Source organism: Teichococcus globiformis (assembly GCF_042646265.1).
In the GTDB taxonomy this organism is placed as follows: domain Bacteria; phylum Pseudomonadota; class Alphaproteobacteria; order Acetobacterales; family Acetobacteraceae; genus Pseudoroseomonas; species Pseudoroseomonas globiformis.
In genome coordinates, this window is sequence record NZ_JBHRTN010000018.1 from 454,612 (window position 1) to 567,151 (window position 112,540).

Annotated in this window: 100 protein-coding genes, 1 tRNA gene, 1 pseudogene and 1 riboswitch; of the genes and pseudogenes, 45 read left to right on the forward strand and 57 right to left on the reverse strand. The window is 68.4% G+C overall.

Annotation, left to right across the window (positions count from 1 at the left end; all coding sequences use genetic code 11):
- The first annotated feature begins 21 nt into the window (after positions 1-21).
- The 13 genes from rfaD (at position 22) to ACFOD4_RS16465 (ending at position 12,244) form a co-directional block, all read left to right on the forward strand.
- Positions 22-1,014, forward strand: coding sequence for an ADP-glyceromanno-heptose 6-epimerase (gene rfaD, locus ACFOD4_RS16405; RefSeq protein ID WP_379598117.1), 993 nt, complete (start codon positions 22-24; stop codon positions 1,012-1,014).
- A complete protein-coding gene (lgt, locus tag ACFOD4_RS16410; protein WP_379598119.1) occupies positions 1,014-1,823 on the forward strand; it encodes a prolipoprotein diacylglyceryl transferase in 810 nt (269 codons plus the stop codon). Before rfaD ends, lgt begins: the two co-directional genes overlap by 1 nt.
- Positions 1,820-2,836, forward strand: a complete 1,017-nt coding sequence (locus ACFOD4_RS16415) for a class I SAM-dependent methyltransferase (RefSeq protein WP_379598121.1) — start codon at positions 1,820-1,822, stop codon at positions 2,834-2,836. Before lgt ends, ACFOD4_RS16415 begins: the two co-directional genes overlap by 4 nt.
- The gene (gene pgeF / locus ACFOD4_RS16420) at positions 2,833-3,603 is read left to right on the forward strand and encodes a peptidoglycan editing factor PgeF (protein WP_379598123.1); all 771 of its coding nucleotides are present in this window, start codon (positions 2,833-2,835) and stop codon (positions 3,601-3,603) included. Before ACFOD4_RS16415 ends, pgeF begins: the two co-directional genes overlap by 4 nt.
- Positions 3,604-3,673: 70 nt before the next feature.
- Positions 3,674-4,651 carry a hypothetical protein gene (locus ACFOD4_RS16425; protein ID WP_379598125.1) on the forward strand — a complete coding sequence of 326 codons (978 nt, stop codon included), beginning with the start codon at positions 3,674-3,676 and terminating at the stop codon, positions 4,649-4,651.
- A gap of 252 nt (positions 4,652-4,903) precedes the next feature.
- Positions 4,904-5,836, forward strand: coding sequence for a ribose-phosphate pyrophosphokinase (locus tag ACFOD4_RS16430; RefSeq protein ID WP_379598127.1), 933 nt, complete (start codon positions 4,904-4,906; stop codon positions 5,834-5,836).
- Positions 5,837-5,979: 143 nt separating this feature from the next.
- Complete coding sequence (locus ACFOD4_RS16435) at positions 5,980-6,600, forward strand: glutathione S-transferase family protein (RefSeq protein WP_379598129.1); 621 nt, start codon at positions 5,980-5,982, stop codon at positions 6,598-6,600.
- Positions 6,600-7,169, forward strand: a complete 570-nt coding sequence (locus tag ACFOD4_RS16440; RefSeq protein ID WP_379598131.1) for a histidine phosphatase family protein — start codon at positions 6,600-6,602, stop codon at positions 7,167-7,169. Before ACFOD4_RS16435 ends, ACFOD4_RS16440 begins: the two co-directional genes overlap by 1 nt.
- A gap of 272 nt (positions 7,170-7,441) precedes the next feature.
- Complete coding sequence (locus ACFOD4_RS16445; protein WP_379598133.1) at positions 7,442-8,086, forward strand: 50S ribosomal protein L25/general stress protein Ctc; 645 nt, start codon at positions 7,442-7,444, stop codon at positions 8,084-8,086.
- A 15-nt stretch (positions 8,087-8,101) separates the two neighbouring features.
- Positions 8,102-8,674, forward strand: coding sequence for an aminoacyl-tRNA hydrolase (pth, locus tag ACFOD4_RS16450; protein ID WP_379598135.1), 573 nt, complete (start codon positions 8,102-8,104; stop codon positions 8,672-8,674).
- Positions 8,675-8,677: 3 nt separating this feature from the next.
- Entirely contained in the window at positions 8,678-9,094 is a 417-nt protein-coding gene (locus ACFOD4_RS16455) for a hypothetical protein (RefSeq protein ID WP_379598137.1), read from the forward strand.
- Between the two features lie 66 nt (positions 9,095-9,160).
- Complete coding sequence (gene ychF, locus ACFOD4_RS16460) at positions 9,161-10,255, forward strand: redox-regulated ATPase YchF (RefSeq protein WP_379598139.1); 1,095 nt, start codon at positions 9,161-9,163, stop codon at positions 10,253-10,255.
- A gap of 159 nt (positions 10,256-10,414) precedes the next feature.
- Positions 10,415-12,244 (forward strand): ATP-binding protein, encoded by a 1,830-nt coding sequence (locus tag ACFOD4_RS16465; RefSeq protein ID WP_379598141.1) that lies wholly within the window; start codon positions 10,415-10,417, stop codon positions 12,242-12,244.
- A gap of 19 nt (positions 12,245-12,263) precedes the next feature.
- On the opposite strand, the gene ACFOD4_RS16470 is transcribed toward ACFOD4_RS16465, so the two are convergent.
- Positions 12,264-12,458: a DUF4169 family protein gene (locus ACFOD4_RS16470; protein ID WP_379598142.1), complete on the reverse strand. Its 195-nt coding sequence runs from the start codon at positions 12,456-12,458 to the stop codon at positions 12,264-12,266.
- 71 nt (positions 12,459-12,529) lie between these two features.
- On the opposite strand from ACFOD4_RS16470, the gene ACFOD4_RS16475 reads away from it, so the two are divergent.
- Both ACFOD4_RS16475 and ACFOD4_RS16480 read left to right on the forward strand, forming a co-directional pair.
- A complete protein-coding gene (locus ACFOD4_RS16475; RefSeq protein WP_379598144.1) occupies positions 12,530-13,195 on the forward strand; it encodes a dienelactone hydrolase family protein in 666 nt (221 codons plus the stop codon).
- The gene (locus ACFOD4_RS16480) at positions 13,192-13,353 is read left to right on the forward strand and encodes a hypothetical protein (protein WP_379598146.1); all 162 of its coding nucleotides are present in this window, start codon (positions 13,192-13,194) and stop codon (positions 13,351-13,353) included. The genes ACFOD4_RS16475 and ACFOD4_RS16480 overlap by 4 nt, the downstream gene beginning before the upstream one ends.
- 5 nt (positions 13,354-13,358) lie before the next feature.
- Here the strand turns inward: ACFOD4_RS16480 and ACFOD4_RS16485 are convergent, their stop codons facing one another.
- On the reverse strand, positions 13,359-14,579 hold the full coding sequence (locus ACFOD4_RS16485; RefSeq protein WP_379598148.1) for an MFS transporter: 1,221 nt from the start codon (positions 14,577-14,579) through the stop codon (positions 13,359-13,361).
- Between the two features lie 161 nt (positions 14,580-14,740).
- On the opposite strand from ACFOD4_RS16485, the gene ACFOD4_RS16490 reads away from it, so the two are divergent.
- On the forward strand, positions 14,741-15,532 hold the full coding sequence (locus ACFOD4_RS16490; protein WP_379598150.1) for a 2OG-Fe dioxygenase family protein: 792 nt from the start codon (positions 14,741-14,743) through the stop codon (positions 15,530-15,532).
- Between the two features lie 9 nt (positions 15,533-15,541).
- Here ACFOD4_RS16490 and ACFOD4_RS16495 read toward each other — a convergent pair whose 3' ends face one another.
- The 4 genes from ACFOD4_RS16495 to hrpB form a co-directional block, all read right to left on the reverse strand.
- Entirely contained in the window at positions 15,542-16,345 is an 804-nt protein-coding gene (locus tag ACFOD4_RS16495) for an ABC transporter ATP-binding protein (RefSeq protein WP_379598152.1), read from the reverse strand.
- The gene (locus ACFOD4_RS16500; RefSeq protein WP_379598153.1) at positions 16,342-17,403 is read right to left on the reverse strand and encodes a FecCD family ABC transporter permease; all 1,062 of its coding nucleotides are present in this window, start codon (positions 17,401-17,403) and stop codon (positions 16,342-16,344) included. Before ACFOD4_RS16500 ends, ACFOD4_RS16495 begins: the two co-directional genes overlap by 4 nt.
- Before the next feature lie 217 nt (positions 17,404-17,620).
- Positions 17,621-18,709 carry a S1C family serine protease gene (locus ACFOD4_RS16505; protein WP_379598155.1) on the reverse strand — a complete coding sequence of 363 codons (1,089 nt, stop codon included), beginning with the start codon at positions 18,707-18,709 and terminating at the stop codon, positions 17,621-17,623.
- A gap of 103 nt (positions 18,710-18,812) precedes the next feature.
- Positions 18,813-21,251, reverse strand: a complete 2,439-nt coding sequence (gene hrpB / locus ACFOD4_RS16510; RefSeq protein ID WP_379598156.1) for an ATP-dependent helicase HrpB — start codon at positions 21,249-21,251, stop codon at positions 18,813-18,815.
- A gap of 2 nt (positions 21,252-21,253) precedes the next feature.
- Between hrpB and ACFOD4_RS16515 the strand changes: the two genes are divergently transcribed.
- A complete protein-coding gene (locus tag ACFOD4_RS16515; protein WP_379598158.1) occupies positions 21,254-23,473 on the forward strand; it encodes a protein-disulfide reductase DsbD family protein in 2,220 nt (739 codons plus the stop codon).
- A gap of 239 nt (positions 23,474-23,712) precedes the next feature.
- On the opposite strand, the gene ACFOD4_RS16520 is transcribed toward ACFOD4_RS16515, so the two are convergent.
- On the reverse strand, positions 23,713-24,921 hold the full coding sequence (locus tag ACFOD4_RS16520) for an OmpA family protein (protein WP_379598160.1): 1,209 nt from the start codon (positions 24,919-24,921) through the stop codon (positions 23,713-23,715).
- Positions 24,922-25,143: 222 nt separating this feature from the next.
- Positions 25,144-25,218 (reverse strand) — tRNA-Gly (locus ACFOD4_RS16525).
- 79 nt (positions 25,219-25,297) lie between these two features.
- A riboswitch (SAM riboswitch) is annotated at positions 25,298-25,376 on the forward strand.
- A gap of 58 nt (positions 25,377-25,434) precedes the next feature.
- Between ACFOD4_RS16525 and metZ the strand changes: the two are divergent.
- Together metZ and ACFOD4_RS16535 are read left to right on the forward strand one after the other, a co-directional pair.
- Positions 25,435-26,625: pseudogene (gene metZ, locus ACFOD4_RS16530) on the forward strand (O-succinylhomoserine sulfhydrylase); the annotation flags it as partial.
- A 215-nt stretch (positions 26,626-26,840) separates the two neighbouring features.
- Positions 26,841-27,590 carry a sulfite exporter TauE/SafE family protein gene (locus ACFOD4_RS16535; protein WP_379598161.1) on the forward strand — a complete coding sequence of 250 codons (750 nt, stop codon included), beginning with the start codon at positions 26,841-26,843 and terminating at the stop codon, positions 27,588-27,590.
- Between the two features lie 16 nt (positions 27,591-27,606).
- Here the strand turns inward: ACFOD4_RS16535 and ACFOD4_RS16540 are convergent, their stop codons facing one another.
- The 8 genes from ACFOD4_RS16540 to ACFOD4_RS16575 form a co-directional block, all read right to left on the reverse strand.
- Positions 27,607-27,915 (reverse strand): YciI family protein, encoded by a 309-nt coding sequence (locus ACFOD4_RS16540; RefSeq protein ID WP_379598163.1) that lies wholly within the window; start codon positions 27,913-27,915, stop codon positions 27,607-27,609.
- Between the two features lie 106 nt (positions 27,916-28,021).
- Positions 28,022-29,566, reverse strand: coding sequence for an acetolactate synthase large subunit (locus ACFOD4_RS16545; protein WP_379598165.1), 1,545 nt, complete (start codon positions 29,564-29,566; stop codon positions 28,022-28,024).
- 185 nt (positions 29,567-29,751) lie between these two features.
- Positions 29,752-30,771 (reverse strand): cysteine synthase A, encoded by a 1,020-nt coding sequence (locus ACFOD4_RS16550; RefSeq protein WP_379598167.1) that lies wholly within the window; start codon positions 30,769-30,771, stop codon positions 29,752-29,754.
- Positions 30,771-31,406: a peroxiredoxin gene (locus tag ACFOD4_RS16555; protein ID WP_379598169.1), complete on the reverse strand. Its 636-nt coding sequence runs from the start codon at positions 31,404-31,406 to the stop codon at positions 30,771-30,773. Before ACFOD4_RS16555 ends, ACFOD4_RS16550 begins: the two co-directional genes overlap by 1 nt.
- A gap of 124 nt (positions 31,407-31,530) precedes the next feature.
- A complete protein-coding gene (locus tag ACFOD4_RS16560; protein WP_379598171.1) occupies positions 31,531-31,836 on the reverse strand; it encodes a hypothetical protein in 306 nt (101 codons plus the stop codon).
- Positions 31,837-31,989: 153 nt separating this feature from the next.
- Positions 31,990-32,667, reverse strand: coding sequence for an SCO family protein (locus ACFOD4_RS16565; RefSeq protein WP_379598172.1), 678 nt, complete (start codon positions 32,665-32,667; stop codon positions 31,990-31,992).
- Positions 32,668-32,726: 59 nt separating this feature from the next.
- Positions 32,727-33,755 (reverse strand): ribonucleotide-diphosphate reductase subunit beta, encoded by a 1,029-nt coding sequence (locus ACFOD4_RS16570; protein ID WP_379598173.1) that lies wholly within the window; start codon positions 33,753-33,755, stop codon positions 32,727-32,729.
- 401 nt (positions 33,756-34,156) lie between these two features.
- On the reverse strand, positions 34,157-34,666 hold the full coding sequence (locus ACFOD4_RS16575; protein WP_379598175.1) for a MarR family winged helix-turn-helix transcriptional regulator: 510 nt from the start codon (positions 34,664-34,666) through the stop codon (positions 34,157-34,159).
- 130 nt (positions 34,667-34,796) lie between these two features.
- Here ACFOD4_RS16575 and ACFOD4_RS16580 point away from each other — a divergent pair, with 130 nt between their 5' ends.
- Positions 34,797-35,222, forward strand: coding sequence for an organic hydroperoxide resistance protein (locus tag ACFOD4_RS16580; protein WP_379598176.1), 426 nt, complete (start codon positions 34,797-34,799; stop codon positions 35,220-35,222).
- A 95-nt stretch (positions 35,223-35,317) separates the two neighbouring features.
- On the opposite strand, the gene ACFOD4_RS16585 is transcribed toward ACFOD4_RS16580, so the two are convergent.
- The gene (locus ACFOD4_RS16585; RefSeq protein ID WP_379598178.1) at positions 35,318-36,658 is read right to left on the reverse strand and encodes an LLM class flavin-dependent oxidoreductase; all 1,341 of its coding nucleotides are present in this window, start codon (positions 36,656-36,658) and stop codon (positions 35,318-35,320) included.
- Positions 36,659-36,882: 224 nt separating this feature from the next.
- Entirely contained in the window at positions 36,883-38,775 is a 1,893-nt protein-coding gene (locus ACFOD4_RS16590; RefSeq protein WP_379598180.1) for a ribonucleoside-diphosphate reductase subunit alpha, read from the reverse strand.
- Positions 38,776-39,079: 304 nt separating this feature from the next.
- Here ACFOD4_RS16590 and ACFOD4_RS16595 point away from each other — a divergent pair, with 304 nt between their 5' ends.
- The 3 genes from ACFOD4_RS16595 to ACFOD4_RS16605 all read left to right on the forward strand — a co-directional run bounded on the left by ACFOD4_RS16595 (position 39,080) and on the right by ACFOD4_RS16605 (position 42,064).
- Complete coding sequence (locus ACFOD4_RS16595; protein ID WP_379598182.1) at positions 39,080-39,781, forward strand: lytic transglycosylase domain-containing protein; 702 nt, start codon at positions 39,080-39,082, stop codon at positions 39,779-39,781.
- Between the two features lie 384 nt (positions 39,782-40,165).
- Positions 40,166-40,933, forward strand: coding sequence for a response regulator transcription factor (locus ACFOD4_RS16600; RefSeq protein ID WP_379598184.1), 768 nt, complete (start codon positions 40,166-40,168; stop codon positions 40,931-40,933).
- 234 nt (positions 40,934-41,167) lie between these two features.
- Positions 41,168-42,064 (forward strand): response regulator transcription factor, encoded by an 897-nt coding sequence (locus ACFOD4_RS16605; protein ID WP_379598186.1) that lies wholly within the window; start codon positions 41,168-41,170, stop codon positions 42,062-42,064.
- An 86-nt stretch (positions 42,065-42,150) separates the two neighbouring features.
- On the opposite strand, the gene ACFOD4_RS16610 is transcribed toward ACFOD4_RS16605, so the two are convergent.
- The 8 genes from ACFOD4_RS16610 to ACFOD4_RS16645 all read right to left on the reverse strand — a co-directional run bounded on the left by ACFOD4_RS16610 (position 42,151) and on the right by ACFOD4_RS16645 (position 52,259).
- Complete coding sequence (locus ACFOD4_RS16610) at positions 42,151-43,509, reverse strand: HlyD family type I secretion periplasmic adaptor subunit (protein WP_379598188.1); 1,359 nt, start codon at positions 43,507-43,509, stop codon at positions 42,151-42,153.
- Between the two features lie 142 nt (positions 43,510-43,651).
- Positions 43,652-45,553 carry a type I secretion system permease/ATPase gene (locus tag ACFOD4_RS16615; RefSeq protein ID WP_379598190.1) on the reverse strand — a complete coding sequence of 634 codons (1,902 nt, stop codon included), beginning with the start codon at positions 45,551-45,553 and terminating at the stop codon, positions 43,652-43,654.
- Positions 45,554-45,559: 6 nt separating this feature from the next.
- Positions 45,560-47,299, reverse strand: coding sequence for a calcium-binding protein (locus tag ACFOD4_RS16620; protein ID WP_379598192.1), 1,740 nt, complete (start codon positions 47,297-47,299; stop codon positions 45,560-45,562).
- Positions 47,300-47,537: 238 nt separating this feature from the next.
- The gene (locus tag ACFOD4_RS16625) at positions 47,538-47,834 is read right to left on the reverse strand and encodes a hypothetical protein (protein WP_379598193.1); all 297 of its coding nucleotides are present in this window, start codon (positions 47,832-47,834) and stop codon (positions 47,538-47,540) included.
- A 147-nt stretch (positions 47,835-47,981) separates the two neighbouring features.
- Positions 47,982-48,629: a hypothetical protein gene (locus tag ACFOD4_RS16630; RefSeq protein WP_379598195.1), complete on the reverse strand. Its 648-nt coding sequence runs from the start codon at positions 48,627-48,629 to the stop codon at positions 47,982-47,984.
- A 241-nt stretch (positions 48,630-48,870) separates the two neighbouring features.
- Positions 48,871-49,353 carry a hypothetical protein gene (locus tag ACFOD4_RS16635; RefSeq protein WP_379598197.1) on the reverse strand — a complete coding sequence of 161 codons (483 nt, stop codon included), beginning with the start codon at positions 49,351-49,353 and terminating at the stop codon, positions 48,871-48,873.
- A gap of 151 nt (positions 49,354-49,504) precedes the next feature.
- On the reverse strand, positions 49,505-50,995 hold the full coding sequence (locus tag ACFOD4_RS16640) for a calcium-binding protein (protein ID WP_379598199.1): 1,491 nt from the start codon (positions 50,993-50,995) through the stop codon (positions 49,505-49,507).
- Positions 50,996-51,131: 136 nt separating this feature from the next.
- Entirely contained in the window at positions 51,132-52,259 is a 1,128-nt protein-coding gene (locus tag ACFOD4_RS16645; RefSeq protein WP_379598201.1) for a LacI family DNA-binding transcriptional regulator, read from the reverse strand.
- A gap of 117 nt (positions 52,260-52,376) precedes the next feature.
- Here ACFOD4_RS16645 and ACFOD4_RS16650 point away from each other — a divergent pair, with 117 nt between their 5' ends.
- From ACFOD4_RS16650 to ACFOD4_RS16670, 5 genes are read left to right on the forward strand one after another with little or no spacing between them, the layout of a single operon-like run.
- On the forward strand, positions 52,377-53,666 hold the full coding sequence (locus tag ACFOD4_RS16650; protein ID WP_379598202.1) for a 3-isopropylmalate dehydratase large subunit: 1,290 nt from the start codon (positions 52,377-52,379) through the stop codon (positions 53,664-53,666).
- The gene (locus tag ACFOD4_RS16655) at positions 53,663-54,154 is read left to right on the forward strand and encodes a 3-isopropylmalate dehydratase small subunit (protein ID WP_379598203.1); all 492 of its coding nucleotides are present in this window, start codon (positions 53,663-53,665) and stop codon (positions 54,152-54,154) included. The genes ACFOD4_RS16650 and ACFOD4_RS16655 overlap by 4 nt, the downstream gene beginning before the upstream one ends.
- 28 nt (positions 54,155-54,182) lie before the next feature.
- Positions 54,183-55,073: an isocitrate lyase/PEP mutase family protein gene (locus ACFOD4_RS16660; protein WP_379598205.1), complete on the forward strand. Its 891-nt coding sequence runs from the start codon at positions 54,183-54,185 to the stop codon at positions 55,071-55,073.
- A gap of 8 nt (positions 55,074-55,081) precedes the next feature.
- Entirely contained in the window at positions 55,082-56,218 is a 1,137-nt protein-coding gene (locus ACFOD4_RS16665; protein WP_379598207.1) for an iron-containing alcohol dehydrogenase, read from the forward strand.
- A 28-nt stretch (positions 56,219-56,246) separates the two neighbouring features.
- A complete protein-coding gene (locus ACFOD4_RS16670; RefSeq protein WP_379598209.1) occupies positions 56,247-57,257 on the forward strand; it encodes a Bug family tripartite tricarboxylate transporter substrate binding protein in 1,011 nt (336 codons plus the stop codon).
- A gap of 23 nt (positions 57,258-57,280) precedes the next feature.
- On the opposite strand, the gene ACFOD4_RS16675 is transcribed toward ACFOD4_RS16670, so the two are convergent.
- The 11 genes from ACFOD4_RS16675 to ACFOD4_RS16725 all read right to left on the reverse strand — a co-directional run bounded on the left by ACFOD4_RS16675 (position 57,281) and on the right by ACFOD4_RS16725 (position 73,803).
- Positions 57,281-58,027, reverse strand: coding sequence for a Crp/Fnr family transcriptional regulator (locus ACFOD4_RS16675; RefSeq protein ID WP_379598211.1), 747 nt, complete (start codon positions 58,025-58,027; stop codon positions 57,281-57,283).
- 60 nt (positions 58,028-58,087) lie between these two features.
- Entirely contained in the window at positions 58,088-59,494 is a 1,407-nt protein-coding gene (locus ACFOD4_RS16680; protein WP_379598213.1) for an NAD(P)(+) transhydrogenase (Re/Si-specific) subunit beta, read from the reverse strand.
- A gap of 4 nt (positions 59,495-59,498) precedes the next feature.
- Positions 59,499-59,903, reverse strand: coding sequence for an NAD(P) transhydrogenase subunit alpha (locus ACFOD4_RS16685; protein WP_379598215.1), 405 nt, complete (start codon positions 59,901-59,903; stop codon positions 59,499-59,501).
- Positions 59,904-59,916: 13 nt separating this feature from the next.
- Positions 59,917-61,083, reverse strand: a complete 1,167-nt coding sequence (locus ACFOD4_RS16690; RefSeq protein WP_379598217.1) for a Re/Si-specific NAD(P)(+) transhydrogenase subunit alpha — start codon at positions 61,081-61,083, stop codon at positions 59,917-59,919.
- Between the two features lie 83 nt (positions 61,084-61,166).
- On the reverse strand, positions 61,167-61,670 hold the full coding sequence (gene bcsD, locus ACFOD4_RS16695; RefSeq protein WP_379598219.1) for a cellulose biosynthesis protein BcsD: 504 nt from the start codon (positions 61,668-61,670) through the stop codon (positions 61,167-61,169).
- A gap of 28 nt (positions 61,671-61,698) precedes the next feature.
- On the reverse strand, positions 61,699-65,526 hold the full coding sequence (locus ACFOD4_RS16700; RefSeq protein ID WP_379598221.1) for a cellulose synthase subunit BcsC-related outer membrane protein: 3,828 nt from the start codon (positions 65,524-65,526) through the stop codon (positions 61,699-61,701).
- Positions 65,523-70,058 (reverse strand): UDP-forming cellulose synthase catalytic subunit, encoded by a 4,536-nt coding sequence (bcsA, locus tag ACFOD4_RS16705; protein WP_379598223.1) that lies wholly within the window; start codon positions 70,056-70,058, stop codon positions 65,523-65,525. Before bcsA ends, ACFOD4_RS16700 begins: the two co-directional genes overlap by 4 nt.
- Positions 70,059-70,066: 8 nt before the next feature.
- A complete protein-coding gene (bcsQ, locus tag ACFOD4_RS16710; protein ID WP_379598225.1) occupies positions 70,067-70,942 on the reverse strand; it encodes a cellulose biosynthesis protein BcsQ in 876 nt (291 codons plus the stop codon).
- 12 nt (positions 70,943-70,954) lie between these two features.
- Positions 70,955-71,317: a hypothetical protein gene (locus ACFOD4_RS16715; RefSeq protein WP_379598227.1), complete on the reverse strand. Its 363-nt coding sequence runs from the start codon at positions 71,315-71,317 to the stop codon at positions 70,955-70,957.
- 594 nt (positions 71,318-71,911) lie between these two features.
- Complete coding sequence (locus ACFOD4_RS16720) at positions 71,912-72,958, reverse strand: glycosyl hydrolase family 8 (protein ID WP_379598229.1); 1,047 nt, start codon at positions 72,956-72,958, stop codon at positions 71,912-71,914.
- An 80-nt stretch (positions 72,959-73,038) separates the two neighbouring features.
- Positions 73,039-73,803, reverse strand: a complete 765-nt coding sequence (locus ACFOD4_RS16725) for an alpha/beta fold hydrolase (RefSeq protein WP_379598231.1) — start codon at positions 73,801-73,803, stop codon at positions 73,039-73,041.
- A gap of 108 nt (positions 73,804-73,911) precedes the next feature.
- On the opposite strand from ACFOD4_RS16725, the gene ACFOD4_RS16730 reads away from it, so the two are divergent.
- The 4 genes from ACFOD4_RS16730 (at position 73,912) to ACFOD4_RS16745 (ending at position 79,434) form a co-directional block, all read left to right on the forward strand.
- Entirely contained in the window at positions 73,912-75,699 is a 1,788-nt protein-coding gene (locus ACFOD4_RS16730) for a DEAD/DEAH box helicase (protein WP_379598233.1), read from the forward strand.
- 143 nt (positions 75,700-75,842) lie between these two features.
- Complete coding sequence (locus ACFOD4_RS16735) at positions 75,843-77,033, forward strand: acyl-CoA dehydrogenase (RefSeq protein WP_379598235.1); 1,191 nt, start codon at positions 75,843-75,845, stop codon at positions 77,031-77,033.
- A gap of 87 nt (positions 77,034-77,120) precedes the next feature.
- Positions 77,121-78,362: a class I SAM-dependent RNA methyltransferase gene (locus ACFOD4_RS16740; RefSeq protein WP_379598237.1), complete on the forward strand. Its 1,242-nt coding sequence runs from the start codon at positions 77,121-77,123 to the stop codon at positions 78,360-78,362.
- Positions 78,363-78,447: 85 nt separating this feature from the next.
- A complete protein-coding gene (locus tag ACFOD4_RS16745; RefSeq protein WP_379598239.1) occupies positions 78,448-79,434 on the forward strand; it encodes an MBL fold metallo-hydrolase in 987 nt (328 codons plus the stop codon).
- A gap of 69 nt (positions 79,435-79,503) precedes the next feature.
- Here ACFOD4_RS16745 and ACFOD4_RS16750 read toward each other — a convergent pair whose 3' ends face one another.
- The 8 genes from ACFOD4_RS16750 to ACFOD4_RS16785 all read right to left on the reverse strand — a co-directional run bounded on the left by ACFOD4_RS16750 (position 79,504) and on the right by ACFOD4_RS16785 (position 86,079).
- Positions 79,504-79,872, reverse strand: a complete 369-nt coding sequence (locus ACFOD4_RS16750) for a HesB/IscA family protein (protein WP_379598241.1) — start codon at positions 79,870-79,872, stop codon at positions 79,504-79,506.
- Positions 79,873-79,896: 24 nt separating this feature from the next.
- Positions 79,897-80,238 carry an SUF system Fe-S cluster assembly protein gene (locus tag ACFOD4_RS16755; protein WP_379598885.1) on the reverse strand — a complete coding sequence of 114 codons (342 nt, stop codon included), beginning with the start codon at positions 80,236-80,238 and terminating at the stop codon, positions 79,897-79,899.
- A gap of 34 nt (positions 80,239-80,272) precedes the next feature.
- The gene (gene sufU / locus ACFOD4_RS16760) at positions 80,273-80,740 is read right to left on the reverse strand and encodes a Fe-S cluster assembly sulfur transfer protein SufU (protein WP_379598243.1); all 468 of its coding nucleotides are present in this window, start codon (positions 80,738-80,740) and stop codon (positions 80,273-80,275) included.
- Positions 80,740-81,978, reverse strand: coding sequence for an aminotransferase class V-fold PLP-dependent enzyme (locus ACFOD4_RS16765; protein ID WP_379598245.1), 1,239 nt, complete (start codon positions 81,976-81,978; stop codon positions 80,740-80,742). Before ACFOD4_RS16765 ends, sufU begins: the two co-directional genes overlap by 1 nt.
- On the reverse strand, positions 81,978-83,276 hold the full coding sequence (gene sufD / locus ACFOD4_RS16770) for a Fe-S cluster assembly protein SufD (RefSeq protein ID WP_379598247.1): 1,299 nt from the start codon (positions 83,274-83,276) through the stop codon (positions 81,978-81,980). Before sufD ends, ACFOD4_RS16765 begins: the two co-directional genes overlap by 1 nt.
- Positions 83,273-84,016, reverse strand: coding sequence for a Fe-S cluster assembly ATPase SufC (sufC, locus tag ACFOD4_RS16775; RefSeq protein ID WP_379598249.1), 744 nt, complete (start codon positions 84,014-84,016; stop codon positions 83,273-83,275). The genes sufD and sufC overlap by 4 nt, the downstream gene beginning before the upstream one ends.
- A 94-nt stretch (positions 84,017-84,110) precedes the next feature.
- On the reverse strand, positions 84,111-85,607 hold the full coding sequence (gene sufB / locus ACFOD4_RS16780; protein ID WP_379598251.1) for a Fe-S cluster assembly protein SufB: 1,497 nt from the start codon (positions 85,605-85,607) through the stop codon (positions 84,111-84,113).
- Positions 85,608-85,617: 10 nt separating this feature from the next.
- Positions 85,618-86,079, reverse strand: a complete 462-nt coding sequence (locus ACFOD4_RS16785; protein ID WP_379598253.1) for an SUF system Fe-S cluster assembly regulator — start codon at positions 86,077-86,079, stop codon at positions 85,618-85,620.
- 149 nt (positions 86,080-86,228) lie between these two features.
- Between ACFOD4_RS16785 and ACFOD4_RS16790 the strand changes: the two genes are divergently transcribed.
- Positions 86,229-86,888, forward strand: coding sequence for an NUDIX domain-containing protein (locus ACFOD4_RS16790; RefSeq protein ID WP_379598255.1), 660 nt, complete (start codon positions 86,229-86,231; stop codon positions 86,886-86,888).
- Between the two features lie 81 nt (positions 86,889-86,969).
- On the opposite strand, the gene ACFOD4_RS16795 is transcribed toward ACFOD4_RS16790, so the two are convergent.
- On the reverse strand, positions 86,970-87,452 hold the full coding sequence (locus ACFOD4_RS16795; RefSeq protein ID WP_379598257.1) for a peroxiredoxin: 483 nt from the start codon (positions 87,450-87,452) through the stop codon (positions 86,970-86,972).
- Positions 87,453-87,557: 105 nt separating this feature from the next.
- Between ACFOD4_RS16795 and ACFOD4_RS16800 the strand changes: the two genes are divergently transcribed.
- The 4 genes from ACFOD4_RS16800 (at position 87,558) to ACFOD4_RS16815 (ending at position 91,822) form a co-directional block, all read left to right on the forward strand.
- Positions 87,558-88,199 (forward strand): YqgE/AlgH family protein, encoded by a 642-nt coding sequence (locus ACFOD4_RS16800; RefSeq protein ID WP_379598259.1) that lies wholly within the window; start codon positions 87,558-87,560, stop codon positions 88,197-88,199.
- 131 nt (positions 88,200-88,330) lie between these two features.
- Positions 88,331-89,863 carry a UxaA family hydrolase gene (locus tag ACFOD4_RS16805; RefSeq protein ID WP_379598261.1) on the forward strand — a complete coding sequence of 511 codons (1,533 nt, stop codon included), beginning with the start codon at positions 88,331-88,333 and terminating at the stop codon, positions 89,861-89,863.
- Positions 89,864-89,925: 62 nt separating this feature from the next.
- Positions 89,926-90,933: an aldo/keto reductase gene (locus ACFOD4_RS16810; protein WP_379598263.1), complete on the forward strand. Its 1,008-nt coding sequence runs from the start codon at positions 89,926-89,928 to the stop codon at positions 90,931-90,933.
- Positions 90,934-91,021: 88 nt separating this feature from the next.
- The gene (locus ACFOD4_RS16815) at positions 91,022-91,822 is read left to right on the forward strand and encodes an OBAP family protein (RefSeq protein ID WP_379598265.1); all 801 of its coding nucleotides are present in this window, start codon (positions 91,022-91,024) and stop codon (positions 91,820-91,822) included.
- A gap of 69 nt (positions 91,823-91,891) precedes the next feature.
- Here the strand turns inward: ACFOD4_RS16815 and ACFOD4_RS16820 are convergent, their stop codons facing one another.
- The 5 genes from ACFOD4_RS16820 to ACFOD4_RS16840 form a co-directional block, all read right to left on the reverse strand.
- Positions 91,892-92,737, reverse strand: a complete 846-nt coding sequence (locus tag ACFOD4_RS16820; RefSeq protein ID WP_379598267.1) for a fumarylacetoacetate hydrolase family protein — start codon at positions 92,735-92,737, stop codon at positions 91,892-91,894.
- A 79-nt stretch (positions 92,738-92,816) separates the two neighbouring features.
- Positions 92,817-93,566 (reverse strand): SDR family oxidoreductase, encoded by a 750-nt coding sequence (locus ACFOD4_RS16825; RefSeq protein WP_379598269.1) that lies wholly within the window; start codon positions 93,564-93,566, stop codon positions 92,817-92,819.
- A 10-nt stretch (positions 93,567-93,576) separates the two neighbouring features.
- A complete protein-coding gene (locus tag ACFOD4_RS16830; RefSeq protein ID WP_379598271.1) occupies positions 93,577-95,358 on the reverse strand; it encodes an IlvD/Edd family dehydratase in 1,782 nt (593 codons plus the stop codon).
- A gap of 116 nt (positions 95,359-95,474) precedes the next feature.
- The gene (locus ACFOD4_RS16835) at positions 95,475-95,681 is read right to left on the reverse strand and encodes a cold-shock protein (protein WP_379598272.1); all 207 of its coding nucleotides are present in this window, start codon (positions 95,679-95,681) and stop codon (positions 95,475-95,477) included.
- Positions 95,682-95,878: 197 nt separating this feature from the next.
- Complete coding sequence (locus ACFOD4_RS16840) at positions 95,879-97,117, reverse strand: MFS transporter (RefSeq protein ID WP_379598274.1); 1,239 nt, start codon at positions 97,115-97,117, stop codon at positions 95,879-95,881.
- A 211-nt stretch (positions 97,118-97,328) separates the two neighbouring features.
- Between ACFOD4_RS16840 and ACFOD4_RS16845 the strand changes: the two genes are divergently transcribed.
- From ACFOD4_RS16845 to ACFOD4_RS16865, 5 genes are all read left to right on the forward strand, one after another.
- The gene (locus ACFOD4_RS16845) at positions 97,329-98,759 is read left to right on the forward strand and encodes an MATE family efflux transporter (protein ID WP_379598276.1); all 1,431 of its coding nucleotides are present in this window, start codon (positions 97,329-97,331) and stop codon (positions 98,757-98,759) included.
- Between the two features lie 78 nt (positions 98,760-98,837).
- Complete coding sequence (locus ACFOD4_RS16850; protein WP_379598278.1) at positions 98,838-99,851, forward strand: asparaginase; 1,014 nt, start codon at positions 98,838-98,840, stop codon at positions 99,849-99,851.
- 83 nt (positions 99,852-99,934) lie between these two features.
- Positions 99,935-102,037, forward strand: coding sequence for a YjbH domain-containing protein (locus tag ACFOD4_RS16855; protein ID WP_379598280.1), 2,103 nt, complete (start codon positions 99,935-99,937; stop codon positions 102,035-102,037).
- 90 nt (positions 102,038-102,127) lie between these two features.
- Positions 102,128-102,460 carry a thioredoxin TrxA gene (gene trxA / locus ACFOD4_RS16860; RefSeq protein ID WP_379598282.1) on the forward strand — a complete coding sequence of 111 codons (333 nt, stop codon included), beginning with the start codon at positions 102,128-102,130 and terminating at the stop codon, positions 102,458-102,460.
- Positions 102,461-102,465: 5 nt separating this feature from the next.
- Positions 102,466-103,650 (forward strand): PQQ-dependent sugar dehydrogenase, encoded by a 1,185-nt coding sequence (locus tag ACFOD4_RS16865; RefSeq protein ID WP_379598284.1) that lies wholly within the window; start codon positions 102,466-102,468, stop codon positions 103,648-103,650.
- Between the two features lie 18 nt (positions 103,651-103,668).
- Here the strand turns inward: ACFOD4_RS16865 and ACFOD4_RS16870 are convergent, their stop codons facing one another.
- From ACFOD4_RS16870 to ACFOD4_RS16890, 5 genes are read right to left on the reverse strand one after another with little or no spacing between them, the layout of a single operon-like run.
- The gene (locus tag ACFOD4_RS16870) at positions 103,669-104,004 is read right to left on the reverse strand and encodes a hypothetical protein (protein WP_379598286.1); all 336 of its coding nucleotides are present in this window, start codon (positions 104,002-104,004) and stop codon (positions 103,669-103,671) included.
- Positions 104,005-104,014: 10 nt separating this feature from the next.
- On the reverse strand, positions 104,015-105,061 hold the full coding sequence (locus ACFOD4_RS16875; protein ID WP_379598287.1) for an SPL family radical SAM protein: 1,047 nt from the start codon (positions 105,059-105,061) through the stop codon (positions 104,015-104,017).
- A gap of 43 nt (positions 105,062-105,104) precedes the next feature.
- Complete coding sequence (locus ACFOD4_RS16880; RefSeq protein ID WP_379598289.1) at positions 105,105-106,619, reverse strand: tripartite tricarboxylate transporter permease; 1,515 nt, start codon at positions 106,617-106,619, stop codon at positions 105,105-105,107.
- Positions 106,620-106,621: 2 nt separating this feature from the next.
- Complete coding sequence (locus ACFOD4_RS16885; protein ID WP_379598290.1) at positions 106,622-107,110, reverse strand: tripartite tricarboxylate transporter TctB family protein; 489 nt, start codon at positions 107,108-107,110, stop codon at positions 106,622-106,624.
- A 30-nt stretch (positions 107,111-107,140) separates the two neighbouring features.
- Complete coding sequence (locus ACFOD4_RS16890; RefSeq protein ID WP_379598292.1) at positions 107,141-108,112, reverse strand: Bug family tripartite tricarboxylate transporter substrate binding protein; 972 nt, start codon at positions 108,110-108,112, stop codon at positions 107,141-107,143.
- A gap of 153 nt (positions 108,113-108,265) precedes the next feature.
- On the opposite strand from ACFOD4_RS16890, the gene ACFOD4_RS16895 reads away from it, so the two are divergent.
- Together ACFOD4_RS16895 and ACFOD4_RS16900 are read left to right on the forward strand one after the other, a co-directional pair.
- On the forward strand, positions 108,266-109,774 hold the full coding sequence (locus tag ACFOD4_RS16895) for a hypothetical protein (RefSeq protein WP_379598294.1): 1,509 nt from the start codon (positions 108,266-108,268) through the stop codon (positions 109,772-109,774).
- Positions 109,771-110,640, forward strand: coding sequence for a hypothetical protein (locus tag ACFOD4_RS16900; RefSeq protein WP_379598296.1), 870 nt, complete (start codon positions 109,771-109,773; stop codon positions 110,638-110,640). Before ACFOD4_RS16895 ends, ACFOD4_RS16900 begins: the two co-directional genes overlap by 4 nt.
- 11 nt (positions 110,641-110,651) lie before the next feature.
- Here ACFOD4_RS16900 and ACFOD4_RS16905 read toward each other — a convergent pair whose 3' ends face one another.
- Positions 110,652-111,938: a UbiH/UbiF/VisC/COQ6 family ubiquinone biosynthesis hydroxylase gene (locus ACFOD4_RS16905; protein ID WP_379598886.1), complete on the reverse strand. Its 1,287-nt coding sequence runs from the start codon at positions 111,936-111,938 to the stop codon at positions 110,652-110,654.
- A 225-nt stretch (positions 111,939-112,163) separates the two neighbouring features.
- On the opposite strand from ACFOD4_RS16905, the gene ACFOD4_RS16910 reads away from it, so the two are divergent.
- Positions 112,164-112,502 (forward strand): P-II family nitrogen regulator, encoded by a 339-nt coding sequence (locus ACFOD4_RS16910; protein WP_379598298.1) that lies wholly within the window; start codon positions 112,164-112,166, stop codon positions 112,500-112,502.
- Positions 112,503-112,540 lie beyond the last annotated feature (38 nt).

Sequence of the window (112,540 nt, forward strand, 5' to 3'; positions counted from 1 at the left end):
AGATGAGGAGGTTCCACACCCATGTATCTGGTCACGGGGGGCGCGGGTTTCATCGGCTCCAATCTTGTCGCGGCACTGTGCGAGCGCGGCGCCGAGGTGCTGGTCTGCGACCGGTTGCGCGCCGGCGACCCGGGGCGGGAGAAGTGGCGCAACATCGCCCACCACAACATCGCCGGCATTCTGCCGCCCGACCAGCTCTGGGACTGGCTGGCGGAACAGCCGAAGCCCGAGGCGATCTTCCACCTCGGCGCCGTCAGCGACACCACCGTGCGTGACGGGGATGCGGTGGCGGAAAACAACCTGTCCCTGACCCTCCAGCTCTGGTCCTGGTGCGCGCGCAACGGGGTGCGGCTGATCTACGCCTCTTCCGCGGCAACCTACGGCGATGGCGGCCACGGCTTCGAGGACGATGCCTCACCGCAATTCCTGTCCCGTTTGCGGCCTCTCAACCTTTATGGCTGGTCGAAGCATGCCACCGACCGGCGTGTGGCCGACCTGCTGGCCCGCGGCAGCGCCGCCCCGCCGCAATGGGCAGGGCTGAAGTTCTTCAACGTCTATGGCCCGAACGAGCACCACAAGGGCCGCATGGCCAGCGTGGTGCTGCACAAGTTCCGCCAGATCATGACCGGCGCGCCGGCCACTCTGTTCCGCTCCGATCGCGAGGGCATCGCCGATGGCGAGCAACTGCGCGACTTCATCCACGTGGATGACTGCGTCGGCATCATGCTGTGGCTGCTGGACAACCCACAGATTTCCGGCCTGTTCAACGCCGGCACCGGCACCGCCCGGTCCTTTCTGGACCTGACCAACGCCATCTACACGGCGCTGGGCAAGTCGCCGGACATCGCCTTCATGGAAATGCCGGCCGACCTGCAGGGCAAGTACCAATATTTCACGCAGGCCCGCATGGACCGGCTGCGGGAGGCCGGGTTTGCCGCAAACCCGACCCCGCTGGAGGACGGCGTGCGGCGCTATGTGCAGGATTTCCTGATGGCCGAGGACCCGTATCGCTGATGCTCCTCGCTATCCCGTTTCCCGCCATCGACCCGGTGCTGGTGCAGATCGGCCCCTTCGCCATCCGATGGTATGCCCTGGCCTACATCGCCGGCATTGTTGTTGGCTGGCGGCTGATGCGGCGGCTGGTTGTGCTCGGCCCCGTTGCCGCCACGCGCGAGCAGGTGGATGACTTTGTCACCTGGGCCGTGCTGGGCGTCATCCTGGGCGGGCGGCTCGGCTATGTGCTGTTCTACCAGACCGACCATTATCTCTCGGCCCCCTGGGAGGCGCTGTATCTCTGGCGCGGCGGCATGTCCTTCCATGGCGGCGCGGCGGGGGTGATCCTCGCCATCATCCTGTTCTGCCGCCGGCAGGGACTGTCCATCCTGCGCTTCGGCGACCGGCTGACGGCGGTGGTGCCGATCGGGCTGTTCTTCGGCCGGGTCGCCAACTTCATCAATGGCGAGCTGTGGGGTCGCGTCACGGACGTGCCCTGGGCCATGGTGTTCCCCCATGCAGGCCCCGAGCCGCGCCACCCGAGCCAGCTCTACCAGGCGACGATGGAGGGGCTGATCCTGTTCGTGCTGCTGCAGTTCATTGTTCGCATCCCGCCGCTGCGCGCCCGTGAAGGCTTCACCGCCGGCGCCTTTCTGGCAGGCTATGGCGTGGCTCGGCTGGTGGGCGAAATGTTCCGCCAGCCGGATGCGCAGCTCGGCTTCCTGTGGGGCGGCGCGACCATGGGGCAGCTTCTGTCGGTTCCCATGGTGCTGGTGGGCGTCGCGCTCATGGTGCGGGCCAGGCCGGCGCCGCAGCGGGCTGCCGCATGACGGAGGGCGCGGAGGGGCCGGAACGCCTCGACCGCTTCATGGCCCGCGCCGCGGCGGCCTATTACGCCGGGCGCGACCCCTTCGGCGCGGCCGGCGACTTCACCACCTCGCCCGAGATCAGCCAGGCCTTCGGCGAATGCCTCGGCCTCTGGACGGCGGTGGTGTGGCAGGCGATGGGCCGGCCCGACCCTGTGCTGCTGGTGGAACTGGGGCCGGGGCGCGGCACGCTGATGGCCGATGCGCTGCGCGCCATTGGCGGCGTGATGCCGGCTTTCCGCGCCGCGCTCCGGCTGCATCTGGTGGAGCAGAGCCCGGCGCTGCGGGAGGCTCAGGCGTCGCGGCTCGCGGAGGCAACACCGCAATGGCATGACGATCTTGCCGCCCTGCCCCCGGGCCCGGCGCTGATCCTGGGCAATGAAATTCTCGACGCACTTCCGATCCGGCAGTTTGTCCGCCGCGGTCACCGCTGGACCGAGCGCTTTGTCCAGAATGGCGCCTTCGCGGAGTTCGAGGCCGGGCCGGCGCCATCCCTGCCGCCGGAAGCCCCGGAGGGCGCGGTGCAGGAAATCTCGGAGCCCGCCCGCGCCATGGCTGCGGCGCTCGGGGCGCGGCTGGCGGCCCAGGGCGGCGCGGCGCTGTTCCTGGATTATGGCCCGGCCCGCAGCGGACTGGGCGACAGCCTGCAGGCATTGCGTCAGCACCGGCGCGCCGATCCCCTGGAGCCGCCCGGCAGCGCGGACATCACCGCGCATGTGGATTTCCAGGCAGTGGCCGAGGCAGCGCGTGCCGCCGGCGCCGCCACGCACGGTCCGGTGCCCCAAGGCCTGTTTCTGCAATCCCTGGGCCTGGTGACCCGCGCTGCCATGCTGGCCCGCGCCCATCCCGCCTCCGCGGGGCACCAGCTTTCGGCCGCGCAGCGCCTGATCGCGCCCGAAGGGATGGGACGTCTGTTCAAGGCGCTGGCGCTTTGCCACCCTGCCCTGACCTCACTGCCTGGTTTCGAGACGCCATGACCGCCGAATTCCTGACCGCCGATCCGCTTTCCGGGCTGCCGCACGGCTTCTTCACCCGGCGTGGCGGCGTGTCCATGGGCGGCTTCGCCTCCCTGAACTGCTCGCTGTCGGGGCAGGACGATCCCGGACGGGTCGTGATCAACCGAAGCCGCGCCATGGAGGCGATCGGGCTTTCCGCCGCAGCCTTGTCCAGCGCCTACCAGGTCCATGGAATCGAGGTGGCGGAGGTGACGGCGCCCATTCCCAACGATGCCCGGCCAAAGGCCGACGCGCTGGTGACCAGGGTGCCGGGGCTGGCGCTGGGCATTGTCACCGCCGATTGTGGCCCGGTGCTGTTCGCCGACCGGAAGGCAGGCGTTGTGGCGGGCGCCCATGCCGGCTGGCGCGGCGCCGTGGCCGGCGTGCTGGAGGCGGTGCTGGAGGCGATGGAGAAGCTGGGAGCGCAGCGCGCGGACATCACGGCCGTGGTCGGCCCCTGCATCCGGCAGAACAGCTACGAGGTCGGCGCCGACCTGCGCGACGCGGTGCTGGAGGGCAATGAAGCCGCCAACCGCTTCTTCATGAGTGGCCGTCGGCCCGGCCACTGGCAGTTCGATCTTCCGGGCTATTGCGCCGCGCGGCTGGTGGCGGCGGGGGCGGGCCTGGTGGGCGTGATCGCCGCCGACACCTTCGCGGAGCCGGACCGGTTCTTCAGCCACCGCCGCCGCACGCTGAACGGCGAGGGACCGATCGGTCACCAGCTCTCGGCCATCGCGCTGCCCGGCTGAGGACGGCGCGTCATGCCCTACATGATCATGTTCTTTGTTCTGATGTTTCTCACCCTGCTGGTGTCCTGCTTTGCCCTGGTCTGACCTCGCCCGCCGCCTGTTGCTGCCCGTTCTCCTGCTGCTTGCCACGGGCTGCGTCGATCTGCGCCCCTATGCCGGCCAGCCAGGGGGCGCCGCGCCGCAGCTCGCCCTGCCGCCCGCCTACCGCATCGCCGTACCGGTGCCCGACGGCGCGGGACTCGGCCCGCAGGAGGCAGCGGGCTATGCTGCGCTCATGGCGGAAGCACTGGTGGCGACGGAAATCCCCGCCTCCGCCATCGAGGGCAATCCGCTGGACTGGAAGCTCGCCCTGGCGGCCGAGCCGCGCGGCGCGCAGGTGGTGCCGCTGTACACGCTGCGCGACGCGGATGGCGCCTCGCTGGGCCAGGCGGAGGGCCAGCCCGTGCCCGCCCGCGCCTGGGCAGCCGCCGACCTGACGCTGCTGAAGACCGTGGCCCGGCGCGACGCGCCGCAGGTTGCGAAGCTGCTCGGTCAGGTGGAGGCGAGCCGCAAGGCCAGCGATCCCGCCGCTCTGGCCGGTCAGGGCCCGATCAAGGTTCGGCTCGCCGGGGTGCGAGGCGCGCCCGGTGACGGCAACACCAGCCTCAATACGCGGCTGGGCGATTTCCTGACCCGGCTCGGCTACTTGCCACAGAACACGGCCGAAGGCGCGACCTATGCAGTGCAGGGCGTGGTCGAGGCCGTGAACGTGCCGGACAACAAGCAGCGGATCGAGTTGCAATGGATCGTTTCGCGCCGCGACGGCTATGAGCTGGGACGGGTGGTGCAGCTGAACGAGGTGCCGCGCGGCACGTTGAACGGCTTGTGGGGCGATGTGGCCTATGTGGCTGCCGAGCAAGCGGCGTCGGGCGTCAAGCAGGTGCTGGACAACGCCATCAACGCGCCTCCCGAGCAACCTGCCGCCGCTGCGCGGAGCGAGGGCGATCCCCCGCCGCCACCGCCTGCGCCCCCTGCAGCCACCCAGCCCTCGCGGCGCGCGGCACGCTGAGCCTGCTAGGGGACCTCCCACCCCCTGGAGGTCCGCTCCGGCGAAAATGGCCACCAAACTTCGCGCCACGGGGGAGAGCCGGGCAACCAGCCGGGTGCCAACCCCGCCCTTGGGCATTGCCGCACCGCGCAGCGTTCATGACGCGGCGTGGGAGGGCGATAGACATGGCACCGTCACGTTGGTAACACGCGCCGAATTCCTCTGCCGGGCCCGCATCCCCCACGGTCCCGCCGCCCGGAGACGCCGCGCCCCATGAAGATCGTCGCCTGCAACAGCAACCGCCCGCTCGCCGAGGCGGTTGCCGCCGCGCTGAACCTGCCGCTCACCCAGGCTTCCATCCGCCGCTTCGCGGATATGGAAGTGTTCGTGGAGATCCACGAGAATATCCGTGGCGAGGATGTGTTCGTTGTTCAGAGCACCTCCTATCCGGCGAACGACAACCTGATGGAGTTGCTGATCACGCTGGACGCGCTGAAGCGCTCCTCGGCGCGGCGCATCACGGCGGTGCTGCCCTATTTCGGCTATGCGCGGCAGGACCGGAAGTCCGGCCCCCGCACCCCGATCTCTGCCAAGCTGGTGGCCAACCTGATCACCGAGGCCGGCGCCGACCGCGTGCTGACGCTCGACCTGCATGCCGGGCAGATCCAGGGTTTCTTTGATATTCCGGTCGATAACCTTTTTGCCGCGCCGCTGTTCTCCCGCGACATCCTGGAACACTACAAGGGCCGCGACCTGATGGTGGTCTCCCCCGATGTTGGCGGCGTGGTGCGCGCCCGTGCGATTGCCGCACGGCTGCACACCGACCTGGCCATCATCGACAAGCGCCGCCCCCGTGCCGGCGTGTCCGAGGTGATGAACGTGATCGGCGACGTGGAAGGCCGGGACTGCATCCTGGTTGATGACATCGTCGATTCCGGCGGCACGCTGTGCAACGCCGCCGAAGCCCTGCTGAAGAACGGAGCCCGCTCCGCCAGCGTTTATGTCACCCACGGCGTGTTCTCCGGCGGTGCCGTGGCACGCATCGGCGCCGCGCCGATCGAGCGCATGGTGGTGACGGACAGCATCCAGGCCACGGAAGCGGTGCGGGTGTCCTCCAATATCCGCCAGCTGACCATCGCCCCTCTGCTGGCCGAGGCGGTGCGCCGCATCTCCGAGGAAAGCTCGGTTTCCACGCTGTTCAACTGAGATGACCCAGGCCGTTGGGCGGGCTGCCTGGCCTGCGGCCAGCACCCGCCCTGCAGCAGTCTCCCGAAGGCCCCTTGCGCCGGACAGGGGCGGCGCCGATGCTCCGCGTCCAGGCCGTGACCGGCCCTGACTGGAGAGAAGCCATGAAGCTGTACTATGCCCCCGGCACCTGCTCCCTCGGCATCCACGTGATCCTGGAGGAGGTGGGCTCGCCCTTCGAACTGGCCCGCTTGTCGCTCCAGTCCGGCGACCACAAGAAGCCCGACTTCACCGCGGTGAATCCGAAATCCAAGGTGCCGACCCTGCAGCGGGACGATGGCTCCGTGCTGACCGAATGGCCCGCCATCGCTTACTGGCTGGCGGCGACCAACCCGGGCGCCGGGCTGTGGCCGGGCGATCCTGCCGAGCAGACCCGTGCGCTGGAAGCCATGGATTTCATTGTTGGCACGCTGCACGGTCACGCCTTTTCGCGCCTGTTCAACCAGGGCAAATACGCGCCCAGCGAGGCCGACCACCCCAAGGTGATCGAGCAGGGGCGCGCCATGGTTGCCGCTGCCTACGCCGAGATCGAGCGCAAATGGGAGGGCGATCCCTGGCTGCTGGCCTCGGGCTACTCGGTGGCCGACGCGGCGCTGTTCTACGTCACGCTCTGGGCGAGGAAGTTCGGCGTGGACCTGCCGCCAAAGGTCGCGAAGCATTGGGAGGCCATGCTGGCCCGCCCCGCGGTGCAGCGCGCCATGAAGACCGAGGGACTTGCTGCCTGATGCCGCTGACCGAGACGCCCTTCTGGTATCTGCGCCATGGCGAAACAGACTGGAACGCCCGCGGACTGTCCCAGGGCAATGTGGACATCCCGCTGAACCCCGTAGGCGTGGCCCAGGCCGAGCGGGCGGCTCGCGCTTTGGCGGGAAAGCAGATCGCCACCATCGTTTCCTCCCCCCTGTCCCGCGCCCGCGACACGGCAGAGGCGGCGGCGGCCGTGCTGGGGCAGCCGGTCCAGATCCACGAGGATCTGCGTGAAGTGTCCTTCGGTGTGCAGGAAGGCCAGGAAATGTCCGGCTGGTTCGACGACTGGGTGGAAGGGCGCTTTACTCCCGAAGGCGGCGAAAGCTTCGCTGCCCTTCGGGAGCGCACCGTGCGCGCGATCAATGAATGCCTGGCACAGCCCGGGCCGGTGCTGATCGTGGCGCATGGCGCGGTTTGGCGTGCCTTTCGCGCCGAAGCGGGGCTGCCGGCCAATGTGCGCACCCCCAATGCCTTGCCCATGTGGGTCACGCCACCGGCTCCCGGCGAGCAGGCCTGGCGTTTCGACGCGCTGGCGCTTCCGGACTGACCCGGCGGCGCCCCGCCTGCCCGACGAGGCCCTCGCGGAAGGATGCTGGGGTTGGCCAAGCCGGTGGGAACGGCGCCTCGCGGCATCGCCACCCTGCGTGCCGGCTGTCACAAGGCTCGTGGCTGTTGCCTTGGTCCCGCGGATGCCGTATTGCCCGCCGCTGCGCTGGCACCCCTGGAGGCCGGCGCAACTGTTTTCGGGCAGCCGCCCGAGAACAGGTTTCTCGGAATTGGCGCCCGGAAGGGCGCCCCTAACTCAGTTGGAGCCAAGCAATGGTCCAGACCATTCGGATCGAGGGCGAGGCGCGCGAGTTGGCCGGTAAGGGGGCGGCGCGCGCGACTCGGAGGACGGGGCGTGTCCCCGCGGTCATCTACGGCGCGAAGCAGGAGGCGACGATGCTGTCGCTCGACCCGCGCGACGTGATGAAGGAGCTGCACAAGGGCGGCTGGCAGTCCCACCTCTATGAGGTGGCCGTGGCTGGTGGCAAGACCGAGCGCTGCCTGATGCGCGACGTCCAGTTCCATCCCGTTAAGGACACCCCGCTGCACGTGGACTTCCAGCGCTTGGCGCAGGGTCAGCTGATCCGGGTGAAGGTGCCGGTGACGTTCCTGAACGAGGAGAACGCGCCGGGCGTGAAGGAAGGCGGCGTGCTGAACGTCGTCCGCCGTGACCTCGAGGTCCTGTCCGACCCCGACCAGGTGCCGGATCAGTTCGAGATCGACCTGTCCGAAGCCAACATCGGCGACAGCGTCCGCTGGTCCAACGTGCTGGACCACAAGGGCACCAAGCCGGTGATCGTCGGCCGCGACTTCGTGGTGGCGACCATCGCGCCGCCGACGGTCGAGGAAGAGATCGTCGTCCAGGCCGCCCCGACCCCTGCCCCCGAGGCGAAAGGCAAGGGCAAGGGCAAGAAGTAAGAAGGTATCGGATCGGTGCTGCTCTGGGTCGGCCTCGGCAACCCCGAGCCGGGCCAGGCGCGGCACCGGCACAATATCGGCTTCTTGGCGCTCGACGCCATTGCCTCGCGCCACGGCTTCACACCGTGGCGCAGCCGCTACAAGGGGGTGGTGGCCGAAGGCCATCTCGGCGGCACCAAGGTCATGCTGCTGAAGCCGCAGACCTACATGAACCTCTCTGGCGAAAGCGTTCAGCCCGCCGCGGCCTTCCACAAGATTCCGCTCTCCGACATCACCGCCTTTCATGACGAGCTGGATCTGGCGCCCGGCCGCATCCGCGTGAAGCAGGGTGGCGGCGCCGCCGGCCATAATGGCTTGCGCGATATGGACCGCCGCCTGGGTGCACCCGATTACTGGCGCGTGCGCCTCGGCATCGGCCATCCCGGCATGAAGGAGAAGGTGACCGGCCATGTGCTGGGCAATTTCGCCAAGGTGGACACCTGGGTGGAACCCATGCTGGATGCGGTGGCGGATGCGGCCCCTCTTCTCGCCCGTGGCGAGCGGGAGGCGTTCATGACCCGCGTGGCCTTGCTGACCCAGGAGAAGTAGACGATGGCGATGGAAGAAGTGGCGGCGGCGGAACTGGCTGCCGAGTTCGGCGGCCCTGGCCCCGAGGACCTCGCCAATGGCGCAGCCGCCCTGGCGGCCGGGCTTCTGGCCCAGGCACAAAGCTTTGCCACCACTGCCGCCGCGCTGGAAAGCAGCGATACCGGCCACCAGGGCGCCATCGAGGCATCCGCGGCGCGTGCCTCGCTGGCCCTGGCCATGGCACAGGCCGTGTCGGAGGCCGCGCCGCCCGCCCGCGCCGGGCTGATCGCGGCGGCGGCCAAGTCGCTCGACGTTTCCGTCGGCGGAGCCGTGACCCAGATTCGCGCCGCCGCCCTTTCCCTGCCGACGGACGATGCGGCGGCCCGCATCGCTGCGGCGCAGATCGCCCAGGAAATCGCGGCCGTGCTCGGCGCGGCCTGAACATCCCCCTTGCCGCGGCGGGCCCCGAGCCCGCCCGGCCGCACTGCATTCTTCGAGGACCGGCTCATGGGCTTCAATTGCGGAATCGTCGGGCTGCCGAATGTCGGCAAGTCGACCCTGTTTAACGCGCTGACGCAGACCGCCGCCGCCCAGGCCGCCAACTATCCCTTCTGCACCATCGAGCCCAATGTGGGCCGTGTCGCGGTGCCGGACCGGCGTCTCGACACCATCGCAAAGATCGGCAAGTCGGCCAAGATCGTGCCGACCAGCCTGGAATTCGTCGACATTGCCGGCTTGGTCCGCGGCGCCTCGCGCGGCGAAGGGTTGGGCAACCAGTTCCTCGGCAATATCCGCGAATGCGACGCCATCGTGCATGTGCTGCGCTGCTTCGAGGATGATGACATCACCCATGTCGAGGGCAGCGTGGACCCGATCCGCGACGCCGACACCATCGAGACCGAGCTGATGCTGGCCGACATGGACAGCCTCGAGAAGCGCCAGGCGGGACTGCAGAAGAAGGCACGCGGCGGCGACAAGGAAAGCGCCGCGCAGCTCGTGCTGATGGAACCGATTTTGGCCGGGCTGCGGGAAGGCCGGCCCGCCCGCGCCTCCATTCCCAAGGGGGAGGAGGAAGCAGCACGCCGCCTGCAGCTGCTGACCTCCAAGCCCGTGCTCTACGTCTGCAACGTGGAGGAGGCATCCGCGGGCACCGGCAACGCGCAGAGCCAGCGCGTCTTTGCCCGAGCCGAGGCCGAGGGTGCGCGTGCCGTGGTGGTTTCCGCCGCCATCGAGGCCGAGATCAGCCAGATGGACGAGGCTGACCGGGGCGAGTTCCTGGAAGGGCTGGGCCTGTCCGATTCGGGGCTCGACCGCATCATCGCCGCCGGATACGGGCTGCTCGGCCTGCTGACCTACTTCACGGTCGGTCCCAAGGAGGCCCGTGCCTGGACCATCATCAAGGGCATGAAGGCGCCGCAGGCCGCCGGCGTGATCCATGGCGATTTCGAGCGCGGCTTCATCGCGGCCGAAACCATTGCCTATGACGACTATGTGGCGCTGGGCGGCGAGCAGGCTGCCAAGGAAGCTGGCAAGGCACGGGTCGAGGGTAAGGAGTACACCGTCAAGGATGGCGACATCATGCTGTTCCGCTTCAACGTGTAACTCTACGCTCCCTGCAATCCGTTTTAGTTTCGCAGCAAGATAATTCGCTCTAAGGTTGAGTTGCGCGGGTCGTCAGACTGCGCCGCCGGGGCAAAAGCGCTCCGGTGACGCTCAATCCATGCCCTGTTGCGGGTGTGGTTCACGCCAGGCCCACCCAGATTGACCCTCGACAGCGCTACCTTGCTGATCGTCAGCACCCTCATCAGCATCATGCTCGGCGCCTTGTGGGTCGGGCTCTCGCTGGACCGGCAGCGCACGCCTGGCCTGTGCGAATGGGGGCTGGCGCTGATCTCCGCCGGACTCGGCAGCCTTGTCCTTGGTCTGCGCGGGCTTGCGCCGGACTGGGTGTCGATCGATGCCGGCAATGCCCTGATCCTGCTGGCGACGGGCTTCGCCTGGGTGGGTGCGCGCCGCTTCGACGGCCGCCCGGCTTATTGGTGGATGCTGCTGTTGACGCCGCTGATCTGGCTGATCGCCCGCCGGCTGCCGGTGATGCAGCCCCTCGAAGCGCGTATCTTCCTCACCTCTCTTCTGGCCGCGCCCGTCATGCTGGCCTGCGCCGTGGAGTTCCTGCGCAGCCGCGCGGAATCGCCCGCCTTCCGCCGCCTTCTGGCCGCCTCCTTCGCCCTGCACGCGACGCTGATCCTGATGCGCGTTCCCGCTGTGCTGATCATGCCGGAATGGAGCAGCAGCACCGGGCTGCCCACGCATCCGCTGTTCCAGCTGATCCTGCTGGAATCGCTGCTGCATGGGGTCGTGACGAGCTTTGCCCTGATGGTGCTGTTCCGCGAGCGGGGAGAGCGGCGGGCCATGGCCGGCATTGCCGCGGCCCGGGACGAGGCCGAGCGGGCCAATGCGGCCAAGTCGCGCTTCATGGCGCGGATGAGCCACGAGTTGCGCACGCCGCTGAACGGTGTTCTCGGCCTTTCGGACGCATTGGCCGCGCGGCGTGACCTGCCGCCCCCGGTGCGCGAACAGGTGCAGGTGATCGGCCAGGCGGGCCGCCACCTGCTGGCGCTGGTCAACGACATCCTGGACATCGGCATGGTGGAAGCGGGACGGGTGACCCTGCACCGCGGCATCGTGCCCCTGCGCCCCTTGCTGGAGGATGCGATGGCGCTGCTATCGCCCGAGGCGGAGCGCAAGCGTCTGGAGTTGCGGCTGGAGGTCGATCCGGGCTGTCCGGCGGCGCTGGAAGGCGATGCCCGGCGGTTGCGGCAGATCCTGCTCAACCTCCTGGGCAATGCGGTGAAGTTCACCCCGGAGGCTGGCCGGGCGAGTCTGGCCGCCAGGCCAGGGCTCGATGGTGGATTGGTGCTGGAGATTACCGACAACGGCCCCGGCATTCCACGGGCGCAGCGCGCCTTGTTGTTCAGGGAGTTCACGCGCCTCATGCCGGAAAACAGTTCCGCCGAAGGGCACGGGCTGGGGCTGGCCATCACCGCACGGCTGGTGTCGGCCATGGGCGGCTCGATTGGCTACGAGGATGGGCCAGACGGTACCGGTAGCCAGTTCTGGGTGCGGCTGAACCTGCCGGAAGCCAAGCTGCCGGAACCTGCCGAGATGCCGGCGGCGGCAGTTGGCCCCGCGCGGCGCATCCTGGTGGTGGACGATGTCGCGGTGAACCGGCTCGTGGTGCAGGCCCTGCTGCAGGGTAGCGGGCATGAGGTCCAACAGGCGGAAAGCGGCGAGGCCGCGCTGTCGCTGCTGGAGCGGCAGGGCCTGGATCTGATTCTGCTGGACGTACAGATGCCGGGCCTGGGCGGGCTCGAGACCGCGCGCCTGATCCGTGCGGCGGAGGCCGCAGATCCCACGCGCCCCCGCCTGGCCATCCTGGCCCTCACGGGAAGCGATGGTGAAGAAGAGCACGAGGCCTGCCGCGCAGCGGGCATGGACGGGGTTCTGGTCAAGCCGATGGGACGCACCGGCCTGCTGGCGGCCATCCGCGGCGCGGCAGTTTCGCCTCCGGCCGGAGTTCTGGCGGATTAAGAGGGTCGGATCGGCAGGGTCAGCCGCGCGGCAGGGTTTCCGGCTCCTGCCGCACACCATCCAGCAGGGCGTTGCGGCGTGCCTCAGCCTCGGCATCACGGGCACGTTCCGCCTTCGTGCGACCAAATTTATCGCGATTCGCGGCGGCCTGCCGGGCCTCCGCTTCCCGCACGGCCTGCTTGCGGCGTCGGTTGAGGTTGACGATTTCTGCCATACGCCGAGGATAGGCCGAACCCGCCCGGACGGGAACCATTCCGGGGGCCCGGATGCTGTGGAGGCAACGCCATGCAGATCGAACTCGCCGCGGCCGATGGCCACCGACTTTCCGCCTGGCGAGAAGGGCCGCGCGATGCCCGTCGCGCACTGGTGGTGGTGCAGGAAATATTTGGCGTGAACCGTCACATGCGGCACGTCTGCAGCGAGTTCGCCGCGCGTGGCTTCGCCGTTATCTGTCCCGCCCTGTTCGACCGGGTCGAGCCCGGGGTCGAGCTGGGCTATGCCGAGGCGGATGTGAAGCGCGGCATTGCGCTGCGTGGCCGGATCGATCCCGGCGCCACGCTGCTCGACATCGAGGCTGCCGCCATTGCCCTCCCCTCCACAGCCCGGCGGGCCATCGTCGGCTATTGCTGGGGCGGCACGGTGGCTTGGCATGGCGCAACGCGCAGCCAGTGTTTCCGGGCGGCCATCGGATACTACGGCGGCGGCATCGCGGCGGCACGGGAGGAGGTGCCGAGTTGCCCGACACAGCTGCATTTCGGCGCCGAGGATCACGGCATCCCGCTTCGCGATGTTGAGGCGGTGAAGGCGGCGCGGCCCGAGGTTGAGGTGTTTGTGTATGCGGGCGCGGGACATGGCTTCGCCTGTGAGGAGCGTGCCTCCTTCCACCCGGCTGCGACCGAGCAAGCGCTGGCGCGAAGCCTGGACTTTCTGGACAGGAATCTTGGCCAATGAGCTACATCCTCGCCGCCGGCATTGCGCTCGGATTGCTGGCCCTGCTGACCTTCGGCGGCATCGGCGAATTCGACGCGCCGCCGATCCTGATGTTTGCCCTTCTCGCCTTGGGCGCCGTCGTCATGGCCTTCCGCGGCCGCAAGCCGGACGACCGGTAGAGCGGCTACTCGGCCGGGGCGGCGGCCCAAAGTTCGGGCCGCAGTTCTTCCTGCCGGTCAGGGAAGAACAGGGCGCAGAGCAGGGTGACGCAGGCAAAGGCTCCCAGCACCAGCAGCGTCAGCGACAGGTTGCCTGTTGCCTCATGCAGCAGGCCGATCAGGGGCGACGCGGCTGCCGCCCCCAGGAAGCCCACAAAGAAGCGGATGGAGTACAGCTTCACCCGCAGCGGCGGTGCGATGTAGCGGGCAGTCATCGTCTCGTTCACCGTCACCTGGCCGAAGATCGAGGCCGCCAGCACTGCCGCCACCGGTAGCACCAGCCAGCCCTGCACCACCGCCAGCGCCAGCATTGCCGGCACCTGCACCAGCGCCATCGGCAGGAAAACCCGCCGCAGCGTGGTGCGATCGATCATCCGCCCGACCGTGAACTGGGTGAGGCCGCCACAGATCGTGACACCGAAGGCCAGCATGCCGATGACCGGAAGAAGATCCGGGCTGCCGGCCAGGCGCTCCTCCATCAGCTTGGGCAGCAGCAGGGTGAAAGCGTTGAACACCAACCCCGAAGCCGCAGCGATCGACAGCAGCACGATCACCGCCCGGCGCACCACGGTGCGCGGAATTGTCGGAAAGGGTTTGGCGCCAGCCGTGCCGGCACTGGTATCGGGCGCCGGCTCCCGCGCATACAGCAGGCCAAGTGCCATGCAGACCAGCCCGGGCAGCAGAAAGGCCCAGCGCCAGCCGAGCCCCACTGCCAGCAACGCCGTCACCACCGGCGCCAACGCCACACCCAGATTGCCGAAGACGCCGTTGATGCCGACGGCGCGGCCGACGCTGTCGCCCGCCGCCTCCACCAGCATGGCGGTGCCGATCGGGTGGTAGATGGCGGAAAACGCGCCCATGCCGGCCATCGCGATGGCCAGCGACCAGGCGGAGGTGGTCAGCCCCGCCAGCGCCATGCAGGCTCCGGTGCCCAGGAAAAAGGCCAACATCATCCGATGGCGCCCGAAGCGCGCCGCGAACCACCCCATCGGCAGGGAGCCCACGCCGTACAGAACAAACATGCCCGTGCCGAGCGCCAGCACCGGCCCGTAATCGGCTCCGAACCGGCCACCATCCTGCGCCACCAGGCTCAGCACCGCGGTGGCCAGGATCAGCAGGCTGAAATGGGTGATGGAATGGGCGGCGTTGATGAAGAAGACCTGCCGCGTGGCGGGCTGCATGGGCATGGTTTTTGTTTCCCCCGGAACAGAAGCTTAGACCCTGCATCACGCGCGCGGCCAGGGTTCCGGGCAACCCTGCCATGATGCGGCGGGATGACCGCACTCTTCCGCTTGCCCAAAGAGGGGTCCATGCTGCCTGGTTCAACCGCTTGCTGCAGGGACCCCCCATGCACCACGCCGATCCCGCCGACGCCTGCTCGGCTACGCCGGGCCACTCCGAGGCCGGCATCCTTCGCGCCAGGACGGGCGACACGATCGGTGGGCAAGGATATGCCGCGCTGAACGCGGACGCCGCACGCACCGCCTTTGACGTCGGCGGCGCAGGCAGCCTATCCGGCGCAGCCTGGTCAGCCTTCGCCGCCAGCTGGGACAATCTGCGGCCGGATGAGTTCATGGCCGACAAGGGCCGCTACCGATTGCGCCGCCACGCTGTCTGGCGGCTGGAGCCGGGCGATCCCTCCCCCCGGCGCGCACCGCATCAGCCACATTACCAGAGCCTGAACAACAATCCGCTAAATGGCGGCGTGCAGCGCTGGTTCGCCCCCGTCGATGACGCGGTGGCGAAAGGACCAGCGTTGGACGCTCTGCTGTGCGGTGCGCGCAGCGTCTTCGACCGTCTGGTGCCTGGCGCGGTCTGGCATGTCGAAGCGCACCAGTTCCGCATCCAGGCCCGTGCGGATGAAGCCGGCAAGCCAACGCCCGAGGGCATGCACCGCGACGGGGTGGACTACGTGATGGTGACGCTGATCGGCCGGGAGAATGTGGCGGGCGGCGTCACCGCCATCCGCATCGATGGGCAGGAAGGAGAAGCCGCCAGCTTCACCCTGACGGAGCCGCTGGACAGCGTGCTTCTGGACGACCGCCGGGTTTGGCATGGGGTGACGCCGGTGGTGCCGCTGGATGCGGCGCGCGAGGGGCATCGCGACGTGCTGGTGCTGACCTTCCGGCGCCTGGAATGAAGCCCCGCCTCATCCCGCCAGCGGCGTATCCGCCAGCACCTGCAGATGGCCGAGCGAACACCGCTCCACCCGCGCCGAGACACCATAGACCTCGGCCAGCAGATCCGGCGTCAGCGTCGCTTCCGGCGCGCCCTCGGCGCGGACATGGCCTTCGCTCAGCACCACCACATGGTCGGCGAAGCGCGCGGCCAGGGCGAGGTCGTGCACCACCAGCACGGTGACCAGGTCGTGCTCCACCGTTAGCGCCTGCACCAGCTGCATCACCGCGAGCTGGTAGCGCAGGTCGAGCGCCGAGGTCGGCTCATCCAGCAGCAGCACTTCCGGCTGGCGCACCAGCGCCTGGGCAAGGCCGGCCATCTGCCGCTGCCCCCCCGAAAGACGGTCCAGCCCGGTTAACGCCAGATGGGCGATGCCCAACCGCTCCAGCAGCGCCACCGCACGGTCGGTGGCCGCCTTGGCGGTCAGTCCCACGCTGGGCACGCCGCTCCCCATGCCGGGCGGACTGGCGCGCAGGGCCCCCACCAGCGTTTCCAGCACCGTCAGCGCCACGCCTTGCGGAATGGTTTGCGGCATGTAGGCGATGTGGCGCGCGCGGTGTTCCAGCGAGCGGCCCACCATCTCCTGCCCGTTCAGCCGGACCGAGCCGCGCGCCGGCAGCAGCCCCGCCAGCCCACGCAGCAGGGTGGACTTGCCAGCGCCGTTCGGCCCCAGCAGAGCGGTGATGTGCCCGCCTGTGAGGGGCTCCACATGCGCATCCTTCAGGATCGTGCGGCGGCCATAACCCAGCGTCAGCCCCTCGATCTCGAGCTTCATGCCTGCCGCCCCCGCGTGAAGACCAGTGCGATGAAGACCGGCACGCCGACCAGCGCCGTGACGATGCCGATCGGGATCAGCAGGCCGGGCACCAGCATCTTGCTGGCGACGGAGGAAAGGGAGAGAAGCAGCGCGCCGCACAGCGCGGCGGCGGGCAGGAAGAAGCGGTGATCCTCCCCCACCAGCAGCCGCGCGGCATGTGGCCCGACCAGCCCGACAAAGCCGATCGTGCCGACAAAGGCGACCGAAACTCCGGAAAGCAGCGAAACACGCAGCAGCGCGGCGTTGCGCAGCCTGTTGGCATCAACACCGAAGGACAGGGCCCGCTCCTCCCCCAGGCGCAGCGCCGTCAGCTTCCAGGCGGCGCGGGCGCTGAAGGGGATGCAGATGGCGAGCGCCAGGGCCATGACGCCGATCTTCGGCCAGTTGGCACGCGCCAGGCTGCCCATGGTCCAGAAGACGAGCTGCTGCAGCGCCTGCTCGGTGGCGATGAACTGCAGCAGCGCCACCGCCGCGTTGAAGGCAAAGACCAGGGCGATGCCGAACAGCACCAGCGCCTCGACCCCGGCGCCGCGCAGGCGGGACAGCAGGCGCAGCAGCAGAACGGACAGGAAGGCGAACAGGAAGGCGTTGCCCGACAACAGCCAGCTTTGCGGGATCCATGGCACGCCAACACCCAGCACAATGGCCAGCGCCGCGCCCAGGGACGCTGCCGAGGACACGCCAAGGGTGAAGGGGCTGGCCAGCGGATTGTTCAGCACCGTCTGCATCTCGGCGCCCGCCAGGGCCAGGCCGGCGCCCACCAGCACAGCCATCACCGCATAGGGCAGCCGCACATCCAGCACGATCACGGAAACCGGGCCAGTAGCGGCGGAAGGGTTCAGCAGCACTCCCACCACATCCGACAGGCCGAGCCGCGAAGGACCGGTCGCGACGTCCAGCAGCAGAGAGCCCAGCAGCAGCAAGGCCAGCACCGCCAGCACGGCCGAGCGCCGCAGCACCAAACCACGATACCCGATGGCGGCCTCATGCTCCGTGGCAAGGGCGGTGTCACTCACGGGCGGTGCCGCGCGGGGCTTGGAGCTGCGTCAAGGACGGGGGTGTTCCTGCTCAGGAGGTGCTGCGTCGGCAATCCATAATCATTCGCAATTGCGGAACCAAGCCCTTATCGGACCACCCTGCTCCGCAAGTTGCGCAGGGCCGGCTCTGCCGCGTGAAGCAGCGACAAGCGCCGCACCCGCCGGTTGTGGGATGGTGGGTCGTAGCCCTTTCCCGTCAGCCGGCCCCGGCTGGCCGGCGGCCGACTTGCACGGCCAATTCCCGCGCGCGCCCCTCGCGCACCAAGCTCATGCGCACTGTCTGCCCTGGTGGCGTGCCTGCAACACTGCGGATCAGGGCACGGGAGGTTTCAACCCGTTCGCCGTTCAGCGCCGTGACGATGTCGCCGGGACGCAGGCCTGCACGGGCGGCGGGACTGCCGCGCTCCACATTCTGGACCTGGACCCCACGTCCCCGCCCGGGCGCTCCGCCGCCCGCCGCTTCGTCGCCCACATCCTGCACAGCGACGCCGAGCCAGCCGCGCTCCACCCGCCCATCGCGACGGAGCTGCTCGATCACTCCGCGCGCCAGGTCGGAGGGAGTGGCAAAACCGATGCCCGCCGAGGCGCCGGAGGGCGAGTAGATAGCGGTGTTGATGCCGATCACCTCGCCCGAGGCGTTGAACAGCGGTCCCCCAGAATTGCCCGGGTTGATGGCGGCGTCGGTCTGGATGAAGTCGTCGAACGGTCCGGCACCGATCTCGCGCCCGCGTGCCGAGACGATGCCCGAGGTCACGGTGCCGCCCAGGCCGAAGGGATTGCCCGCTGCAAGCACCCACTGCCCCACCCGCACCGAACCCGAGGCGCCCCAGGGCACGGCGGTCAGCGCGGCCCGAGCCTCCACCCGCAGCAAGGCGAGATCGGTCAGTTCATCCGTGCCGACCACCCGGGCCGGCAACTCGGTGCCATCCTGCAGGGCGACCACCACCCGCGCCGCATTGCCGACCACGTGGTTGTTGGTGACGATGAAGCCGGCCGGATCGATCACGAAGCCGGAGCCGGCGCCCTGCACCTGCTGGCGCCCGCGGCGTTCGCGGAAATATCGCTCGAACGGGGTGCCGCGCAGTTCTGGCGGGATCTGTGTGGTGGTCTGCTCCGACATCACGGCGATGTTGACCACCGCCGGCAGCACCTGTTCGGCCAGGTCGGCGAAGTCGGGCACGGTGTTGCGGCCCCATTGCGCCTGTACGGGGGCGGGGGCGGTGCAGCCGGCCAGAACGGTCAGGCCGGCCAAGCCCAGCATGACGGAGCGTCGGGAAGCAGGCATCGGGGCAGCATTCCTTTATCCGGCGGCCGGCAGCACCGGCGTCATCACCTCGGTGGAGAATATAGGATATCGCGGCGCAAAAACGGAGGCACGGCCGCGAGTTTCAGCCCCGCGGCCGCCAGGGATCCTCCGGCCAATCATGCTTCGGGTAGCGGCCGCGCATGTCCTTGCGGGCATCGGCCCAGCCACCGCGCCAGAATCCGGCCAGATCGGCGGTGACGGCGATGGGCCGTCCCGCGGGGGATAGCAGCGCCACCTGCAGCGGGATGCGTCCTCCTGCCAGCTTCGGCAGTTCCGCGACGCCGTAAAGGTGCTGCGCCCGGGCTTCCAGCCGAGGCACGTCGCCGGTGTAGTCGATGGCGGCACTGCGCCCACCCGGCAGGTCCAGGCGCGGCGGCAAATCGGCGTCCAGACGGCGCGGCAGCGGGTGGGGCGGCAGGGCGCGCAGCATGGCGACAAGATCCAGGCCACGCAGCTGCGACAGCTTGTTCAGCCCGGCGAGCCACGGCACCAGCCAGGCGCCGCCTTCCGCCGCAAGGGCTTCATCCGACACATCGGGCCATTCTCCGCCTTCCGCGCGGTGCATCCAGGCGAGGCGGGCGCGGGTCTGCTCGGCCGCTTTGCTCCAGTCGAGGTCGCGGAACCCGCGCGTGGCTGCCGCTTCCGCCAATGCCGCCGCCACCGCATCCGGGTCCGCATGGGGGAGCGTCGCCTCCTCCAGCACCAGCGGACCAAGGCGCAAGCGGCGGCGGGCAACCACGCTGTTGGTCCGGGGATCAAAGGCGGCCCCCTCCTCCCGCACCAGCCTGTCGGGGAACTTGGCTTCCAGCGCTTCCCGCGTCAGTGGCGCCGCCATGCGGATGCGGGCCTCGGTGCCGGCCAGTTCCAGATCGGCCACGGCCAGAAGCGGTGACTTGCCCAGCGGATCGGTGGCGGGCAGCCGCGCGCCCTGCCCTGAGCTCAGGCGGAATGCCCCATCCATGGTGCCGCGCTTGGCGGCAATGCGGTCGGGGAAACCGGCGGCCAGCAGCAGCCCGGCATCGCCATGCGGCTCGGCATCGCCCGGCACGCCGAGGCGGCGGCGGTGCAGCGCCACGGCACGGCGGATGCGGCCCAGCGCGCCGCGATCGGCATTCGGGTCGTCGCCGCCCTGCAACAGATCGAGCCGCAGACGGATGTCGGACGGAGCCTCGCGGCCACGGATCGGGTCCCGCTCTTCCAACAGGGCGGCGAGTTCGGCGGCCAGCGCCGCCTCCCCCTCATGCGCCGCCTCGGCCATCATCCGGGCCAGGCGCGGATGCGTGCCGAGCCGCGCCATGCGCCGCCCCATGGACGTGATGCGGCCCGCGGCATCCAGTGCGTCGAGGTCGCGCAGCAGGGTGCGGGCGGCGGCCAGGGTGCCGGCGGGCGGTTGATCGAGAAACGCCATCTTTCCGGGATCGGCGCCCCAGGCGGCGCAATCCAGCGCCAGGCCTGACAATTCGGATTCCAGGATTTCCGGCCGGTCGGATTGCGGCAGGCCGCGATGCAGCGCCTCGGTCCAGAGGCGGATGGCGACCCCCGGCTCCGTGCGGCCAGCCCGCCCTGCCCGCTGCTCGGCGGCGGCACGGGAAATGCGCAGCGTCGCGAGGCGCGATAACCCTGTCGCCGGATCGAGGCGGGGCGCGCGGCGGAAACCGCCATCCACCACGATGCGGACGCCCGGCACGGTCAGCGAGGTTTCGGCGATGGAAGTGGCCAGCACCACTTTGCGGCGTCCGGACGGGTTGAGTGCCCGGTCCTGCTCGGCGGGCGGCAATTCGCCATGCAGCGGCAGCACCTCGGCGTCGATCCCGCCCAGACGCTCCGCGGTGCGGCGGATCTCGCCCCAGCCCGGCAGAAAGGCCAGCACGTCGCCCGGATGGTCGGTCAAGGCGCCCCTTATGGCCGAGGCCATGGCTTCCGGCAGGTCGCGCCCGTCGCGGAGGTCACGCTGCCGGTATTCAACCACGACCGGATATGCCCGGCCCAGGCTCTCGATCACCGGTGCATCCAGCAGCCGTGCGAAGCCTTCGGCTTCCAACGTCGCGGACATGGCCAGCAGCCGCAACTCGGGCCGCAGCGCTCGCTGCAGGTCGATGCAAAGGGCCAGGGCGAGGTCAGTGTCGAGGTTGCGTTCATGTGCCTCGTCGAACAGCACGGCGGCGACGCCCTCCAGCCCGGGATCGGATTGCAGGCGACGCACCAGCAGCCCTTCCGTCACCACCTCCACCCGCGTCGCGTCCGACACGGCGCGGTCCAGCCGCGTCACCACTCCGACGGTGCGGCCCAGGGGCTCCCCCAACAGGTCGGACATCCGGCGGGCGGCGGCGCGGGCAGCGACGCGGCGTGGCTCCAGCACCAGGACCTTTCCGCCCGCGACCCAGGGCTGGTCCTTCAGCATCAGCGGCACGAGGGTGGTCTTGCCGGCGCCGGGTGGCGCCACCAGCACGGCATTCGAGCCGGCGCGAAGCGCCTCCGCCAGGCGCGGCAGGGCTTCGGTGACGGGGAGTTCTGGAAGCATGGGTGCCCAATAGGGCAATTCGGCCACAGGTGGTATCGAGCCACGGTCCTGCAACGCTTCGTCACCAGCAGGGCCTTTCCCTGGCGGCGCGGATCGGCTTCATCCGGAACATGCCGCGCCTCATTTCGGCCATCCAGGCATCGATCCTGGTCGCGCTGGGCCTATTAAGCCCGGCCCTGCCGGCCTTTGCGCTGGAGAGCGCGCCTGCGCGCACGGAGCGCGCCACCATGTCCCTGGTGGCGGAGAGCGCGGCCGTCGCGCCCGGCCAGCCCTTTCGGCTGGGGCTGAAACAGGTGCTGGCGCAGGATTGGCACACCTACTGGCGCAATCCGGGGGATGCCGGGGCTCCACCGGAGCTGCGCTTCACCGCGCCGGCCGGTCTTCAGGCTGGAGAGTTCCAGTGGCCGGCGCCACGCGCCATCCCCTTCGGACCGCTGATCAATTACGGCTACGAGGATGCGGTGCTGCTGCCACTCTCGGTAACGCCGCCCGAGGGATTGCGGCCTGGCGACACGCTTCGCCTCGAAGCCCATGCCACCTGGCTGATCTGCAAGGATATCTGCGTTCCGGAGGAAGGTCGGTTCCGGCTCGACATCCCGGTGGAGGCGGCGGCGCGGCCAGATCCCGCCCAAGCCGCCGCCTTTGCAGAGGCCGATGCCGCAATGCCCCGTTCCGCGCCCTGGGAGGCACGCCTCGGCTTCGAGGGTGACCAGGGGGCGCTGCGGCTGGACAGCCCCGACTTCTCCCTCACCACCCTGCAGGAAGCCCAGTTCCTGCCCGAGAACCCGGCACTGATCGACCATGCCGCACCTCAGGCTCCCCAGGTGCAGGAGGGCTCGCTGCGCCTTACCCTGCGGCGTCCCGCCCTGCCCATGCCTGAGGGCCCTGCCCCCGGGGTGCTGCTGCTGACCGATGGAGCCGGCAACCGCAGCGCCTACCAGATCGCGCCAGTGCCGGGCCAGGTTCCGCCGCCGCTGCCGAGCGATGCCGAGGCGATGCCCTTGTGGAAGGCGCTGCTGCTCGCGGCGCTGGGCGGGCTGGTGCTGAACCTGATGCCCTGCGTGTTTCCCATCCTGGCGATGAAGGCCATGGCCCTGGCTCGGCTGGGAGGCGCCGAGCGCGCCGTGCTGCGTGGCCACGCCGCCAGCTACACGTTGGGCGTGGTGATCTCCTTCCTCGCACTGGGCGGTGCCATGGTGGGGCTGCGCATGGCGGGCATGGCCGTGGGCTGGGGTTTCCAGTTCACCTCGCCCGTTTTTGTGGCGGGCATGAGCTGGCTGATGCTGGCGATCGGGCTGAACCTTTCCGGCGTGTTCCGCGTCGGTGCACCGACGGGTACGGGATCGGAGCTGGCGGCGCAGGGGGGGCATTTCGGCAGCTTGGCCACCGGCGCATTGGCGGTTCTGGTGGCAACGCCCTGCACCGCTCCCTTCATGGCGGCGGCGATCGGTTCGGCCATGGTGCTGCCATCCCTGGAGGCGCTCGGTGTGTTTGTTGCGCTGGGGGCTGGCATGGCGGCGCCTTATGCCCTGCTGGGATTATGGCCCGGCCTGGCGCGCGTGCTGCCGCGCCCCGGAGGCTGGATGGAAACGCTGCGGCAGATCCTGGCCTTCCCCATGTATGGCGCCGCCCTCTGGCTGCTCTGGGTGCTGGCACAGCAAGTCAGCGCCACCGGGCTGGCCGCGGCCCTGGCGGGCGCGCTGGCGTTGGGCTTCGGTGCCTGGGCACTGGGCGCGGCGCAGCGGGCGCGGCGGCTGGGCGGTCGCTGGCTCGCCGGCGGAGTTGCCGGCATGGCGGCACTGGCGGCCCTGGCCATGCTGCCCTCCCTGGTCGGTAGCGCCGTCCCCGCGCGCGACACCGCCCTGACGCTGGCGGGAGCCGAGCCGTGGTCTGACGGGCGGCTGGCCGATTTGCGGCAACAGGGTCGCCCCGTCTTCGTGAACATGACCGCAGCCTGGTGCATCACCTGCAAGGTCAATGAGCGGGTGGCGCTGAGCCGCGCCTCCGTGCGCGAGGCCTTCTCGGAGCGCCGCATCGCCTTGCTGGAAGGCGACTGGACCGATGGCGGCCCGGAAATCGCGGCCGTGCTTCGGGCCCATGGGCGGGAAGGCGTGCCGCTCTACCTGCTGTATCCGGCGGGTGGCGGGGACGCCAAGGTGCTGCCCCAGGTGCTGACCGAGGGAGGGTTGCTGCAGGCGCTGGAGCTGGCTGCCCCGCGTTGAGGGACCGCCGGTGCAGGAGACCCGGACGCACATCTCGCGGCCTAGGGTAACAGCAGCCCGACAGTCACAGATCGGCGACGCAGTGCGGCCGGTGCCTTGATCCTCGTGCTGCAACAGCACCGGGATGCTTCCGCAGGAAAGGTGTCAGTGGCCATCCCGCCCCCCCAGGCAGGCTGGAACAAAAAAGGCGGGGTGGCCGCTTGGCCACCCCGCCCTGGTTCCGGATCGACGCCGGCTGCTTAGCGCAGCACGATCTCGACGCGGCGGTTCTGCGGCTCGCGTACGCCATCGGCGGTCTGCACCAGCGGACGGCTCTCACCGAACGCTTCCACCGAGATCGCCGAACGGGAAACGCCCAGGCGAACCAGCTCGGCAGCGACGGCCTCGGCGCGGCGCTGCGACAGGCGCTGGTTGTACTGCGGCGAGCCGGCGCGATCGGCGTGGCCGGCCACTTCGATGCGGGTCGCCTGCACGCGGCCGGAGTTCTGCGCAGCTTCGGAGATGATCTGGCGGGCACGGTCCGTCAGGTCGGCACGGTCGAAGTCAAAGAACACCAGGTAGGTGCGGGCGGGAGCCGGAGCCGCGGCCGGAGCCGGGGCAACCGCGACCGGCACCGGCGGCGGAGCCTGGTTGAAGGCGTAGCGCACGCCGATCATCGCAGAGTGGTTGTGCGCCTGGTCAACCTCGTAGGAACCGCCGGACACGATGCCGCCAGCGGGGTTCCGCACCGTGCCGTCGAACTTCGACTGCAGCGTGCCCGTGTAGCGATACTCGGCCGTCACGGCGAGGCCCGGCACGGCGGTGATCGGGAAGGCCACGCCGGCCATGCCCTGATAGGCGAACTGGCCGGTGGTATCGTCGATCTGCACCGTGTTGGCGCCGGCCGGCAGGCGGGTGCCGCGCGCGTTCAGGTCCGTCCACATGTAGCCGACGCCGCCACCAACATACGGCACCACCGCAACCGGCATGTTGGGGAACCACTGCGGCAGCTGGAAGTCGTAATAAACGTTCGCGAAAACGCCGTACTGCTGCATCTCGCCGTCGATGTCGCGGAAGGCCACGCCCGGCGCGCCGCCGGCGCGGTTCTGGAATCCGCCCAGACGATCCAGGTTGTTGTAGCGGTAGCTGCCTTCGATCTCGGTGCGCAGGCCGTTGCCGAAGCCGTAGCCGACGGCGAGCGAGCCAATGAAGCCTTCCTCAAAGCCGGTGTTGCCCTGGTTGTTGCCCGAGGTCCCGGCGAAGTAGGCGTCGTTGCCGCCCTGAGCCGTCAGGCCGCGCGCGTCGGAATGGTTCCAGCCAGCGCCGGCGCTCAGATAGACGCCATTCACCGGCTCGGCGGCAGGGTTGGGGATGTAGGAGGTCGGCGAGTACCAGGGCGACCCTTGCGCAAGGGCCAGTCCAGGGATGGTCAGAAAAGTCGCGGCAAGCAGCGAACGGGAGAAACGCATGGCAGAGTCCTCGGTAGCCTTAGGCGGTATTGCTTTCAGGTATGCACCGCCAAATGGTTGTTGAAGGCCCCTGGTTGCTCCTCCCAAATGCGTGTGCGAAGCACTGTGGCTTTCAAGACACAGCCGCTGGGAGTGCCGAGCGGGCACAAGGTGCCGCGGACGGCGGAGCATGGCTTCGGGCATCTTGCCTGACCCGAGGCTCACTGGATTCTAGGGGAGCGGTGGAGCGGGCGATGGGAATTGAACCCACGACATTCAGCTTGGGAAGCTGACGTTCTACCTCTGAACTACGCCCGCATCTGGATCGGTTCTAGCCCGGCCTTGTGCGGGGAGCAAGCCGGGCGTAAGGTCGGCGCGTCCCGTCGACATCCGTTTGCACCGGGGCGCTCGCGATTTGACCGGCCAGCTTGCGGCGAGCTTAAACAAACGCGCTAAACGGCCGTGGCGGAGCCTATGGGATTCCGCCCGACCGGGCCGGTTTGTGCGAACCACAAGCCCGAGAGTCGTCTGACGATGGCCAAGCCCCCCTCCTCCCGCCCCCTCCGGCCCGCGACGCAACTGGTGCGCGGCGGGCAGATGCGGACCAACATGGACGAGACGGGCGAGGCGCTCTTTCTGACCTCGGGCTTCGTCTATGACAGCGCGCTGCAGGCCGAGCAGACCTTCACCGGCGAAGTGGAGCACTACCAGTATTCCCGCTTCGGCAACCCGACGGTCCAGATGCTGGAAGCGCGCCTTGCCGCGCTGGAAGGCGCCGAAGCCTGCCGCGCGACCGCCACCGGCATGGCCGCCGTATCCTCGGCCATGCTGGCGCACCTGAAGTCCGGCGACCGGGTCGTGGCGTCCCGTGCTCTGTTCGGCTCGTGTTACTGGATCGTCGCGAACCTGCTGCCCCGCTACGGCATCCAGACCGAGTTCGTGGACGGCACAGACCTTGCTCAATGGGAGGCCGCCTTCAAGCGTCCTTGCCAGATGGTGCTGCTGGAAACGCCATCGAACCCGATGCTGGAGCTGGTGGATCTGCGCGCCGTCTGCGACCTCGCGCACAAGGCGGGCGCGCTGGTGGTGGTGGACAATGTGTTCGCGACGCCGCTGCTGCAGAAACCCATGAAGTTCGGCGCAGACATCGTCGTCTACTCCGCCACCAAGCATTTCGACGGCCAGGGCCGCGTTCTCGGCGGAGCCGTGCTGGGGCCGAAGAAGTGGGTGGAGGAGGTGCTGCAACCCTTTATCCGCAACACCGGCCCGGCCATCTCGCCCTTCAATGCCTGGGTGATCCTGAAGGGGCTGGAAACGCTGCATCTGCGCGTGCCGGCCATGTGCCGCTCGGCGGGAGCCATTGCCGCCATGCTGGAGGAACGGGCGGAGGTGGAGCAGGTCTGCTACCCGTATTCGGCCAGCCATCCGCAATACGAGCTCGCGAAGAAGCAGATGTCGGCCGGCGGCACGCTGGTGTCCTTTTCGTTGAAGGGCGGCAAGGCCGCGGCCTTCCGGTTCCTGGACGCGCTGCGCATCGTGGACATCTCCAACAACCTGGGTGATTCGAAAAGCATGATCACTCACCCGGCGACCACCACCCATATGCGCGTCGCCGCCGAGGAACGCGCCAGGCTCGGCATTTCGGATGGCGCGGTGCGGCTCTCGGTCGGGCTCGAGGATGTGGAGGATCTGGTGGAGGACATCGCCGCAGCCCTCGATGCCATGGCCGGTCAGCAGGCCCCGCGCAAGAAGCCGTTGGCCCGCCTGGTGGTGGAGGAAAGCGTGGGCCCGGCGAAGCCTGCATCCCGGACGCGCGCGGTCAAGCCGCGCGCGGAAAAGGCGGCAGGCAAGGCCGCAGAGCGCCCGCCCATCGAGGCAGCGGCGATTCCGGCCGAGCCCGAGCTGTTCCCCGCACCGGCCCGTAAGCGCCGACGCGGCTGATGCCGGAAGGCGCCGGCCTGGCCGTGACCCTGGTCACGGCCCTGGTGGCCGGGCTGGCGCGGGGCTTTTCCGGATTTGGCGGAGCGCTGATCTTTATTCCCGTGGCTAGCGCCTCGCTTGGTCCCACCGTGGCGGCACCGCTGCTGATGCTGGTGGACAATGTGCTGGCAGTGCCGATGGTTCCCCGCGCATGGGCGCGCCTGGGCCGGGCGGGACTGCGCGAGATCGGCACCCTGGTGGCGGGCGCCCTGCTCGGCGCGCCGCTCGGCACCTGGGTACTGACGCGCGGCGACCCCGCCGCCCTGCGCTGGGCCATGTGCACGCTTGTTCTCGCGATGCTGGTGCTGCTGGCTTCAGGCTGGCGCTACAGGGGCGCCGAGCGCCCCTGGATCTCGGTGTCGGTGGGCGCCCTGTCCGGCCTGTTCTCGGGCACGGCGCAGATGGGCGGCCCGCCCGTTGTCGCCTACTGGCTGGGCGGTGCGATTCCGGCGGAGCGGGTGCGTGCCAACATCGTGCTGTTCTTTGCCGCCAGCGGGCTGATCAGCTTCTTCGCTTATCTGGCAGCCGGGCTGCTGGACACCGCGCTGCTGGGCATCGCCCTGACCGTTGCACCGGCCTATGCCACCGGGCTTTGGCTCGGCGCCCGCCTGTTCCCACTGGCCAGCGAGGCGCAGTTCCGCCGCGCCTGCCTGGGGTTGATCGGGCTGGCCGGCCTGATCGGCCTGCCCGTCTGGGACCGGTTATGGTGATGGGGCGGTCGCTGGCTCAGGGCGCCGGCGGCAGGAAGCTCTTGCCGTCCAGATAGGCCTTGCGCCAGCGCATCACCCGCGTTTCGCCGAACAGCCCGGCGCCGCTGAACGGATCGGCCGCGATAAAGGCCTCGGCCTCGGCGCGGTCCTCGGTATCCACGATGTAGAGGCTGCCGATGCCCTCGCCCGTGGCATCGTCCAGCAGAGCGCCGCAGGCCAGCAGCTTGGCCGCGTTGTCGGCCAGGAACTTGAGATGCGCCGGGCGGGTGGATTGCCGCAATGCGGTGGTGCCGGGCTTGTCGGTCGCCTGGATCATGTAGGGCATGGCTTTGATTCTTCCTGAAGGCATGACGAGCGTAGAGCAAACGGGAGCGGTGGAGGGAGAGGCCAAAGCATGGCAGCGGAAGGGGGCCGGGCCCCCTTCCCACGCCTCAGATCACAAGCTCGATCACGAAGGGCGAATCGGAGGCGAAGGATTGCGCCATGAGGTCGCCGCACTGCTCCAGCGTGGTGGCGCGCGCCGCCTCCACGCCCATGCCGTTGGCCAGCTTCAGCCAATCGAGATCCGGGTTGCCGAGATCGAGCATGCTCATCGCCGTCGGTCCCGGATTGGCGCCGACGTTGCGGTATTCGCCGAGCAGAATGGCGTATTGCCGGTTGGACAGCACCACCGTGGTGACGGGCAGCCTTTCCCGCGCCTGGGTCCAGAGCGCCTGCAGCGTGTACATGCCGGAGCCGTCGGCCTGCAGGTTGACGACCCGCCGCTTGCCGCCTGCGCCCACGGCGGCGCCGGTCGCCAGCGGCATGCCGCAGCCAATGGCGCCGCCGGTGATCTGCAGCCAGTCATGCGGTGGCGCCCCATGCGTCTCAGGGTAGAAGCCGCGCCCGAAGGAGACGCTTTCATCGGCGATGATCGCGCCTTCTGGCATCAGCGCCGCCAGGGTGCGGGCCAGACCCTCCGGCGTCGGCGCACCGCGCGCGACCTCAGGGCGCGGACCAGGATCGCGCACCGGCGCCTCTGCCGCGCCGAGTTCATCGACGAGGGCGCGCAGCGCGGCCAGCCCGTCCTCCTCGTAGCGGGCCAGCACATGCACCTCGGCCGTCTCGGGGTAGTGGATGCTGGGCTTGCCCGGATAGGCGAAGAAACCAACCGGCGCCTTGCTGTTCACCAGGATCAGGTGCTCGACATCCTTCAGCGCCTCGATCGCCACATCCACCGGATAGGGCACGCGCTCCAGCTGCGGGCGGCCGCGGCCGCGCTCGACGCGGGCATTGGATTGCTCGCCCAGGACACGGGCGCCCTTGGCGGCGGCGGCGATCCGATAGGCCAGGATCTGCGGCTCGGCCCGCAACGCCTTGCCCCCCAGCAGGATCAGCACGTTGCGCTTCTCGCGCAGCACCCGCGCGGCATTGCGCACCGCCAGGGGGTCGGGCGCCGGGGTGGCCGGCACCGGCAGAGCCTCGGACGGCTCCGCGCCCTCGTTCCAGGCGGTGTCGGCGGGCAGGATCAGTGTGGCGATGCCGCCGGGCGCGGTGCGTGCGGCCTGAACGGCAACCGCCGCGTCGGCCCCCACCTGCGCGGCCTTGGTCGAGGTGCGCACCCAGGCCGAAACGCCGCGCGCCCAGCCCTCGGTATCGGCGGTGAGCTGCGCGTCGAAGGGGCGATGATAGGTTGCCTGGTCGCCCACCACATTGACGATGCCGCTGCGGGCGCGGCGCCCGTTGTGCAGGTTGGCCAAGCCGTTGGCCAGGCCGGGGCCGCAATGCAGCAGCGTCGCGGCCGGCTTTTCCGCCATGCGCCAATAGCCATCGGCCATGCCGGTGACGATGTTCTCCTGCAGGCCCAGCACGCAGCGCATGCCGGGAATCCGGTCCAGCGCTGCGACGAAATGCATCTCGCTCGTGCCGGGATTGGCGAAGCAGGTGTCCACACCGGATTTCAGCAGGCTGTGGACCAAACTCTCGGCGCCGTTCATCGGGCCTCCCCCCATAGATCAAGACGGGGCGAAGGGTGGCCGCAAAAGGCGCCGCGGCCAAGGGGGAGCGGAGCCGTAAATGCGATTGCGGACGCAGGCGCTGCGGGCAGGCCGCCTGAAACCAAGGCAGGAAGCGCTGTTTGCCGGCAGGCCGGGAGTGAGGGGGCAATCCCCTCAGCCTCCTGTCAGCCGAGCCAGTGCGGCAGGGGCAGCTTCTTCTCGCGCAGGAAGTCCGGGTTGAAGAGCTTTGACTGGTAACGCGCGCCGCCGTCGCACAGAATGGTCGCGACCGTGTGGCCCGGGCCCAGTGCCTTGGCGACGCGGATCGCCGCGGCGACGTTCAGCCCGGCGCTACCGCCGACCGAAAGCCCTTCCTCGATCAGCAGGGAAAAGACCTGCTCCAGCGCCTCCGCGTCAGGGATGGTTTCGGCACCGTCGATCGGAGCGCCTTCCAGATTGGCGGGAACGCGCGCCGCCTGGCCGATACCCTCGGTGACCGAGGAACCGGGCGTCGCCTTGACCTCTCCGCGTTGCACCCATGGAGCGAGCGCGCTGCCTTCCGGGTCAGCCAGAACGATGCGGATGCCGCTGTTCTTCGCCTTCAGCGCCCTCGCCACCCCGGCGAGCGTGCCGCCGGTGCCGCAGGAACAGGTGAAGGCATCGATCCGGCCACCGGTCTGGGCCCAGATCTCCGGGCCGGTCGTTGCCTCATGGGCACGCGCATTGGCCAGGTTGTCGAACTGGTTGGCCCAGACGGTGTGCCCGTTCCTGGCCATCATCTCCTCTGCCAACCGGCGGGAAACATGCACGTAATTGCCCGGATCGGCATAGGGCTTGGCCGGCACCAGCCGCAGGTCGGCGCCGATCATGCGCAGGAAGTCGAGCTTCTCACGGCTCTGCGTCTCGGGCACGACGATGACGCTCTTCCAGCCACGGGCGCTGGCGGCCAGCGCCAGCCCAATGCCGGTGTTGCCTGCCGTGCCTTCCACCACCACGCCGGGCTGGCCAGGGGTGAGCACGCCGCGCTCCACCGCATCCTGAAGGATGCCCAGCGCCGCCCGGTCCTTGACCGAGCCACCGGGATTCATGAACTCCGCCTTGCCGAGGATGGTGCAGCCGGTCAGTTCGGAAGCGCGCCTCAACCGGACAAGAGGGGTGTTGCCCACCGCCCCCCAGAACCCGTCGGCAATCAGCGGAGTCTCCATCAGGATCCCTTCACATCCACCCAGCGGAGATAGGGCTTCTGCGCGTCCCATCCCTGCGGGAAGCGTTCCTTGGCGGCGGCATCGTCCAGGCTGGGCACGATGATGGCCTTGTCGCCGGGCTGCCAGTTCACTGGTGTCGCCACCTTGTGCTTATCGGTCAGCTGCAGGCTGTCGAGAACCCGCAGCACCTCGGCAAAGTTGCGTCCGGTGGAAGGCGGGTAGGTGAGCGAGAGCCGCACCTTCTTCTGCGGATCGATCACGAAGACGGTGCGCACCGTGACGGAGGGGTCCGCCTCCGGATGGATCATGCCGTAGGCTTCCGAGACCTTGCGGTCGGAATCGGCAATCATCGGGAAGTTCACGGCCTGACCCTGGGTTTCGGCGATGTCCGCATCCCAGCCCGCATGGCGTTCGAGCGTGTCGACCGAAAGACCGATAATTTTGGCGTTGCGACGTTCGAACTCAGGCTTCAACCGCGCCGCCTCACCCAGTTCTGTGGTGCAGACCGGGGTGTAGTCCTTGGGATGGCTGAAGAACACAACCCAGGAGGAGCCGGCCCATTCATGAAAATGGATGGGCCCGGCGGTGGTCTCAGCCGTGAAATCGGGCGCGATCTGCCCCAGCTGGATGCTCATTGCGGCGTCCCTTTTCTTCACAGGCATCAAGCAAATCACGCCCGCAATGCGTGGTCAACGTCCGCTCATTTCACAGGCAGATCGCCGGCGTAATGAAGCTCGTCGACACGACCCCGAACCTATTCTACGCCACGAATTCGTTGGTTTCGTCGCTGTCCGGATGGCGCAGCAACCAGAGCCGCTCATGCGCCGCGACCAGGCTTTCCATGTTCTTGCGGCGGTTGTTGTCGGCCTGCACGGGGCGCCGCGTCAGCATCTTCTCCAGGATGCGGAGCAGCTCCTCCGCCACCTCGAAATCATTCTGGTCGCAGGCTTGGTGGAAGGCGATCAGGATCTTATCCGATAGCCGGCGCGTATGGCGCGGCGTCGCGGCCGGCCCCCGCCCGGTCGCTTCCCGTGTCGATCGGTCATCTGACCAGTCTTCCGCCATGGGGCGATTGCTCCTTGTTCGTGTTCCTGGCCAGTGGCCAAAAGGCCGCGACTCGGCTTTCGGCCGCAGGCCCCTCGCTCACAGGATCGCGCGATCCGCGACAGTAGGTAACGGCTTAATCCCAGAAGCGCAGTATCTCTGTCCAGACTCCCGTCAAGATTGCGAGAGTTGGGCCCGGATCGCTGCCGCGATCGCCTCCGGTGCCGATTGAGGGCGCAGCAAGGTGCGTACAGCCCCGCCTCGGCCGATCAGATAGATGTAGGACGTGTGGTCGACGAGGTACTCGCTCATCTCTGGGCGCTGCACCTTGGCATAGTAGACGCGGAAACGCCGGGCCGTCTCGGCGACCTGCTCGGGCGTACCGGTCAGCCCCACCATCCGCGGGTGGAAATTGGTAACATAGGCGCGCAACTGATCGGGCGTGTCGCGCTCGGGGTCCACCGAGAAGAGCGCGGGAGTCACCCGCGCCGCCTCCTGCTCATTCAGCAAGTCCATCGCGGCGGCGATGTTGCCCAGTTCGGTCGGGCAGATGTCGGGGCAGTAGGTGAAGCCGAAATAGGCCACCATCAGCGTGCTGGCATAATTCGCCTGCGTAACATTGCGCCCCTGCTGATCCACCAGAGCGAAGGGGCCGCCCAGCGTCATGCCTTCCGGCAGCACGGTACCCGGGATACCGGGCTGAGGGACCTGCTGCCCAGTAAGCCAGGCGATGTTGCGCATAAAGGCGCCGCCCAGAGGCTCGCCCGGTTGCCGCCCGAACCAGGCGGCGCCCCATAGGCTGCCGAGGCCCAGAATAAGAAGAAGAACGGTGATACGGATCGCGCGCTGCATGATCCGCTTCATAGCCCGCACCCTGCCCGCCAGGAAGGCGGGGAGGGCCACGGCCAGCCTTAGCGCGGCAGGATCTGCCCTTCGGGCTGCTTCTCGGCGAACACCCCGTCGGCGAAGGCTTCCTCCCAGCTGCCCTGGGTGCTGGCTTTGGAATACTCTGTCGCCCGACCCTCGAAGAAATTCATGTGCTCCACAGCATTCAGGATCTCGTCCAGCCAGGGCAGCGGGTTCTTCTCAATGCCGTAATGGGCATCCAGGCCCAGTTGCTGCAGCCGGCGGTCGGCGATGAAGCGGATGTACTGCTTGATGTCCTCCGGCGTCATGCCCTGCACCCCGCCTAGCTCGAAGGCGAGGTCGATAAAGGCGTCCTCGTGCTCGACGATGGTGGTGCAGATCCCGGTCAGGTCCTGCCGGAACTGCTCGGTCCAGATCTCGGGATTTTCCTGGATGAAGGTGCGGAACAGCCGGATCACGGAGAGGCAGTGCAGCGTTTCGTCGCGCACCGACCAGGTCACGATCTGCCCCATGCCCTTCATCTTGTTGAAGCGTGGGAAGTTCAACAGGATGGCGAAGGAGGCGAAGAGCTGCAGGCCCTCCGTGAAGGCGCCGAAGGCGGCAAGCGTCTTGGCGATCTCGGTCTTGTTCTCGACCGAGAAGGTCTGCATGTAATCGTACTTGTCCTTCATCTCCTTGTATTTGAGGAAGGCCTGGTACTCGGTTTCCGGCATGCCGATGGTGTCGAGCAGGTGCGAATAGGCCGCGATGTGAATCGTCTCGATGTTCGAGAAGGACGACAGCATCATCAGCACTTCGGTCGGCTTGAAGACCTGGCTGTAGTACTTCATGTACGCGCCGTTCACCTCGACATCCGCCTGGGTGAAGAAGCGGAAGATCTGGGTGACGAGGTTGCGCTCCACCTCGGTCAGGTTCTTCTGCCAGTCCTTTACGTCGTCGGCCATCGGCACTTCTTCCGGCAGCCAGTGGACCCGCTGCTGGGTCAGCCAGGCGTCATAGGCCCAAGGGTAGCGGAAGGGCTTGTAGACGGGGTTGGCCGTCAGCAGGTCCATCTTCTCGGGCGCGTCGGACATCGTGGGTGAACTCCGGTGGTCGGGGGCGGCGGCTCCGTCTTCGCGGACGAAGCCGGCCAGTGCCGTTCAGGATCGGGGAAGCCGCGTCGCCATGGCCTGCCCCGTGAACAAAGTCTCCGCGGGCGACTCCGGCGAGGCAGCGCCTCGCCGCGGTTATAAGCCGGCGGCCCATGGATGGCGACCCGGTGGCCGGCGCCCCGGCAGGGCACCCGGACTATCAGGTGCTCGTACGGGAAGGTGGCGTCCAGGATAATCGCCTCTAATCCGCCACCGCCTCGGCCAGCTGAGCAACGCTCTGACGGCTTCCGCGAAGCCGGCGCTGGCGCATCCGGAAGGGAGGCCCATAGCCGGCCGAAGCCTGCTCCGGAGGCGCCCTGCAGACTGCCACTTTACCCTCCAGATCAGGAGCTCGCTGCCTTTGCGGCTGAGGGTGGCCCACGCTTGAGAAACGGATCTGGGCTGAGTGGCTGACACGACGCTCGCAAGCGCCCGGCCACCGCCGCGAGCTGGTCGCGCAGCGCGGCCACTGCATCCTCGGCCTCTCCCAGCGCGCAGCCCAGCGCCTGCCGCACCCCAGCCGCGCGGACTTGCAGCGCCTGGCCTTGGGGAGTGAGACGCAGGCGGATCTGCCGCTCATCCCCGGGATCGCGCATGCGGTTCAGCAGTCCGGCGCCTTCCATCCGTTTGAGCAACGGTGTCAGTGTACCAGAATCCAGATGCAGCCTTGCGCCGATCTCCTTCAGGCTCTGGGCGTCCCGCTCCCACAGGATCAGCAGCACAAGATATTGCGGATAGGTCAGGCCCAGCGGTTCCAGCAACGGCTTGTAGGCAGCCGTAAAAGCATGATTGGCGGCGTACACGGCAAAGCAGAGATTGTCTTCGAGGGGCGTGCAGGATGGTGTTGGGGTCATGGGGCCTCCAGATGCGGGCCTTGGCCCGAGCCGCAACTAGCCGAACATTCTTCTTGCGTCCAATTCCATTGTGCGCCATTTAATCGCACACGCTCATCCGATGCTGTGGGCGCATCAAGGAGAAACACCGATGCCTGTGGACGTGAAATACACCACCGAGGCTACCGCCACCGGCGGCCGCGAAGGCGCTGCCCGCACCCATGACGGCGCGCTGGACGTGAAGCTGTCCACCCCCAAGGAACTGGGCGGGGCCGGAGGCAGCGGCAACAACCCGGAGCAGCTTTTCGCCGCCGGCTACGCGGCCTGCTTCCTCGGCGCCATGAAGGCAGCCGCGGCGCAGGAGAAGCTGCGGGTGCCGAACGATGCAACGGTCACCGCCAAGGTCGGCATCGGCCCCCGCTCGGAGGGTGGGTTCGGCATCACTGCCGACCTGACCATCACTCTTCCCGGGCTGGAGCGCTCGCAGGCGGAAGCCCTGGTGGAGAAGGCGCACCAGATCTGCCCGTATTCCAATGCTACCCGCAACAATGTGGCGGTCGGCCTGACCGTCGCCTGATCAAACCCGGAAGGGCATCCGGCTGCCGGACCGCCCTATCCGTGCGTCACGGCTTCTGTTCGCCTCGGCGGCAGCACCGCCTGCCGGCCAGGGGATCAAGCCGTGACGGCATCGCGGAAGAAGCGGTTCTCCGGTCGCTTCAAGCCCAGATGGTCGCGCAGCGTGCTGCCGGCGTAGTCACGGCGGAAAATACCCCGCCGTTGCAGCTCCGGCACCACCAGATCCACGAACTCGTCGATGCCGTCCGGCACGTGCGAGAACATGACGTTGAAGCCGTCGCTCGCCTCCGTGGTCAGCCATTCCTCCATCTGGTCGGCAATCGCGCGCGGCGTGCCGACCATGGCAAGACCCGCATAGCCGCCCAGGCGCTGCGCGAGTTGCCGGACCGTCAGCCCTTCCCGCGCCGCCAAGCGCAGAACGCGCTCCCGTCCGCTCTGGCTGTCGTTCGTCTGCGGGATCTCGGGCAGCGGTGCGTCCGGGTCGAAGAGCGAGGCGTCATGGCCGAGCGCGATGGAGAGTGAGGCGATGCCACTCTCGGCATGCACGAGGCTGTCGAGGCGGGCACGCTTCTCCTGCGCCTCTTCTTCCGTTCGGCCAATCACAACAAAGGCGCCGGGCAGGATTTTCAGCGAATCCGGCGCGCGGCCGAGCTTCGCCATGCGCGCCTTGATGTCGGCATAGAAGCGGCGCCCCTCCTCGATGCTGGAGGTGGCGCCGAAGATCACCTCGGCGGTTTCGGCCGCCAGCTGGCGGCCGGCCTCGGACGCACCGGCCTGCACGATCACCGGCCAGCCCTGGATGGGACGCGCGATGTTCAACGGGCCGCGCACCGAGAAATAGGGCCCCTTGTGGTTCAGCACATGCAGCTTGTCGGGATCGAAGAAGACGCCGCTCTGCGTGTCGCGCAGAAACGCGTCGTCGGCCCAGCTATCCCAAAGTCCCGTGACCACATCGAAGAACTCGCGTCCACGCCGATAGCGTTCGTCATGCTCCATGTGTTCTTCCAGCCCGAAATTCAGCGCGGCATCGGGGTTGGAGGTGGTGACGATGTTCCAGCCGGCCCGTCCCCCACTCAGGTGGTCCAGCGACGCGAACCGTCGTGCGACCAGATAGGGCTGCTCAAACGTGGTGGAGGCGGTGGCGATCAGCCCCAGCCGCTCCGTCGCCGTGGCCAGAGCCGGCAGCAGAGTCAGCGGGTCGAAGGAGGTCGCGGTGTGGCTACGCTTCAGCGCCTCCACCGGCATGTTCAGCACGGCCAGGTGGTCGGCCATGAAGAAGGCGTCGAAGCGTCCCCGCTCCAGCGTCTGTGCGAAGCGCTTCAGGTGGGCGAAGTTGAAATTCGCGTCGGGAAAAGCGCCGGGGTAGCGCCAAGCGCCAGTGTGAATGGTGGTGGGGCGCAGAAAGGCCCCAAGATGCAGCTGGCGCAACTGTGCCATGGCAAGGCTCCCATCGGGATGCGGTTGCCTGCGATATGGGGAGCCTCCGGCGCGGCCGTCAGAGTGCCGGATGCCAGGAAGGTCTCTGCCTGTTCCAGCCGATCCGATATCTGGCCCGCCCGTGTGCGGGAAGTCGCATGTCGTGCCGGGAGCGTTGGGGAGGGCCGCGCCCTGTCTCCGGCACAACGGCGTTGGAAGAGGCCGCTAAAGACCTCATCGAAGGCTTACTGACAGGCGAGACATTCCTCGTAGTTTGTCCCGCCCCCGGACACGGCCTCTGTCATCAACGAGGGTGCATCGGGCAGCACGGCGGCCACGCTGTTGGCCGCGGCGAAGCCCAGCGCCGGCTGCGTCCCTACCTTCTCGCTGATCGTGTCGGCGCGCTGGATGGAGAGCGAGCGGCAGTAATAGAGCGACTTCACGCCCTTCTTCCACGCCTGGTAGTGGATCTGGTGCAGGTCGCGCTTGTGCACGTCGGCCGGCAGGAACAGGTTCACCGATTGCGACTGGCAGATGAACGGCGTGCGGTCAGCCGCGTGCTCAACCACCCAGCGCTGGTCCAGCTCGAAGGCGGTCTTGAAGACGGCCTTTTCCTGCTCGTCCAGGAAATCGAGGTGCTGGACGCTGCCCTTGGTGACGGTGATGTTGGTCCAGGTCTCGTCATCGTCGCGGCCATGCCGGGCCAGCAGCTTCTTGAGGTACGGGTTGCGCACGATGAAGGAGCCCGACAGCGTCTTATGGTTGTAGACGTTGGCGGCGATCGGCTCGATGCCTGGCGAGGCGCCGCCGCAGATGATCGAGATCGAGGCGGTGGGCGCGATCGCCATCTTGTTGGAGAAGCGCTCGTTGAAGCCGTACTCGGCGGCATCAGGGCATGGGCCGCGCTCATCGGCCAACATGCGGGATGCGGCGTCGGCCTGCTCGCGAATGTGGCGGAACATCTTCTTGTTCCACACCTTGGCGATGACGCTCTCGAACGGCACGTTCTGCGACTGCAGGAAGGAGTGGAAGCCCATCACGCCGAGGCCCACCGATCGCTCGCGCATGGCGCTGTACTTGGCGCGCGCCATCGAGTCCGGCGCCTTGTCGATGAAGTCCTGCAGCACATTGTCGAGGAACCGCATCACGTCGGGGATGAACTTCGCCTCGTCCTTCCACTCGAACCAGGTCTCGAGGTTCAGCGAGGACAGGCAGCACACCGCCGTCCGTTCCTGCCCGTGCTGGTCGCGGCCGGTGGGCAACGTGATCTCGGAGCAAAGGTTGGAGGTCTTCACCTCCAGCCCAGCCAGCTTCTGGTGCTCCGGCTGGGCGCGGTTCACATGGTCAGAATTGATAATGTAAGGCTCGCCGGTCTCGATCCGGGCCATCAGGATGCGGATCCACAGGGACCGGGCCGACACCTTCCGCACCACCGCGCCGTCCTTCGGCGAGCACAACGCCCATTCCTCGTCCGCTTCCACCGCGCGCATGAAGGCATCCGGAATCAGGATGCCGTGGTGCAGGTTCAGCGCCTTGCGGTTTGGGTCGCCGCCGGTAGGGCGGCGCATGTCGATGAACTCCTCGATCTCCGGGTGGGAGACCGGCAGGTACACCGCCGCCGAGCCGCGCCGCAGCGAACCCTGGGAGATCGCCAGCGTCAGGCTGTCCATCACCCGGATGAAGGGGATGATGCCGCTGGTCTTGCCGTTCTGCCCGACCTTTTCGCCGATCGAACGCAGATTGCCCCAGTAGGAGCCGATCCCGCCGCCCTTGGAGGCCAGCCAGACATTCTCGTTCCACAGCCCCACGATGCCGTCCAGGCTGTCATTCGCCTCGTTCAGGAAGCAGGAGATCGGCAGGCCCCGCGTGGTGCCGCCATTGGACAGCACCGGCGTCGCCGGCATGAACCAGAGCTTGGAGATGTAGTCGTAGATGCGCTGGGCATGCGCCGCGTCATCGCCGTAGGCACTGGCCACGCGGGCGAACAGGTCTTGGTAGGACTCGCCTGGCATCAGGTAGCGGTCGTCCAGCGTGGCCTTGCCGAAATCGGTCAGCAGCGCATCCCGCGTGCGGTCCACGCGCACCTGGCCGTGGCCGGCAAGCTGGATATCGGCGTCGAGCTGAACGGAATCGAGCAAGGCGAAATTCCCTGAAGAGGCGGGTGAACGGCGGCAGGTTTGCACTCTGCGGCCGCTGGCTTCAACACCTGTTTCATCCAGATATGGTATGTGGAAATTGCCTGCGCCCACCACAATTGGGCTTGCAGTGGCATTGCACGACCACCGACTCCGTGCACGGAAAGGGAGGAGCCTCGGCCTGCAGCGAGGCGGAGGCCTTTCGGCCCCACCCTGGGATGCGGCAGGATCTTGTGCGGTGTGGCCCTGCGGCCTCACTCCGCTTTCTGAACACGCTGTCACAGCCGCCTTGCACGAACCGGATCCCATGAAGCCCTTCTGCCGGAGCCTTCTCGCCGCCGCGCTGATTCTTCCGCTTGCAGCCGCGGCGCCGGCCGAACGGGAAGCCCTGGATGCGGTCGCGGCGGATTGGGGCGCCTGTCGCCGGGCCATCGGCGCGACCGAACCGGGCTCCGGGCTGCCCCCGGGGTTGCTCGGCGCCATTGCGCTGGTGGAGACGGGACGGGCCGGTCCCAAAGGTGCCCCCTCCCCCTGGCCATGGTCCGTGAATGCGGGAGGAGACAGCCACTACGCCAACAGCAAGGCCGACGCCGTGGCCATGGTCCGGGCGTTGCAGGCGGAAGGTCGGCGATCCATCGATGTGGGTTGCATGCAGATCAACCTGCTGCACCACCCGGAGGCCTTCGCGTCGCTGGAGGAAGCGTTCGATCCTGCCGCCAATCTGCGCTACGCGGCCCGCTTTCTGCACAGCCTGCACGTGCAATGGGGCGACTGGGGCACGGCCATTGGCCGCTACCATTCCGGGGAGGCCGATCGCGGGCTGGCATATGGTCGCCGTGTAGCGCTGGCCCGACTGGGCAGGGCCTGGACGAATGGCGGGCCAGTGCCCCTGCCATCCCAGGCGCTAGGCGATCTGTGCGCTCCTGGCCTGCGGCCGATGATGGTGCTGCGGCGAAACGCGGCCAAGCCTCGCCTGGTGTGCCAGAGAGCCGGACGGACTTCCCGTTGAGCGAAGAAAGCCCGACCTGATCCATCACAAGCTGAACAATAACAATCCTGCTGGTGGAAGATGTATTCGGAGCTTCTCTCCTGCGATAGCAGAAATTAAAGATGAAAGATCCGTAACCATTCCGGCCTGGAGTGATCTACGGGGCAAAACAAACATATCTGTCCTTCAGTCGAACACACGCATCATGGGATGCGCCGTGGCTCATCAATCAAGAGCCATGCCGTTGTTAAAATCAATTTGAAGAAAACTCTATCGTTACGATTTGCGAACAGGGCCGATTTATGGTCCCGTCTGCCCCGCGGAGAGAAAACTCTCTACAGGCCGGCAACACGCCCGGCCCATCAGCCCGACGCCCTACGACGCGGCGGGTCATGGGAGGCAAAGATGACGATGCTGGATCAACCGGACCAGTCAGGATGGCATGTCCTCCTGCTGGATCGTTTCCCCCTCAGACGGGCAATCTTCAAAAGCTTCCTTGAGAACAGTGCCCAAGCCGAGGGCCAGAGCTGCACTGTGGTAGAGCAGGAGCAAGGCGGCCTCCCCGCGCCGCCCGTATCGGTGATTCTTGTCGATCTTGGTGGCTTAGCCGGCGTTTCGCCGGAGTTGCCGCAGATGCCCGCCGACCCGAACCCGCCGCCCATGGCGGTGATCGCCGATCACTGCGGGGCGGAAGAGGTAGCCGCCTGCTTCGCCGCCGGGGCACGGGGCTTCATCACCACCACCATGTCACCCCAGGAAACCGTTCGTGCCCTTGAGTTCATCATCGGTGGCGGCGTGTTTTTCCCGCCTGAGGTGCTGCTGGATTGCGCCACGCCTGCCGCACGGGATTGCGAACCCATCATGGCTCAAATCGATCCGGTGGATGAAAGCACCTTCACCCTGAGGCAGCGCGAGGTGCTGGAACAGCTGCGGCGGGGCTATTCGAACAAGTTGATCGGGCGGGAGCTGCAGATGTGCGAGTCCACGGTGAAAGTCCATGTGCGTCAGATCATGCGCAAGCTCGGGGTTTCCAATCGCACTCAGGCCGCGCTGCAGGCGCTGACCGCGCCGGACATGAGCTCCGGCCAAGCCGCCGCCGTGGCCGCCATGGCCAGCCTTCTGCCGGTGGGGGAGTTGGCGGCGGCCGAAGCCGCCCTACCACTTCGGGTGTAACTCCGGAGAGCCCGCCGGTTGCGCCATTATGTACCTGCAACCCGACCTGCATATCTCCGAATGGGCGATCCACTGCAGTGATACTGGTCGGGTTGGTTATCCTTCTGCGCCCGTTCTCGCCATCCCGTGACACGCGCATAGTCTTTCTCGACCGTCAGGCAGGGCCGCGACCCTTCGGCCGTGGCACTCCCTTGCGAAAGCCTTGCCAGGCGGCAGCATCATTGAGGGTGGAACGTGCAGCAGGCTTTGGCTGAGCAGCAGAACGCTGCCGTCGTGCTGGTGGATCCCCGGCCGCTGCGCCGGACAGGGTGGGTCGGCCTGCTTTCCGGCTGGGCCGAAGCCAACGGCCTGCGCATCGAGGCAGCCGAGCCCGATGCCATCGCCGGCTTGTCCAACCCTGGCGCGGCCTATCGCCTCGCCATCCTGAGCCTGGGCGCGACATCCCTCCAGGACCCCACGGCCTCAGCCTGGCTCGCGGCCATCATGGAAGCCGTGCCGCAGACGCCCTTGGTGGTGGTGTCCGATCTGGAAGATGCTTCGGAGGTGGTGGCGGCCTACCGCGCCAAGGCACGCGGCTTCGTACCTACCACAACCGAGCCCGAGGTGGCGTTGCGCACCTTCGCCTTCATCATGGGCGGAGGCTCCTTTTTCCCGCCAACGGCGCTGTTCGGCCGCTCAGAACAGCGCCAGGGCCAGGAGGCTTCCGCCCGACGGCCGGTCGAGGCCCCCATCCGCACCGGGCGGAGCGACCTCACGGGCCGGCAGGGCGTGGTGATGGAGCACCTTGCCGCCGGGCTGACCAACAAGGCGATTGCCCGTCTTCTCGGCATGCGCGAGTCCACCGTGAAGGTCCATGTGCGGCAGATCATGCGCAAGCTCGGCGCCACCAACCGCACGCAGGCCGCCCTGGCGGCGGCCTCCGCCGAGCCCGCGGCCGCCAAGGCGCTGGGCATGAATGGCGAGGTGCCGGCGCCGGAAGCGATCCTGGCCGAGCATCCGCGCACGCCGGCATCGGAGCCACTCCCGTTGCCGCCTGGCCGCACCGCGGGGGACGGCGCCGAGCCGCGCCGCTCCCTGCCACAGGTGGGGTCCGGCACACCGGTGGTCCGGCTGATCACCCGCAGCTCGTGAACGGCGCCTTACGGCCGGTGCGGCCGGGCCAACCCAGCCATTCCGGCACTGCTGCACGGGCAGTGCCGGGCCTGGCTCCGCAGGCCCTAGACCTCGCGGAAGGATCGGCGGAAAGCGGACATGAAGGGTTCCAGCAGGTATTCCACCATGGTGCGGGAACGCCGCACCACCAGTACCTCGGCGGGCATGCCGGGCACCAGGGTCACCTGATCAGCCACCACGCGCAGCGCCTCCTTCCCGACCTCCACCCGCGCCAGGAAGTAGTCCTGCCCGGTGGCCTGATCGGTCAGACGGTCGGCCGAGACGGTGCGCACCACCCCGTCGATCCGCGGCAATCCCCTGCTGGAATAGGCGGTGAGCCGCACCTGCACCGGAAGACCCGCCTGCACCACATCGATGTCGAGCGGCAGGATGCGCGCATCGATCAGCAGCGATTCCTCGGCGGGCACGAGGTCTAGGATCGCCTCCCCGCCCCGGATCACGCCCCCCAGGGTGGTGAAGCGCAGCCCCACCACCGTGCCGCTGACAGGCGCCGTCACAACCGTGCGCTTCAGCACATCCTGGCTGGCCTGCAGACGCTCGCTGATGTCGGCCAGTTCGGGGCGCAGCTTCTCGAGCTGATCGGCGACGCCATCCAGCCGATCGGCGTCCTGTGACAAGATCTGCATTCGTGCCTCGCCGATCGCTTGCCGCGCCGTGGCGATGGCGGCCAGGTGCTCGCCCCGCCGGCCGTCGATCTCGGCTTCGGCGCGCTGCAAGCGCAGCACCTCGGGGCGCGGCACCAGACCTTGCCGCAGGAGCTGGTTCTTGCCCTTCAGTTCATCGGCGATCAGGGCAAGCTGCGACGCGGCGCTGGTTACCTGCGCTTCCAGACCACGGATCTGTTCCTGCGACTGCTCGATGCGCTGCGCCAGCACCTGGCGCCGGCTGGCATGGGCCAGGCGCCGGGCCGCGAACAAGGCCTGCTGTCCGGCCAGGATGGTGGCCAACTCTGGGTCGCCGCCGCTTTGCAATTCCGGCGGGAACACCAGTCGTGAGGCGTCGGCCTGCTCGGCCATCAGCCGTGCCTCGCTGGCCCGCAGCGTGCGGTAGCGGTGGCGCAGCGCGTTCAGCACGGCCCGTGCCTGCAGGCTTTCCAGCACCACCAGAGGCTGGCCAGCTGCCACCGTGTCACCATCGCGGACACGGAGCTCACCGATGATGCCGCCTTCCAGATGCTGCACTGTGCGGCGATGCCCATCCGGGCTGATGACCCCGCTGGCAATGGCGCCACCGGGGATCGGCACCAGCAGCCCCCAGGCCAGGAAGCCGCCCAGGAACACCAGGATCAACAACAGTCCGGCGCGGGCCGGACCCCGCAGCACGCGACGCAACGCCTTGGCGGGCGCGACCTCGGCCGGCAAAGGAGGCGGCGGAGGCCGAAGGGCGGGAAGCTGGGTGCTCATGTGATTTGGCCTCCTGCCAGAGCGGCATCCGTTTGCCTCGGCTCACGTCATCCGCCACGGCTGCTTTTCTCGGCGGGCGTTTCCACCCGATCAACCTTCCGGCTCGCCTGGCAGCCGCCGCGGCGCCCCGGCAAACCGTTGTTCACGCACGTTGGGCTCGGGCCGTGCCTGCCTCTCCCAGCGTTCGGCCTGGGGAAGGCAGCCCCTGGCTACCCTCCCTCTCCCCAACGGGCTCGTCCCTGGCACTCGGGCTCAGGCTGTTTGCCGACAGTTTGTCGGCATCCACCGGCGTCCCGACGCGCGTCTCGATCCTGGACTCGGCGGGTGCCATGGGGGTGGTACGGGCCGGCGCACCGGCCGTCAGCCGCTTCAGCACCGCCTCCCGCGGGCCGAACAGCTCCACCCGTCCGTCCCGCAGCAACAGCACCTGATCGGCCTGCGCCAGGGTGGAGGGACGATGGCCCACGATCAGCAGCGTGGCACCGCGCCGCTTCATCTCCGCCAGCGCAGCCGCCAGCGCCGCCTCGCCCGCCTGGTCGAGATTTGCATTGGGCTCGTCGAGGATCACCAACCGTGGATTGCGGTACACGGCCCGCGCCAGGCCGATGCGCTGCCGCTGCCCGCCCGAGAGCCGCGCGCCGCCATCGCCGATCGCGGTGTCGTAGCCCTGCGGCAGGCGCTGGATCATCTCATGTGCCTGGGCGAGCATCGCCGCCTCCACCACTGCCGCGTCATCAGCCTCTCCCATGCGGGCGATGTTCTCGCGGATGGTGCCGGCGAAGAGTTCCACATCCTGCGGCAGGTAGCCCAGATGCGAACCGAGCTCTTCGGCATTCCAGTGCCGCAGTTCGGACCCGTCGAGCCGCACCTCCCCGGCATCGGGATCGGCGATGCCGACCAGCAGGCGGCACAGCGTGCTCTTGCCGCTGGCCGAGGGGCCGATCACCGCCACCACCTCGCCCGGCACGGCGCGGAAGGACACTCCTTGCAGCACAGGCACCCTGGAGCCGGGCGGCGTGTAGCTTACGCGCTCCACCGAAAGCTGCCCGTCGGGCTCCGGCAGGCGGGTGCGTTGAGGCCTGGGCGGCATGGCCTGGAGGCGCGAGCGCAGCCGCGCATAGGCGATGCGCGCTAGGCTGAGGTTGCGCCAGCTGCCCATTGCCACTTCCACCGGCGCAAGAGCCCGTCCCAACAGAATGGAGGAGGCGATCATGGCCCCGCCCGTCAATGTTCCCTGCAGCACCAGGTAAGCCCCGAGGCCGAGCATGGCGGATTGCACGAAGAGACGGACGAACTTGGTGATGCCGAGCAGCAGGGCGCCACGCTCACCACTGGCGGTGGCAGCGGCGGTTGCCGTGGCATTGGCCTCGCTCCAGCGCGACAGCAGGGCCGGCGCCATGCCCATTGCCCGCACCACCTCGGCATTGCGTATGGCAGTTTCAGCGGCCTGGGTTGCGGCGATCTGGATCTGGCTGTTGGCCAGGGTCGGACCACGCGTCAGGAACTCGTTGAGCAGGCCCAGAGCCAGCAGCAGCAATGCCGAACACACGGCCAGCATGCCAAGCGCCGGATGCAGCAGCCAGATCAACAGCAGAAAGAACGGAGCACAGGGCATGTCGAAGAATGTGCCAAGCGCTGGCGAAGACACGAAGTTCTGCAGCAGCTGGAGGTCGCGCAATGGCTGAGCGCCGGCGGAATCCCCCAGCAGCCGGGCGCGTATGCCGCTTTCCAGCAAGGCCGGCCCCAGGCGCTCGCCGAGCCAGCCGCTCATGCGGCCGGTCACGGCGGAACGCAGCGCATCCAGCATGCCGAAGGCGAACAGGGCCAGGCAGGTGATCGCTGTCAGCATGATCAGCGTTTCAACATGCCCCGTCGCCATGACACGGTCATAGACCTGCAGCATGTAGAGCGACGGCGCCAGCATCAGAACATTGCTCGCCAAGCTGAAGGCGGCGATCAACCAGGCCACGCGGCGTAGCGCGCCCACGGCCTCCTCCAGCGCGGTCCGGCTGCGCCGCGCACGCGATGTCGGCTGGATCGCCATGGCGGGCTACGCGAACCAGTCGGTCGTGGCCGCGTAGCTGGGATCCACGGAAACATGTTCCAGAACGTCATTGTAGAAGGCCTGGAACTGCGCCTGTGTCGCGGATGTGGTACTGGCAAAGGGAAGAACGGTGCTGTGGCCGGGGCCAGCAAAGCGGATCACATACACCGTCCCACCATTCGCCGTGGTCGGCGTGGCAGCGTCCAACGCCGCGAATTGCAGTTCTTCTCCCAAAGTATAGCCATTGATCTGGTTGTTGCCGCCCAGGATGCGATAGGTGTCGAGCCCGGCGGTACCGCCATCGTTCAGACCTTCGCCGAACAACGAGACACTGCCACCGGTCGCCACCAGAAGGTCGCTGCCGCCGCCGCCCGCCAAGGTGTCCGTTCCGCCGCCGCTGACCAACACGTTGTCGCCGGTGGTGCCGCGCAGAATGTCGTTTAAGGTGGAGCCAATGACGTTCTCCACCTCCTGCAGCACATCGCCCTGCGCGTGGCCGCCGGCACCCTGCATCTGGGTACCGGTCGCGGTGATGCTGATGCCACCGGTGGAGCTGCGGTAATCGGCCGTGTCGACGCCGGCGCCGCCAATAAGGAGGTCGGCGCCGCCCCGGCCGATCAGCCGGTCATTCCCAGCGCCGCCCACCAGCGTGTTGACGAGGTTGTCGCCGGCCAGGATGTCGTCTCCAGCGGAGCCGATCACGCGTTCCACGGCGGCAAAGGTGTCGCCGGTCGCGGCACCGGATGCGGTGTTCACCCCAAGGTCAACACCGACCGCGCCGCTCGCCGCGGAATAATCCACCGTATCGAAGCCCACTCCACCATCGAAAGTATCGGCAACGATCCCGGGACCGCCGATCATCACGTCGTCGCCGGCGCCGCCACGCAGCGTGTCCTTCCCGTCTCCGCCATCGAGCAGATCGTTGCCGTCGCCACCATCCAGAGTATCATCGCCCAACGCACCGATCAGCTCGTCATTGCCGATGCCGCCATTCAGGGTGTCGTCGCCCGCGCTGCCTTCGAGGCGATCGTTCCCCGCATCGCCGTTGAGGATGTCGTCGCCGAGCGAGCCAAACAGGCTGTCATTGCCGTTGCCGCCGGAGAGCGTGTCATTGTCGAGCCCGCCATCGAGCGTGTCATCGCCCTCACCGCCATCCAGCGTGTCATTGCCGTTGCCGCCGAGGAGCTGGTCCGTGCCACCGCCACCCAGGAGTGTGTCAATCCCATCACCGCCGGTCAGCAGGTCATCGCCCATGCCGCCGGAGAGCAGATCATTGCCGAAACCTCCCAGCAGCGTGTCGTTGCCGCCACCGCCGTAGATCCGGTCATTGCCGTTGCCACCATCCAGGGTGTCGTTGCCGCCCGCGACCGCCGTTTCGGCGTCTGGCGGAGGGGAGCCTGCCGGGAAATCCCGTGCACCGTCCCGGTTGGCATCGATCAGAGCGTCGCCGAATAGCCAGTCTTCTCCGTCACCGCCGCGCAGCAGGTCATTTCCGCCGCCGCCAAACAGCTCGTTGCTGAGGCCGTTGCCGCTCAGCGTATCGTTGAACGCCGAGCCGCTGAGGTTCTCGATGCTGTTCAGTACGTCCCCTGTCGCGAATCCCCCACTGCCATTCGTCGGCCGGTTGGAGAGGGTGTTCAGGATGATCGTAACGGCTGCGGTGGAGTTGATGTAGTCGGCGGTGTCGATGGCATTGCTGCTGCCGTTCATCGTATCCCGGTTCTGCGTGCCGCGGAAAATAGCCATGCTCTTTGCCCCCTCCCCAGGACCGGATCATCGTGCCCGGCGTCGCAGCAAGGCTATGGGCCGTGTGCCGGGCACGGCAATCACACACTGGTAGCCTCACCTTTTGGAGGAAGGCACCGAAAGGCGGATGGGCACAGGCCGGTGCGCCGGGGCCAACGCAAAAGGCCACAAGGCAGCGATGCCCTGTGGCCCTGGTCAAGTTGCGCTGGCCGGCGTGCCGGGCGCGCCGTCCCCCGCTTCAATCGCTGACGGAGAGACCCGTCATCGCCACCGAGGACATGTGGTCGGTGGTCACCGCCACAGCATTAGCGTCGACATAGGTGTCATCGCCGAACGCCTGGACATCCAGGGAGAAGGTCGCGGTGTTGCCCTCGACATACGGGTCGATGCAGATGTCGACAGAGGCGTCGACGTTCACGTCATAGTCGATGTAGGTGTCGGCATCCAGATCGATCTCGACGCTGAATTCCTTGTCGAAATCGTAGCTCGGCTTCCAGCCCATGGTCCGCTCCTGTTTCTTATGTTGCGTCGGCACGCCGCCGACACCCAGAACCTAACCGCCGCATGAAGCCCGGGTGAAGGACGCACATGGATGAGGCGACCATCGGTGTAGTGAATGCCGCCTTCCCTTCATCGCTCGACGAGATCGCCAAAGGGACTAATCCATTCTGCATCCGGTGCATCACCCCAGGTTCACGGTGACGATCGTATCGACCGTCGAGAGGTGATCGTCCACCGTGAGCGCCATCAGGTCGACGCCGACGAAGTTGTCGTCACCATAGGCTACGGCCTTAACATCGAAGATGACGACGTTACCGTCCAGATCAGCATGACCGTTCACTTCCGGCCCATCATCGCGCCCGGCTTCGCGATCCGCATCCCGCTGCGCCCGGTCCTGATCGCGCTCTGCTTCCCGCCTGCCGCCACGATCAAAGGCATACAGGCTCGAACGGGAATTGGCTTCGTAGCGCGACCCTGAAGAGTCGCTGAAGCTATGCTCGCTCGCAAAGTCGGTGCGCATCAAGCGGTCGGCACTGCCGGAGAAGGCAATCGCACTGCCGGTGTAAGCCACGCCGCTGCCGCCAGGCTGCGTCTCGGAGGCGGCATTGAACGTCGCGCTGGCCGAGATGCTCCGGGCAGATCCACCGGACGTCCCTTCGACGGACACCGACGCGGCGGCGAGAGTGTCGTTGCCGACACCTGTCGCGGTGCCGGCGACCTGCACGCCCATACCCGCGTTGCCGCCCTCGCCGCTGCCTGTTTGCGTGCTGTAGGCAGTAGAGTTGGTGGATGTGCTCGTCGCACCATCGACCGTGGCGCTGGAGGTCATCCTTGTTGCGCCTCGTGCCGAGTAGCTGGTCCTGATGGCCATGGCAGGCCCTCCCTCCGGTTGGTTGCGTGGACCCCGGCATGATAGGGTGCTGGTCCAGGCTGGAGGGCGGCTCCTTATGGAGGGGGTGGCTCCCCCAGGCGGGGGAGCGGCAGTGCGATGCGGCGCCTACGCCCTTGGCGGGCTCCGGCACCCATCGGGAGGAGCTACAACCAAGGACGGAGCCCTTTGCCGCTTCCGGCTAGAGCAGATCGTCGGACGCAATCGCGCCTGACGGCAACAGCAACGCGGGAAGCAGTTCCTCAGGCACAAGCGGCACCTGCAGTGGACCCTCGCCATCCTGCGGAACGGCGGGGAGTTGCCGCTCGGAAGGCATGCCGCCCTCGTCGACGTCCCAGTTCATGAAGCTGAACTGCGTCTCGCTGGTTTCGGTGACCAGGAGGCCGTCCTCCGTCATCTCCCCGATGCGGTCCCGCCAGCTTTCGATCAGCGGCGCGAGCCCTTCCGGAACTTGTACCTCCGTTTCAGCGGAAGCATCGCCGATAGCCTGGGCGGTGACCTCGACGGAGCCTGCCCCTTTCAGAACGCCATCCTCCACGCCAAGCCGCACGGAAAGGCGACTGCTGAGGCTGGAGGCCTCGCCCTCGGTCTGGCCTTCCGCAATGATGTCGAGCAGCTTCTCCCCGCCATTGGTCGCGGTGGCGGAGAACCGGATACTGGCCATGATCTTTCTCCCGCACGGGCGGCCGGATTGTGGTACCAGCGCTTCCCAGAAATGATGATGTGGCCGCTCGCGGCGCCGGGCGATGGATCATTGGTGGAAGGCACCCCGCCGCCCGGTGGAGGGAGTGCCTCCATCGAAAGGCGGATACAGGTCAGGCCAGCAGACCCAGCAGATCGCCCGTGATGAACTGGTCCATGCGGTCGATCGCTGCCTGACTGCTATCCCCGTCGAGCACCATGGCGGTCAGGATAGGCAGCGCCGCATCGTCCGAGAAGGCGCCTCCGCGCGGTGCGCCGGCATGTTGCGGGTTCAACGCGAAGAAGTCGTCGAGCGTCAGTGTGGAGACGGTCCAGCCGGTTTTCAGCGTCAGAACCAGATCCTGCGCATCGCTTCCACGCTGCACCGAAATCGTACCTCCGTTCAGCGCGCGCAATCCGCCCGCCGAGCCCCAGTCACCGTCATATCCGGCAACGCGGTCGCCCTCGGCGATGCGGAAGCCGGTGACCACATCGTTGCCGAAGGGTCCGGCCAGCAGGTAGTAGTCGGCGCCGCCGCCGGCGCTGTAGCGATCATTGCCATCCGCCGCCCCGCCCACCGAGCCGAGCAGCAAGGTGTTGTTGCCAGCGCCGGCCTGGATGACGTCATCGCCGCCGCCGCCACTGATGGCGTCGTTGCCGCCGCCCGCGCTGATACGGTCCGCACCGTTGCCGCCATAGGCAAGGTTGTTGCCTTCGCCGAGATCGATGGTGTCACGCCCTTCGCCGCCAAAGGCCCAGTCATGCCCTGCGCCGGTCCGGATGGTGTCGTCGCCCCAGCCACCAAACACCGTGTCGGAGCCGCTGCCGCTGTCGATGGTGTCGTTGCCGGTCAGGCCGAAAACCCAGTCATCGCCGCCGCCGGTGGTGATGCGGTCGCTGCCCAACCCCCCCATGCGGAAGGCATGCGTTTCGACGCCCGCCGCCGTGTCGGCCGTGCCGAGCACGACGGAGGCCACGGTGGAATAGCGATCCTGCACCGTCACGGCATCGGCCGAGACATCCAGGTAGGTGTCGCCGCCGAACACTTTGGCGTCGATCTCGAAGGTCGCGAGATTGCCCTGGAAGGTCGGCGCATTGCTGATCGTGCCCGTGCTGTTCTGGTGCAGCTTGATGGGACCGAAGAGCGGCTGAAGCCCGTCGATGTCGACGGCCAGGAAGTTGGTGGTCGTGATCTGGCTCGACCAGGCCTCGCCATTGGCGGTACCGCTGCCGGTCAAGGTGCGTGTGCGGCTGAGCGCGATGTCGGCGCCGCCGATATCCAGATCGGAATAGGCCGAGGCGAAGGCGATCTCTCCTGCCTCGGTCCGGGCGGAGGCGGTGGATTTCACCGAGCCCAGCGCGAGTGTCACGGCGCCACGGTCGATGATGCGCAGCGCCACGTCCAGCGCCGCAAGCGTGTCCACCCCCGCCGCGTCGCCGCCGGCGGCAAGCGTCACGGTCATGGGCGCATCGTTGCGCTCGGCCCGGGTCAGCAGCGCCCCGAGCGGCCAGCCCCATCCGGGCATGTCGCCGCCACCCCAGGCGGGGTCGGATTTGATGTCGCGGCCATGGCCACGTGCGCTGTAGCCCCTGGCCCAGCCCTGGGCCTCTTCCCAATGCGGCATGTCCGACAATCCCCCCCAAGCGTGGCGCCGCACGCATTTGGACGCCGCTCTCGCCGGGTGGGAAACGGCGCGAAAAGTGGACCCGCCTTTGGCGGTAGGCAGGTGTCATCGGGAGCATCACCCTGTGCACCGGCGGCTACCCCGGTGGCTGTGTGTCGCGCACCGTGCCGCGCCGCTGCAGCGTACCGCGCAACAGCACCACCTCATCCGGAAGAGGTATGCCGCTCATCCTTTCGGCCAACAGCCCGAATCCCCTGGCGATCATCGCTGATAGCGGAACGGACAGCGTTGTCATGCGGTAGGGAGCGGCAGCGGCCGCCGCGATGCCGTCGAAGCCCACCACCGAGATGTCCTCCGGCACCCGAAGCCCGGCCTCGCGCAGCGCGTCCATTGCGCCCATGGCCAGAATGTCGGCGCAACCGAAGATGGCGTCCGGCCGCTCGCGCGCCGGCAGGCCCGCGATGGCTTGGCCGGCGGCAAAGCCCGCCGCGTGGCTGGCGCCCCCCGGAAAGCGGCGCGGCGGCTCCAGCCCGGCCTCAACCAGCGCCGTGGCAAAGGCCTCGGCCCGCTCCAGGCTGGTCGAGGTATCCGCATTGCCCATGATGATGGCCGGCCGGCGATGGCCGGTTTCCAGCAGGTGCAGCGCCAGCGCCTCGCCGCCCGCGCGATTGTCGCAGGATACTGCCACCGCGTGCAGCTTCGGCACCCGGTTCAGCATCACCACCGGGACGTCGTTGGCGGCGCAGATGGCGGCGGCGCGGGAAGACAGCCCGGCCGAGGTGATCAGGCACCCATCCATCCTGTACTGCAGCAGGGCGGCGGCGGTGCTGTCCTCGATCGGTCCCGGCCCGGCATGCAGCAGCATCAGGCGGAGGCCGCGCCGCTCGGCTTCGGTCACCGCCTCCTGCATCATCTCGGCATAGATCGGGTTGCTGACCGGCCCCAGCACCAGCCCGACCAGCCCGCTGCGACCGCCCACCAGCCCGCGCGCCAGGGCGTTTGGGGTGTAGCCAGCCTCGGCGGCCAGGGCGGCGATGCGGCGGCGAACGGCAGGCGAAATCCGCTCATCGCCCTTCAGGGCACGGGAAACGGTGGAACTCGCGACGCCGGCCAGCCGGGCCAAGCTCGACACGGTGGGGCGCGCGCCGCTCACGCGCGGGAAATCCCGTGGCTTTCTCTTGAGCGTGCAATCGTCAGCATGGTCGGGTTCAAGTTCCTTCACCTTGATCTCGAGGTGTCTCTCGAAATAGGGCTTGGCAGACATCAGGTCTATGCTAACGATTGCGCAAACGGGGCGACAAGCCCATATCCGGAACGTCCTGGAAAGAGAGGAGGAGCGCATGCCCCGCCCGGCACGCAGCCCCGAAGCGAGCGCCGCATCATGACCGGCCGCAGCATCAGCGAGAAGATCCTGGCGACCCATTGCCTGTCGGGCGAGATCCGGCCTGGCGCCATCGCCACCATCCGCCCCGACACCGTGCTACTGAACGATGTCTCGGGTCCCCTGGCCTTCGAGAATTTCGCGGCCATGGGCGCCAAGGGCGTGTTCGATCCATCGCGCATCGTGCTGGTGGCCGATCATTTCGCCCCCGCCCCCGACATCACCGCGGCGGGCGCCATCCGGATGACCCAGGATTTCGCCAAGGCACAGGGAATCGAGCACTACTACGACCCTGGCCGCGGCGGCATCGAGCACACGCTGCTGGCCGAGCTCGGCATGATCGGGCACGGGCAGATCGTGTTCGGCGCCGACAGCCACACCTGCACAGCCGGCGCCTTCAACGGCCTGGGCATCGGCTTCGGCTCCACCGATCTCGCCGCCGCCCTGGCCACGGGGCAGCTCTGGATGCGCGTGCCCGACACCATCCGGGTCGAGCTTGTGGGCACCCTGCCGCACTTCACCGCCGGCAAGGACATCATCCTGGAGCTGATCCGCCGCATCGGCACGGATGGCGCGGCCGACGCCGCCCTGGAATTCGGCGGCCCGGGCGTCGCCACGCTGTCCATGGATGCGCGCATGGCGGTCGCCAACATGGCGGTCGAGGCCGGCGCCGACTGGTGCGTCTTCGAGGGCGACGACCTGTCGCTGCAGGACATGGCGGCCCGCGGCATGACCCCCTGCCCGCCCGTGCTGCCCGATGCCGACGCGGTGTACCGCGACCGCCTCACCATCGAACTGGACGGGCTGGCGCCGGTGGTGGCGCGTCCGCCTTCGCCGGCCGCGGGCGCCAGCCTGGAAGCCTTGCGCGGCCAGAAGGTCGACCAGGTCTATGTCGGCAACTGCGCCAACGGCACCATCACCGACCTGCGGCAGGTGGCCGAGATCCTGCGCGGCCGCCGCATCGCCCCGGGCGTGCGCATGGTGGTGGTTCCAGCGACCCAGCGAATCTGGCGCAAGGCGCTGGCCGAAGGGCTGCTCGACCTGTTTGCCGAGGCCGGCGCGGCCGTTTCCACCCCCACCTGCGGCGCCTGCTTCGGCGGGCACATGGGCATCCTCGCGGCGGGCGAAACCGCGATCGCCACCACCAACCGCAACTTCCGTGGCCGCATGGGGCATCCGGACAGTCAGGTCTTCCTGGCCAATGCCTGGGTGGCCGCCGCCGCCGCCGTGGCGGGCGAGATCATCCCGCCCGGCGAATTGCCGCCCATCCCGGCGCTGGAGGCCGCATGAGCACCGTCGAAGGCCGCATCCACCGCTTCGGCGACAGCGTGAACACCGATGTCATCCTGCCGGGCCGCTACCTCGCCATCCGCGACCCTGCGGTGCTCGGCAGCCATTGCCTGGAAGGCATCGATCCCACCTTCGCCAAGCGCGTCCAGCCTGGCGACGTGCTGGCGGCGGGGCGCGACTTCGGCTGCGGCTCCTCGCGCGAGCACGCGGTGGTGGCGCTCAAGGCCTGCGGCGTCGGCGCGGTCATCGTCCGCAGCGCGGCGCGCATCTTCTTCCGCAACGCAACCAATCTTGGCCTGCCGGTGCTGATCTGCCCCGAGGCCGCCGAGGCTTTACAGGACGGCGAGCCGGTTCGGATCGACCTTGCCAGCGGCACCATCCGCCAGGGCGAGCGGCAATGGCAGGCCGAGCCGCTCGGCGAGGAAGTGCGCGCCATCCTGGCGGCGGGGGGGCTGGTGGCCCGCATCCGCGCCCAGCTCGCCGCCTGAAACAGTTCACCAGAGAGGGAGACGGACCATGGCCGATCCACGGCTGAAGCAGATGCTGTCCGAGAAGAAGTTCATTGTGGCGCCCGGCATCTTCGACATGATCTCGGCCCGGGTGGCCGACCGGATGGGCTTTTCCGCGCTCTACGCCACGGGCTACGGCACGGTGGCCTCGCATCTCGGCGTGCCCGATGCGGGCATCGCCACCTTCACCGACATGGTCTCGCGCATGGCCCGCTTCGCCCAGGCCAGCAAGACCCCGGTGATCGCGGACGCCGACACCGGCTACGGCGGGCTGCTGAATGTGCGCCATACCGTGATGGGCTATGAGGCGGGCGGCGTCACCGCCATCCAGCTCGAGGACCAGGAAGTGCCGAAGAAGTGCGGCCACACTCCGGGCCGCCGCGTGATCCCAGCAGAGGAGATGGCGCTGAAGATCGAGGTCGCCGCCGAGGCCCGCAAGAGCAGCGACTTCCTGATCATCGCCCGCACCGACGCCCGCACCACCCTTGGGCTCGATGAAGCCATCCGCCGCGGCCGGATCTACCGCAAGGCTGGCGCCGACATCGTCTTCATCGAGAGCCCCGAGACGGAGGACGAGATGAAGCGCATCGGCCAGGAGATCGACGCGCCGCTGCTGGCCAACAACGTCGATGGCGGCGGCCGCACGCCGATCCTCTCGGCCGAGAAGCTGGCATCCTTCGGCTACAGCATCGCCATCTACCCCGCGCTCGGCTTCCTGACCGTGGCGCAGGCGCTGGAGAAATCCTACGCGCACCTGCTGCAGCATGGCGACACCAATGCCCTGCCGGACGGCGTCATCGGCGACTTCGCCCGGATGAACGAGCTGATGGGCTTCCCGGAAGTTTGGGATTTCGACAAGCGCTGGTCACGGCCCGAACCGCAGCGGGCGGCGGAGTAACGCCCGGGATGCTGTCCCTGGACTTCTCCACCACGCCGCGCATTCTGCTCCGGGACGGGGCGCTGGCCGATTTGCCGGCCATCCTGGCGGAGCAGGGCGTGCGGCATGCCGCGCTGGTCACCGATGCCGGGATGGTCCGTGCGGGCCTGGTCGCGCCGGTGGCGTCCAGGCTGCGGGAGGCAGGCCTCGCCGTCACCATCTATGACGAGGTGCAGGCCGATCCTCCCGAGCAGGTCGTGCTGGCGGCGGTGGAGAAGCTCGGCGCGGCCGGGGTGGATGGCGTCTTCGCCATGGGCGGCGGCAGCGCCATGGATACGGCGAAGCTGGTGGCCTATCTGCTGCGGTCCCCCGGCGAACTGGCCGGCATCTATGGCGTGGAACTGGCCAAGGGACAGCGCCTGCCGCTGGTGCTGGCGCCGACCACCGCCGGCACCGGCTCCGAGGTCACGCCCATTTCCATCGTCACAACGCCGACGGACGAGAAGAAGGGCATCGTTTCCCGCCGCCTGCTGCCGGATGTCGCGCTGCTGGACCCGGAGCTGACCCTGGGCCTGCCGCCCGCCGTCACGGCAGCGACGGGCGTGGACGCCATGGTGCACGCCATCGAGGCATTCACCAGCCGGCGGCTGAAGAACCCGCTCTCCGACGTGCTGGCGAAGCGGGCCCTGTCGCTGCTCTCCGCCAACCTGCCGCTGGTGATGAAGGATGGCCGGGACAAGGCGGCGCGGGGTGCCATGCTGCTGGGCTCCTGCCTCGCCGGGATGGCGTTTGCCAACGCGCCGGTGGCGGCGGTGCACGCGCTGGCCTATCCGCTGGGCGGTCGATACCACGTGCCGCACGGGCTCTCCAACGCGCTGATGCTGCTGCCGGTGCTGCGCTTCAACTTGGCCGCCGCCGCGCCGCTCTACGCGGAGCTGGCGCCCTCCGTGGGTGCGGAGGGTCCGGGCGCCGAAGCCTTCCTGTTGGCCATCGAGCGGCTGGTCGGCGTGTGCGAGATGCCCAAGCGCCTGCACGAGCTGCAGGTGACGCGCGAGAGTCTGCCGCAGCTCGCGGCCGATGCCATGCAGCAGCAGCGCCTGCTGATCAACAACCCGGTCGAGCTGACAGAACTGGATGCGCTCCGCCTCTATGAGGAGGCATTCTGAGCGCCCCCGACGCCTCCGAGGAACGTCCATGAGAGCAACAAACAATCTGACCCGCCGTCGTCTGGGCGCGCTGGGCATCGCCGGCGCCGCCGCGGCGGCCTCCAGTTACCTGGCGCGTCCGGCGCTGGCTGCCAGTTCCTGGCCCGACCGGCCCGTGCGGCTGATCGTGCCCTTTGGCGCGGGCGGTGCGGTGGACACCCTGTCGCGCACCGTCGGACATCACTTTCCGCGCTTTGCCAATGGCCAGAACATGGTGATCGAGAACCGCACGGGCGCCGGCGGTGTGGTCGGCGGCGGCGCTGTCGCCACCGCCGCCCCGGATGGCTACACGCTGCTGGCCGCGGATATCGGCCCCAACGTCATCGGCAAGGCATTGAACCCGAAGCTGCCCTACGAGCCGATGACGGCTTTCACCCCGATCCTGCAGATGGTGAAGCTTCCAGCAGTTGTGATTGCCGGGAAAGACATGCCGGAAAGGACGCTGGCCGACATCATTGCAGCGTCGAAGAAGCAGCCGGACAAGTATGTCTATGCCTCGGCAGGGATCGGCAATGGCAGCCACCTGTTTATGGAGCTGCTGAACCAGCAGGCCGGGATCAAGATGATCCATACGCCCTATCGCGGCGGCAATGACATATCGCTGGCGGTCATGCGCGGCGATGCGCAGCTTGGCTTTCCCACGATTTCATCGGCGCTCAGCTATATCCGCGAAGGCTCGCTGCGGGCCGTCGCGGTCAGCGACCCGCAGCTCAGCCCCAGCCTTCCCGGCATCCCGGCGGTGGCAGACACGATTCCCGGGTTCGATTGCGCCGTCTGGTACGGGCTGGCCGGCCCTGCCGGCATGCCGCGTGACATGGTGCTGCGCATCAACGAGGTGATGAACAAGATTCTGGCTCTGCCTGAGGTGCGAGATTCCGTGGCACAAACCCAGGCCGGCATGGTGGTGGGGGGCACGCCGGACGACTTTGCGCAACATCTCCAGCGCGAGCACGAGCGTTGGGCGCCGTTGATCCGCGAGGCCGGCATCACCGTGGGCTGACCACTCATCCGACGCCCGTCCGGTCAGCCAGGCCGGGCGCGTCCCCGCGTGGCCAGCAGCGCCGGGGCCGGCGCGTCGGGCCAGTCCGCCAGCGCTCCCAGCGCCGCACGGTCCAGGATCTCCAGCCGCCCCTTGCGCAGCAACGCCACCCTGTTCCGGCGCAGCTGTGCCAAGGCGCGGTTCACATGCTCGACCGAAAGTCCCAGCGCATCGGCCAGATGCGCCTGCCTCAAGGGTAACGGGCCACCATCGCCGGACGCTGTGCCCCGCTTTGCCAGCCGGCCCTGCAACTCCAGCAGCAGGTGCGCCAGCCGGCCCAGCGCATCGCGGCGTCCGAGGCTGGTCAGCCGCTCCCGCAGCCGGGCACGATCTTCCGACAGCCCCTCGGCATAGCTCATCGCCAGGCAGGCATCTCGACCCATGAAGGCGCAGAGCCTTTCCCGCGACAACACGCAGAAGCTGGCATCGGTCAGGGCGGTGACCGTTTCCTCCCCCGCCTCGTCATGCTCAACCAGATCGCCGGGGAGGTGGAAGTCAAGGATCTGCCGCCGCCCCTCGGGCGTTGCGCGCCAGGTAAAGGCCCAGCCGGCGAAGAGTGAGAACACCGTGTCGTGGATTGGCTGCCCGGCGCGGGCCAGGCGCACGGCGGCACGAGTGGCAGCGACCTTGTCAATCTGCTCCGCCGGGACGGCGCGAAACAAGTCATGCGGCCGCACGCCACAGGTGGCGCAGGACCCGGGCAGCGGCGTCAGGGATGGCTTGGGCGGCATGGCCCCGGGATCATAGCGGCAAAGCCGTCGCCGGGGCCAATGCAACCCCGGCGAACGTGTTCAGTGCTGCAGCGCCTGCACCACCTGTTGCGTCACCTTCTTGGCGTCACCGAACAGCATCATGGTGTTGTCGCGGAAGAACAGCTCGTTCTCCACACCGGCATAGCCCGAGGCCATGCCGCGCTTGATGAAGAACACCGTCTTGGCGCGTTCCACGTCCAGGATCGGCATGCCGTAGATGGCGGAGGACTTGTCAGTCTTGGCCGCCGGGTTGGTCACGTCATTGGCGCCGATCACGAAGGCTACGTCGGCCTCGGCGAATTCCGGGTTGATCTCCTCCAGCTCATGCACCTCGTCATAGGGAACGTTGGCCTCGGCCAGCAGCACGTTCATGTGCCCCGGCATGCGGCCCGCGACGGGGTGGATGGCATAGGACACCTCGGCGCCTTCCTTTTTCAACAGGTCGGCCATCTCGCGCAGCACCTGCTGCGCCTGCGCCACCGCCATGCCGTAGCCGGGCACGATGATGATCTTCTGCGCGTTCTTCATGATGTAGGCGGCGTCTTCCGGAGAACCCGACTTCACAGGCCGCGCCGGACCGCCATCGCCGCCCGCGGCCGAGGCCACGCCGGTATCGGACCCGAACCCCCCCAGCAGCACGTTGACGATGGACCGGTTCATGCCCTTGCACATGATGTAGGACAGGATGGCACCCGAGGCGCCCACCAGCGCGCCGGTCACGATCAGCAGCAAATTGCCCAGCGTGAAGCCGATGCCCGCCGCCGCCCAGCCGGAGTAGCTGTTCAGCATCGAGACGACCACCGGCATGTCCGCGCCGCCGATCGGGATAATCAGCAGGAAGCCCAGCGCAAAGGCCAGCAGCGCGATCAGCCAGAACAGCAAACCCGAGCCGGTGGCAACAAAGGCGATCACCAGCACCAGCAGCAGGACGCCCAGGCCCAGGTTCAGCCAGTGCTGCCCCTTGAAGGTGATCGGCGCGCCGGACATCAGCGCCTGCAGCTTGGCGAAGGCGATCACCGAGCCTGAGAAGGTGATGGCGCCGATGGCGAGACCCAGCGACATTTCCACCAGCGAACCGGCATGGATATCGCCGGCATGGCCAATGCCGAAGCTTTCGGGATTGTAGAAGGCGGCCGCAGCCACCAGCACCGCAGCCATGCCGACCAGCGAGTGGAAGGCGGCAACCAGCTGCGGCAGTGCCGTCATCTGGATGCGGTTGGCGAGATAAGCGCCGATGCCGCCGCCGATGGCGATCCCGGCGATGATCAAGGCCAGACCGCCCAATCCCATGCCGGAGTGGAACAATGTTGCCACCACGGCGATGCCCATGCCGACCATGCCGTAGAGATTGCCGCGGCGGCTGGTCTCGGGGTGGGACAGGCCGCGGAGCGCCAGGATAAACAGAACCGAGGCGACCAGGTAGGCAAGGGTGGAAACCGTCTGCACCGCCTCACCCCTTCTTCTTGAACATGGCGAGCATCCGGCGGGTCACCAGGAAGCCGCCGAAGATGTTCACCGAGGCCAGCGTCACGGCCAGAAAGCCGAACACCTTGGCTGCGATGGAATCGCCGAGGCCCGTGGCCAGGATGGCGCCCACCACGATCACGGAGGAGATGGCGTTGGTGACGCCCATCAGCGGCGAGTGCAGCGCGGGCGTCACATTCCACACCACGTGGTATCCGACAAAGCAGGCCAGAAGAAAAATCGTCAGCAGCAGCAGAAAGGGCTCAGCATGGCCCGCGACGCTGGCCACGGCCGGTGCCGCGCCTTCGGCCATCATGCGCGCCTGGGCGGCCAGTGCCAGGGCGCGGTCGGCGGTGGCGCTCGCCTGGTTGGCGAGGTCGGTGGCATTCATTCTTGGATGCTCCTCAGGCGGCGGCTTGCTTGTCGGCCAGCAGCGGGTGAACCACGGCCCCCGCCCGCGTCAGGGTGACGCCCCGGACGACCTCGTCATCCTCCGGCAGCTTCGGCGCAGCCGAATCCTTGTCCCAGAAGGTGGAAAGAAAGGTCAGCAGATTGCGGGAGTAAAGCGCGCTGGCGGCACCGGCGATCCGGCCCGGCCAGTTGCCATAGCCCAGGATCTTCACGCCGTTCCCGGTGACGATGGCCTCGCCCGGCCTGGTTGCGGCGCAGTTGCCGCCCGCATCGGCGGCGATGTCGACGATCACGCTGCCCGGCTTCATGGAGGCGACCATGGCCTCCGTCAGCAGGACCGGCGCGCGGCGACCCTGCACCAGGGCGGTGGTGACGATCACGTCCTGCTTCACCACATGCCCCGCCACTACCTCGGCCTGCTTGGCATAGAAATCGGCGGAAAGCTGCTTGGCATAGCCGCCCGCGGTCTGCGCCGCCCGGCTTTCCTCGTCCTCGTAGCCGACGAAACTGGCACCGAGGGACTTGATCTCCTCCTTGGCTGCGGGACGCACGTCGGTGGCGGAAACGCGCCCGCCGAGACGCCGCGCCGTGGCGATAGCCTGCAGTCCCGCCACACCGGCGCCCATGATGAAGACATTGGCCGCCGGGATGGTGCCGGCCGCCGTCATCAGCATGGGGAAGCCCTTGTCGAAGGCGCCTGCCCCTTCGACCACGGCGCGGTAGCCCGCTAGATTGGCCTGAGAGGAGAGCACATCCATGCTCTGCGCCCGGGTGATGCGGGGCAGCAGTTCCATGGAGCAGGCCTGGATGCCTGCGGCAGCATAGGCGGCGGCGCGGGCCGGATCACCTGCCGCCTCCAGCGTGCCGATCAACAGCGCGCCGCGCGGGATCTGGGCCAGTTCATCAACATCGCCTTCCCCGGCGGCGAGAGGTGCGCGGACCTTCAGCACAATGCCCGCACCGGCGAGGGCCGCGGCGGCATCGGGGGCGATCTCGGCCCCGGCCTCGCGATAGGCCTCGTCCGGAAAGCCGGAGGCCAGTCCCGCCCCGGTCTCGATGGCCACCGTGGTGCCCAGCGCGATCAGTTTCTTCGCCGTCTCCGGCGTCGCCGCGACACGGGTTTCCCCCGCACGCCGTTCCTTGAGCACCGCCAGGCGCATCAGCCGTGTCCTCCTGCCCGCTTTCGTGGTCGGGGAGGATGGCTGTCCGGGGCGGAGCCGGCAAGCCGGAAGCGGGACGCCGCCTAGCTGCCGTAGCGGAAAACCATCAGCCCCGGCACGGTCTGCAGCAAGGAGACCCGAGCGGCAGCATCGCCGCCCTGCTGCGCCGCGAGCCACGCGCCGAACACCCCTTCCAGTACGGTGCCCAGCCAGGCGCCCGCCACGTCGGCGGCCACGGGCAGGCAGGGGGCGGCACGGAGCACCAGGCGGAGGCTGCGATCCGCCTCGTCCAGATGCAGGGCCAGATAGCCCCAGCCCAGCCCGGCCAGGACCTCGTTCATGCGTCCTTCCAACTCCGACAGGGTGGCGGCAGGCCGCAATGGAGTGGAGCCGCCGAGCCGCGCGCCGACGGTACGCAGCAAGGCGTCGCGCCCGCCTCCATCCATGTTGGCGTCCAGCGTTTCCAGCAACGCCAGCAGGAAGGCGCGCCACTCGGACCCCGCCGCCCGGCGGGACTGGTAGGCCAGAAAGGGGTCGGTGGCCGGCCCCACCCCGGGATGGAAGCTTTCGCTGGTCGCTGTGCTCATGCGGTTTCCGCCTGCTGTGTGCCTGCCATCAATCCTCCAGCCGGTAGCGGGCGTAGAGCAGGCCTCGCGCCTCGCTCCAGTCGGCGGACTTGTCGTAACGCAGCGCGGCGCCGAGGCGCAGCACCGGCGTCACCTGGTATTCCAGATCGCCGCGCAGCCCGCCGGTGAAGCCGGTCTGCGACTGGCCGGGGTAGAAGGCGGCGATGGTGGGGTCGCCGGCAGCACGGCCTTCCAAGACCGCTTGCGCCGTCGCATCCCCCGGGAAGTAGGGCGCCCGATCCTCGCGCCAGGAGGCGATGCCCACCGTGCCCCCGATGCGATAGGCGAAGGGGCCGCTGCGGGCACGGTAATCCAGCGGGATGGTCGCACCGACATAGGATTGCGGGCTGTAATAGCCGCCATGGCCCAGGGTGAAGAGCCGTAGGTTCTTGTCATAGCTCTGGTAGAGCAGGTCCAACCCCGTCACCAGCTCCTCATCGTCGCGGCGGAACAGGGCGTGGCTGATGCCGGCTCCGGCCTCGATGCGGTTGTTGTCGACGACGCCATCGCCTTCCAGAGCCGAGTACCCGCCACCAACGTAGAAGTTGGTGTTGCCGGTGCCGAACTCGAACTGGCCGCGCGCGGTGTTGCGGACCACGCCACCCCAGACCTCGCCCGTGCGCGCATCCTTCATGCCCGCCCAGGAGAGCAGCGTGTCGGTCATCGCGCGGCGCTCGGCGGTCAGGCGCAGGCGCAGCCCGCCGCCACCGAGCGCCGGCGCCGCCTCCAGGCCGCCCACCAGGTTCTGGCGGCGGAAGCCGACCGGCGTGCTGCCGATATCGGCCGAGAAGATGCCGCGCGCATAGCCCAATCCGAAGGCCATGCCCGCCGCGGAGCTGTCGGCCGGGGCAAGCAGCGCAGCCTCGGAGGGCAAGGTGGCCGTGGTGGCCCCGGGGAGCACCAGCGCATTGCTGCCGAAGCGGCGCAGCGTGCCGGTCTCCTGCGCCATGCTGCCGCCATCGAGGCTGACAGCCTGGGCCCGCACGCTGATCCGCCCACCGACGCCGGGCATGGCAGCGGACACCTCAGCCCCCGCCCCGAACTCGGTGAGCTGGTCAAGTCCGGCATCGCCGGAACGGGTGCGGAAATTCGCGTCGGCAACAATGCGCGGCGCCACCTCATCCTGAACCGCTGCCAGTTCTCGGTTGATCTCGCTCAGCATGGGATCGGCCGGCATCAGCGTCGCGCCGCTGCCGAAGGGCTGAGGGCCCGACGCGGCCGGCATGCCGCTGGCCGCCAGAGAAACCCGGCGGAACGGGTTACCGCCCTGTCCCGCCGCCGGCGGCTCGGTGCCAGCGGCCTGCTGCGGGAAGGCGGTGGTGCCGGATGCGAAGCCGGTGCCGCTGCCGCCCAACTGTCCACGCCGCTGCTCGGCCGCCAGCAGCAGCGCCCGGCGGGCCCGCCGGCCATCACCGCCGGCACGGGCGATCCGCGCCTCCAGCAGCGAAAAGCGGGGATCGTTGGGAGCAAAGCCCCGGCCCTCGGCCAGCAGCGCTTCGGCCCGGCGTGCCTGGCCGGCCGCCAGGGCGGCATCCGCGGCACCCACCCGGGCATCGATGTTGCGGGGATCGCGCGCCAGCACCGCTTCGGCGATGCGCTGGGCCTGCCGCGGATCGCGCGCGCCCTGGTAGAGCCGCGCGAGCGCCAGATTGGCGTCCGGGTTCTGCGGGTCCTGCGCCAGAGCGGGGGCCAGTCGGTCGTAGGCGGCGGCCTGATCCCCCGCCTCGTTCAGCCGGTCGCTCGCACGGATCGCGGAACCTGCTCGCAGCGAGGCAAGCTGCCTCTGCTCATCGGCGGAAAGCCGGGCATCACCGCCGATCTGGCTGGCGACCAGCGCCGCCTCCTGCTCCAACCCACCGGCCAGCAGCGCGTTGGCAAGGGCGATGCGCCCCGCCGGCGGTGCGCTGCGGTTGGCGGCAAGCCCCACGCGGGCCGCTTCCATGGCGCCCTGTGGATCGCCCATGTCGGTCAGGGCGCGTACCACCAGGCCCGGCGTCTCGCCCGTCGGGTCGGGACGGGCCGCCAGGGCCAGCAGGCGGCGCCGCGCCTCGTCGCGTCGGCCATAGGCGGCGGGCTCGGCGGCGGTGGCGACCTGCGCCTGGATCTGCGCCTGGCGCAGCAGCCGGGTCTGGTCGGCGCTGCGCAGCCGGGCCGGGATGCGCTCGATCAGGGCAGCGGCCTGACGGGTCTGGCCCTGCTCGGTGGCGAACAGCGCCGCGGCATGCACCGCCTCTGGCGAGGAACTGGCCGATAGCCCGGCCATCAGCGCGTTCGCCTCATCTGCCTGACCCTGCCGCACAAGGGCCCGCGCGAGGTCGAGCCGCACCCAGGGATTGGCCTCGTCGGCCGCCTGGGCGGCCCGCAGCAGCGCAAGGGCGGATTGCGGGTCGGTGGCACGACCGGCCTCGGCCCGCAGCGACTCGGCACGGCGGGCGCCGACCGTGGCGGCGAAACTGCCGCCGCGCCGGGCCGCCATCTGCTCGGCCTCCGCGAAGCGGCCCTGTTGCTGCAGAGCGTCGTAAAGGCCAGCCAAGGCGGGTGCCAGATCCGGGCGGCGCGACAAGGCGGCCCGGTAGCGTTGCTCGGCCCCGGCAGGGTCGCCCCGCCGCAGTGCCAGATCACCCAGCAGGGCCTCCGCATCCGCCCGCTCGCCGCCCTCGCGCTGTGCGGCGCGGCGCAGCAGCGTTTCGGCCTGGTCCTCCTGCCCGCGCTGGATCAGGTTGCGCGCCTGCGTGACTTCGCTGGTGTAGCTGGCGCCGTCGAGCGCCTGTCCCCACTTACGTCGCCCTTCCCTCGGGTCCGCCGCGATCGCCTCGGTCAGGAGCCGGCGGGCATCGGCGTTGCGCCCTTGCCTCAGCCGGGTGACGCCCAATCCACCCTTGGCGTCGGAATCTTCAGGCCGCTGCGCGAGGACAGCTTCGAACTGCTGGGCCGCCTCAGCCAGGCGTCCGGCGTTCAGCGCCTCGAACCCGCGAAGGCGGGCGGTGCCCAGGGCATCCTCCGGCCCGCGTGGCGGGTTGCGGATCTCCTCCAGCCGCTGGGTCAGGGCGGGGTCGTTGGGATTGCGCTGAAGGTAACTCTCGATGGCCGGCGCCGCGGCGGGATCGGTGCCTTCCCAAAGCAGCGCGTCGCGCAGCGCGGCGCGGGCGGCGGTTGCGGTCTCCCCTTGCTGCGACAGGCCTTCCAGCCGCCGCACGCCCTCGGCGCGCGACCCTTCCCGGTAGGTGAGGATCTGCGCATAGGCGAGCGCCAGCCGCCGGTTGCCCGGATTGCGCTCCACCAGCCGCTCCATGGCATCGCGCGCCTCGCCATAGCCCTGCTGCGTGCCGGCGAGCGTCTGGTAATATTCGATCGCATAAGCATCGGGCGGAGTGTTGCCACCGAAGATCTGACGGTAGCGCGCCACCGCCTCGCCCTGCTGACCGCCTTGGGCAAGGCGCCGTGCCTCGGCGATGGCGGCCGGATCGGCGCTGGCGCCGCGCACGGAGCGGGACGCTGTGCCCACCCGAGGATCGGCCGGCGCCACCTGCCGCATCCGCGACAGATAACCGTCGGCGGCGGATCGGTTGCCGGCCTCGGCCTCGGCCGCGGCGGCAGCGGCCAGCGCGTCCACGTTGTTGGGATCAACGGCCAGCACGCGCTCCAGCGTCTGCAACGCGCGATCCGGGCGGTTCTGACCGCGCCAGTACTCGGCCTGCTGCAGCAGCACCGCCACGGCGCCCCCGCTTTGCCCGCTGCCCTGGGCCAGGGCAGGGCCGGCGAGCAGCAGGGCGGCGGGAACGGCGCCGGCCAGCAGCCGGTTGCGGATGGAGGTCATTGCGTCCGGGTCCTCAGGCGCAGCGCGGCGCGGCGCCGCAGCAGCCAGTAGGTGGGGGTGGCGACGCAGAGCGCGGCCAGCATTGCCAGCAGCAGCAGCATGTCGGGGCGCTTGCCGAACCAGTATTGCGGCCAAAGGTGCAGCGGCAGGCTGCCGGTGGTGTAGTTGTGGCTGACCTTGAAGCTGTCGATCCGCCCGCCGGAGAGCAGCGCAAGGTCGCCCTGGATGCGCGGGATCAGGTCGCGGTCGCGCAGCGCGTTCAGCATGGCCTCCATGCCTTGCGGATTGGTGCCGGAGAGCGCGAGCACCGAGCGGCCCGATTTCAGCGGGCTCTCGAAGCCCGCCAGCATGCCGGTGCCCTCGCCAGGGGCGCCCAGCAGCGCCTCCAGCCGCTGGCGGTCCAGCCGGCGGTCATCGCTGAGGAACAGATTACGGAAATTCTCCAGCGCGTCGGGCAGCGCCACACTGACGCGGTTGCCGTCGATGCGCAGCGAGCCCGCCTGGCCCATCAGCGCGGCCAGCGCCGGCTGGCGCCCCAGCGCGCCGATCACCAGCAGCTCCTTGTCCGCCACCTGCTCCACTGCGGCGGCCCGCACCACCTGGATCCCGGTCGCGGCGTGGCCGACATTGGCGGCCAGCCGGCCCAGCAGGGTCAGGTAGCTCGACACCTCGAGCGTGTTGGGCCGGTCGGGCAGCACGGCGGCGGTGGCGGAGAAATCCGCCATCTTGGTGAAGGGAAAGCCCGAGCCCACGAACCAGGCGAGGTTCGGCAACTCGCCGAAGCGGTAGCCGCGCGACAGGTCGATGGTGCTGTCGGGGTCGATGGAAGCGCGCACGTCGCCGGGGATGGCGATGCAGTCCCCGCGGTTCAGCGGCCGCATGTCGAAGCGCAGCCCCAGGTCGTTCTGGCCGAAGATGAGGTAGGGCGGCAGCGAGACGCCATCCTCTTGCACCTCAGGGGTGGCACCAAGGCCGGTGTTCCGCGCCACCCAGTTCCAGGGCCACGTCGGCTCGGCTGCGCGCAGCGGGAAGGAGCTGAGGTAGTTGCCGTTCAGCGTGGCGTCGACGCGAGACACGGCCACGTCGGCGATCGGGCCCGGCGGCGCACGGAACTTCACATCCACTGGCAGCGAGCGGTCGCGCCAGGTGTAGAGGTCTGGCGCGGTGCGGAACGGGATCGAAATGGGACCGGGCGCGTAGCCGTAGCTCTGCAGCTCCGACGGATCGACCAGCTCGCCGAACTTGACCGGACGGTCGGACCGGATCCACCTGGGCGCGTCGTAGGGCACACGGGCCGCCAGTTCCGGCGCCTGCACCAGGGCGATCTCACCCGACAGCGCCTGCCGGCCGGCGGTGAGCGCCTGGGCGGCGCTGGCGGCCTCCGCCCCCGTGCGGCCGCCGACCACCAGCAGCAGCGCCTCGGGATCGGCCGGGTTCGGCACCACCGCGAGCGTCGGCCCTTCCATGCGCGGCATGGCGAGGCCGGGCACGCTTTCATTGCCGGCCACCACCACCATGGCATTGCCGCGCGGCGGCACGGCGGTGCTGACGGGGAAGCTGGCGCCGCGGTAATCGGCCTGAACCGCGAACCAGGAAGAAGCAATGCCGGCGGCGCGCAAAAGGTCATTGCCGGCATTTTCCGGCATCACCACGGGCAGCGTCAGCGCCTCGTTGCGCAGGCGCTGGTCGAAGAACGGCTCCGGCAGGCGCGCCAGATCACGGGGGAGCGGCAGCCGCTCCACTGTCAGCTGCACGGTGGAGAGATCGGAAATGTTGGCCCACAGCAACCCCGACATCGGGTCGTTGCATTCCTGCGTGTAGCGCCCGGTGAAGCGCACATTCAGCCGGTTGGCGTCGGCGAAGTAGACCGGATTGATGGGGAACTCGATGGGGCCGAAATTCGGCCGCGTGCGGTCTGGCGTGATGGCCCCGACGAATTGCTCGTTCAGTGTGATGGCGATCTGGCTCAGATCCGGGATCAGGGCCGGGCTGCTGGCGCCCTGGATCACCAGCTTGGCGCCGGTCACCACCTCATCGGCACGGATGCCGAAGAGCAGGCCCTGCAGGTCCGAGGTCCCCCGCATCTGCATCGGCCCCGTGAGGCCGAGCTGGCGCAGCGTGCGGCTCTCGGTCCGGGCCGTGGCCGAGGCAGGGGCCGCCTCGGCCCCGAAGGACGGGGCGGCGGACGCGAAGGGATCCGCGCCTGTTCCGGGGGTGCCCGGCATCACGGGCGCAGCACCCTGGGGAGCGGACAGGCCGCCAGGGGCAGGCTGCGCGGCCACCGCAGGACCGGCCAGCGCCAGGCCCGAGCCGGCGATCAGCAGCAGCCCGGTCATCCGCCGCGCCTTGCCGCCCACCGGCAATGGCTTCGGGATGGAATCGGCCGCGGCGCGCGCGGCGGCGGCTGCAGCGGCGCGGGCGCGCATTTTGCGCTCCCGACGACCGCGAAGGGAGAGCTGGCTGTCGCCACGGAACAGGCCGCCGATACTCACGAACACCTCCATCAGGGCGCGCAGCGGACGATCCGGCCGCACGTGGTCCCAGTCGATCCAGGCATCGGCGCGGCCGAGCACGACCCGCACGATGTTGCCTTCATCCATCATCGTCTCGGGCGTGAAGCGCACCTGCAGCCGCTCGCCCTCCCCGCGCATCACCTGACAGGGCAGTGAGATCCGCTCATGCCCGAGGTCGAACTCCATCGCCGCGCGCTCCGCCGTGGCGAGGCTGGCGGCGGCGGTCAGATGCACGGCCGCGCCGCCGAGCGACACATCCTGACTTCGGCCTTCGAGCCGCGTGCCGTCGGTCAGCAGCACGGTCACTGGCAATGCCGCCTTCACGCGGTGCCGCTCGCGCACCTGGCGCCGTTCGCGCCCGACGGCCAGACCGGCCATGACAATGGCCAGCGAAAGCGCGACCCAGAAGGAGTTCAGCGCATTGGCCTGGAACTCCAGGCTGCCCCAGGGATTGGTCAGCATGCCGTAGGTGCCCGAGCCCAGCCCGATCAGCAGCACCACGAACAGGGCGAAGTTGGCCGACACGGCGCGGAAGTCGAAATAGCCTTCGGCCAGGATGCCGCCCTTGTCGGTAACGTTGAACTTGCCCTTACGCGGATCGAACAGCGTCGCCAGCACCACCGGCAGCAGATACAGCGTCAGCACCGTCTCGTAGATCTCGGACCAGAAGCTGTGGCGGACCTTGCCCTGCAGCCGACTATTGGTGCCGATCGAGTGCACGATGTGCGGCCCGGCATAGGCCAGGATGGCCAAAGGCGAGGCGGCGATCAGGTTCTGCCCGAACAGCAGGAAGGCCAGCGGCGCGGTCAGGAAGACGAAGCGCGGCAGCGGGAACAGGAAGTGCCACTGGGCGTTCAGGTAGCACAGCCGCTGGTGCAGCTTCAGCCCCGGTCCCATCAGCGGGTTCTCGATGCGGAAGATCTGCACCATGCCGCGCGCCCAGCGCATGCGCTGACCGATATGCGAGATCAGCCGGTCCGTCGCCAGGCCGGCGGCCAGCGGCACGCGCAGATAGGCGGTGCGCCAGCCAAGGCGCTGCATCTTCAGCGAGCAGTGGCAATCCTCGGTGACGGTGTCATGCGGCACGCCGCCCACCTGCAGCAGCGCCGTCCGCCGCAGCACCGCGCAGGAGCCGCAGAAGAAGGTGGCGTTCCACAGATCGTTGCCCTGCTGCACCAGGCCGTAGAACAGCAACCCTTCATTCGGCACGTTCTTGCCGGACGCCAGGTTCCGCTCGAACGGATCGGGCGAGTAGAAATGGTGCGGCGTCTGCAGCATGCCGATGCCGCGGTCGCGCATCATCCAGCCGATGGTCATCTGCAGGAAGGCGCGGGTCGCCACGTGGTCGCAGTCGAAGATGACGATGTATTCGCCGCTCGTCTTGCCGGTGGCGTGGTTGATGTTGCCGGCCTTGGCGCCCTTGTTGTCGGGGCGGATCATGTAGCCGACGCCGGCTTCCTCGCAGAACTCGCGGAATTCCGGGCGGCGGCCGTCATCCAGCACATAGACGTTCATCTTGTGCGCCGGCCAGTCCATCGACATGGCGCCATAGACAGCGGGCTTCACGACCTCCAGCGGCTCGTTGTAGCTCGGGATGAACACGTCGACGGTCGGCCAATCCTCCGGATCGGCCGGAAGCGGCACCGGCTTCCGATCGAGCGGCCAGAGCTGCTGGAAGTAGGACAGCATCAGCGCGATCACGGCATACATCTCGGCCAGCAGCAGCCCGGTGCCGAAGAACGTCGAGAAATAGCCCGAGTAGTCGAGCGTCTCGGTCAGCCGCCAATAAACGTAGCGGGACGAGATCAGGACCGAGAGCATCACCAGGAAGAACATCGCTCCCCGGCCCGGCACCCGGCTGACCATCAGGAACACCAGGAAGCCACCCAGCGCCAGCCAGGCCTGCTCCTCCGCGCCCAGCGGCGCGACGATAAAGGTCATGCCCAGCAGCCCGCCCAGGAGGGCGAGCGCCAGCACCGTGAGCTTCATGCGGAAGAGCGATCGGAGGGAGATGCGCATGGCTTGTCTCACCAGGCCCGGCGGAGCGGGTAGGCCGCCGCCGGGAGGGGGGGCGTGGCAGGAGGATGAAAGGCGTGCGCCACCGGCGCAGGAACCGGCTGTGGCGCCGGGAACGAGGGCGAAGCCGGCACCAGCGCATCCAAACCCGCCGCGATCTGCCGCAGATCCTGCGCGGCGGCGCCGGCCGGGCTGAGATCCAGCAGCGGTCGCTGATGCGCCAGCGCCTCGCCCAGCGCCTCGTCCCGCGACACGGCGCCCAGCAGCTTCGGTCCCAGATGCCGCGCCACCGCCTCTGCCGAGGCCCGCGACAGGGGCGATCCGAAATCAACGCTGTTCAGCACGTAGTGCAGCCGGCTGGCCGAGAGTGCGCCAAGCGTGCCGCCACCCAGGAAGCGCCCGCTTTCCACCTCGCCAAGCATGGCCGCGCTGATTGCCTCGCTCTGCAGGACGGTGACGATGACGGAGGCGAGCGGCGCTGCGACCTGCAGCACCTGGGAGGGACCGGGAGGCAGGTCGGCCAGCACCAGCAGGCCGGGATCGGCCAGCATCTCGCGCAGCGGGGTGGCGAGGAGGGCGGGGTCACGATCCAGGGCGATGGCCAGGTCCAGCGCGGCGCGCAGTTCCATGGCGCCATGCGGCAACAACAGCACGCCGCTCGCCGTACGCCGCAGGTGCTGGCGCCAATCGGGCCGGTGCTGGCGCTCGGCCATGAAGCCGGATCCGTCCTGGATCGGCACGCCGAAATGCAGCCGCAAGGCGTTCTGCGGGTCCAGGTCGACCAACAGCACGTCGCGTCCTTGCCGGCGGAGTTGCTCCGCCAGGTTGGCAGTCAGGGTGGTCTTGCCCACGCCGCCCTTGGGTGATGCGAGGATGATCAGTGGCATGGCCCGGCTTCCTCAGTCTCGACCGTTCAGGCGAAGGGCGCGCAGCAGATCGGCACCCGGTGCGGGGCGCGCTGCAGGCGGCGGTGGCGGGGCGCCGATGTCGCGCAGCACATCGGCCAGCGGTGCATCGCGGTCTGCAAAGGCGGCCAGCATAGGCGCTGCTTCCGGCGCCCTGACGGAGGCCGGCAGATCATCCAGCTGCGCCAGCAGGCTGCGACTCGGCGGCGGCGCATGGGCTCCGGCCCCAAGACGCGCCAGCAGCGCCTCGGCCGCCCCGGTTGCTGCGCCCGGGGGCCGGGACGCCACCGGCTGCGACAGGCTCCAGGCCGGCTGCGGCACAACCGGTGGCGCAAGCTCCGGCCGCCTCTCCGTCATTGAAGCCATAGCCCCGGACAGGGGCTGGGGTACCGGCGCGGCGGTGAAGGCGCTTGCCAGAGTTCCAGCCAGTTGGGTGGAGGGCGGGGACGACGCGGCGCTCCCAGGTTGCACGCCCTGAAACGGAGCGGCAGGCCGGGATGATGATGCGATGGCGTGAGCCGCAGGCCAGTGCGGCCATTCCAGCGGCTGCGCCGCATCCGTGGCGGTTCCGGGAAGGAGCGGAGTCTGGCCCGGCGAAGGAGGCGATGATGACGGCGGCGACATCACTGGACCAGGGGCGGGCAAGGAAGGGACATGTGCCGGAGTCGACCGGCTCTCGGCTGGCAACAGAGCTTCGGCCGGTGCCGGAGCCTCGGTTTCCGATCCAAGATCCTGCCCGGCATCGAGCAATCGACCGCTGCCCCTGACCGGCTTGTTGCCGAAGCTGTGGTAGCGGACGCCCTGCATCTGCAGCGCGGCAGCTACTCGATCGACGTCATGATGCTGGACCATCCGTTCCGTTGTCCCGACCTGCTCATCCAAGATGCCGTAGCTCAAACAAGCGTGAAACCAAAAGATTTAGTTAATGGCAAAAGCATTCAATCTATTTTTCTACTTCAGCGAGAAAGCCGCGCAGCTCGTCAATAGTTTTAGGACTGATGAATAGTAGTCATCCGTCCCACCTGATGAGACAACGCCGCGGCCGCTGATCCATCCGGCTAGCTTCTGCACCCCTTCGGATGCCGGATAAGGTGCCAGCTGGTTGGTGCGCAGATCCGTCCAGGCCGGCACAGGCCGTGCTCTTTGCCAGAAACCCGAGGCGGCCCTCACCACCGGCTCGCCGTCCAGCCCGGCCCAGGCGAGGTAAAGCGGCACGCGTACGGCGTCGTAGGAGAAACGGGCAGGCCACCCTTCGGCGAGCGAGAGAGATCCGTCCTGCCGCCGCAGCGACAGCCAGTCTGGTGGCAGGCCCCATGCCCCGAATCGGGCCTGCCGCAACAACTCCACGCCGTCATCCGCCAGCTCGCCCCAAACGGGATCGGGAACCGCTCGTGCCAGCACAGGCAGAGCAGGAAATGCGTAGTAGGACGGGTTCAGCGTCACCGAGGCCGTTTCCTCGAAGCCACGCGCACCCGGCAGCAGCACCACCTTGCCCGCGACACGGCGGAGCAAGAGTCGCAGCACATCAGCGGCGATCGCCACGCCGGCCTCGGCGTAAGGCGGATGCCGCCAGCGCTCGGCGGCCAGCAACAGGGCGGCCGCGGCGAACAGGTCGCCGTCGCTGGCATTGTTCGAGTCGGGAACCGGGTTGCCGCTGCCGGGCACGTAGCGCCAGGCCAGCAGTCGGTCAGAAGGACGAGCCAGCACCAGGCTGGTCCAGCTCCAGATCAGGTCAAAGGCATTCCGGTCGCCACAGCGCTCGGCGGCGAACATGGCCCAGCCCTGCCCTTCGGAATGCGAGACACCTTGATTGCCGGTATCAACCACTCGTCCGTCCGGGCGCAGAAAGCTGCGTCGAAAGGTCCGCCAGTCTTCCAGCATTCCGGGTGACGGCTCGGCGCCTGGCCGCGGCACCGCATGGGCCCAAGGCCCGGCCAGAAAGGCCGGCGCGGAAGCCAGAGCGGCCAGCAGCACGCGTCGGGAGGAATGCGGAGGCATGACGCCATCATAGGTTGGCGAATCTTACCGAACCGTTGACGTCTTTAAGGATCCCTTAACCATTGACGCGAGAACCGGGGTCAGACCGACTCCCGCGTCAGCCATTCGCGCATCAATCCGGCGCAGATCTCTGGCTGCTCCATCGTTGGCAAATGGCCGGCAAGGCGGATCCGTGCCAGGGTGGCCTGAGGGAGCGCCGCCGCCATCTCCTCGGCCAGGTCTGGAGGGGTCAGAATGTCCGCCTCCCCCACCGCCACCAGTGCCGGCTGCCGGATACCCGGCAGGATCGGCCGCGAATCGGGTCGCTGCAGGATGGCAAGCTGCTGCCGCAGGAAAGCCTCATGCCCGACCCGGTCGGCCATGGCGCGCACCTCGTCGCTCAAGGGCCCGTCCACCGCATCAGGGTGCAGCAGGCTGGGCAACAGGCGTGGCGTGACACCCTTGAACTGCCCGCGTCGGCTCAGCGCCATCAGCCCGCGACGTCGGCGCGCGGTGTCCTCGTTGTCGGGGCGGGCCGAGGTGTCGAAAAGCGCCAGGTGGGTCACCCGCTCCGGGGCCTGGCGCATCACCTCCAGCGCCACATAGCCGCCCATGGACAGGCCGGCGAGGGCGAAGCGATCCGGCGCTTCCTGCAGCGCGCGGCGCGCCATCGCGTGCACGGTGTCGTCCAGTGTCAGGTCGGCGATGTGCGGTGCGACGGTTCCGTCCAACAACGCCAGGGTGTCGCGCCAGAGGCGGGCATCGCAAAGCAGCCCCGGCAGCAGCAGCAGATTCTGTATGGCAGGCATGACCTGCAGCGTTACGCGCAGCGATTGCCCGCGGCAAGCCGTCGAAAACCTTGCCAATCCGGCGCTTCCGGCGCATATCCCCCGCACGGACGCCGGCTTTGAGGGCGCGTGGATTTCGCGTGCCCGGCCGGCACACATCTCGCCGCAGGCCGGCGCAGGAACCGATTGCCCTTGAGCGACCCCTTTGAAGCGACCGCCACCACAGCGGCCGAAACCGATCTTTCCATTACCGCGGGCAATCCGGACGCCACGCCGGAGCAGGGCGCCGCGTTGCCGGACGCTGTGCCCGAACCGGCCGAGGAACCCGCACCGCGCGCCGTGTTCGCCGATCTGGGGCTGTCCGAGGCTCTGCTGCGCGGTGTCGCCGACACCGGCTACATCCACCCGACCCCGATCCAGGAGCAGGCCATTCCGGTCGTCCTGATGGGGCGGGACGTGCTGGGCTGCGCCCAGACCGGTACGGGCAAGACGGCCTCCTTTGTGTTGCCGATGATGGACATCCTGGCCGGCTCCCGCGCCAAGGCCCGGATGCCGCGCTCGCTGATCCTGGAACCGACGCGGGAACTCGCGCTGCAGGTGGCCGAGAACTTCGTGAAGTATGGCCAGCACATGAAGCTGAACCATGCCCTGCTGATCGGCGGCGAAAGCATGAATGACCAGCGCGACGCCCTGGACAAGGGCGTCGACGTGCTGATCGCGACGCCGGGCCGGCTGCTGGACCTGTTCGAGCGCGGCCGCGTCATGCTGGCCGATTGCAAGGTGCTGGTGATCGACGAGGCTGACCGCATGCTGGACATGGGTTTCATCCCCGATGTCGAGCGCATCGTTTCCATGCTGCCGCCACTGCGCCAGACGCTGTTCTTCTCCGCCACCATGGCGCCGGAGATCCGCAAGCTGGCCGATGCCTTCCTGCAGAACCCGAAACAGATCACCGTTTCCGCGCCCGCCTCCGTGGCGACCACCATCACCGCCGGCGTCACCTTTGTGCAACCCGCGGATAAGCGCCGCGCGCTGCGCAAGCTGATCCGGTCGCAGGAGGTGCAGAACGCGCTGATCTTCTGCAACCGCAAGCGTGACGTGGACATCCTCCATAAGAGCTTGACCAAGCACGGCTTCGCCGCCGGTGCGCTGCATGGCGACCTGCCGCAATCGGTCCGCTTCGCGACTCTGGAGAAGTTCAAGGCTGGCGAGCTGCAGTTGCTGGTCTGCTCGGACGTGGCGGCACGCGGCATCGACATCGGTGGGCTCAGCCACGTCTTCAACTTCGACGTGCCCTTCCGGGACGAGGACTATGTCCACCGCATCGGCCGCACCGGCCGGGCCGGGCGCGAAGGCAATGCCTTCACCCTGGCCACGGCGGACGACGTGAAGCTGGTAGGGGCCATCGAGGCGCTGACTGGAAAGCCCATTCCGCGCATCGAAATCCCTGGCATCGACCCTGTCTCGGCCGAGGAGCTTGAGGAAGCGGCCGCCGCGCCAAAGGGTGGCCGTGGCCGCGGCCGCAGCAGCGCCAAGGACAAGCCGAAAGGCCGCCGCGAGGAACGCGAGGTCGAGCGCCGCGGCAATCGCCGCCAGCGAGACGAGGCACCGCGTCCCACGGAGAGCCGGGGCGAAGCGGAGAGTGTTGTCGACGAGGCGCCGCTGGCCGCGCCGCGGGATGATCGCCATCATGAATCCCGCCGGCCGGATGACCGGCGCCGCCCGCCCCGCCGGGAGGAGAGCCGCCGTGATGAGGGCCGCCGCGAGGAGAGCCGCCGTGACGACACCCGCCGCCGGGATCGCCGCGATGGCGGGCGGGATGATCTGGGCCCTGCCGTGCTCGGCTTCGGGGACTCGGTTCCGGCCTTCATGCTGATCCCGATCCCCCGTCCCCGGCGCGACCCTGCCGAGCCGATAGCGGAAGCGGCACCGGCACCCGGCCGGCCGGACGATGAGGGCGACGACAACAGCTGAGCAGCGCAACCGCAACCGGCGCCCCTTGGAGGGGCGTGGGACGCGGCACCGGCACTGGCAGCGGCCTGCGGAGTGGTTGCCGCGCGCCCTTGCCCGCGCCAATCTCCCGGCCGGATCAGAAGCCTTCGAGAAGGGAACGCCCGATGAACGTCATGAGCCAGACTGCCCGCCCCAGCTTCGTCTGGGATGACGCGCTGCTGCTGGAGGACCAGCTTTCCGAAGAAGAGCGGATGATCCGCGACGCGGCCCGCGATTACTGCCAGGAGAAGCTGTTCCCGCGCGTGCTGGAAGCCAACCGGCACGAGGTCTTCCACCGCGAGATCATGAACGAGTTCGGCGAGATGGGCTTCCTGGGCGCCACGCTCGACAGCCATGGCTGCGCCGGCGTCAACTACGTCTCCTATGGGCTGATCGCTCGTGAGGTGGAGCGGGTGGACAGCGGCTACCGCTCAGCCTTTTCCGTGCAGTCCTCCCTGGCGATGTTCCCGATCTGGGCCTATGGCACGGATGCGTTGAAGGACCGCGTGCTTCCCGGCATGCAGAAGGGCGAGCTGGTCGGCTGCTTCGGCCTGACCGAGCCGGATGCGGGCTCCGACCCGGGCTCCATGCGCACCCGCGCCAAGAAGGTCGATGGCGGCTACCTGCTGTCCGGTTCCAAGACCTGGATCACCAACTCCCCCATCGCCGACATCTTCGTGGTCTGGGCCAAGGACGAGGCCGGCGATGTGCGGGGCTTCGTGCTGGAAAAGGGCGCCAAAGGCCTCACCGCGCCGAAGATCGAAGGCAAGTTCTCCCTCCGCGCCTCCACCACCGGCATGATCATGATGGAGGAGGTGTTCTGCCCGGAGGAGAACAAGCTCGACGTGAAGGGGCTGAAGGGTCCGTTCTCCTGCCTCAACCGCGCCCGCTACGGCATCGCGTGGGGTGCGCTGGGCGCCGCCGAGTTCTGCTGGCACGCTGCCCGCAGCTACACCATGGAGCGGAAGATGTTCGGCCGCCCGCTGGCCGCGACGCAGTTGATCCAGAAGAAGCTGGCCGACATGCAGACCGAGATCACGCTGGGATTGCATTCCGTGCTGCGCCTTGGCCGGCTGTTCGACGAGCACCGCGTGGCGCCGGAGATGATCTCGCTCTGCAAGCGCAACAGTTGCGGCAAGGCGCTCGACATCGCCCGGGTGTCGCGTGACATGCATGGCGGCAACGGCATCGCCGACGAGTATCATGTGATCCGCCATGTCATGAACCTCGAGGCGGTGAACACCTATGAGGGCACGCATGACGTTCACGCGCTGATCCTGGGCCGTGCCCAGACGGGCCTGAACGCCTTCGGGTAAAGCGGTGGGATATCCGGGAACCTGGGGTTCCTGGCAGAGGTGCAAGGGGGCAATGCCCCCTTGTTCTCGTTCTAGGGGGATGGTCCGGTGCAAGTGGTGATCGACGCCCTGGGCGCGTCCGGCGATGGCGTGGTGACCTGTGAGCGTCGCTTCGTGCCTGGCGCCCTGCCTGGCGAAACGGTGGAGGTTTCGGAGAAGGATCAGCTTCGGGCGGTCCTTGCCCCCTCCCCCGATCGTGTCGAGCCGCCCTGTCCGCATTTCGGACACTGCGGCGGTTGCGCCATGCAACATCTAGCGCTGGAATCTTATGCCGCCTGGAAGCGTGCGCGGCTGGCAGAGGCGCTGTTCCGCGCCGGCTTTCACGATGTGGCGGTCGAGGCACCGCGGGTCACCCCGCCCCAGACCCGCCGCCGGGCCGATCTGGCGCTGCGGCGGCAGGCGGATGGCAGCGTGGTGCTGGGCTTCCACGGCAGGGCCAGCGGCGCGGTGGAGGATTTGACCACCTGCCTGGTGCTGGACCCTGCGCTGGTGGCATTGTTCGAGCCGTTGCGGATGATGCTGCGCAGCCTGCAGGCCTTTCGTCGGGAAGGCTCGGCGGTGCTGAACCTACTCAACAGCGGCCCTGACTTGCTGTTGCGGCTGGACGGGGTGCCTCATGCGCAGGATCGTGCCGCGCTTGCCGCCTTTGCTGCCGCGCATGGCTTGCCGCGCATCGCGGGGGCGCCGCTCAAGGGCATGGCCACCGAGACCCTGGCGCAGCTCGGCCCGGTCGCGATCCGCTTCGCGGGTGTCGATGTTTCGCCCCCGCCCGGAGCTTTTCTGCAGGCCACTCCGCAAGGGGAGGCAGCCATCGTGGACGCCGTGCTGGACGGCTTGCCGCGCAAGCTGACCGCCAAGTCCCGGATCGCCGAGTTGCATGCGGGATTGGGCACACTGTCCTTCCCTCTGGCGCAGCGCGCCCGCGTCAGCGCCTATGAGAGCGCATCGGAGGCTGTGACGGCGCTGGACGTGGCGGCGCGCAGGGTCGGCGGCCGAATCGCCGCCATCCGACGAGACCTGGCGCGGCAGCCGCTCTCGGCCAAGGAGCTGGAGGCGTTCGCGGCACTGGTGCTGGACCCGCCCTTCGGCGGCGCCGCCGACCAGATGCCGGCACTGGCCCGCAGCAACCTGCAGCGGATCATCTACGTGTCCTGCAATCCCGCGGCGCTGACCCGCGACGGGAAGCTGTTGCAGGCCGCCGGGTGGCGCGTGGCGAAGGCTACGCCGATCGACCAGTTCCTGTGGTCGGCACAGCTTGAGGCCGTGGTGGTCTTCGAGAAGCCGCGCTGAGGCTTGACCCGAGGCCTGGCGGCCCCAAGCTGTCTCCCCAGCACCGCCATCGGGGCCGTGCGCGCGACAGCCGGAGAAACCCGCCATGCCGATCGAACGTCGCAGCCTGTTGCCCGCCGCGGGGGCAGCTACCCTGGCCTTCGGCATTCTGCGCCATGGCGTCGGAACGGCCGAGGCCGCTCAGCCCTCGAACACACCGGCGCAGGCGCCCGGCTTCTACCGCTTCCGCCTGGGCAGCAAGATCGTCACCATGCTGAACGATGGTGGCGGCGCGCGCCCCAATCCCAGCCAGGGCTTCGTGCGCAATGCCGAGGGTCCGGCCGTGGAAGCCGCGCTGCGTGCCGCCTTTCTGCCGGTCGATTCCATGCCGATCCCCTACACCATTCCTTCGATCGAGGATGCGCAGGGCATCACCCTGTTCGACGCGGGCACCGGCGGCCAGCTGGGACCGACGGCCGGTCGGATGGCCGCGAACATGCAGGCGGCAGGCATGGACCCAGCCCGGGTGGTGCGCGTCGTGATGACCCATTTCCATGGCGACCATATCACCGGCCTGACCGATGCCGACGGCAAGCCGCTCTACCCCAATGCCGAGCTGGTCGTGCCCAAGGCGGAATGGGATTTCTGGATGGACGACACCCAGATGAGCCGCGCGGCGGAAGCCATGAAGCCAGCCTTCGCCAATGTGCGGAAGCGGGTCGGGCCTTACCGGGAACGGCTGCGGCAGATCGACGGCGCCGCGCAGCTGGCGACCGGCATCCAGGCCGTGCCGAGCTACGGGCACACGCCAGGTCATACCTCCTACCTGCTGAGCGATGGCGATGACCGCCTGATGGTGCTGGGCGACGTCACCAACCGGCCAGAGCTGAACCTCGCCAATCCGGGCTGGCACCTGGTCTTCGACATGGACCCGACGCAGGCCGAGGCATCGCGGCGCGAAATCCTGGACCGCGCCGCTTCCGAGCGCATCGCCTGCGTGGGTTACCACTGGCCCTTCCCGGCACGCGGGCATGTGGTGAAGGAAGGCGATGGCTACCGCCTGGTGCCCTCAAGCTGGTCGGCAACGATCTGAAAAAAAGCCCGGAGGGCTGCCACCCTCCGGGCCTTATGTCTGCGGAGTAGGGACTGAACCGGGTCCGGCTCAGACGTGGAAGCTCTCGCCGCAGCCACAGCGGCCCTTCTCGTTCGGGTTCACGAAGGTGAAGCCGGAGGTCATGGCCCTGACCTCGTAATCCATGGTGGTACCGATCAGGAACAGCGTCGCCTTGCGGTCCACCAGGATGGTCAGGCCCTTATCCTTGATCACCTCGTCGGTGGGAGCCGGCGCATCGGCCCAGTTGAGGTCGTAGGCCATGCCGGAGCAGCCCTTAGACTTCACGGCAATGCGGAGCAGCTTGCCCTGCTGCCCGCCTTCATACAGCGCGCGCAAGCGCTCCGCCGCCGTGTCGGAGAGCGACATCAGCGGCGGCAGGGCACGGGCAGGCTTGGGCGTCGTTGTGGTGGTGCTCATCTCGATCCCTGACATGGCCTTGGATCAGTACATGTTCAACGCCAGCCGGGCATCGTCGCTCATGCGCGACGGGTCCCAGGGCGGGTCCCAGACGATCTCCACCGTCACATCGGTGACGCCGGGAACCAGACGGACCATTTCCTCGACCTGGGAGGGCAGCTCCTGTGCCGAGGGGCAGGACGGGGTGGTAAGCGTCATCTCCACCTTCACCGTGCCATCCTCGCCGATCTCGATCGCGTAGATCAGGCCCAGCTCGTAGATGTTGACCGGGATCTCGGGGTCGAAGACCTGCTGGATGGCGGCAATCACCGCATCCTCGGACACGCGCGGCGTGGTCTCACCTTCGGGTGTCCAGGCCGCATGCACGTTCTTCGGCTTCTCGTCCTGGGCGGATTGCTCGTCACTCACTGCTCGCCTCCTGGCCCTTGTTCTCGAGCGCGGTGTTGAGGGTGTGCCAGGCCAGCGTGGCGCATTTCACGCGGCTCGGGAACTCGGACACGCCGCCCAGCACCTGCAGCCGCTCCATCTCCTCCTCCAGCGCCGCGCCGCAATCGGGGCAGGCGCCGGTGGTGGCAAGGCTGCGGAACTTGTCCGACAATTCGCGGGCTTCTTCCTGCGTCTTGCCGCGCACCGTCTCGGTCATCAGGCTGGCGGAGGCCATGGAGATGGCACACCCCTTGCCCTGGAACGCGACGTCGGCGAGCCGCCCATCCGGCGCAAGCTTGACCCACAGTTCCATGCGATCCCCGCACATGGGATTGTCGCCCCGACCCTGGCGGTCGGCCTCTTCCAGCCGGCGGAAATTGCGCGGCTTGCGACCGTGGTCGAGGATGACCTCCTGATAAAGATCCCGCAGATCGTCGAACATCAGCCGAAGAACTCCCGCGCCTTGCCCAGCGCCTCCGCGAGATAGTCAATCTCGCCCTCGGTGGTGTACAGGCCGAAGGACGCGCGGCAGGTGCTCTCGATCTCAAATCGGGTGTGCAGCGGCTCGGCGCAATGGCGGCCGGACCGCACCGCGATGCCAACGCGGTCCAGCAATGTCGCCAGGTCATGGGCATGCGCATTGGGCAGCGACACGGCGAAGACGCCGCCGCGGTCCTGGGCGTTGCCCAGGATGCGGAGCCCTTCCACGGCCGAGAGCTTCCGCGCGGCGTGATCGACCAGATGACGCTCATGCGCCTCGATCGCCGCCATGCCGATGCCCTGCACGTAGTCCACGGCGGCATGCAGCCCCACCGCCTCGACGATGGGCGGCGTACCGGCCTCGAACTTGGCCGGTACGGGCGCCGTCCGGTAACCCTCCAGCGTCACTTCCTCGATCATGTCGCCCCCGCCCATGAAGGGAGGCATCTGTTCCAGCAGTTCCATCCGCGCCCATAGCACGCCGATGCCGGTCGGGCCGTAGAGCTTGTGGCCGGTGAAGACATAGAAGTCGCAATCCAGCGCCTGCACATCGACGCGGCGATGCACGGCGGCCTGGGAGCCGTCCAGCAGCAGCCTGGCGCCATGGGCATGCACGAGGCGCGCGATCTGCGCCGCCGGCGTCACCGTGCCCAGCACATTGCTCATGTGGGTGATGGCGGCCAGCCGCACCTTGCCGTCGGCCAGCTTGACTTCCAGGTCGGCGAGGTCGAGTTCGCCATCATCGGTGACGCGGCACACGCGCAGCTCGATACCATGGGCGTCGCGGAGCATCAGCCAGGGCACGAAGTTGGCGTGGTGCTCCATCTCGGACACCACCACCGCATCGCCCGGGCGCAGCACGCCGCGGCCATAGGAATGGGCAACGAGGTTGATGGCGGCGGTGGAGGAATTGGTGAACACCACCTCCCGCTCCGTCGCCGCGTTGAGGAAGCCCGCCACAGCGCGGCGCGCATCCTCGTAGGCCTCGGTTGCCGCCTCCGACAGGTGATAGGCGCCGCGATGGACGTTGGCATAGGCCGTCTCCATCATGCGGGTCATGGCCCCGATCACCTGGCGCGGCTTCTGCGCCGAGGCGCCGCTGTCGAGGAACACCAGATCCTTGCCGCGATGCTTCTGCGACAGGATCGGGAAATCCTGGCGGATGCGCGCAACGTCGAAGACCGGCGATCCTCCGTCCATCACGCGGCCATCCTTTCCCACCAGCCCGCCACCGCCTCGGCCAGCGCGGCGCGCGCCGCCTCGTCGGCAACGCTTTCCACCGCTTCCTGCAAAAAGGCCTCGATCAGCATGGAGCGGGCCGTCGCCTCGGGAATGCCACGCGAGCGCAGATAGAAAAGCTGGTTCTCGTCCAGGGCACCGATGGTGGCGCCATGGCTGCACTTCACATCGTCGGCGTAGATCTCGAGTTGCGGCTTGGCATCCATCTCGGCCTGCTCGGAGAGCAGCAGCGCCTGGTTCATCTGGTAGCCGTCGGTGCGCTGCGCGATCTGGTGGACGTGGATCTTGCCCTGGAACACGCCGCGCGAGCGGCCGGCCAGCACCGTCTTCACCGTCTGTCGGCTCGGGCAATCCGGCGCCGCGTGGTCGAGAAAGGTGGTGCAGTCGGCATGCTGTCCATCGCCCACCAGCTGCGCGCCGTTCAGATGCGCCGCCGAGAAAGCTCCGGCCAGCTTCACATGCGCCTCGGCCCGGGCGAGCTTCGCCCCGGCATGCAGCAGGAAGCTGTCATAGGTGCCTTTCTCCGCCACTTCGGCGAAGACGGTCGAGAGGTGGATGCCGGCACGGCCTTCCTGCTGGATGCGGGCATGGGTCACGTGCGCGTCGGCGGCCACCTGGAACTCCAGCACGGGGCTGTGCAAGTAGCGGCTCTCCCCCTGACCGATCGCGCGCTCGATCAGCACCAGCTTCGAGCCGGGCGCGAGCCGCACCAGATGGCGCGGATGCAGTGCCACGGGACGGTCGGCACGAACCACGGAGAGGAGTTCCACCACGCCCCCATCCTCGCCCTCGGCCAAGTCGATCAGCGCGCCATCCTCGAACAGCGCGGTATTCAGAGCGACCAGCGGCAGATCGTCGATCCGGGCCACGGAACCCAGCAGCCCTTCCACTTCGCGCAGATGCAGGGCCAGGCTCTTCACCGGGGCATCGGGATCCGACAACTCGGCGCTGAAGCGGCCATCCACGAAGACGACGCGGCGCGGAGCGGCGGCGCGAGGCAGTTCAATCGTGCTGTCCACCGGCGTCAGCGGCTCGCCAAAGCCGGACTGGGTCAGCGGGCCGAGATCGGTGTACTTCCAGGCCTCCACCCGCCGGGTGGGGAAACCCTGGGCGCGGAATGCCTCGGCCGCCCGATCACGCAGCGACGCGAGCCATGGCAAATCCCGCCCAGGCAAGCGGCCGCGCAGCCCTTCGAAGCGCTGCAGGAAGCCGGCGGCGCCGGCTTCGGTCAGGGCGTTGTGCTCGGCCAGGACGGTCATGCCGCCTCCACGGAGGCATAGCCCTGGGCCTCCAGCTGATGCGCCAGTTCCGGCCCACCGGACTGGACGATGCGGCCATTCATCAGCACATGCACCCGATCCGGCACGATGTAGTCCAGCAGGCGCTGGTAGTGGGTGATCACGAGGGCCGAGAAATCCGGCCCCCGCATCGCGTTGACGCCATCGGCCACGATCTTCAGCGCATCGATGTCCAGGCCGGAATCGGTCTCGTCCAGGATGGCGATGGCGGGCTTCAGCAGCGCCATCTGCAGCACCTCGTTGCGCTTCTTCTCGCCGCCCGAGAAGCCGACATTGACGCCGCGCTTCAGCATGTCCTCGGGCATGGACAGCTCCTTCATGCGGGCACGGGCCAGCTTCAGGAACTGCATGGCGTCCAGCTCATCCTCGCCGCGGGAGCGGCGGATCGAGTTCAGCGCCGTGCGCATGAAGTTGGCGTTGCCGACGCCGGGCAGCTCGACCGGATACTGGAAGGCCAGGAACAGGCCGGCGGCGGCACGCTCCTCCGGCTCCATCTCCAGCAGATCCTGGCCGTTGAAGCTGGCCGCACCGCCGGTGATCTCGTAGCCCTCACGTCCGGAAAGCACATAGGACAGGGTCGACTTGCCCGAGCCGTTCGGACCCATGATGGCGTGGATCTCGCCCTTGGGCACTTCCAGGTCGATCCCCTTCAGGATCGCCTTGCCCTCGATCTCGGCGGTCAGCCCTTCGATCTTCAGCATTCTTCCAGTTCCGTCCTCTCGGGCGGCGCCAACCGGCTGCCGCCCCTTCTCATCGATGCAGCATGTCGGGCGCGGGGACGCCCGGATATGATGGTCAGCCGACCGAGCCTTCGAGGCTGATCTGCAGCAGCTTCTGGGCTTCCACGGCGAATTCCATGGGCAGCTCCTTCAGAACCTCGCGGCAGAAGCCGTTGACGATCAGCCCGACCGCGTCCTCTTCGGACAAGCCGCGCTGACGGCAGTAGAAGAGCTGATCCTCGGCGATGCGGCTGGTGGTCGCCTCATGCTCGACCTTGGCGCTGATGCAGCGGTTCTCGATGTACGGCACGGTATGCGCGCCGCACTGGTCGCCGATCAGCAGGGAGTCGCACTGGGTGAAGTTCCGCGCGCCCGACGCCTTGGGCATGATCTTCACCAGGCCGCGATAGGTGTTCTGGCCCTTGCCGGCGCTGATGCCCTTGGACACGATGGTCGAGCGCGTGTTGCGCCCGAGATGGATCATCTTGGTGCCCGTGTCGGCCTGCTGCCGGTTGTTGGTGATGGCCACCGAGTAGAACTCGCCCACGCTGTCGTCGCCCTGCAGGATGCAGGACGGATACTTCCAGGTGATCGAGGAACCGGTCTCCACCTGCGTCCAGGAGATCTTGGAGCGCTTGCCGCGGCAGGCACCGCGCTTGGTGACGAAGTTGTAGATGCCGCCGACGCCATTCTCGTCGCCCGGGTACCAGTTCTGCACCGTGGAATACTTGATGGAGGCGTCGTCCATCGCGACCAGCTCCACCACCGCGGCGTGCAGCTGGTTCTCGTCGCGCATCGGCGCGGTGCAGCCTTCGAGGTAGGACACCGTCGAGCCTTCCTCGGCGATGATCAGCGTCCGCTCGAACTGTCCGGTGCTCTTGGCGTTGATGCGGAAATAGGTGGACAGCTCCATCGGGCAGCGCACGCCCTTCGGGATGTACACGAAGGAGCCATCCGTGAAGACGGCGCTGTTCAGCGCGGCGAAGAAATTGTCGCCCTGCGGCACCACGGAGCCCAGATACTGGCGCACCAGCTCCGGGTGCTCGCGCACCGCCTCGGAAATCGAGCAGAAGATGATGCCTTCCTTGCCCAGCCGCTCCTTGTAGGATGTGGCCACCGAGACACTGTCGAACACAGCGTCCACGGCAATCGGCATCCGGCCCTCGGCCGGGCTCTCGCCCGCGCCCTCGACGCCGGCCAGGATGGCCTGCTCCTTCAGCGGAATGCCGAGCTTCTCATAAGTGCGCAGCAGCTCCGGATCGACCTCGTCGAGCGACTTCGGCCCGTCCTTCTTCACCGGCGCGGCGTAGTAATAGGCGTCCTGGTAATCGATCGGCGGATAGCTCACGGCGGGCCAGCGCGGCTCCTCCATGGTCTTCCACATGGCGAACGCCTTCAGCCGCCATTCGAGGAGCCATGCCGGCTCGTCCTTCTTGGCGCTGATGAAGCGGACGATGTCCTCGTTCAGCCCTTTGGGGGCGAACTCCATGTCGATCTCGGTCTCGAAGCCATACTTGTACGTGCCCTGGGTGACGGAGGCGACGGTGTCGATGGTTTCGGTAACGGCAGGCATGCTGTGTCCCCTACTCGGCAGGCAGGTGGGCCGGCAGGGCCGGCGGGGTCGGATGACGGCGGGCGGGCGCGGGGGGCGCCGCCAGTTCGTCGAGCGTGATCTCGGACAGGGCGGCGAGCACCGCCTGGTTGACCCGGTCCCAGCGGCCGCGCACCGGGCAGAGCGCCTCGGCATCGCATTGCCCCTGGCCACCATCGACGCAGGCGGTCAGCGCCACCGGGCCATCAATGGCCGTGATGACATCCGGAATGGTCATCTCGCGCAACGGACGGGCCAGCCAGTAGCCACCCCCGGAACCGCGCCGACCCTCGACAAGCCCGGCATGCGCCAAGGATTTCAATACCTTGGCTACCGTGGGCTCGGCAATTCCCGTGGCAGCGGCAATGGCCGGCGCGGTTTGCGAGCCAGAACGCTCGGCCAGCCGCGCCAGCACCACCACCGCGTAGTCGGTCAGTTTCGAAAGCCGCAGCACGCGGGCGATTTCCCCTCAAACCGGACCTGTGTTGTCCGCTTCGGGCAGATGCTCTCGCGACTGCCCGATGTCAACCACATGCCGCCGTGAATCGGCGGCGCCGGCCGAGGGACTGGCCAGGGCAGAGCCGTGGTGGCAGGCTGCCTGCCATGCCGCGCTTCATCCATCCCCGCCATGCCGCCAGCCTGATCCTCTGGCGGCGCGCCCGATCCGGCCGCACCGAGGTCCTGATGGGGCTGCGATCGGCTGGCCATCGCTTCATGCCGAACCGGCTGGTTTTCCCTGGCGGGCGGGTGGATTTCGCGGATCGCGCCGCCCCGGCCGCCACCGAGTTGCGGGCAGACACCCGTGCGGCCCTTTTGCGTGCGGCGCCACCTCGGCTGGCGCGCGCTCTGGCGGTAGCCGCCGCACGGGAACTCGAGGAAGAGACCGGACTGACGCTGGGCGGCGCCCTGCCCCGCCTGGACTGCCTGGATTACCTGTGCCGCGCCATCACCCCCCCGATCCGGCCGATCCGGTTCAACGCCCGGTTCCTGATGGCACCGGCCGAGATGGCGGAAGGCAAGCTGGCCGGTTCGGGTGAGCTCGAAGGGCTGGAGTGGCGCGAAACGGAGGCGACGCGTGCGCTTCCACTGGCACCCATCACCGGGCGGGTGCTGGCGCTGTTTGAGGAATGGCTGGCTGCCCCGGAAGGCCAGCGCCAGGGCCGCCCGCTGATCTGCTTCCGGGGGCAGGACCGGCCGGAGCCGGAGCGCGGTGCCGCCGCCTCATCGGAAACAATGGTGGTGTCGGATCAGGGCCAGGCCTGATCGCCTTCACGGACCCGCGGAGCAAGGCCGCGCATCGGACGGAGTGGAGCGCGGAGAGCGCGCCCCCTCTCCCGGGCGCCTTTACAGGGCCGCGAGAACCGCGCTGCCGCTGGACACCTCGAATGCGCCGGGCTGCTCGACACCCACATGCGTCACCTTGCCATCCTTAGCCACCAGGGCGAAGCGCTGGCAGCGCACGCCCAGGCCCCGGGCGGTCAGGTCCAGTTCGAGGCCCAGGGCGCGGGTAAAAGCGGCGGCGCCATCGGCGATCATCAGCACCTCATCCGCCACGCCCTGGTCGCGGGCCCAGGCCTGCATCACGAAGGCGTCGTTCACCGACATGCAGGCAATGGTGTCCACGCCCTTGGCCTTGAGCGCGGCGGCATTCTCCAGAAAACTGGGCATGTGCTTGGCCGAGCAGGTGGGGGTGAAGGCGCCCGGAACACCGAAAAGCACCACCGTCTTTCCGCCGAACAGCGCGTCGGTGGTCAGCTCGCGCGGCCCCTCGGCCGTGGCCTGGGTCAGGGTGGCGGCAGGAAGGCTGTCGCCGGTCTGGATGGGCATGGCAGGTGTCCTCAACGGGATGGGCCCCCGGCATTTCACGCAGGCGCCACGGCTGTCAACCGTATGGCTTGCAGGACCCTGCCGGCGCCGCCATGTTGGAAGGTGATGGCAAGACGCGCGCGCGACAACGAACTTCCGGACAGCTTCCGCATCGCCGCCCGTGCGGCGGGCGGCAGGATCGACGAGTTCGGCCCCGGCTATTTGGGCGGGCAGCTGCTGGTTGCCATGCCATCCATGCAGGACCCTCGTTTCACCCAGTCGGTGATCTGCCTTTGCGCCCATTCCGCCGATGGCGCCATGGGCATCATGCTGAACAAGCCGCTCGACAACCTGTCCTTTGAGGACCTGCTGCGGCAGCTCGAGGTGGAGCCGGTTCCCCCGCAGCGCCAGATCCGCCTGCTGGCCGGCGGGCCGGTCGAGGGCGGCCGCGGCTTCGTGCTGCACACTACCGACTGGTCCAGCGAAGGCAGCCTGCAGGTCACCGGCGATCTGGCGCTGACCGCCAGTGTCGACATCCTGAAGGCGATTGCCGGCGGCGGCGGGCCACGCCAGGGGCTGCTTGCCCTGGGCTATGCGGGTTGGGGGCCTGGACAGCTGGAAAACGAGATCCAGCGCAATGCCTGGCTGAACGTGCCGACCGATGAGGGGCTGCTGTTCGGCGGCCCGCCGGACGGGATGTGGCGGCAGGCGCTGGCCAAGCTGCATATCGACCCGCTGCTGCTGTCGGGAACGGCCGGTCACGCCTGAGCGGGACTTGCATCCGGCCTCGACCGGAGCAAACTGCGAACCAAGTTTCGGACCATATGATACGAAGATCATGGCCGCAGCCGGAGCCCCTGCCTTCGGAGCCAGCGGCCCGGTTGGGAGAATGAACGGACATGGATGCCATCAGCGATGCCCCTTTCATCCGCCTGCACCCGGATGACTCGGTGCTGATCGCGCGCCGCGCCGCAGATGCCGGCACGGCAGTTGCGCCAGGCATCGCGACGTCAGCCCGGATTCCGCCAGGCCACAAGGTGGCGGTGCGCGCACATGCGCCCGGCGAAGCTGTCCGCCGCTACGGCCAGATCATCGGCTTCGCCACCCGCCCTATCGCGCCCGGCGAGTGGGTGCATGTCGAGAATTGCGGCATGGGCGATTTCGAGAAGGACTATGCCTGGGGGGTCGATGCCAGGCCGACGCTTTATGTGCCGGAGCCGGCCACCTTCCAGGGCATCGTGCGGCCGGATGGAAGGGTGGCCACCCGCAACTACATCGGCATCGTGACCAGCGTGAACTGCTCGGCCCATGTCGCCTCGATGATCGCGGATGCCTTCAAGCGCAACCCGTTCACTGGCAACGACCCGCTGGCCGAGTTCCCCAACGTCGATGGCGTCGTCGCGCTGACCCACAAAACCGGCTGCGGCATGGGTGACAACGAAGGCCTGCGCATCCTGCGCCGGACGCTCGCCGGCTACGCCCGGCACGTCAATTTCAGCCACGTCATCGCCATCGGACTGGGCTGTGAGGTCAACCAGATTTCCGGCCTGCTGGAGGAACAAAACCTCGCCGGCCGGCTGCGCAACATGGACATCCAGTCCATGGGCGGCACGCGCAAAACTGTCGAGGCCGGGATCGAGTTCGTGAAGGGCGTTCTGGAAGAGGCGAACAAGGTCCATCGACAGACCGTTCCGGCGAGCCACCTGACCATTGCCCTGCAATGCGGCGGCTCGGACGGTTATTCGGGAATCACCGCCAATCCGGCGCTCGGACATGCGTCGGACCTTCTGGTGCGGCACGGCGGCACGGTTATCCTGTCCGAAACGCCTGAGACCTACGGCGCCGAGCATCTGCTGACCCGCCGCGCCACCAGCCAGGCAGTGGGCGAGAAGCTGGTATCGCTGATGCGCTGGTGGGAGGATTACGCCGCGCAAGGCCAGGCGGAGCTGAACAGCAATCCTTCTCCTGGAAACAAGGCGGGCGGTCTGACCACCATTCTGGAGAAGTCGCTGGGTGCCATGGCCAAGGCAGGCACCACCAATCTCACCGCCGTCTACAACTATGCCGAGGCGGTGACGGAAAAGGGCTTCGTTTTCATGGACACGCCGGGCTACGACCCGGTGGCCGCCACCGGCCAGGTGGCCGGCGGAGCCAACATGGTGTGCTTCACCACCGGCCGCGGCAGCGTGTTCGGCTGCAAGCCGGCACCATCGATCAAGCTGGCCACCAACTCCGCCATGTACGAGCGCATGGAGGAGGACATGGACGTCAACTGCGGCACGATCCTTTCTGGGCGCGAAAGTGTGCAGGAATGCGGTGAACGCATCTTCCAGCTTATCCTGCGTGTGGCGTCCGGCGAACATACGAAGAGCGAGAGCTTTGACTTCGGTTCAGCGGAGTTTGCGCCCTGGCCGATTGGCGCCACCATGTGAGGACCGGCCGCCGCCCGGCGAGGAGAAAAACGGGCGGCGCATCCTCGCAGGGAGCGCCCAGAATGGAATACCGCAAGCTCGGCCTCAGTGGCCTGAAGGTTTCGCCGCTCTGCCTCGGCACCATGATGTTCGGCGACGCCACCGACGAGCCGACCTCGGCCCGCATCATCGACCATGCCCGCAATGAAGGCTTCAACTTCATCGACACCGCCAATGTCTATAATGGCGGCCGCTCGGAAGAGGTGACGGGACGCGCCATCCGCGCCCATCGCGACCATTGGGTGCTGGCCACCAAGCTTGCCAACCCCACCGGCCCGGGTCCGAACGACCGGGGCCTGTCGCGCCGGCACTGCATGCTGGCCGTCGAGGCCAGCCTCCGGCGCCTTGGTACCGACTGGATCGACATCCTCTACCTCCACAAGGAAGACCATGCGACGCCGCTGGCCGAGACGGTGCGCGCGATGGCCGACCTCGTGCGTTCTGGCAAGATCCGCTCTTTCGGGGTTTCCAATCATCGCGGCTGGCGCATCGCCGAGATCTGCCGGCTCTGCGACGAAATGGGCATCGATCGCCCCGTTGTCAGCCAGCCTTACTACAACGCCCTGAACCGCATGCCAGAGGTGGAGCACCTGCCAGCCTGCGACTACTTCGGCCTGGGCGTCGTGCCTTACAGCCCGCTGGCGCGTGGCGTGCTGACAGGAAAATACGCCCCGGGCGCAGCACCGGAAGCGGACAGCCGGGCCGGACGGGCCGATAAGCGCATGATGGAAACGGAGTGGCGCCCGGAAAGCCTGGATATCGCCCAGACCCTGCGCCGCCATGCCGAGGAACGCGGCATCACCGCGGGCCAGTTCGCGGTGGCCTGGGTACTGAACAACCGCCTGATCACCGCCCCCATTGCCGGACCGCGTACGGAGGCGCAGTGGGAAGATTACGCCGGCGCGTTGAACTACCACTTCACCGCCGAGGACGAGGCGCTGGTGGACGGACTGGTGCCTTCCGGCCATCCCTCCACGCCGGGCTACAACGATCCGGCCTATCCCTTGGAGGGGCGCCGGCCGCGAAGCTGAAGGTGCGGCGCGGCATCTTCCCGAACAGGCCGCGCAACAACCGGCTGATGCAGCCGTTCAGGGGCGGAGCACGCTGGAGAACTCCGCCATGAACCGGTTGCGCAATTTTCTGCTGAACCGCCGCGCCCTGGGCGCCAAGCTTGTCGCGACCGCTGCGCCGATCATCGCGGCCTGTGCCTGTGGCCGCGCCCATGCGCAGCCGGTGCAGCAGCATGGCGGCAGCCCCGCCACGGGAGGCGAGCATTCGACCCGCAGCCGCGTTCTGGGCGCCGGCGCTGCCGCGCTGCAGACCAAGGCACCGTTGAACGCCATGAACATGTACCTGAACGGCTTCCACTTCTACGCGGACGACATGGGCCGGCCAGTGGAGGCGCATCATTTCTGCACCCACCTGACCGAGGACCTCCATCAATGCGTCATCTTTGATGGCAACAGCGAGGATTCCCGGCTGATCGGCATTGAGTACATCGTCTCGGAGAAGGTGTTCCGCAGCCTGCCGGACGACGAAAAGAAGCTCTGGCACAGCCATCACTACGAGACGACATCCGGCGAGCTTGTCATGCCAGGCCTGCCCGACATCGCCGAGAACGCCGCCATGCGCGATCTGTCCACCACCTATGGCAAGACCTGGCACACCTGGCAGGTGGATCGCGGCGACACGCTGCCCCTTGGTCCGCCGCAGCTGATGATGGGCTACACCGCGGAAGGCCAGTTGCCGGCGCGCTATATCGAGGATCGTGACCGGCGTCTTGACGTGTCCAAGGCGCAGAGCCGCGAATCACGTAAGGACATCCCGGTGCCGGAAGTGGCGGAGGGGGCCAATAGCTGGCAGTCTGGACAGGTGCAGCAGCTGAAGCTGGAAACCGTGCCGCTGCGGAACCGGCGCTGAAGACGGCGGCCTCGCGCCGCCATCCGCTTCAGCCCAAAGGCGAGAGGGGCAGCGCCCCTCCCCCGATCATCACTCGGCGGCGACGGTAACCTGCTGTTGCTCGCCCAGCCCCTCGATACCGAGGCGCATGGTTTGTCCCGCTTTCAGGAACACCGGCGGCTTCTGCCCCATGCCCACACCGGGCGGGGTGCCGGTGGTGATCACGTCGCCCGGATGCAGCGTGATGAAATGCGAGACATACGAGACCAGCTTTGCCACCCCGAAGATCATGGTGCGGGTGGAGCCGTCCTGGAACCGCTTGCCATCGATGTCGCAGAACATGGAAAGGTTCTGCGGGTCCGGCACCTCGTCCTTGGTCACCAGCCAAGGCCCCAGCGGGCCGAAGGTGTCGTGCCCCTTGCCCTTGTCCCAGGTGCCGCCGCGCTCGATCTGGAATTCGCGCTCGGACACGTCGTTGCACACCGCATAGCCTGCGACGTGGTTCATCGCATCGGCCTCGGAGACGTACTTCGCCCTAGTGCCGATGATCACCGCCAGCTCGACTTCCCAGTCGGTCTTGACGCTGTTCTTGGGGATTTCGACCTGGTCGTTCGGCCCCTGCAGCGCGCCGAGCGACTTCATGAAGATGATCGGCTCCTTGGGAATGGCGGCGCCGGTTTCTGCCGCATGGTCGGCATAGTTGAGGCCGATGCAGACGAAGTTCTTCAGCCCCGTCACTGGCGAGCCGAGACGCTGATCGCCGCCCACCAGGGGCAGGCTCGTGGGGTCCAGCGCCGCCAGCTTCGCCAGGCCTTCGGGCGAGATCGCGGCGCCGGTGATGTCGGGCACGGTGCCGGACAGATCGCGGATCTGGCCGTTGGCGTCGAGCAGGCCAGGCTTTTCCTGGCCGGGGGGGCCGTAGCGCAGCAGCTTCATGCGTATCGTTCCTCTTTGGGCTAGTGCATCTGGATGGGCGATTCCCGCTTCCGGCGTTGGCGCCGTCAGCGATCGCGCATCAATTCGTCCAGCCGCCGTCGATGATGACGGCCTGTCCGGTGACGAAAGCCGATTCCGGCGCGGAGAGATAGACCACCAGCGCGGCGATCTCCTCGGCCGTGGCCAGCCGACCCATGGCCTGCCGGCCGACAAAGGCGGCGCGCGCGGCCACCTCGCCCCCGGCGGCCGCTGCATTGGCCGAGATGCGCTCGCCCAGCGAGGGCGTGTCCACCGTACCCGGGCAGACGCAGTTGCAGCGCACACCGCGCGCCACGAAATCGGCAGCCACGCTCTTGGTCATGCCAACCACGGCGGCTTTGGTGGTGCCGTACACGAAGCGATTGGCGACGCCTTTCACTGACCCGGCGGCCGAGGCCATGTTGACGATGGCGCCGCCGCCCTTCTCCAACATGCCCGGCAGCACGGCCTTGATGACCTGCCACTGCGCGCGCACGTTCAGCGCGAACGCGAAATCCCAATCCGCGTCGGTGCAGGTCAACACGTCGTTCTGATGCACGAAGCCGGCACAGTTGAACGCCACGTCGAACGGACCGTGCTTCGCGATACAGACGGCAACCGCCGCATCGTCCAGCACATCCAGCACCTCTGTTGTAATGCCCTGGGATGCGAGAGCGGAAAGCTTCTCCGCATCGCGATCCGTGGCCACCACCGTGGCGCCCTCCGCCGCATAGGCCAGCGCCGTGGCACGCCCGATGCCCTGCCCCGCGGCAGTGAGGAAGCACCGCTTCCCCGCGAGCCTTCCGCTCATGCGTATTCCCTCAGTGATTGTGGCGGCTCTCGCCGCGCGTCTCCAGGATGTTCAGGTACAGCGTCGCCGGCTCCAGGCAGCCACCGGTGCCGAGTTGCCCGACCATGGAACGGTAGATCTCCTCCCATGGCGTCTTGTGCTGCAGCTTGGGCGGCGCCCAGGCCGCGCGGCGGGCGGCCATCTCCTCTTCCGGGATCAGCACGTCCACCTTGCGGGTCTTCAGGTTGATGCGGATCGGGTCGCCGGACTTCAGCAGCGCCAGCCCGCCTCCCACCGCTGCCTCGGGGGAGACATTGAGGATGGACGGGCTTGCGGAGGTGCCGCTCTGCCGCCCGTCGCCCATGGTGGGCAGGCTGTGCAGCCCGGCTTTGATCATGGCGCCCGGCGGCTGCATGTTCACCACCTCGGCGCTGCCGGGATAGCCCACAGGACCGCAGTTACGAATAACCAGGACAGTGCGCTCGTCCACGCCCAGATCCGGGTCTTCGATCCGGTCATGGTAATCCTCAGGACCCTCGAAGACGATCACCTTGCCTTCGAAGATGTCTTCAGGGTCGGACAGGAAGCGCTTGCGGAAATCGGCGTCGATGACGCTGACCTTCATCACCGCGCTTTCGAAAATGTTGCCGGACAGCACCACGAAGCCAGCCTGCTCCTTCAGCGGCTCGGCATAGGGACGGATCACCTCGCGGTCGGCCAGCGGGGCGCGCTTCAGATCCTTCTCCAACGTCTGGCCGGTGACGGTCTTCACGCCCGTGTGCAGCTTGCCGGCATCGGCCAGTTCCTTCATCACCGACTGCACGCCGCCGCCGCGGTAGAACATCTCGCCCAGGAAGCGGCCGGCAGGCTGGCAATCCACCAGCAGCGGCACGTCCGAGCCGATCTCCTGCCAGTCCTCCGTCGTCAGCTCCACCCCCATGTGGCGCGCGATGGCCACCAGGTGTGGCGGACAGTTCGAGGAGGCGCCGATGGCGCTGGCCAGCACGATGGTGTTCTCAAACGCTTCGCGCGTCATGATGTCGGAGGGGCGGAGGTTCTCCCGTACCATGTCCACGATCCGCATGCCCGTAGCGTGCGCCATCTGCCCGCGCTCGCGATAGGCCGCGGGGATGGAGGCGCATCCGGGCAGCGACATGCCCAGCGCCTCGGCAAGCGAGTTCATCGACAACGCTGTGCCCATGGTGTTGCAATGGCCGACCGAGGTCGCGCTGCTCGCCACCATCTGCATGAAGCCGTCATAGTTGATCTCGCCGGCGGCAAGCAGCTTGCGTGCTTCCCAGACAATGGTGCCGGAGCCTGACAGGCGGCCTTTCCAGTGCCCGTCCAGCATCGGCCCGCCCGAGAGCACGATGGCCGGGATGTTCACCGTCGCCGCGCCCATCAAGCAGGCGGGCGTGGTCTTGTCGCAGCCCGTGGTCAGCACCACGCCATCCATTGGATAGCCGTGCAGGATCTCCACCAGCGACAGGTAAGCCAGGTTGCGGTCCAACGCCGCGGTGGGGCGCTTGCCGGTTTCCTGGATGGGATGGATCGGAAATTCCAGGGGGATGCCGCCGGCATCCCGGATGCCTGCCTTGACCCGCTCGGCCAGGGCCAGGTGGTGGCGGTTACAGGGGGCGATGTCGCTGCCGGTCTGGGCGATGCCGATAATCGGCTTGCCCGACTGCAGCTCACCCCGCGTGAGGCCGAAGTTCAGGAAGCGCTCGATGTACAGCGCGGTCATGCCCGGATCCTCCGGGTCGTCGAACCAACGCTGGCTGCGCAGCTTGAAGGGCTTCTTTGTCTGGTCCATCGGCTCGCGAACTCCGCTTCTCCCGGCAACGGAGGGTCAGCCGGGCGGCGGGGTGCTGTCAATGGACGCAAAAAAAGCCCCGGGCACCACTCGGTGCCCGGGGCCTGATCAGCAGATCAGACCTGCTTCAGATTGGAGGCGGAGAGCTTGCCCTCACGGCCCTTCTGCAGCTCGTACTCAATCCGCTCGCCTTCGGCGAGGCCCTGCAGGCCGGCGCGCTGCACATCGGTGATGTGCACGAACACGTCCTTGGAACCGTCTTCCGGCTGAATGAATCCAAAACCCTTGGTTGCGTTAAACCACTTCACGGTACCGATCGGCATCCGGGTGCTCCATTAGATGGGGTTCCGCCCCGCAACATGCACGGCGGATCAACCTTCGATCGGAACGGGCACCAGGCACGCCGCATCCCGGCAGATGAGCCGGGAGGGAGGGAGGCTAGCCGAAACCAAACCAAGTCGACCGCAGGAACATGGTGTGCATTGACGGATTGCACAACCATTTAGCTGTCAATAGCAGATCAACTCGCACCTTGCCGCTCCGGTCGCCGCTTGGCGCCATGCCGTTCCGTGGCGAACAAAGCCAGGGCAAGGACCGGTAATGCCAGCCCCATCCATGCCGTGATCGCCCACCCGCCCTGGGCGAAGCTCCAGCCACCCAGTGCCGAACCCAGGGCCCCGCCCATGAAAAACGTGGCCATGTAAAGTCCGTTGATCCGCCCGCGCAGTTCGTCGCCCAGCCCGAAGATCACTCGCTGCCCCAGCACCACGTTGGCCGATACGCCGAAATCCAGCACAATCCCCGCCAACACCAGCAGAACCAACGCGAGCGTCGATCCCTGCGTGCCTGGAACCGGGCTGAGCGGCATGGACATCAGGAAGGCCAGAGCACCCAGGCCCATCGCCCCGGCACTGGCCGGGCGGATCCACCCCCGATCGGCCACCCGGCCGGCAATCGGCGCTGCCACCGCTCCGGCCACGCCGGCCAGCGCGAACAGGGCAATGCCGCTCTGTGACAGCTGGAAATCCCGGGCCAGGTGCAGCGGTACGGCCGTCCAGAAGACGCTGAACCCTCCGAACATGCCTGCCTGATAGAGAGCCCGGCGGCGCAGGGCCGGCTGAGACATCACCAGCCGCGCCATGGAGCCGAGCAGGGCGCGGTAGCCAAGCCCTGGGCTCGGCCGGCGCACCGGCAAGGCCACGCGCAGCACCACGCCAAGCCCCAGCATCACCAGGGCGGAAAGCCAGAAAACAGCGTGCCAAGACAGAAGGTCGGTAACAAGGCTGGCGACCGGCCGTGCCAGCATGATGCCCAGCATCAGTCCGCTCATCACGTTGCCGACCACCCGGCCACGAACCTGCTCGGGCGCCATATGGGCGGCATAGGGCACCAGGATCTGCACGGCGACCGAACCGAGACCGATCAGCAGCGAGGCCAGCAAAAAAGGTGCGGCGGCGTTGGACAGTGCCGCCAGCACCACCCCTGCCGCCGCCACTGCCATCACCGCAAGCACCAGCCTGCGGTTCTCCACCAGATCGGCTGCCGGCACCACCAGCAGCAACCCGGCGCCGTAGCCGACTTGCGTCAAGGTGACGATCAAGCCCGCCGCTGCCGGCGAAAGGCCCAGCTCTGCGCTGATCGGGCCAATCAGCGGCTGGGCATAATAGATGTTGGCGACAATCAGCCCGCAGGCTGTGGCCAGCAGGGGCGTGAGCCAGGACGGCATCTCCTGGCCCGTGGCGGCGGCACGGATGGTCATGGTGGCGGCTCCGGACAGCGGAAGACGGAGGGCAGGGCGCCGGATCGGAAGGATCCGGCAAGCGCCGCGTGATGCAATGCGCAAGATGGCGCGGACGCCGGCCGCTGTCGTGTTCAGGCCATGCATGGCTGCCCGGCTGCCACGCTGGCGGGGGCGCACACGAAATCGTCCCGCGACCCTGGCGGCGAATCGGGCTAAGCCTCCGCCGGCCATGCACACGGAACACAATGCCCAGGCGCAACAAGCGCCGGGCCAGGACCCTGCCGGACAAGGCTGGGGGCGCGAGTTGCGCGCGACCCTCGGCCTGGCCTGGCCCCTGGCCCTGACCAACCTGTCGCAGATCGCGCTGGTGCTGACCGACACGCTGTTTCTCGGCCGGATCGGCGAGTTGCCGCTGGCCGCCGTCACGCTGGGCGGCAATCTGTATTTCATCGCCCTGGCCCCGGCCTTTGGCGCCGCGTTTGCCGCCTCGGCCATGCTGGCGCAGGAACGCGGACGGGTGAGCCACCACATGCGCGAGATGCGGCGCACCGTGAGGGCTGCCCTCTGGCTCGGCATCCCGCTCTTCATTCTGCTGGGATCGCTGTTGTGGAACGCCGGCGCGATCCTGTTGGCCACCGGACAGGACCCAGCCCTTGCGGCCGAGGCGCAGCGCTACACCCGCGCCCTGCTCTGGGGCATGCCCTTCTTCTACGGCTTCGCGGTGCTACGAGGCTTTCTCGCGGCGTTGGAACGACCGGCGCCGGCACTCTGGGTGTCCGCGCTGGCGATCCTGCTCAACGCGGTGCTGCTGTGGCTGATGGTGGCGGAAGGGCTAGGCTTCCCGTCGATGGGCGTGGTGGGTGCGGGACTTTCCAGTGCCATCGCCAACGGCGCCATGCTTGCGGGACTGGCTTTCTGGATCGCGCGTGACCGCAATCTCTCGCGCTTTCGCCTGATGGGCCGGCTCTGGCGGGCCGACTGGCGCCGCATGCGGGAAGCTGTGGCGGTTGGCCTGCCCATCGCCGGGTCGATGCTGCTGGAGATCGGCATTTTCAGCGCCACGGCGCTGGTGATGGGCTGGTTCAGTCCCATGGCGGTGGCCGCCCATGCGGTGGCACTCCAGGTGGCCAGCGCCTGCTTCATGGTGCCCATGGGGGTGGGACAGGCGGCGACGGCCCGGGTCGGACTCGCAGCCGGGGCCGGCGATGTTGCGGGCGTGCGGCGTGCCGGATGGGTCGCCATCGGGTTGGGTGGCGGCTTCATGGCCGCCACGGCCGCGGTTCTGCTTCTGGCGCCGCACAGCGTGGCGGCCTTGTTCCTGGCGCCTGACATGGCCGAGACGCGGACATTGGCCGCCACCTTGCTGATGGTCGCCGGCGTGTTCCAGCTTTCCGACGGGGTGCAGGCGGTGGCGGCCGGCGCCCTTCGCGGGCTGAAGGACACCCGGATGCCGCTGCTCTTCGCGGCGCTGGGGTATTGGGGGCTGGGCTTGCCGATCGGGCTGGGGCTCGGCTTCACCGCCGGCTGGGGGCCGCTGGGCGTATGGATCGGCCTGGTCGCCGGCCTGGCGGTGGTGGCGGTGTTGATGACGCTGCGCTGGGCACAACTGACGCGGCCCGGCCGCGTCGCCCTGGGTGAGTGGGCAGCGCAAGCCGGCTGATCGGACGCGGCCCTTTTCCCTGGGCCGTGCGGCGCCTACAGCTTGCGTATCGCCCCTCTCGCAGTCAGCGGATCCGTCATGCCCAACACCGCCCCTCCCAAGCCGCGCGTCGCCTTTATCGGCAGCGGCGGCACCATGGCCTCGCTGGGCGAGAACGGGCTCGACATCCAGGATTACGGCAGACACGGGAAGGTGCTGGACGCCAGGGCCATCGCCGCCCGCGTGCCGGAACTGGCCCTGCTGGCCGATGTCATTCCCCGTCCCTACAGCGCCGTGATCTCGACACGCATCGGCTTCCGCGACTGGAAGAACATCGCCGCCGAGTGCCGCAAGGCGGTGGCGGAGATCCCCGGCCTCGCCGGCATCGTGATCGGCCATGGCACGGCGACGCTGGAGGAGACCGGCTATGCCCTCTCCCTCGGGCTCAAGGTCGATGTGCCGGTGGTGATGGTGGGCGCCCAGCGTCCCGCTTCGGGCCTGTCCACCGACATGGGCATGAACCTGCTGAACGCCGTGCGGGTGGCCGCCCATCCCGAATCGCGCGGCCTGGGCGTGCTGGTGTTGCTGAACGACGAGATCCAGGCGGTGCGCGAGGTGTCGAAGACCTCAACCTGGCGCATGCAGACCTTCCGCACACCGGATTTCGGCGTGCTGGGCCACGCCGATGCCGATCGCATCGCCTACTATCGTAAGCCGTTGCGTCGGGTGATGCCGAACACGGAATTCGACATTGCGGCCATCGACGCCCTGCCGCGCGTGGACATCGCCTATTCCCACGCCGATGCCGACGAAACGGCGATCCGCGCCTTTGTTGCGGCCGGGGCCAAGGGCATCGTCAGCGCCGGCTTCGCGCCCGGCGGTCCGACGCCCGTTGAGGCCGATGCTTTGGCGGAAGCGGTGAAGCAGGGCGTGGTGGTGGTGCAGTCCACCCGGGTCGGCAGCGGCCGGGTCGTGGCCGGCACCAAGATGCGGGAACAAGGCATCCTGTCGGCCGACAACCTAACTCCGCAGAAGGCGCGCATTTTGCTGGCCATGGCTTTGACGGTGACGCGGGATCCGGTGGAGATCGCACGCATCTTCGCCACTTATTAACAGTCCGCGCGAAAACGCTTGGCAGCGCCTCATCCATTGGTTAATTTCACGATGTCGTGAAGATAACCGCCGGAAAATCCGGCATGCCTCCTGGTGTCGCGCGTCTCGCCGGTCTGCTGATCCTGGCTGCCATGGCGGGCGCGCGCGCCGAGGAAATGCCGGCCACCGGCAGCAATTGGGGCGGCCTGGGCCTGATCGAGACCCGCAATGCCCGCTTCCGCGACGATGCGACCCTTGAAGCCGGCGCGGCGATCCGCCACCAGCGCCGCTTCTGGTTCCTGAACTTCCAGGCCTTGCCCTTTCTGGAAACCACCTTCCGCCTGGCCGAGCGACTGAACGCCACAACCGGCGAAGGCATGACCACCGATCGCGCCTTCGACCTGAAGCTGCGGCTGCTGCCGGAAGGCGAGTACAATCCGGCAGTTGCCATCGGCCTGCAGGATTTCATCGGCACGGGCCTGTATGCGGGCGAGTACATCGTCGCTTCCAAGCGCTGGTGGGGGCTTGATCTCAGCGCAGGGCTTGGCTGGGGACGACTCGGTACCGGGGCGGAATGGAACAATCCCCTCAGCGAGATTTCCCCCGCTTTCGATGACCGCCCCCGCAATGTCGGCCGTGGCGGCACCTTTCAGACCGGGCTGTTCCGCGGCGAGGAAATGGCACCCTTTTTCGGAATGGAATGGACTGTGCCGTTTCTTCGGACGCCCTGGGGCGGCATTGATGGACTGCGCGCCAAGGCCGAATGGTCCGGCGACCGGTTGCGTGACGAGCGTGGCGGCTATCCGGCCCGGCGCGACAATGGGCGTGGCGATGCCGATTCCCGCGTGAATCTGGGCCTGCAGTGGAGCAATGATTGGCTCGATGCCGGGGTGCACTGGGTGCACGGGACCGATCTGCTGTTCCGCCTCTCGCTGCGCATGAATGCGGCGGATCCGCCCGCCGTACCGCTGCCGGCTCCGCCATCCATGCCAGCCCGGCCCGTCGTGGTGCCGGCAGACGAAGCGGGGGAGGTGTTCGCCGCGCTGGCCAGCGCTGGCTTCCGCGGTCTCGCCTTTCGCCGGGAGGGGTTGGTGGCCGAGGTCGCGCTATCCGGCGGGGCGTGGCGCACCCTGCCGCAGCTCACTGCGCGCGCCATGCGCGCCATCCAGCCAGCCCTTGGCCCGGGTGCCGAGATGTTGCGGCTGCGCTGGTGGCGGGCGGGCGTCGAGATCGCCGTACTGGAAGTGCCGCGCACCACCCTAGAAGCAGTGGCCGCCGGCCTCGCCAGCCCGGAGGAAGCCTGGCTGGCTAGCCGCCTGCTGCCCGCCGCGGGGGATCTGGCGCCGGATGCGGCGCGGGCCAGTCCACCTTTCTGGGACTGGGGTGTTGGCCCGACGCTGGGGCTTCAGCTCGGTGACCCGTCGCGCACGCTTCGATGGCAGGCAGGCCTTGGCGCCGGCATGCGGGTCGATCTGGGCAGCGGCTTCGCCCTGGCCGGCAGCGCGTCGCAGGCCTTGCTGGGCAACATGTCGGGCGGCCTGCCATCGGACAGTCTGCTGCCCCGCGTCCGCAGCGACTATGCGCGCTACGCCGAGGAAGGAAAAACCGCCCTTTCCACCCTGTATGCCGAACGGATCTGGAACCTGGCGCCGGATGTCTTCGCCCGCGCCTCGCTAGGCTACCTGGAGCCGATGTTCGGTGGTGCCTCAGGCGAGATACTCTGGCGGCCGCATGACAGCCGCTTCGCCTTCGGGATCGACATGGCCTGGGTGCAGCAGCGTGACTACAATCAGAAGTTCGGCTTCCGCGACTACAACGTCGCCACCGGCCATGCGTCGATCTACGCCGACTTGCCGGTCTGGAACCTGTATGGCGTGCTGCGCGCCGGGCGCTACCTGGCGGGTGACTGGGGCGCCACGATTGAGATGGGCCGACGCTTCGATTCCGGGATCGAGGTCGGCGGCTTTGCCACCTTCACCAACGTCTCGGCGGCCGAGTTCGGCGAAGGATCCTTCGACAAGGGCATCTATGTCCGGGTGCCACTGGCACTGTTCGGGCGGGAAGATGCCGGAATGGGCGGCACCACCATCCGCCCTGTCCAGCGTGATGGTGGGCAACGCCTGGCGGTGGACAGCCCGCTGTGGGACGTGACGCGGGACGGACGGTCCGACGCGCTGCGGCGGGGCATCGCCGGCTTCGCCCGGTAGCCGCTTCTTGACCTCATGGCCCCGGCACCCGACTTTCTTCCCCGAGAAGAGGCGCCCGCCCCCCGGTGGGCGCGCTGAGGAACACATACGATGAGCGAACTGACCAAGGCCGTCAGCGACGACAGCTTCAAGCAGGATGTGCTGAGCGCCTCCGGCCCTGTGCTGGTGGATTTCTGGGCCGAATGGTGCGGCCCGTGCCGCATGGTGGCCCCGATTCTGGACGAGATCGCCAAGGATTACGAAGGCCAGCTCACCATCGCCAAGGTGAACATCGACGAGAACCCGATGACGCCGAACGAGTATGCGGTCCGCGGCATCCCCACCATGATCCTGTTCAAGGACGGAAAGCCCGTCGAGACCAAGGTCGGCGCCCTCCCCAAGAGCGCGCTGAAGGACTGGATCGCCGGCGCACTGGCGAAGTGAACTGCATGAGCGTCGGACGGACCCCCGCTCGCAGGCCCTTTCCGGCGCTCCTTCGCGCCGCTTCCCGCATCCTTCCCCTGACCGTGGCGCTGCTGAGCGGCACCGCCTGCGCCCAGGGCACTGAGGGGCGGGGCGAGGTGGTGGAAAGCCAGGCCGCCCGCTTCCGGGTCACAACCTTCGCCGGCGGCCTGTCGCATCCCTGGGGCGGCGCCTTCCTGCCGGACGGGCGAATGCTGGTCACCGAGCGCCCTGGCCGCCTGCGGCTGATCGATCGGGACGGCTCGGTTTCGCCACCGCTCGGCGGTGTTCCGGAGGTGGCGGCGGCCGGCCAGGGAGGGCTGCTCGACATTCAGCTCGCGCCCGATTTCGCTTCGACGCGGGAACTGTATTTCTGCCATGCCGCCGCGGTGCGGGGCGGCAATGTCACCCGGCTGGTGCGCGCCCGGCTGGCGGGCGACGCACGCAGCCTCGACTCCGCGCAGCCGATCTTCGACGCCCTGCCGGCGCAGACCGGCAACGGGCATTACGGCTGCCGCATCTCCTTTGGCCGCGACGGCAAGCTTTACCTCACCACCGGCGACCGGCAGCGCGTGTCGGAGCGGGCGCAGGACCTGTCGGACCTTGCCGGCAAACTCCTGCGGCTGGAACGCGACGGCCGTCCCGCGGAAGGCAATCCTGCCCTGCCGGGCGCCAGGCCGGAGATCTTCGCCTATGGCATCCGCTCGCCCCAGGGGCTGGCGGTGAACCCTGCCACGGGCACCATGTGGGAAGTGGAGATGGGTCCGCGCGGCGGCGACGAGGTCAACTTGGTCCGGCCGGGCGCCAATTACGGCTGGCCCGTGGTCGGCCACGGCACCGCCTATAGCGGGCTGCAGATCCATGAGGCGCCGTCACGGCCCGACATGCAGGACCCGCTGCGTTTCTGGACACCGGCCATCAGCCCGTCCGGCGTTGCCTTCTACAACGGCGATGCCTTTCCGGGCTGGAAGGGCGACCTGTTCATGGGGACGCTGAGCAGCGCCGGGCTGATGCGCCTCGAGGTGGAGGGAGACCAGATCCGTGGCGAAGAGCGGCTGCTCTGGGGCCAGACGCGTATCCGCCATGTGGTGCAGGGGCCGGAAGGCGCGCTCTACCTGCTCACGGATGAGAATCGCGGCCGCATCCTGAAACTGGAGCCTGCCGGGGAATAGCGGCCCGGCGCGGGGAACCTATCCACCGGTTCCTCCGTGCTCGTCCAGCGCCGCGAACCATTCGGCATAGGGCGTGTTGCGGGCCATGTGCCGGTTGAAATCGGGGGCGCCATCGTCCCACCACACTGGTCCGCGCTCGCCCAGGGCCTGCTTGGCGGCATCGATGCGCTGCCGGGCGGCCTCCCGATCCGCAGCGTCGCCTCGGCGGAGAGCCTGTTGCTTGGCGCGCCGTCCGGCCATCAGCTCGCGGGTCAGGGCGCTGCGTTCGGCCTCGTCGAGCGCAGGGTTCGCCAGCCGCCAAAGACGCCCGCGCACCACGAAGTAGCGCCCATCCGGTGTCACCGGGTGCTTCACCGCCGCGTCCTCAGGTCCAGTAAAGCAGTCGCGCCGCCGGCAGCCAGCGATGCAGCGACGTCGTCAGCGCTTCCCGCATGGCCCTCATCGCGTCGCGTGGCATCACCCACTTGCCGGTACCGAACTTGGTCAGCTTGCGGGTGCGCTCCGCTTCGTCCATCGGCAGGTCGCTGCCGGGATACCAGTCGTTCAGAACGCCCTTGGACTTGTCGGTGAAGCGGTGGGTGATCAGTTCGGCAGTCAGGTCGGGCCGCAGCCCGTCCAGCGCCTCGGCCACGTCCGCCAGGAGCCGGTCGTATTCCGCTTGCCAGGCCGGCACGGGCAGGATCGGCGCCACGGTGATGCCAACCGGGTAGCCTGCCTCGGCCACCGCCCGCATCGCCGCCAGCCGCCGCGGCATGCGGGGCGCGCCGCCCTCATAGCGTTCGGCTGAGCGGGCGTTCAGCGAAAAGCGGATGCGTGTCCGGCCGCGGTGCGGCAGGTCCAGCAGCGGCTCCACCGCGTCGAACTTGGTGGTGAAGCGAAGCTGCACAGCCTCGTCCCAGGCGCCGAAGTGGCGGATGGCGGCTTCCAGCCCGCCGGTCAGGTGCTCGATGGCCAGCGGATCGGTGTAGCAGGAGCATTCGAAGGTGGTGCCCTCAGCCTGCCGTGCCTCGGAGCGCGATGTCACGGTGCCCTGCCCGAGCAGCGGCGGCAGTTCCGCCAGGATCTCGGGAAGGTTGGCATAGGAGCGGATGATCGGCGGCCCGGCCAGGGAGCCGGCCAGATAGCAGTACTGGCAGTGCGCCGGGCAACCCTCGGCCAGGTCGAATCGCCAGTCGGCCGAGGGCGGGATGGGCTGCGGCCGCCGCCGGCTAGGGGACGCCACCACCACCGCCATGGTGGTCTTGCTGTCGCGGTAGCTGTCGGGCAGGCCCGAAAGCCGGTCAGCGGGGAGCCGGACGATCTCAGCCCCCGCCGCCGCCGCGCGCTCCACCGTGGCAGCGCCATGGGCGAAGCGCAGGGCGGAGGGGGTCACCAGCAGGCGGCGGGGTGTCCAGGGTCTGGCGGGCGGCATGCCCTCCATGTTGGGCCGCCGCCGCGCCGCGCCAGGGGCGGACCTATGGCGAGGGCGCCGTGTCCGCCCGGTTGCGCACGAACAGCCCCCAGATCCGCGGCCCCGCCAGCGCCAGCACCGCGATCAGCAGGATGGACAGCGAGACGGGCCGGGTGACAAAGGTGCTCCAGTCGCCCTGGCTGATGGTCAGCGCCTGCCGCATCGCCTGCTCCGCCATCGGTCCCAGGATCATGCCGATCACGACCGGCGCCTGGGGGAAGTCGAAGCGGCGCATGAAGGCGGCAATGATGCCGATGCCGTAGAGCAGCACCAGGTCGACCACGCTGTTGCTGATGCCGTAGGTGCCGATGGTCGCGAAGACCAGGATGCCGGCATAGAGCTGCGGCGTCGGGATCTTCAGGATGCGGGCCCACAGCCCGACCAGCGGCAGGTTCAAGACCACCAGCATGATGTTGGCGATGTAGAGCGAAGCGATCAGCGTCCAGACCAGGTCGGCCTGGGTGGTGAACAGCATCGGCCCCGGCTGGATGCCGTAGGACTGGAAGGCCGACAGCATGATCGCCGCCGTGGCCGAAGTCGGCAGTCCGAGCGTCAGCATCGGCACCAGCACGCCCGCCGCCGCGGCATTGTTGGCCGCCTCCGGCCCCGCCACGCCCTCGATCGCGCCGGTGGTGCCGAACTCGTGCCGGTGCTCGGGACGAACCAGCTTCCGCTCGGCGTAGTAGCTGAGCATGGTCGGCATCTCGCTGCCGCCGGTCGGCATGACGCCAAAGGGAAAGCCCAGTCCGGCGCCGCGGAACCAGGGGCCGATGCTTCGTTTCCAATCCTGCTTCGTCATCATCAGCCGGCCGACCTCGCGCACCTCCTGCTTGCCGGCAACATGGTTCCAGGCGAGGAACATGGTCTCGCCCACGGCAAAAAGAGCGACCGCGACCAGCACCACGTCGATGCCGTCCAGCAATTCGGGGATGCCGAAGGTCAGGCGCGGCTGTCCGGTCTGCAGGTCGATGCCGACCAGCCCGATCACCAGCCCCAGGCCGAGCGATGCCAGCCCGCGCAGAACCGAGCCGCCAAGCACCGCCGACACGGTGGCGAAGCACAGCAGCATGAGCGAGAAATACTCGGCCGGGCCGAGCTTCAGCGCCAGCTCCACCACCAGCGGCCCGACAAAGGAAATGCCCAGCGTGCCGATCGTCCCGGCCACGAAGGAGCCGATGGCTGCAGTGACCAGCGCCGGCCCGGCGCGGCCGTTCCTGGCCATCTTCGCGCCTTCCAGCGCGGTGATGATGGAGCCGCTCTCGCCCGGGGTGTTCAGCAGGATGGAGGTGGTGGAGCCGCCATACATCGCGCCGTAGAACACGCCGCAGAACAGGATGAACGCGCCTGTGGCGCTGACCTGGAAGGTGATGGGCAGCAGCAGCGCGATGGTCAGCGCCGGGCCGATTCCCGGCAGCACGCCGATCGCGGTGCCGAGAAAGCAGCCGAGCAGCGCCCAGCCCAGATTGGTGATGGTAAGCGCGTGCCCAAAGCCGAGCGCGAGGCCGGACCAGACATCCATGGTCAGAGGATCCCTTCCAGGATGCCGGCACCGATGTTGACGCCGAGCAGCTTGTCAAAGGCAAGAAAGGCGCCGAATGCCACTGCAACCCCGATCCCGAAGTCGCGCAGCGGATGCCGGCTGCCAAAAGCCGCCGCCACCAGCACGAACTGCGCCGTGGCCGCGAAAACGAAGCCCAGCGTGCCGATCAGCACGAGGTTGGCCACCAGCCCGGCGCCCAGCAGGCCGATGGCCCGCCAGTTTGTCGGCGGCAGGTGCTCTACCTCCTCCAGCGTGTGCGACCAGCCACCGCGGAGCGCGGTGACGCTGAGGCCGATGCCCACCGACGTCACCAGCGCGCCGATGACGTAGGGCATGAATTTCGGCCCGACCTGGGCGTAGAGCGGTGTCACCGGGATGGCCACCGCCTGCCACAGGCAGAGCAGCCCCAGCGCCACCACGAACAGCCCGACCGCGAGATCGGGGCCAGCCCCCGGCTTCGCCCGTTCCATTGCATACTCTCCCACTGCGGCGCGGCCGCCTCAGATCAGGCCGATCTCTTTCAGCACCTGCGCCGTCGCCGCCTCGTCCTGCTTCAGGAAGGCATCGAACTCCGCACCCACCAGGAACGCGTCGTCCCAGCCCTGGCGCGCCAGCAATTCCTTCCAGGCCGGCAGGGCATGCAGGTCGGTGACGAACTTCACCAGCTTCTGCACCGCCTCGGGCCGCAGCCCCGGCGGGCCGAACACGCCGCGCCAGTTGCCCAGCACGATGTCGATGCCGCTCTCCTTCAGCGTCGGCACGCCTTCCACCGAGCGCGATTCGCCCGAAGTCGCCAGGGCGCGCATCCGCCCCGCCTTGATCTGTTCGGCGAACTCGGAATAGCCGCTGATGCCGGCCTTCACCTGCGCCCCGAGAATGGCCGCCTGGGCCGGGCCGCCGCCGGCGAAGGCAACGTAGGAGGCGTCCCGGGCCGAGCGGCCCACCGATTTCAGCAGCAGGCCAAGCAGGATGTGGTCCATGCCGCCGGCGCTGCCGCCGGCCACCGAGGTCGCGCCCGGATTGTCCTTCAGTGCCGCCATGAATCCGTTGATGTCGCGGATGTCGCTGTTGGCGGGAACCACGATGATTCCGGGCTCGGTGGTCATGCGCGCCACTGGCGTCACGTCCTTGAGGCCCACCGGCGACTTGTTGGCGAGCACCGAGCCCACCATGATCGCACCGCCCACCATGATCGCGCCTTCGCGCCCGCGGCGCTGACCGATAAACCGCGGCAGCCCGACGGTGCCGCCGGCTCCGCCCACATTCTCGAACTGGAAGGAGCTGACCAGCCCTGCCTGCCGGGCCACCTGCTCGATGGCGCGGCCGAGCCCGTCCCAGCCGCCGCCGGGACCGGCGGGAATGAAGACGTTCATCGAGGGATAGAGCTCGGCGGCCCGCGCGCCGGAGCGCAGCGCGGCGAGAGGCAACAGGGCGCTGGCAGCGGAGGCCGCCAGAAGGGTACGACGCAGCATTCTTGACATCCTCCAGCCACATCATTCCTGTGGCCAGGGTCAGCGATAATCGTTGCCACAGCAAATCGCAAATCCGATCACGCAGCGCGCGCAACGCTTGCACCCTACCTTCGCCGCAAGCATTCTGGCGCGGCGGAATGGGGGTTGGACTGGATGCGGCTACGCTGGGGCCTGTTGGTGGTGCTGCTTGCAGCGCCCTGGCCGGGAGTGGCCGCTGAGCCGCGCGCGCCCCAGGCGCCGGCGCAACGCACCGACCGCATCACCGAGCGCGAATTGCTGATTGCCAACGAACTTGGGCTGGGTCTGCGCGAGCTCTATGTCGTTCCTGCCGGCAGCGTGGAGCCGGGTGGCGAAAGGCTCGGCGAGGAAACGCTGCCCAACGCCGCCACGCTGCGCCTCTCGCTTGGCCGCACCCGCCTCTGCCTGTGGGACCTCCGCGCCGTGCTGTCGGATGGCAGCACGGAGGAAAAGCGCGGCCTCGACCTTTGCCGCGATGCGCGCGGCACGCCGCGCGTGGTGCTTGGAGACCCCTCGGCACCCATGCGCGTGGCGCTTGTGGTCAACGACACCGATGTGCCGATCCGCGAACTCTACGCCGGTCCATCGGGCGCGGCGGAGCGCGGCACGGATCGCCTCGGCCCCGATACGATCGAGCCGGAGGAAAGCCACGAGCTGATCCTGGGCCGTACCCGTGCCTGCCTGTTCGACATCACCGCCGTGTTCGAGGACGACGCCACGGAGGAGCGCCGGCGCATCGATCTTTGCCGTCGCACCCGGGTGGCTTTTGGCGACCCCGCCACGCCGTGGCGGGAAACGGTGATCGCCAATGCCAGCGGCCGCGGCATCCGCAACCTGCACGCCATCACCGGAGCCTCGGCCGGGCAACCCGGTGCCGAGGCGTGGGGCATCGACCGCCTTGGCGCCACCACAGTGGAGGATGGCGACACTTTCCGGCTGCGGCTTCGCAGCCGTGCCTGCCATGTGGATCTGCGCGCCGTGTATGACGACGACACGGCAGAGGAAAAGCGCGGCGTGGACCTTTGCGCCACGCCGCAGATGGTGTTCGACGGGAGCGGCGTGCCACGCCCGCCCGAACGCGTCTTCACCCTGATCAACCGCCATGGCGCCGCCGTGCAGGAGGTTTACGCCTCCGGCATCGACGACAGCGACTGGGGCGAGGACAGGCTGCTGGCGCGGCCGGTGGAACGCGGCGCGCGCGCCGAGGTCACGCTGCGCAGCGACTGCGAGATCGACCTCCGCATCCTGTTCGCCAATGGCGGCGCGGAGGAGCGGCGGGGCGTCGATATCTGCGGCAGCGGGCTGATCGTGCTGCGCCCCGGCTGGACCCTGGCGGAGCGGCTGGACCAGGGTGGCGGCCCGATCGAACAGGGTCCGCCGCGCGAAGGCAGCGTGCGGTTCCGCAACACCGGCCGGGCACCGCTGGTGGAACTGTATGTGGATGCGGCCGATGCCGCGCCGGACGCTTCGCCCGGACCGGACCGGCTGGGCAGCACCGTGCTCGGCCGTGGCGAGACGCTGGATTTCCAGCCTCCCGAAGAGGTGGGCTGTACCGGCCATCTGCGTGCCGTGTTCCGCGACGGGCGCCAGTTCGAACGCCCGCGCTTCGACCTTTGCTCCGGCACGGAGGTAGCGCTGCCGTGATGGTGACGGCACGACGCGCCCCAGCCTTCGCGCTGCTGATGGGCTTGTTCTTCTGGCAGGGTGCCGCATCGGCCCAGCCGATCTCGCCCGTGCCACCGGAGCTGCGCGGCGCCTGGTTTGCCGGCAGCTGCACCGCACCCGATGCCATGCTGCACCTGACTGCCCGCAGCGCCGCCCGGCTTCCCGCGCGTGGCCCGTCGCGGCTGCTGCGTTTCAACGAATCGCGCGAACAGGATGGCTGGCTCATCGGGACAGGGCGGGGCGCCGAGGCACCGCGCATCATGCTGCGCCCGGGCGGCACTGAGGGGCTCGTAAGCGCCGAACCAGGGCCGAAGCTGCGCGACGACCGGTTGCCGGGCGACACGCCGGTGCAGGCCTGGCACCGCTGTCCTGCGCCGCCGCTTGCCATGTCCGCCCTGCACGGAGAGGGGCTGGCGATGCTGGGCGCGCTGGAGCAACTCGAGGCAGCCTGCGGCACACCCGCAGGCCAGGGCTCGGGCTGCATTGCGACGGTCATTGCCATTGGCGATGTTTCGGGCGACAGGCTGCTCTCCGTGGCGGAGATCGGACGGCTGATCCGCGGCATGACCTGGGTTCTCGCCGCGGCGGACGGTGCAAGTGCCGATGCGCTGGCCTTTGCCGGCGCCGGCGGAGCGCTGGCAGGCGTGGCCGGCGCCCGGCTGGTGATGGAAAGCCTGGACTACGATGGTGACGGCCGGATTTCCGCGGCCGAGCTTGGGCAGGACCGTGTGGCCCTGGCACCCTCCGCCGGGGACGCTGCCGGGCAGCCGCTGCGGCTGGAAGGGGTGCAGGACGGGATCGCCCTGCTGCGCGGGCTGATGGAAGGGTTGCTGCCCGGGCGCTGAGCGACGGCTCTTCAGGGGGCCGTGGACGGATTTCCGAGCATCAGCGACCCCGTCACCGGCCCGAACCCCATGGCACGGCGGGCGAAGAAGCCCTTGAGCCGCGGCATCCGCTCCACCGCGGCCAGCCCCAGCCGCCGCGCCAGCCTCACCGGGGGCAGCCTGTTGCCGAACAGCCGCTCCAGCGCGTGCGTCGCACCCAGCATCAGCATCGCATCCGGCCGCCGTGCAGCCTGGTAGCGGGCCAGCAGCCCGGACGAGCCGGCGTCCTCGCCGCGCTCCGCCGCCTCGATCACCAGTTCCGCCAGGGTCGCCACGTCACGGAAGCCGAGATTGAGGCCCTGTCCCGCGATCGGGTGGATACCATGCGCGGCGTCACCCACCAGGGCCAGTCGCGGCGCGGTGTAGCGCATGGCGTGCATGGCGCTCAACGGGTAGGACCAGCGCCGGCCGATCGGCGTCACGCGGCCCAGGTGGTCGCCCATGCGGCGCTGGATTTCGCGTCCGTATTCGTTGTCCGGCAGGCGCAGCATCCGCTCGGCCACGTGGCGGCGGTCGGACCACACAATGGCGGAAACGTGCGGATGCTCCTCGGTCGGCGCCATCGGCAGCTGGGCGAAGGGCCCGTCGGGCAGGAACTTCTCCAGCGCCTGCTGTTCGTGCGGCAGTTCATGCGCCACCGCCCCCACCAGCCCCATCTGACGGTAATCGAGTTGAGCCGTGCCGATGCCTGCCGCAGTGCGCAAGGGGGAGCGGCGGCCTTCGGCGCCTACAACCAGCGCCGCGCGGAAGCTGCGCCCGGTGGACAGGCGGATCTCCGCGCCGACAGCGTCCCATGACACCTCGGCCCGTGCCGGCGCATGCACCGAAAGATGCGCCAGCTCGCGCATCCGCGCATTCAGCGCCATGCGCAGGGCCCGTGCCTCCACCATCCAGCCGAACGGGCCGGTGCCGGCCTCTGCCGCGTCGAAATGCAGCGCCATCCGGTTGTCGGCCTCGCCGGCTTCGCCATCGATGCAGCGGATGCGGGTGATGGGGCCAGGGCTCCAGGGCAGGTGGTCCCAGACCCCGGCCCCGTCGAGCAGGTTGCGGCTGGTAGCGGCAATCGCATAGGCGCGGCCATCGAATTCGGGCCGCTCCATCGGCGGCAGCGGCGCGGTGTCCACGACGGCCGTGCGGATGCCGGCGGCGGCCAGGGCTGCGGCCAGGGTCGCGCCGACCGGTCCTGCGCCGACAACGCAGACCGCGACATCCGCCCCGCCCGTGGGGGCAGCCGCCATCGTGTTGCTGGGATCTGTCATGGAGTTGGCCGCTGGGGTGGCATTCATGCCGCTTATTCTGGCGTCTCGACCGCCTCGCCGAAAGAGTGGCACCGCCGGCAATTCCGGCTCCGCTCACAGGCAATCTGCATAAAATCTGTGCAGCCATCGCTATCGTATTCTCGCACGGCCTTGTCCGCCCGCCTGTGGCACGCCTTTCGCATCACTCAGCCTCAGCTACGCCGAAAGCAGAGGGGACCGCAGCGCATGAAGCTGGTGATGGCTGTCATCAAGCCTTTCAAGCTGGACGAGGTGCGCGAGGCGCTCACCCCGCTCGGTGTGCAGGGGCTGACCGTGACCGAAGTGAAGGGATTTGGCCGCCAGAAGGGCCAGACCGAGATCTACCGCGGCGCGGAATACCACGTCTCTTTCCTGCCCAAGCTGAAGATCGAGGTCGCCGTACCGGGGGACATGGTTGACGCGGTGGTCGAGGCCATCGCGACAACCGCGCGCACCGGCAAGATCGGCGACGGCAAGATCTTCGTGCTGGATGTGGAACGCGCGGTGCGCATCCGCACCGGCGAGACCGACGACTCCGCGCTCTGATGCCCGGGGCGCCCATCGATATGACCACCACCGGGATA

What these genes read in the sequence shown, in the direction of transcription:
- rfaD (WP_379598117.1), top strand. Translation starts at nt 22, where the DNA reads ATGTATCTGGTCACGGGGGGCGCGGGTTTCATCGGCTCCAATCTTGTC.
- lgt (WP_379598119.1), top strand. Translation starts at nt 1,014, where the DNA reads ATGCTCCTCGCTATCCCGTTTCCCGCCATCGACCCGGTGCTGGTGCAG.
- ACFOD4_RS16415 (WP_379598121.1), top strand. Translation starts at nt 1,820, where the DNA reads ATGACGGAGGGCGCGGAGGGGCCGGAACGCCTCGACCGCTTCATGGCC.
- pgeF (WP_379598123.1), top strand. Translation starts at nt 2,833, where the DNA reads ATGACCGCCGAATTCCTGACCGCCGATCCGCTTTCCGGGCTGCCGCAC.
- ACFOD4_RS16430 (WP_379598127.1), top strand. Translation starts at nt 4,904, where the DNA reads ATGAAGATCGTCGCCTGCAACAGCAACCGCCCGCTCGCCGAGGCGGTT.
- ACFOD4_RS16435 (WP_379598129.1), top strand. Translation starts at nt 5,980, where the DNA reads ATGAAGCTGTACTATGCCCCCGGCACCTGCTCCCTCGGCATCCACGTG.
- ACFOD4_RS16440 (WP_379598131.1), top strand. Translation starts at nt 6,600, where the DNA reads ATGCCGCTGACCGAGACGCCCTTCTGGTATCTGCGCCATGGCGAAACA.
- ACFOD4_RS16445 (WP_379598133.1), top strand. Translation starts at nt 7,442, where the DNA reads ATGGTCCAGACCATTCGGATCGAGGGCGAGGCGCGCGAGTTGGCCGGT.
- ACFOD4_RS16455 (WP_379598137.1), top strand. Translation starts at nt 8,678, where the DNA reads ATGGCGATGGAAGAAGTGGCGGCGGCGGAACTGGCTGCCGAGTTCGGC.
- ychF (WP_379598139.1), top strand. Translation starts at nt 9,161, where the DNA reads ATGGGCTTCAATTGCGGAATCGTCGGGCTGCCGAATGTCGGCAAGTCG.
- ACFOD4_RS16470 (WP_379598142.1), bottom strand. Translation starts at nt 12,458, where the DNA reads ATGGCAGAAATCGTCAACCTCAACCGACGCCGCAAGCAGGCCGTGCGG.
- ACFOD4_RS16475 (WP_379598144.1), top strand. Translation starts at nt 12,530, where the DNA reads ATGCAGATCGAACTCGCCGCGGCCGATGGCCACCGACTTTCCGCCTGG.
- ACFOD4_RS16480 (WP_379598146.1), top strand. Translation starts at nt 13,192, where the DNA reads ATGAGCTACATCCTCGCCGCCGGCATTGCGCTCGGATTGCTGGCCCTG.
- ACFOD4_RS16485 (WP_379598148.1), bottom strand. Translation starts at nt 14,579, where the DNA reads ATGCCCATGCAGCCCGCCACGCGGCAGGTCTTCTTCATCAACGCCGCC.
- ACFOD4_RS16490 (WP_379598150.1), top strand. Translation starts at nt 14,741, where the DNA reads ATGCACCACGCCGATCCCGCCGACGCCTGCTCGGCTACGCCGGGCCAC.
- ACFOD4_RS16495 (WP_379598152.1), bottom strand. Translation starts at nt 16,345, where the DNA reads ATGAAGCTCGAGATCGAGGGGCTGACGCTGGGTTATGGCCGCCGCACG.
- ACFOD4_RS16505 (WP_379598155.1), bottom strand. Translation starts at nt 18,709, where the DNA reads ATGCCTGCTTCCCGACGCTCCGTCATGCTGGGCTTGGCCGGCCTGACC.
- hrpB (WP_379598156.1), bottom strand. Translation starts at nt 21,251, where the DNA reads ATGCTTCCAGAACTCCCCGTCACCGAAGCCCTGCCGCGCCTGGCGGAG.
- ACFOD4_RS16520 (WP_379598160.1), bottom strand. Translation starts at nt 24,921, where the DNA reads ATGCGTTTCTCCCGTTCGCTGCTTGCCGCGACTTTTCTGACCATCCCT.
- ACFOD4_RS16535 (WP_379598161.1), top strand. Translation starts at nt 26,841, where the DNA reads ATGCCGGAAGGCGCCGGCCTGGCCGTGACCCTGGTCACGGCCCTGGTG.
- ACFOD4_RS16540 (WP_379598163.1), bottom strand. Translation starts at nt 27,915, where the DNA reads ATGCCCTACATGATCCAGGCGACCGACAAGCCCGGCACCACCGCATTG.
- ACFOD4_RS16545 (WP_379598165.1), bottom strand. Translation starts at nt 29,566, where the DNA reads ATGAACGGCGCCGAGAGTTTGGTCCACAGCCTGCTGAAATCCGGTGTG.
- ACFOD4_RS16550 (WP_379598167.1), bottom strand. Translation starts at nt 30,771, where the DNA reads ATGGAGACTCCGCTGATTGCCGACGGGTTCTGGGGGGCGGTGGGCAAC.
- ACFOD4_RS16555 (WP_379598169.1), bottom strand. Translation starts at nt 31,406, where the DNA reads ATGAGCATCCAGCTGGGGCAGATCGCGCCCGATTTCACGGCTGAGACC.
- ACFOD4_RS16560 (WP_379598171.1), bottom strand. Translation starts at nt 31,836, where the DNA reads ATGGCGGAAGACTGGTCAGATGACCGATCGACACGGGAAGCGACCGGG.
- ACFOD4_RS16565 (WP_379598172.1), bottom strand. Translation starts at nt 32,667, where the DNA reads ATGCAGCGCGCGATCCGTATCACCGTTCTTCTTCTTATTCTGGGCCTC.
- ACFOD4_RS16570 (WP_379598173.1), bottom strand. Translation starts at nt 33,755, where the DNA reads ATGTCCGACGCGCCCGAGAAGATGGACCTGCTGACGGCCAACCCCGTC.
- ACFOD4_RS16575 (WP_379598175.1), bottom strand. Translation starts at nt 34,666, where the DNA reads ATGACCCCAACACCATCCTGCACGCCCCTCGAAGACAATCTCTGCTTT.
- ACFOD4_RS16580 (WP_379598176.1), top strand. Translation starts at nt 34,797, where the DNA reads ATGCCTGTGGACGTGAAATACACCACCGAGGCTACCGCCACCGGCGGC.
- ACFOD4_RS16585 (WP_379598178.1), bottom strand. Translation starts at nt 36,658, where the DNA reads ATGGCACAGTTGCGCCAGCTGCATCTTGGGGCCTTTCTGCGCCCCACC.
- ACFOD4_RS16595 (WP_379598182.1), top strand. Translation starts at nt 39,080, where the DNA reads ATGAAGCCCTTCTGCCGGAGCCTTCTCGCCGCCGCGCTGATTCTTCCG.
- ACFOD4_RS16600 (WP_379598184.1), top strand. Translation starts at nt 40,166, where the DNA reads ATGACGATGCTGGATCAACCGGACCAGTCAGGATGGCATGTCCTCCTG.
- ACFOD4_RS16610 (WP_379598188.1), bottom strand. Translation starts at nt 43,509, where the DNA reads ATGAGCACCCAGCTTCCCGCCCTTCGGCCTCCGCCGCCTCCTTTGCCG.
- ACFOD4_RS16615 (WP_379598190.1), bottom strand. Translation starts at nt 45,553, where the DNA reads ATGGCGATCCAGCCGACATCGCGTGCGCGGCGCAGCCGGACCGCGCTG.
- ACFOD4_RS16620 (WP_379598192.1), bottom strand. Translation starts at nt 47,299, where the DNA reads ATGGCTATTTTCCGCGGCACGCAGAACCGGGATACGATGAACGGCAGC.
- ACFOD4_RS16630 (WP_379598195.1), bottom strand. Translation starts at nt 48,629, where the DNA reads ATGACCTCCAGCGCCACGGTCGATGGTGCGACGAGCACATCCACCAAC.
- ACFOD4_RS16635 (WP_379598197.1), bottom strand. Translation starts at nt 49,353, where the DNA reads ATGGCCAGTATCCGGTTCTCCGCCACCGCGACCAATGGCGGGGAGAAG.
- ACFOD4_RS16640 (WP_379598199.1), bottom strand. Translation starts at nt 50,995, where the DNA reads ATGCCGCATTGGGAAGAGGCCCAGGGCTGGGCCAGGGGCTACAGCGCA.
- ACFOD4_RS16645 (WP_379598201.1), bottom strand. Translation starts at nt 52,259, where the DNA reads ATGTCTGCCAAGCCCTATTTCGAGAGACACCTCGAGATCAAGGTGAAG.
- ACFOD4_RS16650 (WP_379598202.1), top strand. Translation starts at nt 52,377, where the DNA reads ATGACCGGCCGCAGCATCAGCGAGAAGATCCTGGCGACCCATTGCCTG.
- ACFOD4_RS16655 (WP_379598203.1), top strand. Translation starts at nt 53,663, where the DNA reads ATGAGCACCGTCGAAGGCCGCATCCACCGCTTCGGCGACAGCGTGAAC.
- ACFOD4_RS16660 (WP_379598205.1), top strand. Translation starts at nt 54,183, where the DNA reads ATGGCCGATCCACGGCTGAAGCAGATGCTGTCCGAGAAGAAGTTCATT.
- ACFOD4_RS16665 (WP_379598207.1), top strand. Translation starts at nt 55,082, where the DNA reads ATGCTGTCCCTGGACTTCTCCACCACGCCGCGCATTCTGCTCCGGGAC.
- ACFOD4_RS16670 (WP_379598209.1), top strand. Translation starts at nt 56,247, where the DNA reads ATGAGAGCAACAAACAATCTGACCCGCCGTCGTCTGGGCGCGCTGGGC.
- ACFOD4_RS16675 (WP_379598211.1), bottom strand. Translation starts at nt 58,027, where the DNA reads ATGCCGCCCAAGCCATCCCTGACGCCGCTGCCCGGGTCCTGCGCCACC.
- ACFOD4_RS16685 (WP_379598215.1), bottom strand. Translation starts at nt 59,903, where the DNA reads ATGAATGCCACCGACCTCGCCAACCAGGCGAGCGCCACCGCCGACCGC.
- ACFOD4_RS16690 (WP_379598217.1), bottom strand. Translation starts at nt 61,083, where the DNA reads ATGCGCCTGGCGGTGCTCAAGGAACGGCGTGCGGGGGAAACCCGTGTC.
- bcsD (WP_379598219.1), bottom strand. Translation starts at nt 61,670, where the DNA reads ATGAGCACAGCGACCAGCGAAAGCTTCCATCCCGGGGTGGGGCCGGCC.
- ACFOD4_RS16700 (WP_379598221.1), bottom strand. Translation starts at nt 65,526, where the DNA reads ATGACCTCCATCCGCAACCGGCTGCTGGCCGGCGCCGTTCCCGCCGCC.
- bcsA (WP_379598223.1), bottom strand. Translation starts at nt 70,058, where the DNA reads ATGCGCATCTCCCTCCGATCGCTCTTCCGCATGAAGCTCACGGTGCTG.
- bcsQ (WP_379598225.1), bottom strand. Translation starts at nt 70,942, where the DNA reads ATGCCACTGATCATCCTCGCATCACCCAAGGGCGGCGTGGGCAAGACC.
- ACFOD4_RS16715 (WP_379598227.1), bottom strand. Translation starts at nt 71,317, where the DNA reads ATGACGGAGAGGCGGCCGGAGCTTGCGCCACCGGTTGTGCCGCAGCCG.
- ACFOD4_RS16720 (WP_379598229.1), bottom strand. Translation starts at nt 72,958, where the DNA reads ATGCCTCCGCATTCCTCCCGACGCGTGCTGCTGGCCGCTCTGGCTTCC.
- ACFOD4_RS16735 (WP_379598235.1), top strand. Translation starts at nt 75,843, where the DNA reads ATGAACGTCATGAGCCAGACTGCCCGCCCCAGCTTCGTCTGGGATGAC.
- ACFOD4_RS16745 (WP_379598239.1), top strand. Translation starts at nt 78,448, where the DNA reads ATGCCGATCGAACGTCGCAGCCTGTTGCCCGCCGCGGGGGCAGCTACC.
- ACFOD4_RS16750 (WP_379598241.1), bottom strand. Translation starts at nt 79,872, where the DNA reads ATGAGCACCACCACAACGACGCCCAAGCCTGCCCGTGCCCTGCCGCCG.
- sufU (WP_379598243.1), bottom strand. Translation starts at nt 80,740, where the DNA reads ATGTTCGACGATCTGCGGGATCTTTATCAGGAGGTCATCCTCGACCAC.
- ACFOD4_RS16765 (WP_379598245.1), bottom strand. Translation starts at nt 81,978, where the DNA reads ATGGACGGAGGATCGCCGGTCTTCGACGTTGCGCGCATCCGCCAGGAT.
- sufD (WP_379598247.1), bottom strand. Translation starts at nt 83,276, where the DNA reads ATGACCGTCCTGGCCGAGCACAACGCCCTGACCGAAGCCGGCGCCGCC.
- sufC (WP_379598249.1), bottom strand. Translation starts at nt 84,016, where the DNA reads ATGCTGAAGATCGAAGGGCTGACCGCCGAGATCGAGGGCAAGGCGATC.
- sufB (WP_379598251.1), bottom strand. Translation starts at nt 85,607, where the DNA reads ATGCCTGCCGTTACCGAAACCATCGACACCGTCGCCTCCGTCACCCAG.
- ACFOD4_RS16790 (WP_379598255.1), top strand. Translation starts at nt 86,229, where the DNA reads ATGCCGCGCTTCATCCATCCCCGCCATGCCGCCAGCCTGATCCTCTGG.
- ACFOD4_RS16795 (WP_379598257.1), bottom strand. Translation starts at nt 87,452, where the DNA reads ATGCCCATCCAGACCGGCGACAGCCTTCCTGCCGCCACCCTGACCCAG.
- ACFOD4_RS16800 (WP_379598259.1), top strand. Translation starts at nt 87,558, where the DNA reads ATGGCAAGACGCGCGCGCGACAACGAACTTCCGGACAGCTTCCGCATC.
- ACFOD4_RS16805 (WP_379598261.1), top strand. Translation starts at nt 88,331, where the DNA reads ATGGATGCCATCAGCGATGCCCCTTTCATCCGCCTGCACCCGGATGAC.
- ACFOD4_RS16810 (WP_379598263.1), top strand. Translation starts at nt 89,926, where the DNA reads ATGGAATACCGCAAGCTCGGCCTCAGTGGCCTGAAGGTTTCGCCGCTC.
- ACFOD4_RS16815 (WP_379598265.1), top strand. Translation starts at nt 91,022, where the DNA reads ATGAACCGGTTGCGCAATTTTCTGCTGAACCGCCGCGCCCTGGGCGCC.
- ACFOD4_RS16820 (WP_379598267.1), bottom strand. Translation starts at nt 92,737, where the DNA reads ATGAAGCTGCTGCGCTACGGCCCCCCCGGCCAGGAAAAGCCTGGCCTG.
- ACFOD4_RS16825 (WP_379598269.1), bottom strand. Translation starts at nt 93,566, where the DNA reads ATGAGCGGAAGGCTCGCGGGGAAGCGGTGCTTCCTCACTGCCGCGGGG.
- ACFOD4_RS16830 (WP_379598271.1), bottom strand. Translation starts at nt 95,358, where the DNA reads ATGGACCAGACAAAGAAGCCCTTCAAGCTGCGCAGCCAGCGTTGGTTC.
- ACFOD4_RS16835 (WP_379598272.1), bottom strand. Translation starts at nt 95,681, where the DNA reads ATGCCGATCGGTACCGTGAAGTGGTTTAACGCAACCAAGGGTTTTGGA.
- ACFOD4_RS16840 (WP_379598274.1), bottom strand. Translation starts at nt 97,117, where the DNA reads ATGACCATCCGTGCCGCCGCCACGGGCCAGGAGATGCCGTCCTGGCTC.
- ACFOD4_RS16845 (WP_379598276.1), top strand. Translation starts at nt 97,329, where the DNA reads ATGCACACGGAACACAATGCCCAGGCGCAACAAGCGCCGGGCCAGGAC.
- ACFOD4_RS16850 (WP_379598278.1), top strand. Translation starts at nt 98,838, where the DNA reads ATGCCCAACACCGCCCCTCCCAAGCCGCGCGTCGCCTTTATCGGCAGC.
- ACFOD4_RS16855 (WP_379598280.1), top strand. Translation starts at nt 99,935, where the DNA reads ATGCCTCCTGGTGTCGCGCGTCTCGCCGGTCTGCTGATCCTGGCTGCC.
- trxA (WP_379598282.1), top strand. Translation starts at nt 102,128, where the DNA reads ATGAGCGAACTGACCAAGGCCGTCAGCGACGACAGCTTCAAGCAGGAT.
- ACFOD4_RS16865 (WP_379598284.1), top strand. Translation starts at nt 102,466, where the DNA reads ATGAGCGTCGGACGGACCCCCGCTCGCAGGCCCTTTCCGGCGCTCCTT.
- ACFOD4_RS16875 (WP_379598287.1), bottom strand. Translation starts at nt 105,061, where the DNA reads ATGCCGCCCGCCAGACCCTGGACACCCCGCCGCCTGCTGGTGACCCCC.
- ACFOD4_RS16880 (WP_379598289.1), bottom strand. Translation starts at nt 106,619, where the DNA reads ATGGATGTCTGGTCCGGCCTCGCGCTCGGCTTTGGGCACGCGCTTACC.
- ACFOD4_RS16885 (WP_379598290.1), bottom strand. Translation starts at nt 107,110, where the DNA reads ATGGAACGGGCGAAGCCGGGGGCTGGCCCCGATCTCGCGGTCGGGCTG.
- ACFOD4_RS16890 (WP_379598292.1), bottom strand. Translation starts at nt 108,112, where the DNA reads ATGCTGCGTCGTACCCTTCTGGCGGCCTCCGCTGCCAGCGCCCTGTTG.
- ACFOD4_RS16895 (WP_379598294.1), top strand. Translation starts at nt 108,266, where the DNA reads ATGCGGCTACGCTGGGGCCTGTTGGTGGTGCTGCTTGCAGCGCCCTGG.
- ACFOD4_RS16905 (WP_379598886.1), bottom strand. Translation starts at nt 111,938, where the DNA reads ATGACAGATCCCAGCAACACGATGGCGGCTGCCCCCACGGGCGGGGCG.
- ACFOD4_RS16910 (WP_379598298.1), top strand. Translation starts at nt 112,164, where the DNA reads ATGAAGCTGGTGATGGCTGTCATCAAGCCTTTCAAGCTGGACGAGGTG.